General features: G+C 71.4%; 108 protein-coding genes, 1 tRNA gene and 1 pseudogene (1 of these 110 only partly in view). 48 read left to right on the top strand and 62 right to left on the bottom strand.

Annotated features, from left to right (window positions below):
- Positions 1 to 530 precede the first annotated feature (530 nt).
- Positions 531 to 1,016 carry a hypothetical protein gene (locus tag NI26_RS16400; protein ID WP_144411213.1) on the bottom strand — a complete coding sequence of 162 codons (486 nt, stop codon included), beginning with the start codon at positions 1,014 to 1,016 and terminating at the stop codon, positions 531 to 533.
- 93 nt (positions 1,017 to 1,109) lie between these two features.
- On the opposite strand from NI26_RS16400, the gene NI26_RS02220 reads away from it, so the two are divergent.
- A complete protein-coding gene (locus tag NI26_RS02220) occupies positions 1,110 to 3,785 on the top strand; it encodes an Ig-like domain-containing protein (RefSeq protein WP_144411212.1) in 2,676 nt (891 codons plus the stop codon).
- Between the two features lie 51 nt (positions 3,786 to 3,836).
- Here NI26_RS02220 and NI26_RS02215 read toward each other — a convergent pair whose 3' ends face one another.
- Entirely contained in the window at positions 3,837 to 4,670 is an 834-nt protein-coding gene (locus NI26_RS02215; RefSeq protein WP_158407725.1) for a glycosyltransferase, read from the bottom strand.
- A gap of 21 nt (positions 4,671 to 4,691) precedes the next feature.
- On the opposite strand from NI26_RS02215, the gene NI26_RS02210 reads away from it, so the two are divergent.
- Positions 4,692 to 5,897: an O-antigen ligase family protein gene (locus tag NI26_RS02210; RefSeq protein WP_081984583.1), complete on the top strand. Its 1,206-nt coding sequence runs from the start codon at positions 4,692 to 4,694 to the stop codon at positions 5,895 to 5,897.
- A 2-nt stretch (positions 5,898 to 5,899) separates the two neighbouring features.
- Positions 5,900 to 6,337, top strand: a complete 438-nt coding sequence (locus tag NI26_RS02205) for a hypothetical protein (RefSeq protein WP_066651939.1) — start codon at positions 5,900 to 5,902, stop codon at positions 6,335 to 6,337.
- 67 nt (positions 6,338 to 6,404) lie between these two features.
- On the opposite strand, the gene NI26_RS02200 is transcribed toward NI26_RS02205, so the two are convergent.
- The 3 genes from NI26_RS02200 to NI26_RS02190 are packed head-to-tail and all read right to left on the bottom strand — an operon-like array spanning position 6,405 to position 9,357.
- Positions 6,405 to 7,508, bottom strand: a complete 1,104-nt coding sequence (locus tag NI26_RS02200; protein ID WP_066651937.1) for an NAD-dependent epimerase/dehydratase family protein — start codon at positions 7,506 to 7,508, stop codon at positions 6,405 to 6,407.
- Positions 7,505 to 8,647: a glycosyltransferase family 4 protein gene (locus NI26_RS02195; protein ID WP_066651935.1), complete on the bottom strand. Its 1,143-nt coding sequence runs from the start codon at positions 8,645 to 8,647 to the stop codon at positions 7,505 to 7,507. The genes NI26_RS02200 and NI26_RS02195 overlap by 4 nt, the downstream gene beginning before the upstream one ends.
- Positions 8,644 to 9,357, bottom strand: a complete 714-nt coding sequence (locus NI26_RS02190; protein ID WP_158407724.1) for a WecB/TagA/CpsF family glycosyltransferase — start codon at positions 9,355 to 9,357, stop codon at positions 8,644 to 8,646. The genes NI26_RS02195 and NI26_RS02190 overlap by 4 nt, the downstream gene beginning before the upstream one ends.
- Before the next feature lie 96 nt (positions 9,358 to 9,453).
- Between NI26_RS02190 and NI26_RS02185 the strand changes: the two genes are divergently transcribed.
- Positions 9,454 to 10,689 carry a hypothetical protein gene (locus NI26_RS02185; protein ID WP_144411211.1) on the top strand — a complete coding sequence of 412 codons (1,236 nt, stop codon included), beginning with the start codon at positions 9,454 to 9,456 and terminating at the stop codon, positions 10,687 to 10,689.
- Positions 10,690 to 10,796: 107 nt separating this feature from the next.
- Here the strand turns inward: NI26_RS02185 and galE are convergent, their stop codons facing one another.
- The gene (gene galE / locus NI26_RS02180) at positions 10,797 to 11,747 is read right to left on the bottom strand and encodes a UDP-glucose 4-epimerase GalE (protein WP_066651931.1); all 951 of its coding nucleotides are present in this window, start codon (positions 11,745 to 11,747) and stop codon (positions 10,797 to 10,799) included.
- Positions 11,744 to 13,186 carry a polysaccharide biosynthesis tyrosine autokinase gene (locus tag NI26_RS02175; protein WP_066651930.1) on the bottom strand — a complete coding sequence of 481 codons (1,443 nt, stop codon included), beginning with the start codon at positions 13,184 to 13,186 and terminating at the stop codon, positions 11,744 to 11,746. Before NI26_RS02175 ends, galE begins: the two co-directional genes overlap by 4 nt.
- An 81-nt stretch (positions 13,187 to 13,267) precedes the next feature.
- Between NI26_RS02175 and NI26_RS02170 the strand changes: the two genes are divergently transcribed.
- Complete coding sequence (locus NI26_RS02170) at positions 13,268 to 14,206, top strand: hypothetical protein (RefSeq protein WP_144411210.1); 939 nt, start codon at positions 13,268 to 13,270, stop codon at positions 14,204 to 14,206.
- 73 nt (positions 14,207 to 14,279) lie between these two features.
- Here NI26_RS02170 and NI26_RS02165 read toward each other — a convergent pair whose 3' ends face one another.
- From NI26_RS02165 to NI26_RS02135, 7 genes are all read right to left on the bottom strand, one after another.
- On the bottom strand, positions 14,280 to 15,476 hold the full coding sequence (locus NI26_RS02165) for a family 1 glycosylhydrolase (RefSeq protein ID WP_144411209.1): 1,197 nt from the start codon (positions 15,474 to 15,476) through the stop codon (positions 14,280 to 14,282).
- A gap of 8 nt (positions 15,477 to 15,484) precedes the next feature.
- Complete coding sequence (locus NI26_RS02160) at positions 15,485 to 16,372, bottom strand: alpha/beta fold hydrolase (protein ID WP_066651924.1); 888 nt, start codon at positions 16,370 to 16,372, stop codon at positions 15,485 to 15,487.
- Positions 16,369 to 18,132, bottom strand: coding sequence for an ABC transporter ATP-binding protein (locus NI26_RS02155; protein WP_066651922.1), 1,764 nt, complete (start codon positions 18,130 to 18,132; stop codon positions 16,369 to 16,371). Before NI26_RS02155 ends, NI26_RS02160 begins: the two co-directional genes overlap by 4 nt.
- Positions 18,129 to 19,085, bottom strand: a complete 957-nt coding sequence (locus tag NI26_RS02150) for an ABC transporter permease (RefSeq protein ID WP_066651920.1) — start codon at positions 19,083 to 19,085, stop codon at positions 18,129 to 18,131. The genes NI26_RS02155 and NI26_RS02150 overlap by 4 nt, the downstream gene beginning before the upstream one ends.
- Entirely contained in the window at positions 19,082 to 20,062 is a 981-nt protein-coding gene (locus NI26_RS02145; RefSeq protein ID WP_066651916.1) for an ABC transporter permease, read from the bottom strand. Before NI26_RS02145 ends, NI26_RS02150 begins: the two co-directional genes overlap by 4 nt.
- Positions 20,059 to 21,840, bottom strand: a complete 1,782-nt coding sequence (locus NI26_RS02140) for an ABC transporter substrate-binding protein (protein WP_235426448.1) — start codon at positions 21,838 to 21,840, stop codon at positions 20,059 to 20,061. The genes NI26_RS02145 and NI26_RS02140 overlap by 4 nt, the downstream gene beginning before the upstream one ends.
- A 234-nt stretch (positions 21,841 to 22,074) precedes the next feature.
- Positions 22,075 to 23,178, bottom strand: coding sequence for a LacI family DNA-binding transcriptional regulator (locus tag NI26_RS02135; protein ID WP_066657665.1), 1,104 nt, complete (start codon positions 23,176 to 23,178; stop codon positions 22,075 to 22,077).
- 206 nt (positions 23,179 to 23,384) lie between these two features.
- Here NI26_RS02135 and NI26_RS16745 point away from each other — a divergent pair, with 206 nt between their 5' ends.
- Together NI26_RS16745 and NI26_RS16740 are read left to right on the top strand one after the other, a co-directional pair.
- Entirely contained in the window at positions 23,385 to 23,540 is a 156-nt protein-coding gene (locus tag NI26_RS16745) for a hypothetical protein (protein WP_158407723.1), read from the top strand.
- Positions 23,541 to 23,875: 335 nt separating this feature from the next.
- Positions 23,876 to 24,991, top strand: a complete 1,116-nt coding sequence (locus tag NI26_RS16740; RefSeq protein WP_158407722.1) for an acyltransferase family protein — start codon at positions 23,876 to 23,878, stop codon at positions 24,989 to 24,991.
- Between the two features lie 103 nt (positions 24,992 to 25,094).
- Here NI26_RS16740 and NI26_RS02125 read toward each other — a convergent pair whose 3' ends face one another.
- The gene (locus NI26_RS02125; protein WP_066651914.1) at positions 25,095 to 25,835 is read right to left on the bottom strand and encodes a GntR family transcriptional regulator; all 741 of its coding nucleotides are present in this window, start codon (positions 25,833 to 25,835) and stop codon (positions 25,095 to 25,097) included.
- 77 nt (positions 25,836 to 25,912) lie between these two features.
- Between NI26_RS02125 and NI26_RS02120 the strand changes: the two genes are divergently transcribed.
- A complete protein-coding gene (locus tag NI26_RS02120; protein ID WP_066651913.1) occupies positions 25,913 to 27,133 on the top strand; it encodes an MFS transporter in 1,221 nt (406 codons plus the stop codon).
- A 126-nt stretch (positions 27,134 to 27,259) separates the two neighbouring features.
- On the opposite strand, the gene NI26_RS02115 is transcribed toward NI26_RS02120, so the two are convergent.
- Both NI26_RS02115 and NI26_RS02110 read right to left on the bottom strand, forming a co-directional pair.
- Positions 27,260 to 28,426: a baeRF2 domain-containing protein gene (locus NI26_RS02115; protein ID WP_066651911.1), complete on the bottom strand. Its 1,167-nt coding sequence runs from the start codon at positions 28,424 to 28,426 to the stop codon at positions 27,260 to 27,262.
- Complete coding sequence (locus NI26_RS02110) at positions 28,426 to 28,701, bottom strand: hypothetical protein (RefSeq protein WP_066651909.1); 276 nt, start codon at positions 28,699 to 28,701, stop codon at positions 28,426 to 28,428. The genes NI26_RS02115 and NI26_RS02110 overlap by 1 nt, the downstream gene beginning before the upstream one ends.
- A 379-nt stretch (positions 28,702 to 29,080) precedes the next feature.
- Here NI26_RS02110 and NI26_RS02105 point away from each other — a divergent pair, with 379 nt between their 5' ends.
- The 4 genes and pseudogenes from NI26_RS02105 to NI26_RS02090 all read left to right on the top strand — a co-directional run bounded on the left by NI26_RS02105 (position 29,081) and on the right by NI26_RS02090 (position 35,536).
- Entirely contained in the window at positions 29,081 to 30,445 is a 1,365-nt protein-coding gene (locus NI26_RS02105) for an ABC transporter substrate-binding protein (protein WP_066651907.1), read from the top strand.
- Positions 30,442 to 31,359: pseudogene (locus NI26_RS02100) on the top strand (carbohydrate ABC transporter permease); the annotation flags it as partial. The gene NI26_RS02105 and the pseudogene NI26_RS02100, both read left to right, overlap by 4 nt.
- Positions 31,360 to 31,541: 182 nt before the next feature.
- Complete coding sequence (locus NI26_RS02095; protein WP_081984575.1) at positions 31,542 to 32,477, top strand: carbohydrate ABC transporter permease; 936 nt, start codon at positions 31,542 to 31,544, stop codon at positions 32,475 to 32,477.
- 2 nt (positions 32,478 to 32,479) lie between these two features.
- Positions 32,480 to 35,536: a glycoside hydrolase family 2 TIM barrel-domain containing protein gene (locus NI26_RS02090; protein WP_081985193.1), complete on the top strand. Its 3,057-nt coding sequence runs from the start codon at positions 32,480 to 32,482 to the stop codon at positions 35,534 to 35,536.
- Between the two features lie 248 nt (positions 35,537 to 35,784).
- On the opposite strand, the gene NI26_RS02085 is transcribed toward NI26_RS02090, so the two are convergent.
- On the bottom strand, positions 35,785 to 36,210 hold the full coding sequence (locus NI26_RS02085) for a DUF3151 domain-containing protein (RefSeq protein ID WP_066651898.1): 426 nt from the start codon (positions 36,208 to 36,210) through the stop codon (positions 35,785 to 35,787).
- A gap of 311 nt (positions 36,211 to 36,521) precedes the next feature.
- Between NI26_RS02085 and NI26_RS02080 the strand changes: the two genes are divergently transcribed.
- Positions 36,522 to 38,099 (top strand): ABC-F family ATP-binding cassette domain-containing protein, encoded by a 1,578-nt coding sequence (locus NI26_RS02080; RefSeq protein ID WP_066651890.1) that lies wholly within the window; start codon positions 36,522 to 36,524, stop codon positions 38,097 to 38,099.
- A 2-nt stretch (positions 38,100 to 38,101) separates the two neighbouring features.
- Here the strand turns inward: NI26_RS02080 and NI26_RS16070 are convergent, their stop codons facing one another.
- The 5 genes from NI26_RS16070 to NI26_RS02060 all read right to left on the bottom strand — a co-directional run bounded on the left by NI26_RS16070 (position 38,102) and on the right by NI26_RS02060 (position 42,877).
- Entirely contained in the window at positions 38,102 to 38,953 is an 852-nt protein-coding gene (locus NI26_RS16070; protein ID WP_081984573.1) for a DUF4435 domain-containing protein, read from the bottom strand.
- On the bottom strand, positions 38,946 to 40,397 hold the full coding sequence (locus NI26_RS16065; RefSeq protein ID WP_144411208.1) for an AAA family ATPase: 1,452 nt from the start codon (positions 40,395 to 40,397) through the stop codon (positions 38,946 to 38,948). The genes NI26_RS16070 and NI26_RS16065 overlap by 8 nt, the downstream gene beginning before the upstream one ends.
- A 98-nt stretch (positions 40,398 to 40,495) precedes the next feature.
- On the bottom strand, positions 40,496 to 41,197 hold the full coding sequence (locus NI26_RS02070) for an SDR family oxidoreductase (protein WP_066651886.1): 702 nt from the start codon (positions 41,195 to 41,197) through the stop codon (positions 40,496 to 40,498).
- 93 nt (positions 41,198 to 41,290) lie between these two features.
- The gene (locus NI26_RS02065) at positions 41,291 to 42,352 is read right to left on the bottom strand and encodes a YihY/virulence factor BrkB family protein (protein ID WP_066651884.1); all 1,062 of its coding nucleotides are present in this window, start codon (positions 42,350 to 42,352) and stop codon (positions 41,291 to 41,293) included.
- 3 nt (positions 42,353 to 42,355) lie between these two features.
- Positions 42,356 to 42,877: a hypothetical protein gene (locus NI26_RS02060; RefSeq protein ID WP_066651882.1), complete on the bottom strand. Its 522-nt coding sequence runs from the start codon at positions 42,875 to 42,877 to the stop codon at positions 42,356 to 42,358.
- Positions 42,878 to 42,940: 63 nt separating this feature from the next.
- Between NI26_RS02060 and NI26_RS02055 the strand changes: the two genes are divergently transcribed.
- A complete protein-coding gene (locus NI26_RS02055) occupies positions 42,941 to 43,681 on the top strand; it encodes an MBL fold metallo-hydrolase (RefSeq protein WP_066651881.1) in 741 nt (246 codons plus the stop codon).
- A 289-nt stretch (positions 43,682 to 43,970) separates the two neighbouring features.
- Here the strand turns inward: NI26_RS02055 and NI26_RS02050 are convergent, their stop codons facing one another.
- From NI26_RS02050 to NI26_RS02020, 7 genes are all read right to left on the bottom strand, one after another.
- Positions 43,971 to 45,014 carry a Gfo/Idh/MocA family protein gene (locus tag NI26_RS02050; RefSeq protein ID WP_066651880.1) on the bottom strand — a complete coding sequence of 348 codons (1,044 nt, stop codon included), beginning with the start codon at positions 45,012 to 45,014 and terminating at the stop codon, positions 43,971 to 43,973.
- A 114-nt stretch (positions 45,015 to 45,128) separates the two neighbouring features.
- Positions 45,129 to 46,055: a prenyltransferase gene (locus tag NI26_RS02045; RefSeq protein ID WP_144411207.1), complete on the bottom strand. Its 927-nt coding sequence runs from the start codon at positions 46,053 to 46,055 to the stop codon at positions 45,129 to 45,131.
- Positions 46,052 to 46,537 (bottom strand): lycopene cyclase domain-containing protein, encoded by a 486-nt coding sequence (locus NI26_RS02040; protein ID WP_066651875.1) that lies wholly within the window; start codon positions 46,535 to 46,537, stop codon positions 46,052 to 46,054. The genes NI26_RS02045 and NI26_RS02040 overlap by 4 nt, the downstream gene beginning before the upstream one ends.
- Positions 46,534 to 46,896, bottom strand: a complete 363-nt coding sequence (locus tag NI26_RS02035) for a lycopene cyclase domain-containing protein (RefSeq protein ID WP_066651873.1) — start codon at positions 46,894 to 46,896, stop codon at positions 46,534 to 46,536. The genes NI26_RS02040 and NI26_RS02035 overlap by 4 nt, the downstream gene beginning before the upstream one ends.
- The gene (gene crtI / locus NI26_RS02030) at positions 46,896 to 48,560 is read right to left on the bottom strand and encodes a phytoene desaturase family protein (protein WP_066651871.1); all 1,665 of its coding nucleotides are present in this window, start codon (positions 48,558 to 48,560) and stop codon (positions 46,896 to 46,898) included. The genes NI26_RS02035 and crtI overlap by 1 nt, the downstream gene beginning before the upstream one ends.
- Positions 48,557 to 49,474 carry a phytoene/squalene synthase family protein gene (locus NI26_RS02025; RefSeq protein ID WP_066651869.1) on the bottom strand — a complete coding sequence of 306 codons (918 nt, stop codon included), beginning with the start codon at positions 49,472 to 49,474 and terminating at the stop codon, positions 48,557 to 48,559. The genes crtI and NI26_RS02025 overlap by 4 nt, the downstream gene beginning before the upstream one ends.
- Entirely contained in the window at positions 49,471 to 50,529 is a 1,059-nt protein-coding gene (locus tag NI26_RS02020) for a polyprenyl synthetase family protein (RefSeq protein WP_066651867.1), read from the bottom strand. Before NI26_RS02020 ends, NI26_RS02025 begins: the two co-directional genes overlap by 4 nt.
- 21 nt (positions 50,530 to 50,550) lie before the next feature.
- On the opposite strand from NI26_RS02020, the gene idi reads away from it, so the two are divergent.
- The 6 genes from idi (at position 50,551) to NI26_RS01990 (ending at position 57,981) form a co-directional block, all read left to right on the top strand.
- Positions 50,551 to 51,093, top strand: coding sequence for an isopentenyl-diphosphate Delta-isomerase (gene idi / locus NI26_RS02015; protein WP_066651866.1), 543 nt, complete (start codon positions 50,551 to 50,553; stop codon positions 51,091 to 51,093).
- Between the two features lie 257 nt (positions 51,094 to 51,350).
- Positions 51,351 to 52,436: a magnesium and cobalt transport protein CorA gene (locus NI26_RS02010; protein WP_066657656.1), complete on the top strand. Its 1,086-nt coding sequence runs from the start codon at positions 51,351 to 51,353 to the stop codon at positions 52,434 to 52,436.
- A 104-nt stretch (positions 52,437 to 52,540) separates the two neighbouring features.
- Complete coding sequence (locus NI26_RS02005) at positions 52,541 to 53,560, top strand: LacI family DNA-binding transcriptional regulator (RefSeq protein ID WP_066651865.1); 1,020 nt, start codon at positions 52,541 to 52,543, stop codon at positions 53,558 to 53,560.
- A gap of 407 nt (positions 53,561 to 53,967) precedes the next feature.
- On the top strand, positions 53,968 to 55,491 hold the full coding sequence (gene mmsA / locus NI26_RS02000; RefSeq protein ID WP_066657654.1) for a multiple monosaccharide ABC transporter ATP-binding protein: 1,524 nt from the start codon (positions 53,968 to 53,970) through the stop codon (positions 55,489 to 55,491).
- Entirely contained in the window at positions 55,488 to 56,780 is a 1,293-nt protein-coding gene (mmsB, locus tag NI26_RS01995; protein ID WP_066651863.1) for a multiple monosaccharide ABC transporter permease, read from the top strand. The genes mmsA and mmsB overlap by 4 nt, the downstream gene beginning before the upstream one ends.
- An 85-nt stretch (positions 56,781 to 56,865) precedes the next feature.
- Entirely contained in the window at positions 56,866 to 57,981 is a 1,116-nt protein-coding gene (locus NI26_RS01990) for a substrate-binding domain-containing protein (RefSeq protein WP_066651861.1), read from the top strand.
- A gap of 262 nt (positions 57,982 to 58,243) precedes the next feature.
- Here NI26_RS01990 and NI26_RS01985 read toward each other — a convergent pair whose 3' ends face one another.
- From NI26_RS01985 to dcd, 3 genes are all read right to left on the bottom strand, one after another.
- Positions 58,244 to 58,663, bottom strand: a complete 420-nt coding sequence (locus tag NI26_RS01985) for a HepT-like ribonuclease domain-containing protein (RefSeq protein WP_066651860.1) — start codon at positions 58,661 to 58,663, stop codon at positions 58,244 to 58,246.
- Positions 58,660 to 59,169, bottom strand: coding sequence for an XRE family transcriptional regulator (locus NI26_RS01980; RefSeq protein ID WP_066651859.1), 510 nt, complete (start codon positions 59,167 to 59,169; stop codon positions 58,660 to 58,662). The genes NI26_RS01985 and NI26_RS01980 overlap by 4 nt, the downstream gene beginning before the upstream one ends.
- A 97-nt stretch (positions 59,170 to 59,266) precedes the next feature.
- Positions 59,267 to 59,854, bottom strand: coding sequence for a dCTP deaminase (gene dcd / locus NI26_RS01975; protein ID WP_066651854.1), 588 nt, complete (start codon positions 59,852 to 59,854; stop codon positions 59,267 to 59,269).
- A gap of 102 nt (positions 59,855 to 59,956) precedes the next feature.
- Between dcd and NI26_RS01970 the strand changes: the two genes are divergently transcribed.
- Together NI26_RS01970 and NI26_RS01965 are read left to right on the top strand one after the other, a co-directional pair.
- Positions 59,957 to 61,072, top strand: a complete 1,116-nt coding sequence (locus NI26_RS01970; RefSeq protein ID WP_066651852.1) for a GNAT family N-acetyltransferase — start codon at positions 59,957 to 59,959, stop codon at positions 61,070 to 61,072.
- An 86-nt stretch (positions 61,073 to 61,158) separates the two neighbouring features.
- Positions 61,159 to 63,204, top strand: coding sequence for a cytochrome c oxidase assembly protein (locus NI26_RS01965; protein WP_066651850.1), 2,046 nt, complete (start codon positions 61,159 to 61,161; stop codon positions 63,202 to 63,204).
- A gap of 45 nt (positions 63,205 to 63,249) precedes the next feature.
- Here NI26_RS01965 and NI26_RS01960 read toward each other — a convergent pair whose 3' ends face one another.
- The gene (locus NI26_RS01960; protein ID WP_066651848.1) at positions 63,250 to 63,561 is read right to left on the bottom strand and encodes a hypothetical protein; all 312 of its coding nucleotides are present in this window, start codon (positions 63,559 to 63,561) and stop codon (positions 63,250 to 63,252) included.
- A gap of 25 nt (positions 63,562 to 63,586) precedes the next feature.
- Positions 63,587 to 64,666, bottom strand: a complete 1,080-nt coding sequence (locus NI26_RS01955; RefSeq protein ID WP_066651847.1) for a DUF6177 family protein — start codon at positions 64,664 to 64,666, stop codon at positions 63,587 to 63,589.
- Between the two features lie 217 nt (positions 64,667 to 64,883).
- Between NI26_RS01955 and NI26_RS01950 the strand changes: the two genes are divergently transcribed.
- The 8 genes from NI26_RS01950 (at position 64,884) to NI26_RS01915 (ending at position 71,549) form a co-directional block, all read left to right on the top strand.
- Positions 64,884 to 64,957 (top strand) — tRNA-Gly (locus tag NI26_RS01950).
- Positions 64,958 to 65,001: 44 nt separating this feature from the next.
- Positions 65,002 to 65,319, top strand: coding sequence for a hypothetical protein (locus NI26_RS01945; protein ID WP_066651846.1), 318 nt, complete (start codon positions 65,002 to 65,004; stop codon positions 65,317 to 65,319).
- A gap of 203 nt (positions 65,320 to 65,522) precedes the next feature.
- The gene (locus tag NI26_RS01940) at positions 65,523 to 65,792 is read left to right on the top strand and encodes a GlsB/YeaQ/YmgE family stress response membrane protein (protein WP_066651839.1); all 270 of its coding nucleotides are present in this window, start codon (positions 65,523 to 65,525) and stop codon (positions 65,790 to 65,792) included.
- 92 nt (positions 65,793 to 65,884) lie between these two features.
- A complete protein-coding gene (locus tag NI26_RS01935) occupies positions 65,885 to 67,006 on the top strand; it encodes an AI-2E family transporter (RefSeq protein ID WP_066651837.1) in 1,122 nt (373 codons plus the stop codon).
- A gap of 37 nt (positions 67,007 to 67,043) precedes the next feature.
- Positions 67,044 to 68,159: an FAD-dependent oxidoreductase gene (locus NI26_RS01930; protein ID WP_066651835.1), complete on the top strand. Its 1,116-nt coding sequence runs from the start codon at positions 67,044 to 67,046 to the stop codon at positions 68,157 to 68,159.
- A 28-nt stretch (positions 68,160 to 68,187) separates the two neighbouring features.
- Positions 68,188 to 69,249: a glycerate kinase gene (locus NI26_RS01925; RefSeq protein WP_066651833.1), complete on the top strand. Its 1,062-nt coding sequence runs from the start codon at positions 68,188 to 68,190 to the stop codon at positions 69,247 to 69,249.
- Between the two features lie 136 nt (positions 69,250 to 69,385).
- Complete coding sequence (locus NI26_RS01920; RefSeq protein WP_066651831.1) at positions 69,386 to 70,432, top strand: NAD(P)-dependent alcohol dehydrogenase; 1,047 nt, start codon at positions 69,386 to 69,388, stop codon at positions 70,430 to 70,432.
- A gap of 157 nt (positions 70,433 to 70,589) precedes the next feature.
- On the top strand, positions 70,590 to 71,549 hold the full coding sequence (locus tag NI26_RS01915) for a helix-turn-helix transcriptional regulator (protein ID WP_066651828.1): 960 nt from the start codon (positions 70,590 to 70,592) through the stop codon (positions 71,547 to 71,549).
- A gap of 31 nt (positions 71,550 to 71,580) precedes the next feature.
- On the opposite strand, the gene NI26_RS01910 is transcribed toward NI26_RS01915, so the two are convergent.
- Genes NI26_RS01910 through NI26_RS01895 form a run of 4 tightly spaced genes read right to left on the bottom strand, consistent with a single transcriptional unit; the run spans position 71,581 to position 75,564 of the window.
- Positions 71,581 to 73,005, bottom strand: coding sequence for a hypothetical protein (locus tag NI26_RS01910; RefSeq protein WP_066651827.1), 1,425 nt, complete (start codon positions 73,003 to 73,005; stop codon positions 71,581 to 71,583).
- Positions 73,005 to 73,928, bottom strand: a complete 924-nt coding sequence (locus NI26_RS01905) for a TIGR03943 family putative permease subunit (protein WP_066651826.1) — start codon at positions 73,926 to 73,928, stop codon at positions 73,005 to 73,007. Before NI26_RS01905 ends, NI26_RS01910 begins: the two co-directional genes overlap by 1 nt.
- Positions 73,915 to 74,928, bottom strand: coding sequence for a permease (locus tag NI26_RS01900; protein WP_066651825.1), 1,014 nt, complete (start codon positions 74,926 to 74,928; stop codon positions 73,915 to 73,917). Before NI26_RS01900 ends, NI26_RS01905 begins: the two co-directional genes overlap by 14 nt.
- 57 nt (positions 74,929 to 74,985) lie before the next feature.
- Positions 74,986 to 75,564: a TetR/AcrR family transcriptional regulator gene (locus NI26_RS01895; RefSeq protein ID WP_066657652.1), complete on the bottom strand. Its 579-nt coding sequence runs from the start codon at positions 75,562 to 75,564 to the stop codon at positions 74,986 to 74,988.
- Between the two features lie 94 nt (positions 75,565 to 75,658).
- Here NI26_RS01895 and NI26_RS01890 point away from each other — a divergent pair, with 94 nt between their 5' ends.
- A complete protein-coding gene (locus tag NI26_RS01890) occupies positions 75,659 to 75,973 on the top strand; it encodes a DMT family transporter (RefSeq protein WP_066651821.1) in 315 nt (104 codons plus the stop codon).
- A 1-nt stretch (position 75,974) separates the two neighbouring features.
- Positions 75,975 to 76,355, top strand: coding sequence for a DMT family transporter (locus NI26_RS01885; RefSeq protein WP_066651819.1), 381 nt, complete (start codon positions 75,975 to 75,977; stop codon positions 76,353 to 76,355).
- A 94-nt stretch (positions 76,356 to 76,449) separates the two neighbouring features.
- Here the strand turns inward: NI26_RS01885 and NI26_RS01880 are convergent, their stop codons facing one another.
- A complete protein-coding gene (locus NI26_RS01880; protein ID WP_066651817.1) occupies positions 76,450 to 77,589 on the bottom strand; it encodes a CE1758 family FMN-dependent luciferase-like monooxygenase in 1,140 nt (379 codons plus the stop codon).
- Between the two features lie 270 nt (positions 77,590 to 77,859).
- Complete coding sequence (locus tag NI26_RS16060) at positions 77,860 to 78,756, bottom strand: phosphatase PAP2 family protein (RefSeq protein ID WP_066651815.1); 897 nt, start codon at positions 78,754 to 78,756, stop codon at positions 77,860 to 77,862.
- A 238-nt stretch (positions 78,757 to 78,994) separates the two neighbouring features.
- On the opposite strand from NI26_RS16060, the gene NI26_RS16735 reads away from it, so the two are divergent.
- Positions 78,995 to 79,444 (top strand): DUF4383 domain-containing protein, encoded by a 450-nt coding sequence (locus tag NI26_RS16735; protein ID WP_158407721.1) that lies wholly within the window; start codon positions 78,995 to 78,997, stop codon positions 79,442 to 79,444.
- Between the two features lie 276 nt (positions 79,445 to 79,720).
- Here the strand turns inward: NI26_RS16735 and NI26_RS01865 are convergent, their stop codons facing one another.
- From NI26_RS01865 to NI26_RS01810, 12 genes are all read right to left on the bottom strand, one after another.
- Positions 79,721 to 81,028: an ATP-dependent DNA helicase gene (locus tag NI26_RS01865; RefSeq protein WP_066651811.1), complete on the bottom strand. Its 1,308-nt coding sequence runs from the start codon at positions 81,026 to 81,028 to the stop codon at positions 79,721 to 79,723.
- Positions 81,025 to 82,989 carry a cytochrome c oxidase assembly protein gene (locus tag NI26_RS01860; protein ID WP_066651809.1) on the bottom strand — a complete coding sequence of 655 codons (1,965 nt, stop codon included), beginning with the start codon at positions 82,987 to 82,989 and terminating at the stop codon, positions 81,025 to 81,027. The genes NI26_RS01865 and NI26_RS01860 overlap by 4 nt, the downstream gene beginning before the upstream one ends.
- Positions 82,990 to 83,166: 177 nt before the next feature.
- Positions 83,167 to 83,454 (bottom strand): HU family DNA-binding protein, encoded by a 288-nt coding sequence (locus tag NI26_RS01855; RefSeq protein WP_058727660.1) that lies wholly within the window; start codon positions 83,452 to 83,454, stop codon positions 83,167 to 83,169.
- Between the two features lie 291 nt (positions 83,455 to 83,745).
- On the bottom strand, positions 83,746 to 84,051 hold the full coding sequence (rpsN, locus tag NI26_RS01850) for a 30S ribosomal protein S14 (protein WP_022903745.1): 306 nt from the start codon (positions 84,049 to 84,051) through the stop codon (positions 83,746 to 83,748).
- A 2-nt stretch (positions 84,052 to 84,053) separates the two neighbouring features.
- Positions 84,054 to 84,224: a 50S ribosomal protein L33 gene (rpmG, locus tag NI26_RS01845; protein WP_022908193.1), complete on the bottom strand. Its 171-nt coding sequence runs from the start codon at positions 84,222 to 84,224 to the stop codon at positions 84,054 to 84,056.
- Entirely contained in the window at positions 84,224 to 84,460 is a 237-nt protein-coding gene (gene rpmB / locus NI26_RS01840) for a 50S ribosomal protein L28 (RefSeq protein WP_022903747.1), read from the bottom strand. Before rpmB ends, rpmG begins: the two co-directional genes overlap by 1 nt.
- A 477-nt stretch (positions 84,461 to 84,937) precedes the next feature.
- Positions 84,938 to 85,633 (bottom strand): alpha/beta fold hydrolase, encoded by a 696-nt coding sequence (locus tag NI26_RS01835; RefSeq protein ID WP_066651807.1) that lies wholly within the window; start codon positions 85,631 to 85,633, stop codon positions 84,938 to 84,940.
- Positions 85,634 to 85,643: 10 nt separating this feature from the next.
- On the bottom strand, positions 85,644 to 86,057 hold the full coding sequence (locus NI26_RS01830) for a Fur family transcriptional regulator (protein WP_081984565.1): 414 nt from the start codon (positions 86,055 to 86,057) through the stop codon (positions 85,644 to 85,646).
- Positions 86,054 to 86,998 (bottom strand): metal ABC transporter permease, encoded by a 945-nt coding sequence (locus NI26_RS01825; RefSeq protein WP_066651805.1) that lies wholly within the window; start codon positions 86,996 to 86,998, stop codon positions 86,054 to 86,056. The genes NI26_RS01830 and NI26_RS01825 overlap by 4 nt, the downstream gene beginning before the upstream one ends.
- Positions 86,998 to 87,828, bottom strand: a complete 831-nt coding sequence (locus NI26_RS01820) for a metal ABC transporter ATP-binding protein (protein ID WP_235426445.1) — start codon at positions 87,826 to 87,828, stop codon at positions 86,998 to 87,000. The genes NI26_RS01825 and NI26_RS01820 overlap by 1 nt, the downstream gene beginning before the upstream one ends.
- A gap of 56 nt (positions 87,829 to 87,884) precedes the next feature.
- Complete coding sequence (locus NI26_RS01815) at positions 87,885 to 88,799, bottom strand: metal ABC transporter solute-binding protein, Zn/Mn family (RefSeq protein ID WP_066651801.1); 915 nt, start codon at positions 88,797 to 88,799, stop codon at positions 87,885 to 87,887.
- A gap of 113 nt (positions 88,800 to 88,912) precedes the next feature.
- The gene (locus NI26_RS01810) at positions 88,913 to 90,178 is read right to left on the bottom strand and encodes a PTS transporter subunit EIIC (RefSeq protein WP_066651798.1); all 1,266 of its coding nucleotides are present in this window, start codon (positions 90,176 to 90,178) and stop codon (positions 88,913 to 88,915) included.
- 161 nt (positions 90,179 to 90,339) lie between these two features.
- On the opposite strand from NI26_RS01810, the gene NI26_RS01805 reads away from it, so the two are divergent.
- Positions 90,340 to 90,597 carry a PTS transporter subunit EIIB gene (locus NI26_RS01805; RefSeq protein WP_268746776.1) on the top strand — a complete coding sequence of 86 codons (258 nt, stop codon included), beginning with the start codon at positions 90,340 to 90,342 and terminating at the stop codon, positions 90,595 to 90,597.
- Positions 90,594 to 91,046, top strand: coding sequence for a PTS sugar transporter subunit IIA (locus tag NI26_RS01800; RefSeq protein ID WP_066651796.1), 453 nt, complete (start codon positions 90,594 to 90,596; stop codon positions 91,044 to 91,046). The genes NI26_RS01805 and NI26_RS01800 overlap by 4 nt, the downstream gene beginning before the upstream one ends.
- A 115-nt stretch (positions 91,047 to 91,161) precedes the next feature.
- On the opposite strand, the gene NI26_RS01795 is transcribed toward NI26_RS01800, so the two are convergent.
- Positions 91,162 to 91,896, bottom strand: coding sequence for a GntR family transcriptional regulator (locus NI26_RS01795; RefSeq protein ID WP_066651794.1), 735 nt, complete (start codon positions 91,894 to 91,896; stop codon positions 91,162 to 91,164).
- A 131-nt stretch (positions 91,897 to 92,027) separates the two neighbouring features.
- Here NI26_RS01795 and NI26_RS01790 point away from each other — a divergent pair, with 131 nt between their 5' ends.
- From NI26_RS01790 to NI26_RS01760, 7 genes are all read left to right on the top strand, one after another.
- A complete protein-coding gene (locus NI26_RS01790; RefSeq protein ID WP_200884149.1) occupies positions 92,028 to 92,654 on the top strand; it encodes a response regulator in 627 nt (208 codons plus the stop codon).
- Entirely contained in the window at positions 92,647 to 93,852 is a 1,206-nt protein-coding gene (locus tag NI26_RS01785) for a histidine kinase (RefSeq protein ID WP_066651791.1), read from the top strand. Before NI26_RS01790 ends, NI26_RS01785 begins: the two co-directional genes overlap by 8 nt.
- 128 nt (positions 93,853 to 93,980) lie before the next feature.
- Positions 93,981 to 96,014, top strand: coding sequence for a bifunctional lysylphosphatidylglycerol flippase/synthetase MprF (locus tag NI26_RS01780; RefSeq protein WP_066651789.1), 2,034 nt, complete (start codon positions 93,981 to 93,983; stop codon positions 96,012 to 96,014).
- A complete protein-coding gene (locus NI26_RS01775) occupies positions 96,011 to 97,303 on the top strand; it encodes an alpha/beta hydrolase (RefSeq protein ID WP_066651787.1) in 1,293 nt (430 codons plus the stop codon). The genes NI26_RS01780 and NI26_RS01775 overlap by 4 nt, the downstream gene beginning before the upstream one ends.
- Positions 97,304 to 97,386: 83 nt before the next feature.
- Positions 97,387 to 97,785: a lactococcin 972 family bacteriocin gene (locus NI26_RS01770; RefSeq protein ID WP_066651785.1), complete on the top strand. Its 399-nt coding sequence runs from the start codon at positions 97,387 to 97,389 to the stop codon at positions 97,783 to 97,785.
- Between the two features lie 23 nt (positions 97,786 to 97,808).
- Positions 97,809 to 99,833: a hypothetical protein gene (locus NI26_RS01765; protein WP_066651784.1), complete on the top strand. Its 2,025-nt coding sequence runs from the start codon at positions 97,809 to 97,811 to the stop codon at positions 99,831 to 99,833.
- Positions 99,830 to 100,480: an ATP-binding cassette domain-containing protein gene (locus NI26_RS01760; protein WP_066651783.1), complete on the top strand. Its 651-nt coding sequence runs from the start codon at positions 99,830 to 99,832 to the stop codon at positions 100,478 to 100,480. The genes NI26_RS01765 and NI26_RS01760 overlap by 4 nt, the downstream gene beginning before the upstream one ends.
- A gap of 30 nt (positions 100,481 to 100,510) precedes the next feature.
- Here the strand turns inward: NI26_RS01760 and NI26_RS01755 are convergent, their stop codons facing one another.
- A complete protein-coding gene (locus NI26_RS01755; RefSeq protein WP_066651778.1) occupies positions 100,511 to 101,083 on the bottom strand; it encodes a GNAT family N-acetyltransferase in 573 nt (190 codons plus the stop codon).
- 160 nt (positions 101,084 to 101,243) lie between these two features.
- On the opposite strand from NI26_RS01755, the gene NI26_RS01750 reads away from it, so the two are divergent.
- Positions 101,244 to 102,296, top strand: a complete 1,053-nt coding sequence (locus tag NI26_RS01750) for a hypothetical protein (protein ID WP_066651776.1) — start codon at positions 101,244 to 101,246, stop codon at positions 102,294 to 102,296.
- The gene (locus NI26_RS01745; RefSeq protein WP_066651774.1) at positions 102,293 to 103,132 is read left to right on the top strand and encodes a hypothetical protein; all 840 of its coding nucleotides are present in this window, start codon (positions 102,293 to 102,295) and stop codon (positions 103,130 to 103,132) included. The genes NI26_RS01750 and NI26_RS01745 overlap by 4 nt, the downstream gene beginning before the upstream one ends.
- Before the next feature lie 52 nt (positions 103,133 to 103,184).
- Here the strand turns inward: NI26_RS01745 and NI26_RS01740 are convergent, their stop codons facing one another.
- From NI26_RS01740 to NI26_RS01725, 4 genes are all read right to left on the bottom strand, one after another.
- Positions 103,185 to 104,789 (bottom strand): dihydrolipoamide acetyltransferase family protein, encoded by a 1,605-nt coding sequence (locus NI26_RS01740; protein ID WP_066651772.1) that lies wholly within the window; start codon positions 104,787 to 104,789, stop codon positions 103,185 to 103,187.
- A 32-nt stretch (positions 104,790 to 104,821) separates the two neighbouring features.
- On the bottom strand, positions 104,822 to 105,781 hold the full coding sequence (locus tag NI26_RS01735; RefSeq protein WP_066657646.1) for an alpha-ketoacid dehydrogenase subunit beta: 960 nt from the start codon (positions 105,779 to 105,781) through the stop codon (positions 104,822 to 104,824).
- Between the two features lie 89 nt (positions 105,782 to 105,870).
- Entirely contained in the window at positions 105,871 to 107,004 is a 1,134-nt protein-coding gene (locus NI26_RS01730; RefSeq protein WP_066651770.1) for a thiamine pyrophosphate-dependent enzyme, read from the bottom strand.
- Between the two features lie 23 nt (positions 107,005 to 107,027).
- On the bottom strand, positions 107,028 to 108,107 hold the full coding sequence (locus NI26_RS01725) for a histidinol-phosphate transaminase (protein WP_066657644.1): 1,080 nt from the start codon (positions 108,105 to 108,107) through the stop codon (positions 107,028 to 107,030).
- A gap of 50 nt (positions 108,108 to 108,157) precedes the next feature.
- Between NI26_RS01725 and NI26_RS01720 the strand changes: the two genes are divergently transcribed.
- From NI26_RS01720 to purB, 3 genes are all read left to right on the top strand, one after another.
- Positions 108,158 to 108,556 (top strand): phage holin family protein, encoded by a 399-nt coding sequence (locus NI26_RS01720; RefSeq protein WP_066651768.1) that lies wholly within the window; start codon positions 108,158 to 108,160, stop codon positions 108,554 to 108,556.
- 188 nt (positions 108,557 to 108,744) lie between these two features.
- Positions 108,745 to 109,257 (top strand): low molecular weight protein-tyrosine-phosphatase, encoded by a 513-nt coding sequence (locus tag NI26_RS01715; RefSeq protein WP_066657642.1) that lies wholly within the window; start codon positions 108,745 to 108,747, stop codon positions 109,255 to 109,257.
- Complete coding sequence (gene purB / locus NI26_RS01710; RefSeq protein WP_066651763.1) at positions 109,254 to 110,639, top strand: adenylosuccinate lyase; 1,386 nt, start codon at positions 109,254 to 109,256, stop codon at positions 110,637 to 110,639. Before NI26_RS01715 ends, purB begins: the two co-directional genes overlap by 4 nt.
- 146 nt (positions 110,640 to 110,785) lie before the next feature.
- On the opposite strand, the gene NI26_RS01705 is transcribed toward purB, so the two are convergent.
- Positions 110,786 to 111,697: a LysR family transcriptional regulator gene (locus tag NI26_RS01705; protein WP_066651761.1), complete on the bottom strand. Its 912-nt coding sequence runs from the start codon at positions 111,695 to 111,697 to the stop codon at positions 110,786 to 110,788.
- Positions 111,698 to 111,768: 71 nt separating this feature from the next.
- On the opposite strand from NI26_RS01705, the gene NI26_RS01700 reads away from it, so the two are divergent.
- On the top strand, positions 111,769 to 112,704 hold the full coding sequence (locus NI26_RS01700; RefSeq protein ID WP_066657639.1) for an EamA family transporter: 936 nt from the start codon (positions 111,769 to 111,771) through the stop codon (positions 112,702 to 112,704).
- Here NI26_RS01700 and NI26_RS01695 read toward each other — a convergent pair.
- Positions 112,673 to 113,665 carry an epimerase gene (locus NI26_RS01695; RefSeq protein WP_066651760.1) on the bottom strand — a complete coding sequence of 331 codons (993 nt, stop codon included), beginning with the start codon at positions 113,663 to 113,665 and terminating at the stop codon, positions 112,673 to 112,675. The genes NI26_RS01700 and NI26_RS01695 overlap by 32 nt on opposite strands.
- A protein-coding gene (locus tag NI26_RS01690; protein WP_066651755.1) for a DUF4166 domain-containing protein crosses the window boundary here: on the bottom strand, positions 113,662 to 113,847 show its final stretch. 489 nt of this gene lie beyond the right edge of the window; only the last 186 of its 675 coding nucleotides appear in the window; its start codon lies beyond the right edge, outside the window; its stop codon occupies positions 113,662 to 113,664. Before NI26_RS01690 ends, NI26_RS01695 begins: the two co-directional genes overlap by 4 nt.

Below are 113,847 nucleotides of genomic sequence, written 5' to 3'. Positions count from 1 at the left end.
ACGGCGAACGGTTATCGGCTGAGAGCGGACGGCGGGTATTGCCTTGGCAGGTTCACGAATACCTCGGCATCCGGTCGGACGCAAACGGTACTTGGCCCACATGTAAACTGCGCGAGCGCACCCAGTTGGCATCTCGAGGACGGTAAACTCGTGAGTGACTCGGGTTTGGTCATCGGTTCGCCCACCAGCAGTTATGCGCCGCCAGTTCCCGGTTACACAAGCTGGACGAATCGATGGCTGAGCTACTCTGGCACAGGACTTGACTTTGTTGGCGACCCGACGCTGATCTCGCTGTCTTCCACGATCTCGTTCCCGGATGTGCCGGTCGCGGCGCCGGGGACGACGACGGGCTGGATCAACGGATCGATCTCGAAGAACACCAAGGGTGAGCTCGAGCTGAAGGCTCCCGCGGGCACGAAGATCGTCGAAGCACGCGGCGAGGGTGTCGGCAACGGCTCGACCATCACAGGGCAGGTCAGCAGCGACGGCCAGAGTGCGCTCTTCAAGGGCGACAACACCTGGGCCGATGACTACCGCAAGATCCAGCTCAAGCTGCGCGTGAACGACGACGCAGCAGCCGACACGACCCTGAACGGCGGCACCGCCACCATCAAGACGGCGGGGACGGACACGGTCGTCGGCGAGGGCTCGTTCTCGGCCAAGACCGGCTCGAAGGTCGCCTTCGACGTCCCCGCGACGCCCGCCGGGCAGACCACCGACTGGATCTCCGGCACGATGTCGTCCTCGGCCTCGCGACAGGGCGACGTCACGCTCCACGCCCCGCCGGCACCAAGTTCGCCGCCGTCCGCGGCGGCGGCGGCAAGGGCAGCTTCGTCAACGGCACCGTCTCGGCGGACGGCACGACCGCGACCATCGAGAAGGACAACACCTTCTCGAACAGCTTCCGCAAGATCCAGTTCAAGCTCCAGATCCTCGACGACCAGAAGGCCGGCGACACCCTCACCGGCGGAACCGCCGACATCATCACGAGCGACACCAAGCAGATCGTCGCCCACGGCACCTTCTCCGCCATCGTCGCCGTCCAGAACGGCGGCGTCACCGCGGCTGCCTCGGACAGCACGGCGCTGGTTCGTGGTGGGACGGTCGACGTGCCGTTCAGCACGGAGGCGACGACCAAGTACACCGAGCTGAAGGCCTCGGTGGAGCTGACCGCGCCGTCCGGCACGACGTTCGCGGCGGGCTCCACGCTCAAGGGGCAGTGGCGCAAGAACAACAGCGAGGCCTGGCGCGACAGCGACTCGCTCGCCCTCAGCGTCACCAAGGTCGACGGCAACAAGCTCACCGGCACCTTCGACAGCTCGTCGTCCTACTTCGTGCAGGAGCAGGGGTACCAGCTCCGGTGGCTGGCTCCGGTGAAGGCCGACGACGAGACGCCGGACGGGGCCGGGGCCCTCGGCTACAAGATCACCGGCTCGACCAACCACGGCGCGGTCGCGATCGACTCGACCTCGCCGGTGAGCACGCCGGTCAGCCGCTCCACGATCACCTTCTCGGACGTGCCGGTCGCGGCACCGGGGACGACGACGGGCTGGATCAACGGATCGATCTCGAAGAACACCAAGGGTGAGCTCGAGCTGAAGGCTCCCGCGGGCACGAAGATCGTCGAAGCACGCGGCGAGGGTGTCGGCAACGGCTCGACCGTCACGGGGCAGGTCAGCAGCGACGGCCAGAGTGCGTTCTTCAAGGGCGACAACACCTGGGCCGACGACTACCGCAAGATCCAGCTCAAGCTGCGCGTGAACGACGACGCAGCAGCCGACACGACCCTGAACGGCGGCACCGCCACCATCAAGACGGCGGGGACGGACACGGTCGTCGGCGAGGGCTCGTTCGCGGCCAAGACCGGCTCGAAGGTCGCCTTCGACGTCCCCGCGACGCCCGCCGGGCAGACCACCGACTGGGTCTCCGGCACGATGTCGTCCTCGGCCTCGCGTCAGGGTGAGGTCACGCTCCACGCCCCTGCCGGGACCAAGTTCGCCGCCGCCCGCGGCGGCGACGGCAAGGGCAGCACCGTCGGCGGCACCGTGTCGGCAGACGGCACGACCGCGACCATCAGCGGCGACAACACCTGGTCGAACTCCTTCCGCAAGATCCAGTTCAAGCTCCAGATCCTCGACGACCAGAAGGCCGGCGACACCCTCACCGGCGGAACCGCCGACGTCATCCCCGCGAAGACCGAGCAGGTCATCGCGCACGGCACCTTCTCCGCCACCGTCGCCGAACCGGTCGTCGAGAACGGCGGCATCGCATCGAAGGCGCTCGGGTTCGACACCGAGGTGCAGGTCGGTGAGCAGCAGGACGTGTTCGCGGGCCTGGAGACCACCGCCGACCTGACGTCGCTCACGGGCACCACGTTCGAGGTCACGGCTCCGGCCGGCACGAAGTTCGTGGACGGGACCGCGAAGGCGGAGAAGTCGACGGACGGCTCCACCTGGCAGGCGGACGCCAAGTCCTCCGCGACCGTGCAGGTCAAGGACGGCGGCGCGAAGGCGACCGTCACGGTGAACACGGCTGCCGGCTGGACGCTTGCCAAGGGTACGAAGACCCGCTGGAGCCTGCCGATCGAAGGCGTGACGCCGGGTACCGGTGACGCGACCTTCACCGTCTCCGGCTCGAGCGACCACGGCGCCTTCACGGCATCCGGGAGCTCCTCGGTGACCGTGACCAAGCCGGCCGGGGTGTCCCGCCCCTTCTCGGTGCAGAGCCCGGAGGACAACAGCGCCACCGCGAACCGCACGCCGTACTTCATGGGCTGGGGTACCGCAGAGTCGACCGTCCGGATCCAGGACGGCGTCGGCGGGCCGGAGATCGGCAGCACCACCGTGGACGACAACGGCTGGTGGGGCAAGGTCAGCACGGCCACCCTGCGTGACGGCGTGCACACCTTCGTGATCACGCAGACGAAGCCCGGCGGCGAGACCGAGACGATCACGCGGACCGTCACCATCGACTCGATCCGCGACCTGACGATCGACTCCCCGGTCGACGGGAGCACGGCCTGGTACCCGAACCCGGCCCTCATCGGCTGGGGCACCCCGGGCGGTCACGTGACGATCACGGACGAGAACGACAACGTCCTCGGCAGCGAGGACATCAACTCCGAGGGCTGGTTCGGCGTGACGAGCGCGAAGGCGCTGGCGAACGGGCAGCACACGCTGACGTTCACCCAGACCGCGAACGGCGCGACGAACACCAAGACGGTCTCGATCACGATCGCGCACAAGCCCTTCCAGATCGACTCTCCTCAGGACGGCGGTTCGAGCTGGTGGCCGAACCCGTCGTACATCGGTTGGGCGACGCCGGGCGCATGGGTCGACGTGTTCGACACCGACGGCACCACCCGTCTGGCGCACGTCCAGGCGAACGACGACGGCTGGTTCGGTGTCGCGAGCGAGAAGGCACTGTCCTACGACACGCACACGCTGCACTTCCGCCAGACGTTCAACGACGCAACGACGGAGACCTCCGTGCAGTACACGATCGCGGCTGACCCGCTGCGCATCGAGGCCCCGACCGACGGTTACACCAACTGGTGGCCGAAGCCGTCCTTCATCGGCTGGGCGACCCCCGGCGCACAGGTCCGGATCACGGACACCGACGGCAGCGAGATCACCACGGTCACCGCGAACGGCGAAGGCTGGTTCGGTGAGATCAGCCCGAAGGACCTGACGGTCGGTGAGCACACGATCACCTTCACGCAGCTGCTCAACAACCGACCGGTCGGTGAGCAGCAGACCCGGACGATCACGATCACCGAGAACTGACGGTCACGACGAGAAGGCCCCCTCCGCACTGCGGAGGGGGCCTTTCCCGTGTCAGCCGCCGTTGCGGCGAGCCATGCGGTCGCGCATCGACGAGGCGGACCAGCGCAGCGCCTCCAGGCCGTGCACCGCCGGACGGGAGGCGCGGTGCAGGTGGTCGACGAACGGTTGCTCCGGGTCACCGGCGCGAGCCACGATCGCGCGGCGGTGCCGCTCGTTGGCCCACCAGTACTGCCACGAGGGGAACCTGCCACCGATCGTGTACTCGAGGACGACGTCGTCGTGCGGGACGTACGCGCCGGGCGTCCAGCCACGCAGGAACAGGTCGAAGTCCTCCGCCACCCGGACCTGCTCGTCGTACCCACCGAGCGCCTCCCACCACGACCGCCGGAACGCGCACGCGGGGTGGTTGACCGCCATCCTGCCTCGGGCGAAGGCCTCGTCGACACCCTGCGGTGTTCCGGGCATCAGCGGCCATGGGCGCGTGCCCCCGGGGTGGACCCCGATCGAACGTCCGAAGACGGCGACCGCGGACGGGTTGCCGTCGAGGGCGGCGACGTGCGCGGCGAGACGCCCGGTGAGCATCCGGTCGTCGGCGTCGAGGGGCACGATGACGGAGCCGCGGGCCGCGGCGATCGCGGCGTTCCGTGCAGCGGATCGCCCGCGGTTCCCGTCCGACGACAGCACCTGGACCTCGGGACCGAACGACCGCGCGACGGCCGCGGTGCTGTCAGTCGACCCGTCGTCGACGACGAGCACCTCGAACGGCTCGTCGACACGTTGCGTCAAGCAGCTGGCGATGGCCCGCTGCAGGGTCGCCTGCGCGTTGTACGCAGCGATGACGATCGAGAGGCGGATCGGATCAGGAGGAACGGGGAGGCAACTCACTCTGATATACTAACATTTGCTATGGGAGACTTGATGGTGGTGCAGCCCGGGCAGGGGATCCGGACCGTCCACACCCTCACGGCGCTCGCGGCCCTGGTGGGCGTGCTCGCCGGCGTGACGTCCGTGCTCCACGTGGGGTCGACCTCGGTGAGCGGGATCCTCACCGCGGGCAGCGCAGCCGCATGCACGGCGCTCGCGCCCATGCTGATCGGGTCTCGATCGCCGGTCGCCGCCCCGGGCCTGCTGTTCCTCGCGCTCGCAGTCGGACGGTTCCTCTTCACCCCTGACGCCGACGGCCTGCAGAACGTCGCCGCCTACACGATCCTCCTCCTGCTGCCCGCCTTCGTCGCCCTCCAGGCGACCCCCGACGTCGCGGATCGTGCCCTGCGGTGGTTCGCTGCCGCTGGCCTGCTCGCCACCGCGCTGTTCGCCGTCCAACAGACCCTCGGGCTGCTGACCGAGGGCATCCGTTCGTACGCGCTCGCCGCGCTGCCCATGCTCGCCGCCGCAGCCGCACTCCGGACCGGGCCGTGGTTGCTCCGGATCGCCCCTGCGGTCATCGTCGTCGGCATCGTCGCGAGCCTCTCCCGGACGGCGTCGGTAGTGGCCTTCCTCGTCCTCGTCGTCCTCGTGACCCGTCGGCCGGTGGGCCACAGGGTCCGCCTCGCGGTCCTCGCCGTCGTCGGTGCCGGCGCGACGCTCGCTGCCGTGTGGACGTGGGTCCCGTCCTACCGCGGCCGGTTCACCTCGGGGGACAACGCGACGCTCGGTGGGGTCGCCATCAACACGTCCGGACGCGCAAAGCTCTGGGACGTCGTGGCCGACCACGCCCGCAGCGCGCCGCTGGTCGGCCACGGTCCGGGGAGCGCCGCGCGGCTCGTCACCGAGACGTTCGTCGGCATCCGGCAGCCGCACAACGACTGGCTCCGACTCCTGCACGACACCGGTTGGATCGGCGTCTGCCTCTTCGCCCTCGCTGCCGTGATGACCCTCGTCCGGATCGGCCGCGCTGCGCACCGCACCGACGACGCCGTGCACTGGGCAGCCCTCGCCGCGTTCCTCGCCCTGCTGGTCACCGCGGTCACGGACAACACCCTGATCTACCCGTTCGCGATCGGTCCGACGGCGGTCCTCATCGGGCTGTCCCTCGGGTCGGACGCGCGACGGGACCTGCCGACGACCATCCCGCTGTCGGCTCCGACCACCCACCACACGAAAGGTCCCTGACCATGACGCTCCACACCTCCGTCCGTCGTACCATCCCGGTCGCCGTCGGCCTCGTCCTCGCGGCCGGCCTCGCTGGCTGCTCGGCACACGGCGACGGGTCCCCCTCGCCCTCGCCGACCCCGTCCACGTCGGTCACGACGGCCGCGGCCGTCACCTGTCCCGACGGCAAGGCCGTGGTGACCGATGACGACGCCGTCGTCCGACTCGACGGCTCCTGCAGCTCGCTCGAGATCCGAGCGTCGAAGACGCAGGTCACCGCGGGGCGCGACCTCGACACGATGACCGTGTCCGGCAAGCTCAACTACGTGCGGGTCGGGGCGGTCGGGGCGGTCTCGTTCGACGAGGACTCCGAGGGCAACCGCATCGTCACGCCGTCGCAGCCCCAGGTCGACGACCAGGGGCGGTCCAACGTCGTCGCCCCGGCGCCCGAGGGGTACTGACCCATCGAGGAGACACGAAGCGGGGCTCGGCTGGTCAGCCGAGCCCCGCTTCGTGTCTCGCAGGACATCACACCAGTGCGGGCAGGTCCTCGCGCAGGCACCGGTCGATCCACGTCTGCAGGTCCGCGACACCGGCATCGACGGACCACCGTGGCGCCCATCCCAGGCGAGCCGCAGCGTCCTCGACGGTGCACGACGCCGCGCGGACGTCGCCGTCCCGGTACGCACCAGTGATGCGCGGGGCCGGAGCGCCGTGGAACGCCGCAATCCGCTGCGCGAGGTCGAGGATCGTGGTCGCCACGCCGGACCCGACGTCGATCGGCGTGCCCTCGACCTCCGGGCCACCCGTGACCGCCGCGGCGAGCGCACCGGCCACGTCCTCGATGTGCACGAAGTCGCGGACGATCGCACCGTCCTCGTAGACCGGGATGGAGTCACCCCGACGCGCGAGCTGCGAGAACAGCGAGACGATGCCCGTGTACGGGTTCGTCAGCGACTGCCCCGGCCCGTACACGTTCTGCAGCCGGAGGACGGCGAGACCCACACCGCGAGCAGCGCACCACGCACCCAGGACGTGCTCCTGAGCGAGCTTCGTCGCGCCGTACACGCTCGTCGGTGCCGGCACGGTCCGTCGTGCGTCCGAGGGCATCGAGGTCGCGCCGGCATGGTCCCACGCCCCGGCCTCGAGCTGTTCGTGAGTCCGCTGCCCGGGGCGGACCACGGCACCGGACACGGTGTCGAGCCAGTCGCCCTCGCCGTAGACGGCGCGGCTGCTCGCGAGCACGATGCGGGACGGCAGGACACCGTGACGACCGAGGGCGTCGAGCATCACGGTCGTCCCACAGACGTTGACGTCGGCGTGACGGGTCGCCTCGTCGAGGGACTGGGCCGTCCCGGTCTCCGCGGCGAGGTGGACCACGACGTCGGGTCGCACCGTCGCGAGCAGCGCGTCCCATGCGTCGGGATCGGTGACGTCCGCGACGACGAGCTCGGCAGCCGGGTCGAGCGCATCCGGGCGTCGGCGTTCGGCGTGCACCTGCGGGTGCAGGGCGTCGACCGCGATCCACCGCGCCGACGTCGGGGCGAGCACGCGGGACAGCGCACAGCCGATGAAGCCCGCTCCGCCGGTCACGAGCACGATGGGTCGGGTGGTGGTGGGTCGGGTGGTCATCTGGTCCTCCTGGGGGTCGTGGAAGTGGTTCGGGGGTGGTCGAAGAGGTCCCGCCATGCCTGGACGTGCGTGTCCGGAGCGTGCCGGGCGGCGTAGGCGTCGAGCGCGCCCCGCCGCAGTCGCGCGGCGAGACCGGGGTCGTCGAGGATCTGCCGGACGTGTGCAGCGAACGCCGCAGTGTCGCCCGGCTCAGCGAGGAACCCCGTCACGCCGTGCTCGACGAGGTCCGCGATGCCGCCGCGGTCGAAGGCGACCACCGGGGTGCCGCAGGCCATGGCCTCGACGATCGTGAGCGGCTGAGCCTCGTCGAGCTCGGAGGTGAAGGCCAGCACGGTCGCTCCGCGGACGGCCTCCCACTTGGCGGCGCCGTACGCCGGCCCGTCGAGGTGGAGGCGGGAGCGGACGGCGGAGCCGACGACGATCGATCGGACCGCATCGGCGGTGGCGTCGTCGGCGACCGGTCCGACCATGCGGAAGTCGACGTCGTGGTCGGCGAGGTCGGCGGCGACGTGCGCGAACGTCTCGGCACCCTTCCCGGGCATCAGGTTCGACAGCCAGAGCACGGTCCGCCGGCCGTGGGCCTGCCGCTCCGCCGCGATGACGGGCGGCACCTCCGCCGGGGTGTTCCGGATGACCCGGACCCGGTCGGCGCGCACGAACGGTCGGACGTCGGCGGTCAGGGTCGGCCCGAGGCAGACCACTGCCTCGGCTGTTCCGAGCAGGCTCCGGACCGCGGCGGCGCCGACCGCACTCCTCGCCGCGATCCTGCGGAAGCCCACCGAGTGGATGCTCAGGACGACGGGGACCCGCACCGCTCGGAGCAGGCGGACGAGGACGACGTCGACGCAGAAGGACGCCGTCCTGGTGGTCGCGAACAGCAGCACGGCGTCGGGGCGTCGACGGATCACCTGTCCCGCGAGTCGAGCGGCGAGACCGACGGCCGCGAGCAGCTTGCGCACACTGGGGGTACCGACCTCGTCGATGCTCCGGCTGAACCTCCGGTCCACCAGACGCAGCGTCCAGCCGTCACGGGCGAGCAGGTCGAGGGTCCGCTTCGTCATGAGCGTCTGGCCGTGCACGGGCGGCGGCACCTGGCTGAGGACGACGAGATCGGGGGCGAGACCGCGCGAGGGCGTCACGAGCGGGTCCGGGACGCGAGCTGCCGGAGCACCGCCCAGAGGAACACCGCGTTGCCCACGAGGTACCGTCGCCACAGGCGTCGGGGTTCGGAGCAGAGGCGGAACAGCCACTCGACACCGAGTCGTGTCGTCCATGCCGGGGCCTCCGGCTTGGTACCCGCGACGAAGTCGAACACCACCCCGACACCGATCGCGAGCACCCCGACCTCCTGCGCCAGACGCCGGGTCTCGGCGTCCTGCAGCGGAGTGCCGAGTCCGACCCACACGATGTCCGGGTCCGCGGCGCGGATGTCGTCGTCCTGCGCGCGTTGCTCCTCGTCGGTCATCGGTCGGAAGTACGACTTGTGCGTCCCGACGATCAGGACTCCGGGGAAGCGTCGCTCGAGTTCGCGGCGCATCGCCTCGAGCACCTCGTCCGTGTTGCCGAGGAGGTAGTGCCGGACACCGCGAGTGCGTCCTCGATCAAGCACGTCCGGGAAGAGCGACGGTCCGCGCACCTGCGACAACCGCGGACCCGGTAGCAGTCGGGATGCCCACGAGAGCGGCTTGCCGTCGGGGTAGACGGCGGCCGACTCGATCAGGATCCGGCGGTACTCAGGGTCGCGTGCGGCGAGCGACATCACGTAGGAGTTCGCCAGGTGCACGTCACCGGGGCGGCCGGCACGCGCCAGCTCGATGAGGTGGCCGACGGCCTGACCGCGGTCGGCCACGACCACAGGGATCCCGGTCAGTGCACGCCTGGGGAGCGCGTCGAATTCAAGAGGGGCGTCTACTGTCATATCAATATCATACGATATACTCACGTGGTGCGACAGTTCCGATGGCCTCTCCTCGCGCAGGTGCTCCTGAGCATGGGTCAGGTGACCCTGACGCTGATCGGCACGACGGCCCTGGCGCCGGAGCGATGGGGCGCACTCGCCCTGGTCCTCTCGGTGCACTACGTCGCGCTCGCCACCCTCGCCGGGGTCTCGCAGCCGGTGCTGACGTGGTGCGCAGGAGACCCTGCCGCCGCCGACGCACACCGCGCCGCCGGCCTCCGCCTCCAGCTCGCCGCAGCGCTGCCGGCGGCGCTCACCGTCAGCGCCGTCGCACAGCGGCTCGCGCTGGGGTGGAGTGCCGCGGCGCTCGCGGTGGCACTGCTCGGTGCCGCAGCATGGAACGCCGCCAGGACCACCGAGCTCGCCAGCGGGCGGTTCCGCCGCGCCGCCGCCGGGGACGCCGCCCACCTCGCCGTCCTCGCGCTCGGTGCCACTGCCCTCGCGTTCGGCCCCTCGATCGGCGAGCGCACGAGGATCGTCGTCGTGACGGGCTCCCTCGCGGTCGCGACGTGGTCTGCGGCCGCGACCCTCCTGCTCCGTCACGCACCCGGGACGCACGTCGCGGTACGTACGTACCTCCGGACCGCCGGCCGGGACATCCCGTGGATGATGCTCGACGGGTTCCTGGTCGGCTGCGTCACCGCAGCCGTGGTCACGATGGTCGGGTGGACGAGCGGGCTCGTCGAAGCCGGTGCGGTGCGGACCAGCACGACCCTCGTCGCCGGCCCGCTGCAGATGGCCCTGGTCGCCGTGTCGCCGCTGCTCGTGGCCCGTTTCCGACGCGAGGCGGACCAGGCGCGGGCCGGGAACCGTTCGGACAGGAGGATCGACGCACTCCGTTCGCTCGGTTCGGTCACTGCGGCTGCGGCTGCGATCGCCGTGGTCGCCGGGACGGCCGCAGCGGTGGCACTCCCCCTCCTGACGACCCCGGGTGCGTTGCTCGCCGACCTCCGCTTGGCGCCGGCTCCGGCCGTGCTGCTCCTCGCGGTGGCGCTCTGGCTGGCGTCGACGACGACTGCGTTCATGCGCTACCGCCGGTCGTGGCGCGAGCTCATGGCCCTGCGGCTGGTCACGCTCGGAGCCTCGCTCGGCGTGCTCGTGCTCACCCTCACCGTCCTCGGCACCCCGGTCCCGGCCGCGATCGCCTCGACGGCCGTGCCCTGGCTGGTCCTCCCGTGGCTCCACGCCGTCCTGCGGTGGCGTCCCGTCGCCCCGACCGCGTGACACGTTCGCGCTCGCCCCGGTGACGCACCGGAGACGAAGACGATCACGCAGGGGAGGTCACGACGATGGAGGGCGGCACCGACCGGTACCGCCCTCCATCGTCATCGTCACTCGCCGGCGGACCGCACGATCTCCCGGAGATCCCGCCGCGCCCGCCAGCCGATGAGCCGATGCGCCCGTCCAGGGTTCGCGACCATGGCAGCCGGATCACCCACCCGCCGGTCGACCACCCGCGCCTCCGCCGTGGTGCCGGTCACCGCCCCGACGACGTCGATGACCTCGCGGACGGAGGCCCCCCTGCCGGTACCGATGTTCAGGGCGTCGTCGCCCGTACTGTCCGATCGGAGCGCCTGCACCGCTGCGACGTGGGCATCCGCGAGGTCCTCGACGTGCACGTAGTCACGCACGCAGGTGCCGTCGGCAGTGGGGTGATCGGCGCCGAAGACCTGAGCGGGCTCGCCCCGTCGGACCCGGTCGAGCACGATCGGGATGAGGTTGGCCGCGACGCGGTCCTGCAGGTGCCGGCCGCCCGCGCCGGCGACGTTGAAGTAGCGCAACCGGAGGGCGCGCAGCCCCCAGGCGCGGGTGGCATCCTCGATCGCCCACTCACCGACGAGCTTCGAGCGGCCGTAGGGGTTTATGGGGCGACATGGTGCGTCCTCGTCGACGCTCTCGCTGTCGACGTTGCCGTAGACAGCGGCCGAGGACGAGAACACCAGGTCGCGCACCCCCGCTCGCCGCATGGCCTCGAGCACGTGCACGACCCCGAGGACGTTGACCCGGTAGTACCGCTCCGGGTCGGCGACGGACTCACCGACGTCCTTCAGCGCGGCCAGGTGCACCACGCTGTCGACCCGCTCCTCCTCGAGCACCGAGGCCAGCGCCTCGGAGGCACCGGCGCCGGCGAGGTCGAGTGGCACGAGCGGGACGTCGACGCGGTCGGCGAACCCCGTCGACAGGTCGTCGACCACGACCACACGATCGCCGTTCGCGAGCAGGGCCCGCACGACGTGCGCGCCGATGTACCCGGCGCCACCGGTGACGAGGGTGACACTCATGCTCGCAGCTCCTGTCGCGCAAGACGATCGAGGACCGGTGCCGGCTGCGTCTCTGCTGCCGGCTCCGTCTCCTCAGCTCCGTAAGCGGCTCCGTACGCGCCGTAGCGGTAGGGCTGGTCACCCTCCGTCGGCCGCACGAGGGTGCCGATCGATCCGATCACGTTCGCACCCACCCCTCGGAGTGTCCGCATCGCCGCCGCGACCGTCGTGCGACTGACCCTGCCGTGCGGAACCGCGAGCAGCACTGAGGCGAAGCGGCTGAGGACGGCGGCGTCGGCGACGAGCAGCACCGGTGGGGCATCGATGACGACGTAGTCGAAGTGCTGCTGCAGCTCGTCGACGAGCGCACCCATCGCCGGCGATCCGAGGAGTTCGGACGGGTTCGGTGGCACGGGACCCGACGGCAGGACGACGAGGCCCTGGCGCCCCCACGGCTGCAGGACGTCCGACAGCTCGAGTCGTCCGATCAACAGGTCGCTGAGGCCGGCCGCCCCCTCGAGCCCGAACCGCTCCGCGACCTGCGGGCGACGGAGGTCGCTGTCCACGAGGGCGACACGCGACCCGGTCTCGGCCAGGGCGAGCGCGAGGTTCGCCGCGCTGTAGCTCTTCCCCTCCGACGCACCGGCACTGGTGATGACGAAGGTCGCCCGCCCTTCGGGGAACCGGACGAACTCGAGCGCCGCGCGCACCCGACGGACTGCCTCTGCCGCCGCACTGCGCGGGTCGTGCTGCAGGAGCAGGGGACGGACGGGGGCTTCGGGGTCGTGCAGGATGCTGCCGAGGTAGGGCACCTCGGTCGCGTCCTCGATCGCGGCGACGCTGCGCAGCCGGGTGTCGAGCACCTTGCGCAGGACGGCGGAGCCGACGCCCACGGCCGTGCCGAGCACGAACCCGGCGACGATGACCGGGATCGGGCGGGGAGCGGTCGGCGCCGTCGGGGCCACGGCGGGAGCGATGACCGTGCTGGACACGAGCGGGCGGTCGCCGTCACGCGCAGGCTCGAGCTTCGACGTGAGGACGTCACCGAAGGCGTCGGCGATCGCGTTCGCCGTCTCCGCCGCCCGTGACGGGTCGGAATCGGTCACCGCGATGTCGAGCAGCGCCGTCCCGTCCTTCGCCGTGGCCGTCACGCGCGTCGCGAGGTTCCGGGCGGACTCGTCGAGGTGCAGCTCCTCGATCGCGCGCTGCAGCACGAGCGGACTGGCGGCGACGCCGGCGTACGTCACGGCTGCCTGCACCGCGAACGAGTTGCTCTGCGTGAGCTCGCTGGCCACCGCCCCGTCACCCGCCGACGCCGAGATGTAGAGCCGCGTCGACGTCGTGTACTGCGGTGTGACCACCAGCAGGAACGAGCTCGCCGCCGCGATGCCGAGCAGCGCGGTGCAGGTGATCACCATCCACGAACGACGAAGCAGCTGCAGGTACTCGACGAGCGACATGGAAGCCTTCCTGTTCCGATTTCACATGCCAGTATATCAGACGACGCCCGCATGACAGAGTTGCTCGGTAGGCTCGACCCCGTGCGATGGAGTCGAGTGGGCTGGCCCGGGGTCGGGTACGTCTCCCTCGAGGACGTCGAGGGCTACCCCGAGCACCTCGCCCGCCTGGTCACCGACGCACCCCCGTCCGTCGCCGCCCTCGCGTCCGTGACGTGGAACGAGGCCCGCATCGCCGAGTGGCACGAGACCGAGACGACGACGCCGACCGGCACCCCGGACACCGCCGGCATCGACGAGGCGCCGACCCGCACGGTCCGGGCCGTCGTGGTCGTCCGGACCGACGAGGTCCTCGACACCCCGGACGGCCTCTGGCGCCGCTGGAACCACGCCCGTGTGACGCTCGAGTTCCACCGCGCCGTCCTCGAGCCCGCGGACACCGCAGCGCTCGCGGTCCTCGCCGGCGACGTCCAGGTCTCCCGCGGCGAGATCGCCCACGTCGACGCCGACGTCTGGGAGCTCCGCCTGCTGCTCTCCCCCACCGGCGAGCTCGCGGTGCACTTCCGCGACGTGGTGATCGAGGTCCGTCCCGTCGCCGAGTCGGCATGGTCCGACCTGGAGGCGCGCCCCACCCACGGCTGGCACGGCCCGGTGCCGGACGGCTGGCTCGAGTGGGCCGCCCCCGCGGTGCGCGCTGCGGGTCACGGGGACGTCGGCGGGCTCTCGCTCGAGCTGGACGGGTTCGGCGCGGACCCGACCGGGATCGACGAGGTCGACCCGCGCTGGGGCTTCGCCCCGCTGCACGCCGCCGCATGGTTCGACCGACGCGGGACGACGGAGGCGCTCATCGAGCGGGGCGCGGACGTCACGGTGCTCGACGCCGAGGACCGGACGGCGCTCGACATCGCTCGCGAGCGCGGGTCGCGCAAGGCGGAAGAGGTGCTGCTCGCCTGGTTCGACGCACATGCCTTCGGCGAGGCCCACGTCGCCGACGACCCCTCGAGCGACGAGGCGACCCGCTGATCGAGGGGCCCATGGACGGACTGGAGGCGCGGTGCCAGCTGGCACCGCGCCTCCAGTCCGTCAGGGGATCGCGTCAGTCGCGACGGGTCTCGAGCGCGTTCGCCTGCGCGACCTTCCCGTACCAGCGCGCCGAGTCCTTCGGCGTCCGTGCGAAGGTCTCGCGGTCCCACGCGACGAGCCCGAAGGTCGGGCGGTAGCCGGAGGCCCACTCGTAGTTGTCGAGGAGGGACCAGTGCTGGTAGCCCAGGACCTCGATGCCGTCCTCGATGCAGCGGTGGATCCCCTCGAGGGCGCCCTGCGTGTACGCGACCCGGCGGGAGTCGTCGGCGGTGGCGATGCCGTTCTCGGTGATCATCAGCGGCACGTGGCCGGAGAGCTCCCACGCGCTGCGGAGCCCGTCGGCCGACGCCTCCGGCCAGAACTCCCACCCGGTCAGGGTCGTCTCCACGTCGTTCGACACGGGCAGCGGCCCGTCCGGCCCGATGAAGGTTCGGGTGTACGCCTGCACGCCGAGGAAGTCGTCGCCCGCGGCCTGCTCGAGGTACCAGTCGTCACGCGGGTAGCCGTACTCGCGGAGCATCTCCTCGGAGCCGGGCTCGCCGTTCGCGCGGAACGCCTGCGTGGCGATGGTCCAGCCGGACTGGAGCCCGGCGACCTGGGACAGGACCTCGCGGGACCGCTCGTGCGACGCGAGCAGCTGGTCCGCCACGTGCAGGTCCGGGTTCGGCAGGCCGTAGGCGACCAGGTTGGCGGCGTCCTCTCCCCCGGCGAGCATCGCGGCGATGTTCGGCTCGTTGATCGTGCAGACGTAGCGGACGCCGTCCTGCACGACCGGCAGCGCGGCCTCGGTGTAGCGGGCGAACAGGTCGGCCGCGTCGTCGGCGCGCCAGAAGCCGTCGCGCTCGAACCAGCGCGGCACGGTGAAGTGCATGAGGGTGACGATCGGCTCGATGCCGGCCTCGTGGCAGGCCTCGACCATGCGGCGGTAGTGGTCGACCTCGGCGCGGGAGACGTGACCGCGCTCGGGCTCGATGCGTGCCCACTCGATGCTGAACCGGTAGGAGTTCAGGCCGAGGTCGGCGGCGATGCGGATGTCCTCGCGGTAGCGGTGGTAGCTGTCCGCGGCGTCGCCGGAGGGCTCGACGATGGTGGTGTCCGGTTCGTGCTCGTGCACCCACCAGTTGCTGTTGACGTTGTTGCCCTCGATCTGGTGGGCGGCGGTGGCGGCACCCCAGAGGAAGCCGTCGGGGAACTGCAGCGTGGTGATGATGGGTCCTTTCAGTGCTGCGACGAGTCAGTGCTCGTCAAGAACGAGTCGAACAGCGCGATGGTCGCGGCCGGGTTCTCGACGTGGGGGCCGTGGTAGCTCGTGGGGACGACCTCGTAGCGGGCGCCGGTGTCCTCCGCCATCTGCCGCTGCCACGGGATCGGCCAGGCACCGTCCCACTCGCCGTGCGCCACGAGGACGGGGAGCCCGGTCGCGCGGAGATCGGCGGACGAGTCGGTGTGGTCCTCGAGGATGTGCCCGCCGGCGACGACGCTCAGCGGGCTCGTGGCGTCGAAGCGGTCGCGGACCATCCGGGCGTCGTCGGGGAGTTCCTCGTCGGGTCGGTACGCCCAGAGCGGGTTCGTGGCGTCGAACAGCTGCCGGAGGTTGCCGCCGGTGTCGTGCAGGATCGTCAGCTCCGTGACCTTGCGGTAGGGCCAGCCGTACGGGCCGGAGCAGAACTGCACGAGGGACCGGAACGACTGCGGCGAGGCGATGGCGGCCTCACGGGCGATGACCCCGCCGAGCGAGTGCCCGATCAGGTGCACGGGCGCGCCGTCGTCGAGCAGTGCCGCGACCCGGACGACGTCGGCCGCTTCCTCGTCCAACGCGTAGTCGGACGGTGCGGTCGGTGCCGCCGAGTCCGCCTGACCGCGGCGGCTGATCGCGACCGCGGTCCAGCCGGCCTCGCGCAGGAGCGGCATGAAGGTGCGCCAGTCCTCCTTCGAGCCGGTGTACCCGGGGACGACGAGCACGACGCCCTTCGACGGTCCGGACGGGACCACCCGGTAGGCGGTGAGCCGTCCGACCGGCAGGTCGATGCCGACGACGTCGACGCCCTCGGGCGTGGGGAGGTGCCCGAAGGCCGGGACGGACGGGAACTCGTGCACCGTGGTCATGCGAGCAGTGTGCGCCGCGGGTTCGGTACCGCGTCCAGCAGCGCCACCGTGTAGTCGTCCTGCGGGTGCTGCAACACCTCGGCCGTCCGGCCCCGCTCGACCACGGCGCCGTCGTGCAGCACCATGATGTCGTCGGTGATGAGCCGCGCGCTCAGCAGGTCGTGCGTGATGTAGAGGAGCGAGACGCCCCACTGCTCGCGCAGGTCCTCGAGCAGCGCGAGCACGCCGGCCCGCAGCGTCACGTCGAGCATCGAGACCGGCTCGTCGGCGATGATCACCTGCGGGTCGCTCGCGAGCGCCCGGGCGATGACGACGCGCTGCCGCTGCCCGCCGGAGAGCTGGTGCGGGAGCTTCTGCGCGAACTGCTCGACGGGGGTCAGGCCCACGGTCTCGAGGATCTCGAGCATCCGGCGACGGGCTTCCCGCCCGCGGAGTCCCGTGTAGTTCGCGATCGGCCGGGACAGGATGTACTCCACCGTGTGCAGCGGGTTGAGCGCCGCGTACGGGTCCTGGAACACCATCTGCACCTCGGAGCGCAGGTCCTTCAGACCGCGCCTCCCGAGCTTCGCCACGTCCGTGTCGCCGAAGCGCACCGTGCCCGAGGTCGGCTGCTCGACGCCGGTGAGCATCTTCGCGATGGTCGACTTGCCCGAGCCGGACTGGCCGACCAGGGCGAGCGACTGCCCGGGCTCGAGGGTGAACGACACGTCGCGGACCGCCTGCACGGGCTGCTCACCGCGGCGGGGTGCCGGGTACGTCTTCACGAGGTGGTCGACGACGATCGGGTTGCGGGCGGCGCTGCGCTCACGCGACCCGACGGTGGCGAACGACGAGGTCGTCTCCTGACGGGAGACCGACCGCTGCGTCCGATCGGGGAACCCCGGCAGCGACACGACCTCCGCGCGCGGGTCGGCGTAGTGCGACAGGAGCATCTTCGTGTACTCGTCCTGCGGGTCGCGGAGGACCTCGAGCGAGCGGCCGTCCTCGACGATCCGCCCCTCGTGCATGACGAGCACGCGCTCGGTGGCCTCGAGCACGATGCCGAGGTCGTGGCTGATGAGGATCGCCGTGAACCCCTCGGAGCGCTGCAGCTCGATGATCGTGTCCATCACCGCGTGCTGCACGAGGACGTCGAGCGCCGTGGTCGGCTCGTCGAACACCATGAGCTGCGGCTCGAGCGACAGCGCGAGGGCGATCGAGACGCGCTGCCGCATGCCACCGGAGAGCTCACCGGGGTACCGCGCGAGCATCGTCTCGGGCAGCTTCACCTTGCCGATCAGTTCCCGCATCCGGGCGTCCCAGCGCTCGCGCGGCACGTGGCCGTGGGCCTTGAAGACGTCGATGAAGTGGTTGCGGATCGTGCGCACCGGGTTGAGCGCGTTCATGCCGGACTGCAGCACCATCGCGAAGCCGCCCTGGCGCTGCTGCCGGAGTGCCTCGTCGTCGAGGTCGCGGATGTCCGCCCCGCCGAAGACGATGCTGCCGCCGTTGGTGCGCGCCGGCGGCTTCTGCAGCCGGGTCAGCGCGTAGCCGAGGGTCGACTTGCCCGAGCCGGACTCGCCGACCAGGCCGACGAACTCGCCCTTGCGCAGCTGGAAGGAGACGTGGTCGACGGCCTGGACGGCCGTCTGGCCGGCCGACTCGTAGATGACGGACAGGTCGCGGACGTCGAGCAGGACCTCGGCCTGGGTGCCGTCGGACGGGAGGCGCGTGGCGGTGCCGCCACGGGCCTCCAGGCCGTCGCTGGTTGCGCCGCTCATGCGGTGACCTCCTTGCGCTTGCGGCGCGCGCCCTCGCGCAGCCGCGGGTTGGACACGGCGTCGACGCCGAAGTTGATGAGGGTGAGGCTCATCGCCAGCAGGGCGATGCAGAGACCGGGAGCGAACAGCAGGATCCACTGGCCCGTGAGCAGTGCGTTCGAGTTCTGCGCCCAGTAGAGGATCGTGCCCCAGCTGACGATCGACGAGTCGCCGAGTCCGAGGAACTCGAGCCCTGCCTCCGCGAGGATCGCGCTGGTCGCCGCGCCGAAGAAGCTGCCGACGATCAGGCTCGTCATGTTCGGCAGGATCTCGCGGAACACGATGCGCGTCGCACCGTCGCCGGAGAACTGCGCGGCGGTGACGAAGTCGCGGCTGCGCAGGGACTGCGTCTGGCTGCGCAGGACGCGCGCACCCCAGGCCCAGCCGGTGACGACGATCACGGCGATGATGACCGCGATGCCGCCGTTCTGCAGGTAGGCCGCGATGACGATCATGAGCGGCAGGCCCGGGATGACGAGGAACAGGTTCACGATGAACCCGATGACCTCGGCGACCCAGCCGCGGATGTAGCCCCAGCTCAGGCCGATCGCGACGGCGACGAGCGTGGAGAGCAGGCCCGCGACCGCGCCGACGAGCACGGAGACCCGGGCGCCGTAGATCAGTTGGGAGAGGACGTCCTCGCCGGCGGCGGTGGTGCCCATCCAGTGCGCCCAGCTGGCGTCGGCGTTCCGCGCGAAGCCGTTCTGGCTGCCGCCGTAGGGGGCGAGGAGCGGGGCGAACAGGGCGATGAGGACGAAGGTGCCGAGGATGCACAGGCCGATGCGGGCCTTCGTGTTGCTCCAGACGACGCCGAACTGTCGTCCTGCTGATCGGAGCTTGGAGGGGGCCTGCTGGTCGCCCTGGTCTTGTTGCTTGTCTTGGGTCCGTACTGCGACGGTCGCGTTGTCGGTCATCGGCGCGTCCTCGGGTCCAGGACGCCGTACAGGACGTCCACGATGAAGTTGGCGATGAGCACCGACACGGTGATCATCAGGAAGAGGGCCTGCATGAGCGGGTAGTCCTGCCCGATCACGGCGTTGAAGAGCAGGTAGCCGATGCCCGGGTAGCCGAACACCTGCTCGACCAGCACCGAGCCGCCGACCACGCCACCGAGCGCCAGGCCGAAGCCGGTCAGGTTCGGCAGGATCGCGTTGCGCGCGGCGTACCGGACGGCGACCGTGCGACCGCGGAGGCCGTTGGCCTCGGCGAAGGTGACGTAGTCGTCACCGAGGGTGTTGATCATCGCGTTGCGCATACCGATGATCCAGCCGCCGAGGCTCGTCACGAGGATCGTCACGGCCGGCAGGACCGCGTGCCGCAGGACGTCACCGATGTAGGTGCCGTTCCAGCCCGGGACGCTCGTCGCGGACGACGCCCCGGTCGTCGGGAACCAGTGCAGGACGTAGCCGAGGAAGAACAGCAGCAGGAGCGCCGTCCAGAAGTACGGGAACGTCGACATGAAGCTGCCGGACAGGGTCGGGAGCGAGTCGAGCCACGTGCCGCGCTTCCACGCCGCAGCGACACCGATCAGCGTGCCGATGACGAACGCCAGGACCGTCACCGTGCCGACGAGCACGAGCGTGTACGGCAGTGCGCGGCCGACCAGGTCACCGACCGGCTGCGGGTAGAACGTGTAGCTCGTGCCGAAGTCGAGGGTGACGACCTGGTGCAGGTAGCTGACGTACTGGTCCCAGAGGTTGCCGCTGGGGACGCCGAGCTGGGCCTCGATGGCCTTCTTCGTGGCGTCGGTGACCGGACCGTTCTGGCTGAGCTTCGCGAGCGCGGCGTCGGACGGGCTGCCCGGCATGAGGCGGGGGAGCACGAAGTTCAGCGTGACCGCGGCCCAGAGGGTCAGGACGAAGAGGACGAGTTTCTGGAGGATGTACTTCACTTGCCCGCCTCCTTCTGCTGCGTCTTCTGCTCTTCGAGGATCTGCTTGCCTGCTGCGCTGTCACGGAGCCGGAGCTTCGTGAAGATGAGCAGCGGGGCCGAGTCGTAGTTCTGCGGTGCCATGTACGGGTCCTCCGCGCTCGGCCAGCCGACGAACTTGCCGGTGTTGAACAGGCCCCAGAGTCCGCCGTAGTACATGCCGATCACGGGCAGGTCGTCGTACACGATGGCCTGCAGCTGGTCCAGGATCCGCTGCTGCTCGGCACGGTCGGTCGTGCCGCGGTACTCGTCGAGGAGCTTCTGGGTGTCCGCGTTCCTGTACCGCTCGAAGTTGTTCACCGTCGACTTGCCGACCGGCTGGTAGAAGTCGCTCGACAGCAGCGAGTTGTACGCCTGGAAGACGTCGCCGTTCCCCATGCCGCCCATCGCCATGTCGAACTTGCCGTTGTTGATGTTCTGCTGGTAGCCGGCGGGCTGCGGTGCCTGGATCTGCACCTTCACGCCGATCTTCCCGAGGTCACGCTGCACCTGCTGTGCGGCACGGAGCCAGTCCGAGTAGCCGTTCGCGGTCATGAGGTTGATCTCGAGCTGCTTGCCGTCCTTGACGAGCTTGCCGCCCTGCTGCTCGTAGCCGGACTTCGCGAACTCGGCGAGGGCACGGTCGGTGTCCTGCGTGATCATCCCCTTGTCGGGGATCGACGGGTCGAGGTACTGCTCCTGGTTCGGCAGGATCAGGCCGGTCTGACCCGCGGCGCTGAGGTTGCCCTCGGAGGCGGTCTCGGCGATGCCGTCGCGGTCGAGCGCGTAGGAGATGCCCTTGCGCACGTTGACGTCGTCGTACGGCGCCTTCGTCAGGTTCGGGATGAGACCGATCACGCCGCCGGCGGGGAACCACCACTGGTTCGTGTCGGACGCGGCCCCCCACGTGCCCTTGACGTCCGAGATGAACGAGTACGCCCAGTCGTAGCCGCGCGTGACGGTGTCGAGCTGCGTGTTCGTCGCGGGGAGCACGAGGTGCTCGATCGCGATCTTGTCGGCCTGCCAGTACGTCGGGTTCTTGTCCATCGAGTACTGCTGGTCGGAGTAGTTGCCGAGCACGAACGGGCCGGTGCCGACCGGGTTCGGGTCACGCCAGGTGACCGGGTCCTTCACCTTCCCGTAGTGGTGCTCGGGGAGGATGTAGGTCGCGCCGATGATGTTGAGGCTCGGGACGTCCTCGCCGTTGAGGTGGAAGACCAGGTGGTCGCCGTCCCGCTCGATGCGGTCGATGTGCTGCCAGGCACCCTTGACGTCCATCGCCGGGAACTTCTTGAGCAGGTCGAACGTGAAGAGGACGTCCTCGGGGGTGAACGGCGTGCCGTCGGACCACTCGACGCCCTTGCGGATCGTCATGTCGATCGTCCGCGCGTCGGGCAGCTCCCAGGAGCTCGCGAGCCACGGGGTGCCCTTGCCGTCGAGCGGGTTGATCTCGATGAGCGGCTCGTACATCCACTTGCTCGCGGTGCGGGCGTTCGGGATGTACGGGTTGAAGTTGCGGTCGAACAGTGGGTTGCCACGGTCCGCGTTGATGAGCATCGTGTCCTTGCCGATGCTCGGGTCCGGCTGGGAGCGGACCTGGATGCTGCAGCCGGTGGCCACGAGGGCCACGACCGCGAGTCCGGCGATGGCGGCGGCGATGCGGCCGCGCCGGCGGGCGGGGGTGTGCGGCGCCGGTGGCGTCCGCCGTCCGTCCGGGCGCGGGTCGCGGTGCCCGCGCGTGCGCTGTGGGGGAAGCGTCATTGCTCGGTCGACCTCCGTGTCGAGTGGGTGCTCCGCCTAATGTATGCGCTTACATCGCGCTCCGCAACACGCGGTCCCTTCTGGTGGTCACCACGACCGAGGGCCGTCCAGGAGAGTTCCGGTCGCACGACATGCCGCCCGTTCGCCGTACAGACGGCAAGTCGTGCGACCGGAGCGGCAGTCGGCGGCATGTCGTGCGACCTGAGCCAGGGCCAGATCCCGACCCGGCGACGCCTACATCGAGGGCGGGCAGCTCTCGCGCAGCAGCACCTCGACCGGCAGCCGCACAGCGCGCGGGGGCCCCTCCCGCCGCTCGAACCGGTCGACGATCGCCCGGACGGCCGCACGACCGAGCTCCCCCATCGGCTGGTGCACCGTCGTCAGGGGCGGCGTCGAGAAGCGCCCGGCGTCGATGCCGTCGAAGCCGGTCACCACGACGTCCTCGGGGACGCGCAGCCCCCGCGCCCCGGCGGCGTCGAGCACGCCGAGCGCGGACTGGTCGTTCGAGCAGATCACCCCGCGGGGGACGTCGACTCCGTCGAACAGGGCCGACGCGAGCTCACGAGCCCGTGCGCGCCCGAAGTCGCCGTGCACCACCCGCACGTCGGACGCCGCCAGGTCGTTGTCGGCGAGCGCCTGGCGGAAGCCCGCCGAACGCTCGATGTCGTCCGGAGAGTCGATCGGCCCCGCCAGGTACGCCAGCGAGCGGATCCCGAGCCGACCGATCACGTGCGAGGCGAGCGTGCGCATGCCCGCGGCGTTGTCGACGCTCACTGAGTCGAAGCCGTGCGAGCGCCGGTCGTCCGCGAGCACCACGACCGGGATGCGCCGGGCGACGTGCTCGAGCAGGTCGTCGGGCACCGTCTGCGCGAGTACCGCGAGGCCGTCGACCCGACCCGCGACGTCGTTCACGATGACGTCCCGCGAGGACCCCCGCCCGGCCGCCACCATCAGGGCGAGCCCCCGCTGCCACGCCTCGGTCTCGGCACCGCGCAGGACCTCGTCGAAGTACAGGTTCGACGAGAACGGTTGCGTGACGTGGCGTCGGTCGTCGACCACCCGGACGCCACCGTCCGTGACGAGGTCGGGTCGCTCGTCCGGGACGACGTCGAACCCCGGCAGCAGCAGGCCGACCACGCCAGTCCGCTTGCCGGCCAGGGCGCGTGCGTTGCCGGACGGCACGTAGCCGAGGCTCCGGATCGCCGCCTGCACGCGGTCGCGGGTGCCCTCACGGACGGCGTCCGGCGTGCGGAGCACGCGGGAGACGGTGGCGATGGACACGCCGGCCTGGGACGCGACGTCGTAGACCGTGGGAGGTGCGGTGCGCTGCGCGCTCATGCCGTGCCTCCCGTCCGACGTCCACCCGGCCGCAGCACCGGTGCGCGGCCGCACCATCCTAGGCACGGGCCCGACTCCGACTCCTCCACAGGCCGGCCGACACCCCTTGCGTTCCGCGGAGGGGCGGGCGCAGACTGTTGCGACCTCAGAACGTCCCGTGAGGAAGCGCACCACGACGGTGCCCACGCACACAGGAGGAACTCTCGATGTCCCAGCAGACGCGGTCCGGCAGCAAGCACGCCATCCGACTCACCACCGACGAGGCCGAGGTGCGCGACGCGCTCCTCGACCACACCGAGCACGGCGCGACGCTGTCCGCCCAGGAGATCGACGGGTCCGAGGAACCCACGACCAGGGCCTGACCAGCCGGGAGGCACGGGTCGGGTCCGCTTCGTCGGTCCGGCCGGTGCCTCCTGGCCGATCTCCCAGTGACGGGCGTGGTCCAGCGAGCATCGGTGCGTGCGCCCGCTCCACTGAACGAGCGCTTCGACATCCGACTCGGGATGTCGCAGAAGCGAGGATCATCTTCCAGAAGACCATCGAACAGTCGGTCCACCCGCGGCACGAGAACGGCAGCGATCTCCCGTCATCCACGGGCGCCGTCCGCGCCGATGATGCTCCTCGCAACGGCACCGCGAAGCGCCAGGGAAACGTCGACGATGTTGAATATATAACATTCGACATGTACGCTGGTGTGATGCGCAACCAGCTCCGATCCGTGCAGGCTCTTCGGTTCCTCGCGGCGGTTCTGGTCGTGATCGTGCACGCCTGCGCGTACACCGCGCAGCGCTTCCCAGGGGCCTGGTCCAGCGCCGAGGATCTCGGCCACCTCGGCGTCTGGCTCTTCTTCAGCATCAGCGGGTTCGTGATGGTCTTCGTCACCGATCGCGAGCTGGCAACCAGCGGCCAGGTCAGGGCCGCTCGTTTCCTCCGCAAGCGCCTTGCGCGGATCGTGCCGCTCTACTGGACGATGACCGCGGTCAAGTTGGTCCTCACCGGGATGTTCGCCTCCCAGATGACGAACGCCAAGTCAGATCCCCTGACGGTCCTGCGCTCGCTACTGTTCATCCCGGTCCGTAACGAAGCGGGAGACCTGCAGCCGGTCTGGGGTGTCGGCTGGACACTCGTCTTCGAAGCATCGTTCTACGTGCTCGTTGCCGCCGCGCTGCTCCTGCGGGTCGATCCGGTGCGACTCGCAGCCCCAGTACTCTGCGGCGCGTCCCTGCTCTGGCTCCTCCGCCCCGAGTCGGGCTCTGCGATGTGGTTCTACGCAGACCCGGCAGTCCTCTGCTTCTTGGCGGGCATGCTGATCGCACGGCAGGGGCGGAAGCCCTTCGTACGCACCGTTGCCGCGATCGTCGCGTTGTCCGTGTTCACCGCCCTGCTGCACTCCGTCAAGGAAGGCGAATCCAGCGGTTCCGCCGGCGTCTCCTTCTTCGCGATCTCCGCGCTGCTCTGCGCTGCGGTTCGGTACGACTCCGCGATCCGCACGTACATCCCCCGGTGGCTCGCGCACGGAGGCACCACCTCGTACTCGCTCTACATGCTGCATCCGCTGATCGGGCCGGGCGTCGTGTGGTGGGTCCAGGCGATCGCACCAGCGGCTCCGTGGCCGATTCCGGTGTGCCTCGCGGTCGTGGCACCCGTGCTGGTCGCTCCGCTGGCGTACCGACACTTCGAGCGCCCTCTCAACGCGTTGGTCGCGCGCCTTGCACAAGGCTCAAGACATGCGCCCGACGCAGAGCCGACAATCCGTCCGGCTCCGTGCGCCGCGACGCGGGGGACGGACACGAGCAGGACCATCGGTCCATGACTGATCGTCCAGCGCAGCGTGGAATCGGCCACCGCCACCGACCGTTCGGGGTCGGAGCGACTGCGCCAGCGCGCGTGCCGGCGCGCGTCAGTGCGCCTCGTGGTCAGTGCGCCCGGGTGGCGGCCGGGTCGCCGTCGCCGAGCAGCTCCGGGCTGCCGACGATCGCCATGCCGGCACCGCGCAGGCGCCGTCGCTCCTGCGCGATGAACGCGAGCAGGCGGTCGTTGGTCCCCGCGACGTGCGCCGCCAGCAGCTCGGCCGCGCGGTCGGCCTCGCCGGCACGGACGGCCTCGAGGATCGCACTGTGCTCGTCCCACGCGGCCTCGCGCGCCTCTGCGGTGCGGACCTCGATCCACCGCGTCCGCTCGAGTCGAGTGAGGGCGTCGGCGATCGCATCGGTGACGAAGCGGTTGCCCCCGAGGGCGGCGAGGTCCAGGTGGAACGTCGAGCCCATGCGGATCCCGGCCTCGCGGTCGGGTGTGCTACGGAGCTGGTCGAGGTGCGCACGGACCTCGTCGAGCTGCTCGGCGGAGGCGCGCTCGACGGCGAGACGCGCCGCGGCGGGTTCGAGCACGCCGCGGAGCTCGGCGAGCGACGCGATCTCGTCGAGGTCGATCGGGGTGACCGTCCACGACCGCCCCTCGTGGAGGATGAGCCCCTCGCGCTCGAGCCGTGACAGCGCAGCGCGCACGGGGGTCCGCGAGGCATGGAAGCGTCCCTCGAGTCCGCGCTCCGAGATCCGCTCTCCGGGGGCGATGTCGAGGGTCAGGATCGCCGCGCGCAGGTTGTCGTAGAGCTGGCTCGTCTGCGAGACGGGCGCGGCGGTCTCGGTCGTCTCGGTCACGGCGGACCAGCGTAGTGCAGATCGACGCGTGTTGGTATACCGTCCTGGTACACCAACCGCTCCCCGATCGAGACGACGTGCCCGCGCAGACCACCACCGCCGCTCCGCCCGTCGTCCCCGCCAGGGCGTGGACCGTGCTCGCGCTCGGCGTCGCGGCACAGGCCGCCGGGACCCTCGTCGTCTCCGCCCCGGCGCTGCTCATCCCGCACCTGCTGGCGCAGGGGATGCCCTTCGCGTCGGCGGGACTGTTCGCGGCCGCCCCGACGATCGGCCTCGTCCTCACCCTCATCGCCTGGGGCGCGGTGACCGACCGCGTCGGCGAACGGGTGGTGATCGCCGGCGGACTCGCGCTGACCACCCTGACCGTCGTCGCGGCGTGGGTCACGGCGGGCGACCCACTGCTGCTCGGGGTCGCGTTCCTGGCGGCGGGCATGACGAGTGCCTCGACGAACGCGGCGAGCGGACGGGTCGTGGTCGGGTGGTTCCCGAGGGAGCGCCGCGGTCTCGCGATGGGCATCCGGCAGATGTCGCAGCCGCTCGGCGTGACGCTCGCTGCCGTGACGGTGCCGCTGCTGACCGAGACGCACGGTGTCCGGACCGCACTCGTGCTGCCGTTCGTGCTGTGCGCGGTGCTCACCGTGCTCTGCGCCGTCGGCATCGTCGATCCCCCACGGCCTCGGCAGGCCCGGGCAGCGGCGGCGACCGCGACGATCGACGCGGGCCCCGCGAACCCGTACCGGGCGTCCGGGTTCCTGTGGCGGGTGCACCTCGTGTCGGTGCTGCTCGTCGTGCCGCAGTTCACGCTCTCGACGTACGGGCTGGTCTGGCTGGTGGGCCTCGGGTGGTCGACGCCTGCGGCCGGACTGCTGGTCGGCGCCTCGCAGTTCGTGGGGGCCGTCGGGCGCATCCTCGTCGGTGCCTGGAGCGACCGCGTCGCTTCCCGGGTCGGGCCGTTGCGCGTCGTCGCGGTGGCAGCAGCGGCCGTGATGGGCGCCCTCGCGCTCGTCGACGTGTCGCACTGGGCGCCCGCGGCGGTGTTCCTCGTCATCGCCACGAGCGTCACTGTGGCGGACAACGGGCTCGCCTACACGTCGGTGGCCGAGGCGGCGGGGCCCTCGTGGTCGGGCCGGGCGCTCGGTGCGCAGAACACGGGGCAGTTCCTGGCGGCGAGCGCCGTCGGTCCCGGTGTCGGTGCACTCGTCGGGGTGCTCGGCTTCGCGGCGTCGTTCGCGATCGTGGCTGTGCTCCCCCTGCTCGCGCTGCCGGTCGTCCCGCGCGCCGACGTCTCCCACGACTGACGCCCAGCACCGCCCGCAACACGCAACGTCGGCGGTTGCTCGCAGGGGTGTACTGCTGCGAGCAACCGCCGACGTTGCGTCCCGCGGAAGGGGCGTCCGTGTGAGGGGCCTCCGCGGCGGAGGGGGTCAGGCAGGGACGGCGGGACCGACCGGCCAGCGCAGGAGCGCGGACGCGGGGGCACCGCTCGGCAGCGACGCCGCGTTCACCAGGACGAGTTCGGCGTCGGTCAGGACGACCGCCCGGACGAGTGCGCACACCGCCGGGACCTGCCCCAGCACCGACGCCCCCGCGGCCTGCTCGGGAGCGGTGGCGACCCAGGGTGCGGCATCGAGCGCGTACAGCGTCCGGTCCCCGAGCGCACCGGCGTCGAGCGTGACGACGGCTGCCTGGGCCTGCTGCAGCGCGGACACGACGGCACCGATCCCGCTGACGCTCTCGTTGTCCCCGCGACCCTCGTGCGTGCGGAGCAGGTCCTGCACGTCGTGCCGCCGCGACGCCAGGACGCGGGCGAGGGCGAGGTCGACGTGCTGCACGAGCGCCTTCTCGGAGGCGTCGTCGGCGCGCGGGTCGACCGCGACCTCGGTGACCAGCGCCCGGGTCGACGTCGAGAGCTCACCACGCAGGAGTTCGCGGGCACGGATGTCCCCGGCGAGCACGATCAGCCGGGGCGCGGTCGCCCGGACGGTCTCCTCGATCGCGGCCTCGACCTCGCCGGCGGTCTGCTTCCAGATCTCCTCGGCGTGCTGGTGCCAGTGCGGCTGCTTCCACCCGGCACCGGACTTCGCCTTGTGCAGCGTGTCGGTCCGGCCCTGCACGCGCTGCTCGTCCTCGGCGGCGCCGGTGGGGGCGTGCCCGAGTCGGTAGCTGCGGAAGCCGCCGCCCTCACGTCCGACGGTGACGACGAGGAACGGCAGGTCGAAGGGCCGGTGGGCGAGCAGGGGCAGCAGGTCGGGGACGGCGCCGGTGCCGATCGACTCCTGGCCGTGCAGGTGCCCGGGCAGCACCTCGCTGAGCACGAGCTCGTCGTCGCGGACGAGCACGTACCGGGCGACGGGTGCGGGCACGCCGGGCTGTTCGACGAGCTCCTCCTCGATGATCTGTGCGGCACGCTCGGAGCAGCCCTGCCCCGCGAGCGCATCGGAGACGGTCCGACGCTGGAGCGCGGCGATGCGGCGCGGGTCCTCGCGGTTGCCCGAGGCGTCGACGTAGGCCCACGTCCAGGTGCCCGGCGTCTGGAGCGCCTGGACGATCTCGGGCTGCAGGGCGCTGGTCTCGCGGGTGGTCTGGGCCATCAGCGCTCGCCCTCCTCGTCGGTATCGGTCGTGAAGACGGCGTCCGATCCCCCGCCGACGCCCGATCCGTCGTCCTGCAACGACCCCTCGAGCTCGCCGTCGTACCCGGAGGCCGTCACCGTCTCGGCGTCGTCGGTGTCGTCGGGCACCGGTTCGGACTGCCGGAACTCCTCGACGTGTGCGTTGCTGCCGTGCCCCTGGACGATGCTCTGCGCCTCGTGCGCGAGCTGGTCGTCGAGCTCGGGTCCGTGCGTGCTGTTGCCGCGATCGGTCATCGCCTGCCCCTTTGCGTCGGTGCCGCCGACGTCGCTGTCGGGCCGCCTGCGGCTTCGGTGTTGTGCGTGCTGACCACGGTGCGCGCTCGGCGCTGACCACGTTCGGAGGTCGGAGCGAACACGCAGCCAGCGCGGGACGGGGCGCCGACGGCTCGCTCCGAGGCTCGCGTGAGCGGACGGATTCGCGTCGCCGCGACCGCGAACGTGTCCGCGGAACCGAGTCTCGCGCCGTCGCGCGCCGCCGCACCGCACCGCGTCGCCGGAGGCACCGGGCCACGGTTCGGTCACGACGTTCTGTGGATACTTCAGGAATGCACAGCCTCGCTCGGTTTTGTGCTTTGCTGGCTCCGACCCCGCTCAACGACGAACCGGAGCCGTGATGACACCCATCCCATCGAGAACCGTCCTGTCACGACGGAACCTGCTCGGACTCGGACTCGGAACAGCTGCGGCGGGGTTGCTCGCCGGGTGCGCCGTCCCGGGATCGACGAACGTCAACAAGGCTGCGCTGGTCCCCGCGGCCGCCGGTGGCGAGACCGTCCAGATCACCTACTGGGCGTGGCTCAAGGACCTCCAGAAGGTCTGCGACGTCTGGAACGCGAAGAACCCGCGCATCCAGGTCACCGCGAACTGGATCCCCGGGGGCAACGCGGGCGGGTACCAGAAGATGTACTCCGCGCTCGCGGCCGGCGGCGGTCCGGACATCGGGCAGGTCGAGTTCCGGCAGATCCCGGAGTTCATGCTCGCGAACGGCCTGGTCGACCTCGCCCGGTACGGCGCGAAGGACGTGCAGTCGAAGTACGACGAGGCCGCGTGGTCGCAGGTCGAGTTCGTCGACGGCGTCTACGGCATCCCGCAGGACACCGGCCCGATGGGCTTCTACTACCAGACCGCGATCCTCGAGCAGGCCGGCGGTCAGCCCCCGACGACGTGGGACGAGTGGCGCGACCTGGCCGACAAGGTGCGCGGGACGGGCAACGGGAACTACCTCGAGGTGTTCCCGGTCGCCGACGCCTCGCCCTTCGCCGCGTACGCGCAGCAGGCAGGGGCGCGCTGGTTCCGGACCGACGGGGACGCCTGGGTCGTCGACATGACCGACGACAAGACGATGATGGTCGCCGAGTTCTTCGACGGGGTCATCGACGACAAGTTGGTCGACACGAGTGCCGGGGCGTACTCCCCGGGCTGGTACGCCGCCGCCGCGAGCGGCAAGATCGCCGCGGTCACGAGCGCGAGTTGGGGCGACGCCCTCATCCAGTCCGTGCAGGGCGGCGAGGGCAAGTGGAAGGTCGCCCCCATGCAGACGTGGGGCGGCACCGGCTACGGCTCGAGCTCGATCGGCGGCTCGACGGCCGCCGTGCTGGCGAACGCGAAGCACCCGGCGGAAGCGCTCGAGTTCATCACGTGGATGACGACCTCGAAGGAGGGCGTCGACGCGATGATCAAGTACTGCGGCATCGGGTGGTCGCCGGCGAAGGACTACATCGGCAAGGCGCGCCAGCAGCCGTCCGAGTGGTTCTCCGGGCAGAACTACAACGAGGAGGTCTTCGTCCCCTCGGCCCAGGAGCAGAACCTGGAGTGGTCGTGGTCGCCCGTGACCCAGTCGGCCTTCACCAGCCTGCAGAACCAGTTCCGCCGCAAGCTCACCGGTGGGCTGAAGCTCACGGACGCGGTCGAGCTCGCCCAGCGGGAGATCGTCCAGTCCTTCAAGGACAAGGGCCTCAGCGTCAGGACCGCACGATGACCGCCACCCAGCCGGGATCCGGCTTCCGCACGAGCACCAAGGCCACGAGCGCCCAGAAGCGCGCCCCGTGGATCCTGCTCGCCCCGTTCCTCGCCCTGTTCGTGCTGACGTTCATCATCCCGATCATCAGCGCGCTCTTCCAGAGCTTCACCACCGTCGACCGCGAGGGCCTGTTCGGCGAGGACGGCGTCACCGGCCGCTTCGCCGGCTTCGACAACTACGTCACCGCGCTGAACGACGCCGGGTTCGTCGGCTCGATCTGGCGCATGCTCCTGTTCGGCATCGTGCAGGTGCCGGTGATGATCGTCCTCTGCACGATCCTCGCGCTGCTGCTCGAGTCGGCGAGCGCCCGCTGGCCCGCCTTCTTCCGCGCGGTCTACTTCATGCCGTACGGCGTCCCCGGCGTCATCGCGACGATCCTCTGGTCGTTCCTCTACGTGCCCGGCCTGTCGCCGATCGTGTCGCTGCTGCAGTCGATGGGGCTGCAGCCGGACTTCCTCGGCGCGAACAGCGTGCTGTGGTCGATCGCGAACATCGTCACGTGGACCTACACCGGCTACAACATGCTCATCATCGTGGCGCAGCTCAAGTCGATCCCCGGCGAGGTCTACGAGGCCGCGAAGATGGACGGCGCCGGCCCCTTCCAGGTCGCGTGGCGGATCCAGATCCCGCTCATCGCCCCGGCCCTGGTGCTCACGACGGTCTTCTCGATCATCGGCACGCTGCAGCTCTTCGCCGAGCCGCAGATCCTGTCGACGGTCGCGCCCGCCATCGACACCGAGTACACGCCGAACTACGCCGCGTACACGAACGCCTTCGCGTTCAACGAGTACGGCGTCGCGAGCGCGCAGGCCGTGATCATCGCGCTGGCCGCGTTCATCCTGTCGTTCGCGTTCCTCGCGCTGACGAACCGCGCGCCGAAGAACGAGCGCGACCAGAAGAAGCGGGCCAAGCGCGACGGCCTGGAGGCACGGCGTGCGCTCCAGACGCGCGGCACGTCCGCCACCGGGTCGCGACCCGCCACCGGCGTCGCGGACCGCAGCACCACCACCGGAGCCGCGCCGCGCCTCCAGGCCGACAGCAAGGGGGCGGAAGCATGACCAGCGAAGCCATCGAGGCGCCAGTCACCAAGCAGGCGGCCGAGCCCGTCGACACCACGTCGATCACGGCGCACCAGCGCCGCAAGCTCGACCGCTCCCCCCGCTCGCAGATCGTGGTGACGGCCATCCTGGTCATCGTCGCGGTCTACTTCCTCGTGCCGCTGTACTGGGTCGTCATCGCGGCGACGAAGACCACCGGCGCCCTGTTCGCGACGAACGGGTTCTGGTTCGGCGGCGAGTTCGCGCTGTTCAGCAACATCCAGCAGGTGTTCTCGTACGACGGCGGCATCTTCGTCCGCTGGATCGCGAACAGCGTCCTGTACTCCGGCGTCGGCGCGGTCCTGGCGACCTACTTCGCCGCGGCCGGCGGGTACGCGCTCGCGAAGTACGAGTTCCGCGGGCGGCAGCTGGTGTTCGGCACGATCCTCGGCGGTGTGCTCGTGCCGGGGACCGCGACGGCGCTGCCCCTGTTCCTGCTCTTCTCGACGATGGGCCTGACCGACACGTACTGGAGCGTGCTCATCCCGAGCCTCGTCTCCCCGTTCGGGCTGTTCCTCTGCCGGGTGTACGCCGCCGCCTCGGTCGACACGGCGCTCCTCGAGCAGGCCCGCATCGACGGTGCCGGCGAGCTGCGGATCTTCCACACGATCGTGCTGCGCCAGATGACCCCGGCGCTCGTGACCGTGTTCCTGTTCCAGGTCGTCGGCATCTGGAACAACTTCTTCCTGCCGCTCATCATGCTGGCAGACCAGAAGCTCTACCCGATCACACTGGGACTCAACAACTGGCGGGCACAGGTCGATCGTCTGCCAGAGTTCTACCAGCTCACCACCGGCGGCGTGCTCGTCTCGGTGATCCCGCTGGTGATCGCGATCATCGTCCTGCAGCGCTTCTGGCGCGGGGGCCTCACGGAAGGATCGGTCAAGGGTTGACCATCGCTGCTCACTCGTCCTCCACCAGCACCACGCCCGAGGCGCTCGACGCGCTCGCCTCGACGGCACCGGGCTCGGACACCCGGCTCGCGCCGCGGGCCTGGTTGCACACCGACGCCCCGTCCCTGTCGCTCGACGGGGACTGGGACTTCCGGTGGTCGCCGGTCGCGGACGTCCCGCTCCCGGGGGTGGAGGACGGGTGGGGCAGCCTCCCCGTGCCGTCGCACTGGGTCCTGCACGGGCACGGCGCGCCGAGCTACACGAACCTGCAGTACCCGTTCCCGATCGACCCGCCGCACCCGCCGGAGGAGAACCCGACCGGCGACCACCGCCGCACGTTCGAGGTCCCCGCGTCCTTCGACGCCGCGGCCCGGGTGCTGCTGCGCTTCGACGGGGTGGAGTCGCACTTCCGGGTGTGGCTGAACGGGTCCCTCGTGGGCTGGTCGACCGGATCCCGACTCGCGACCGAGTTCGACGTGACCTCGCTGCTCGTGCCGGGGTCGAACGAGCTGCTCGTCCGGGTGCACCAGTGGTCGGCCGCCTCGTACCTCGAAGACCAGGACCAGTGGTGGCTGCCCGGCATCTTCCGCAGCGTCACCCTGCTCGCCCGACCGACCGCGCCGATCGACGACGTGTTCGTGCGCGCCGGCTGGACCGCCACGCTCGGCAACGCCGCCACGGCCGGTACGGCTGCCTCCGGACGGCCGGAGACCGGCACGGGGACGATCACGTTCCCGACCCTCGATGCCGCGTTCCCGGTGCGCTTCCGGGTGCCCGACCTCGGTGTCGACGTGACGTGGGCCTCGGCCGACGAGGTCGCGCCGATCACCCTCGAGGGCGTCGAGCCGTGGAGCGCCGAGGTCCCGAAGCTGTACGACGCGACCGTCTCCACCGGCACGGACGCCGGCGGCCGCGCGGGCGGCGAGACCGTCGCGCTGCGCCTCGGCTTCCGCACCGTGTCGATCGTCGGCGACCGGTTCCTGGTGAACGGCGAGCGCGTGGTGTTCCACGGGGTGAACCGGCACGAGACCCACCCCGTGCGCGGCCGCGTCTTCGACGAGGAGCACGCCCGCGCGGACATGGCGCTCATGAAGCGGAACAACGTCAACGCGATCCGCACCTCGCACTACCCGCCGCACCCCCGTGTGCTCGACCTGGCGGACGAGCTCGGGTTCTGGGTGGTCCTGGAGTGCGACCTCGAGACCCACGGCTTCCTCTTCACCGACTGGGTCGGGAACCCCTCGGACGACCCGGCCTGGCGCGAGGCGTACCTGGACCGCATCGCCCGGACGGTCGAGCGCGACAAGAACCACGCGTCGATCGTCATGTGGTCGCTCGGCAACGAGTCCGGCACCGGCCGGAACCTCGCCGCGATGTCGCAGTGGGTGCACGACCGCGACGACGAGCGCCCGGTGCACTACGAGGGCGACTACACCGGCGCCTACACCGACGTGTACTCGCGGATGTACCCGACGCTGCAGGAGACCGAGTCGATCGGCGGCGGCCCGGAGACCCCGCTGCTCGGGTGCGGTCCGGCCGAGGCCGCGCGGCAGCGGACGAAGCCGTTCCTGCACTGCGAGTACGTCCACGCGATGGGCAACGGACCCGGCCAGATCCAGGAGTACGAGGACCTGGTCGACAAGTACCCGCGACTGCACGGCGGCTTCGTGTGGGAGTGGCGGGACCACGGGCTCCTCGCCCGCACCGCCGACGGCCAGGACTACTACGCCTACGGCGGCGACTTCGGCGAGGTCGTGCACGACGGCAACTTCGTGATGGACGGCCTCGTGCTGCCCGACGACTCCCCGACGCCGGGGCTGGCGGAGTTCGCGGCCGTCGTGGCCCCGATCCGGTTCTCGCTGTCGGACACCACCGTGCTCGTCGAGAACCGGTACCACTCCGCATCGACCGCAGGACTGCGCTTCCGGTGGACCCTGTCGCGGAACGGGGTCGAGGAGGCCAGCGGCCGCTTCACCCCCGGCGTCGTCGCGGCCCGGCAGTCGGCCACGGTCCCGGTGCCCGACGAGGTGCTCGCGGCAGCCGCGGACTCCAGGTCCCTGGACCCCGGCGACGAGCTGTGGATCGACGTGACGGCGGAGCTGGCGGGGCCGACCGCGTGGGCGGACACCGGCCACGTCGTCGCACGCACGCAGCGGCTCGTGGCGAGCCGCGCGGCGGACGTGCCCCGGGCCTCCCGACAGGGATGGGACGGCGACCGTCTCGGCGAGGGGACCTTCACCGCCCGCGGTGACCTGGTGTCCTGGAAGGGGCACGAGGTCGCCGGGCCGCGGCTCGAGCTGTGGCGCGCACCGACGGACAACGACAGCCTGGCCTCGCAGGGCGGGTACGAGACGGCCGACCCGGTGCTGACGAAGGGCGTCGGCGACCCCACCGCTCCGGCGTCGGCGGTCCGGTGGCGCGAACGCGGGCTCGACCGGTTGACGCACCGGCTCGTGTCGGTGTCGCGGACCGACCACGGCCTCGAGCAGCGCGTCCGTGTGGCGGCGGCGAACAGCGGGTGGGGCGTCGACGTCACGCACCGCTGGACCCTGACCGACGACGGACTGCTGCTGCAGACCGACGCGGTGCCGTTCGGGGCGTGGGACGTCACCTGGCCGCGGATCGGCGTGCGGTTCGACCTGCCGGCGTCGCTGCTCGACGGCGATGCCTCGTGGTTCGGGACCGGACCGGCGGAGTCGTACGCGGACTCGTCGCGTGCTGCTCGGGTCGGCCGGTTCAGTGCGCCGGCGCGGGCGCTGACCGTGGACTACTCGATGCCGCAGGAGACCGGACACCGGCCGGGGCTGCGGACGCTGTCGGTCGGGCCGTTCACGGTGTCGACCGTCGGGGCGCACCGGGCGGGCTTCACGCTCTCGCCGTGGACCGCGCAGGAGCTCGGGCGTGCGATGCACCCGTACGAGCTGCCGACGCCGGAGCACGCGTACCTGTACCTCGACGCGGCGCAGCACGGGCTGGGGTCGCGGGCCTGCGGGCTCGACGTGCTCCCGGAGCACCAGCTGTGGCCGCAGGCGTTCTCGTGGAGCGTGGTGCTCGGGTAGGGGCGGCGCCGCTGCGGCGGCGGCGCCGGCGCGCCGGCGGGCCGCGGCACACCGTGGCGCGGCTTGCTCGCGCACAACCGGAAGCACCTCGCGCCACGGGTTCCCGTGGCGCGAGGTGCTTCCGGTTGTGCGGCGGCGTCGCACCGACACCGCGGTGCGCGGCGCCGCACGGTCGGACTGCATCCGCAGCGGGCGGCAGCCGCGCAGCGGCGCCGCCACGGCGGCCGCGCGCCGCCGCCGCCCGCCCGCTACTCCCCGGCGGTGAGGGCGCGGAGCGCCTCGGGGTCCGACGCTTCGAGGAACTCCGTCAGGCGCTCGGGCTCGCCCGGCTCCTCGATCGCGGACGCCGCGCGGCGCAGGGCGAAGAGCGCGCGGAGCACGCCGCGGTTCGGCTCGTGCGACCACGGCACCGGCCCGGCACCGCGCCACCCCGCCTTCCGCAGGGCGTCGAGGCCGCGGTGGTACCCGACGCGGGCGTAGGCGTAGGACTCGAGGGTCGCGCCGCGCGCCCAGGCCTCGTCGGCGAGGAGCGCCCACGCCAGGCTCGAGGACGGGTGCGACACGACGACGCTCGACACCGGGGCGTCGGCGGCGAGCGCGGCGGTCACCTCGGGCTCCTCCGGCAGCAGGGTCGCGGGGTTCGCGGTCGGGTTCGGCAGCAGGTTCTCCGGCATGCCCCCAGCCTGTCACCTCTTGCCGAGGAGCGGCGTCCGCCCTACGGTGGGTGACACCTCGTCGTCACGCGGGGCCGCCGGGGCGGGAGACCGACCGGCAGCACGGGTGGCGGACACGGGGGTCCCCGACGGAACGAGCAGCCTTGCAGTCGATCACCGGTACCGCGCAGTCCTCGCGCTGACACCGTGATCGTCGCGCCCCGTCGGGCGCCCTGGTCGTCGCGCCCCCTCGGGCGCTCCCGTGTGCCGACCCCTCCGGTCGCCGCGGGTCCGGTGTCGTGCGCCCAGCTCACGATCCGGGAGGCACCCCCATGCCCGCAACACCGTCCGTCGTCCTGCACGACCTCACCTTCACCTGGCCCGACGGCACCGTCGCGCTCGACCACCTCACCGCCGCCTTCGGCCGCGGGCGCACCGGCCTGGTCGGGAGGAACGGCGCCGGCAAGTCCACGCTGGTCCGGCTCGTCACGGGCCGGCTCCAGCCCACGTCCGGCTCGGTCAGCACGACCGGTCCGGTGGACCACCTGCCCCAGCGGCTGCACGCCCGCCCCGGGGACACCGTGGCGGACCTGCTCGGGATCCGCACGACGCTGACGGCGCTCCGAGCCGTCCTGGACGGCGACGCCTCGGCCGCACACCTCGACGCGGTCGGCGACGACTGGGACGTCGAGGAGCGTGCCGCCGCAGCGCTCGCGGACGTCCCCGGGCTCGACGGCGACGACCTCGACCGACCCGTCACGACCCTCTCGGGCGGGCAGGCGGTCCTGGCGGCCGTGGCCGGCATCCGCCTGCGGGGACGACCGATCGCACTGCTCGACGAGCCGACGAACAACCTCGACCGGCGGGCTCGCGCGGCCCTGCTCGACCTGGTCGACGGCTGGCGCGGCACCCTCGTCGTCGTCGGTCACGACCGGGAGCTGCTGGAGCACGTCGACGAGACCGTGGAGCTCCGCAGCGGCTCGGCGACGGTGTTCGGCGGGACGTTCAGCGCGTACGAGGAACACCTCGCCGTGCAGCAGGCCGCCGTCGCCCGCGAGGTCCGCGTCGCCGAGCAACGGCACCGCGCGGAGAAGCGGCAGCGCATCGAGGCCGAGACGACGATCGCGCGCCGGGCGAGGGCGGGCGAGAAGGCGGGCCGCTCGATGCCGAAGATCCTGGCGAACGAGCAGCGGAAGAAGGCGCAGGAGACCGCTGGTCGGCTCCGGACGGCGCACGGTTCGGCGGAGGCGCAGGCCCTGTCGGCGGTGCGGGAGGCCGAACTGCGCCTGCGCGACGACGAGCCCCTGCACGTGGCACTGCCAGACCCGGACGTGCCGGCGTCACGGCGCATCGCGACGATCACCGTGCGCGGGCGGGACACCGTCGTGCAGGGCCCGGAACGCCTCGCCGTGACGGGCGACAACGGCGTCGGCAAGACGACGTTGCTCGACCAGCTCGTCGGGAGCCCCACCGCACGGGACCACCCGGTCCCGGACACCGCGGCGGTGCCGCACGTCGACCGGATCGGGTACCTCGCGCAGCGTCGGGACGGACTCGACGACGACGCCACCGTGCTCGAGAACGTCCGGCGGGACGCCCCGCACGTGCCCGACGGGGAGCTCCGGAACCGACTCGCGCGTCTGCTCGTCCGCGGCGACACGGTGGACCGGCCCGTCCGCTCGCTGTCGGGCGGGGAGCGCTTCCGGGTGGCCCTGGCCGCGCTGGTGCTCGCGGACCCGCCGCCGCAGCTCCTGGTGCTCGACGAGCCGACGAACGACCTCGACCTGACGAGCGTCGACCAGCTCGTGGCGGCGCTCCGGGCGTACCGCGGCGCCCTCGTCGTGACCAGCCACGACGAGACCTTCCTCGAGCGGCTCGACCTGACGACGACGCTCAATTTGCTGAGGTGAGGCTAGGCGGCTAAGTCAAAAAGCTCCATTCCAGCTTCGCTCCTTCCTAGTTCTACAAGCCGGGAGATGCAGTCGAGACTGCGAAGGACATTGGGAGTCGCGCAAGTTATAAGTGATGCTTCAACTGATTTGCGAGAAATGTTTCCTGACCCAACACCCCGGAGTAGGCCGACGATTATGCCTACTATGTCGTGACCGCCGACGCGATGAACATCGCCTGCAAGCGACTTGCTAGCACGATCGATAGCGTCCAGCACTATCGAAGTTGCCGTGAAAGAGGGGTCCTTGCACCTGGCGCCGTCCACGAAGCGCAGCGCTCCGGGACACTCGCTGGTTGCATCAAGAACTGCTGTGAAGTCGTAGTTCTTGAAAATTAGAGGAAAGCCTTCGTTTAATGATGCGAGTCGGACAGATGCCAAGCCGCACCCGACCTCCAACACAACACCCTCAGCAGATCGTTGCCGGCGATTCTCGATCAACGCCGTACCGGTGACGGAATGCGCACTCATAACCCGACGTATCGACCCCTCAACTTTATGAATGACGTCACTTAGGAGATCGTAAGTCGTAGTCTGAGTCACGTTACGCGGAACGGTCGACGTCTTCACGCGTAAGCCATCAAAGTCTCGATCGACTAAGCCGATCACCGGCGTCCCCAGGTCCCTGGCCGCAATACCTGCGGCACCGATTACATTCTTCTTCCCACCGCACACTATAGGCGAGACTCCTTCAGCCACATGACCAAAGAGTATCGCGATCTCGTCAGGGCCCTCAACGAGCAGGAACGCTCTGACGTCGTCCTCATTCATCATCAGCTCGGCAAATATGCTCTCTGGTGTCAAACTATCAAGCATCGCCTATGCTCTCCGCAGTCGAGCCTTCACCTTCGTCATCCCCGAGAAAATCGCTTGACTTCGGCCCCAACCGGTCTGCAATATTCCACCATTGGCCGATGATCTGCGGAGAATGCGTGGCAACGCAGAACTGGAAGCCAACAAGGCCAGCGATGAGCAAGACATCGGCGATGAACTTTTTTTGCCAACCTATATGAAGCGAAATTTCGGGTTCATCGATAAGAACGACCGAATTTGGTTGAACATTGAAAAGCAAGTCGAAGAGTAAGATAATTTCGTGCTGCTCACCGGACGACAGAGCCGTAAGGGGAATCGTGGACCCATCGCGATTGCGAGTAACGACCATCCCGTTGTTGGCATCGATGCGAAGTCTCTTCGCGAGAAGCCGACCATTGATAATCTGCTCGAGCAGATTTATCTTTGCCAACACTTCCGAGAAGGAGGCCAACTTTTGATCGGCGTCCTCCAGGTAAAGCTCGAGCATCCCAAGCTGCCACTCGTTGAGTATGTCATCAGGCAGCGACAGCTCTGGATCAACCTTCAGATCCGCAATCTCAGTGAGTCGGGCTCGCCTCTTTGTCTGCTCTTCCCACTTGGCTCGCAAGTCGTCTTCATTCAGAGACGACTGCGATCCTCTTTCGAGCATGCGCCGAGGAAATGTGCTGTCGAGACTCTGCGTCAGTCGCGAATTTTCCGAAAGATTTGCGTTGAGCAAGCGCTTAATCTCGTCTGAATTACGGCTGATAGTAGGAACCGATCGAGCGCCTTCCGCCGTACCGAATCTGCCACGGGTACGATCAGCCACGTCGAACGCCGTCAGCCGCTGCGTTTCAATCAGTTTGATACGTAGCTCGTCGGCAAAAGCTTGAATTTGAGAATCGACTTCTCTTCGCGGAGCAGCCTCGCCCTGCCTTCTCGTTTCGTGACGATAGCGATTGAAGTATCGCGGTCTCAAGTCTGAAAAGAGCGCAACGTCGCCGTCTAGTTCATTCCGCCAAATCTCCGACCCCTCGATAGGATGCCAAGGAGTCATCCTGCTCAACCAGGAGCCAAAGTCCGAACCCGCACTCACCTGAGACGATATTGTTCGCCCACGCCGCTTCTTCAGCTTGAATTCGAGATCGAAGACGCTTGATTCTGCATCGGCATTTGCAGCGTCTTCTTCTATGGGCCTCGGGACCTTCGCGACACTAAACACATGACCGTCGGAGAAGCTTAGTTCCGCAGCAAAGAAGGGCAAGGAATTCAGTCTTGCTAGATTCAGAGCAACGAGAGCTTCGATGATCTCTAGCAGCCGTGTTTTACCTACGCCGTTGGGCCCATAGATTATCGCCAGGTCCTGGAGGCCCCGAAATTCAAACTCGTGGTCATACTCGCCAAGTACTCCCGAAACCCTTACTTTTTTAAGTTTACGCGGCACGACAACGTCGTCCACCCCTGTCACTGATCAGTCCTCACGATCGCACTGTATCGGGAACCGCACCAGTACGCCGTCCCCCGAACGCGGCTCCTGCCATGAGGTGGCTTGAGGGTGCGCGGCGGTCAGCGCTTCCGGGTCGGCCGGATCGCGACCGACTCGATCGTGCCGCGCTCCGGCAGGTCGACGACGGTCCGGACGGCCGCGGCGACGTCCTCGGGCGCCAGGTAGTAGGCGGTGTCGTAGTCCTCGCCGAGCTTCTCGGTCAGGGCGCGCTGCATGTCGGAGTCGGTGCGGCCCGGGTGCACGCTCGACACCCGCACGCCGTTCGCCCGCTCCTCCTCGCGCAGCGCGTCCGCGAAGGCCCGGAGCGCGAACTTCGACGCCGCGTACACACCGCCGCCGGGACCTGCGGTGAACCCCGAGCCGCTGTTGATCGGCACGACGATGCCCCGCGCGGCCCGGAGCGCGGGGAGCGCCAGCCGGGTCAGTTCGGCGACCGCGAAGACGTTGGTGGCGAACACCTGCTCCCACACGTCGCGCGAGGTGTCCGCGATGCGGGTGCCCTGCTCGACCCCGGCGCTGTGCACCAGGACGTCGAGCGACGCCGGCAGGTCCGGCACGTCGCCCGCGCCGAGGTCGCCGACGAACGGTGACGCACTCGGCAGCTCGGCCACGAGCGCGGCGACCGCGTCGGCGGAGCGGCCGCCCACCAGGACGTGGTGGGTGCGGCCGAGCTCCAGCGCGATCGCGCGGCCGATGCCGCGGGTCGCCCCGGTGACGAGTGCGGTCGGACGGTCAGCGGAGGCGGGAGCGGTGTCGGTCATGCGTCCCACCCTACGGAGCGGGCGTGGCGGACCGGCACCGCGCCTCCCGGCTGTGGAGGGCGGGGCCGGCCGCCGCCGCTGTGCAGGAGCCGGTCAGTCCTTCGAGCGCCCGGCGCTCTCGCGGATCCTGATGCCCTCGAGCACGTCCTTGGCGTGCTGCTCGTCCTGCTTCTCGATCTGGCGGGTGTCGCGCTCGGGGAGCTGGATGTCCTCCTCGGCCCGGATGCCGGCCTGCAGCTGGCGGCCGCGCTCGAGCTCCGCGTCGAACTCCGCACCGAAGAGCAGCGCGTTGTTCGTGATCCAGATCCAGAGCAGGAAGACGATGACACCACCGAGGGAGCCGTACGTCGCGTTGTAGTTCGAGAAGTTGCCGACGTAGAAGCCGAAGCCGACGCTCGCGATGATCCAGATCGTGATGCCGACCAGCGCGCCGCCGCTCACCCACTTGAACTTGGACTGGCGGATGTTCGGCGCCCAGTAGTACAGCACCGCGACGACGACGATCATGATCGCGAGCAGGATCGGCCACTGCACGATCGAGACCACGAGCGCTGCGGCGTCGCCGAGGCCGATGACGTCGCCGAACGCCCGGGCCAGCGGTCCGGAGACGAGCACGAGGAGCCCCAGCACGAGCAGCACGACGGTGAACACCGTGACGCCGAGCATGGTCGGTCGGAGCTTCCAGATCGGTCGGCCCTCGCGGACGTTGTAGATGCGGTTCATCGCCCGGCCGAAGGCGCCGACGAAGCCCGACGCGGACCAGAGGGCGCCGAGCACACCGACGATGAACGTGATCGGCGCCGCAGGCGAGCGCACGAGGCCCTCGACCGGGTCGCGGAGGAGCTCGGCGACCTGCCCGCCACCGACGTTCGTGACGACGTCGAGCAGGGTGTCGATCGTGTCCCGCGGGTTCGAGACCAGGCCGAGGATCGACACGATCGCCAGCAGACCGGGGAAGAGCGCGAGCACCGTGTAGTAGGTCAGGCTCGCGGCCAGGTCGGTGCACTGGTCGCTGGTGAACTCGCGGAGCGTCTTCTTCAGCGTGTACGTGAACGACGGCTTCGTGAGGTCCGTCGGGCTGTCCGGCTTCCGGGGGTCGTCCGGCGCCGGCTTGTGCTGCATCTCCTGCTGGAGGGTCTTGTCCTTGTGCGCCATGGTCTAGCCCTTCGCCTTCGCGAGGGCCTTCGCCGCCGCCTTCGACCGCGCGGCGGCCTGCTTCCGGTTCTTCGTCGCGCGGCGCTGGACCGCGGCGATGCCGGCCCGCTGCTTCACGCGGTTCTTGTGCACCGGGTCGCGTTCGAGCGACTCCTCGGCCGCCTTGCGCCGGGCCTTCCGCCCCTTCCGGCCGCCGCGCGCCTGGTCGGCGTCGAACTCGCCGCGCGCGCCGAAGGGCAGGAGCGCGGTGAACGCGGTCGACGCCGCCGGACGGTCGAGGTGCCCGGCGTCGGTCCGCCCGATGCGGGTGCCGAGGACGATCGCCGCGATGCCGGTCGCCGCGGTGACGCCCATCGCGATGAGCGGCGTCGGGTCGCGGTGCCAGAGCTGCCGGGCCTTCGCGAGCGCCAGCCGGGTGCGCGCGGGCACGTCGGAGCGCCGCCGGATCTCGCTCACGCTGTCCGTCAGGCGTTCGCGGGTCCGCACGTTCGCGAGCTCCAGCTCGGGGATGCTGTCCTTGGCCATGCTTCGTGCCTACCAGGCGGTCCCCGGCATGGCACCGAGCGACCGCGGTCTACGGTGCAGCCCATGCTCTTCCGGGACGTCGCCGAGGGGATCCACCGCCTCGAGATCGCACACACCAACACGTACCTCGTCGAGACGGGCGACCGCCTGCTCGTCGTCGACGCGGGGCTGCCCGCCGCGTGGCCGCACCTGCTGCTCGCCGTCCACGACCTCGGGTACACGCCCGCTCGGGTCGAGGCGCTGCTCCTCACGCACGGGCACTTCGACCACGTCGGCACCGCCGCCAGGATGCACCGCGAGTGGGGCACGCCCGTCTTCGTGCACCCGGGCGACCGCGACCTGGCGGCTCACCCGTACTCGTACCGGCCGCAGACGAACCGCTTCGGCTTCGTCGCGGTGCACCCCGGCGGACTCGCACCGCTCGGTCGGATGCTGCTCGCCGGTGCGGCGACGGTGGACGGGATCGCGGAGACGCAGCCGCTGGTGTCCCGCGCCGACGTCCCCGGCAACCCGTGGATCATCGAGACGCCCGGGCACACGGACGGGCACGTCGCGCTGCACTTCGCCGACCGCGACGCGCTGATCGTGGGCGACGCCCTGGTCACCTTCGACCCCTACACCGGTGGGATCGGGCCGCGGGTGGTCGCGCCGGCCGCGACGGCGGACGTCGACGAGGCCGTCGCGTCGCTCGGTCGACTCGAGGACACCGAGGCCCGGCACGTGCTGCCCGGGCACGGCCCCGCGTTCTCGCGGGGCGTGCGCGCCGCGGTCGCGCAGGCCAGGAGGGCAGCCGGCGCCGCGTAGCGCTGCCGGGCCCGAGACTCGGGCCCGGCGACGGCCCTCGCACGCACGCGCACGAGGACCGTCGCGCAGCGCGAGTCCCGCGGCAGTGGTGCCGGGTGGACGACGGACGGGAGGCGCGCGGCGGCCCTGCCCCGCGCCTCCCGTCCGTCGTGACGTGCGTCCCCGCGCACCCGTTCCTTCCCAGAACGGTTGCGATGGCTGGTGAGAACGGGCGTACCTGGTCGAACGGATCGACCAGGTATGCCCGGATCCACCAGGTACGCCCGGAGGCATCCGGAACGCGAGCGCCCTACTCGGGCAGGACCACGTCCTCGGGGCGGCCGGAGGCTGCCGAGCGACCAGCGGCCTCCATCAGCGCCAGGCTCCGCAGGTTGTCCCGGCCGCTCGTCTCGGGAGCCGGGCCGCCCTCGACGGACCGGGCGAAGGCCTGCAGCCCGCCCTGCCGGTCGGTGTGCTCGAGCGTCGGGAGGTCGACGGCCTCGGCCTCGGCGTCCTGGTCGGCCCGCAGCGTCACGCGGTCCCCGGCGATCTCGCTCGGCGATCCGTCGCGGCTCGTGAACCAGATCTCGCCGTCCTCGCCCTGGATGCTCCACTCCCCCGCCCACGCGGTCCGCGGAGCACGCGAGAGCCAGCTGCCGCGGTAGCTCACGACGAGACCGTCCTCGAGCTCGATGATCATCGACGTGACGGCCTCGTCCTGGTACTTGCTGTGGCTCGGGTACGACGCGCGGGCGTACACGCGGACGGCCTCGAGCCCGGTGATCATCCGGAGCAGGTCGAAGTGGTGGATCGCCATGTCGTTGATCATCGGGTGCGGGAACCGGTAGTGCGGGTAGGTCTCGACGGGCTGGTCGTTGTCCCACTGCCGGAAGTCGATGCTGATCGCGGACAGCTCGCCGAGCTCCTTCGCCGCGAGCAGCTCCTTGACTGCCCGGGGCGCCGGGTACCAGCGGTAGTTCTGGCTGACCTGCAGCACGAGCCCGAGCTCCTCGGCCCGACGGACCGCCGTGAGCGCCTCGTCGGTGGAGTTCGCGAACGGCTTCTCGACGAGGACGTGCTTGCCGGCCTCGAGGGCCTCGAGCGCGAGCGGCACGTGCGTGACGGCCGGCGCGGTGATGACGACGGCGTCGGCCTCCACCCCGGCGAGCGCCTCGGTGAGCGAGGCGAAGGCGGCGGATGTCGGCAGGTCGAGGTCCTCGCGCACGGCGTCCAGCGTCGCGGGGACCGGGTCGACGAGCCCGACCACCTCCACTTCGGTGACCTGCGGGATGGCGGTGCGGGCCCAGTTGCCGCCCCACCCTCCGAGACCGACGTGGATGATGCGGACCGTCATGCGTGCACTCCTTCGTGACCGGCGCGCCACGACTCCCGCGGCGCGTGCGTCCAGTCTGTCAGGCCGACGACGAGTGTCGTGCAGCCCCACCCACCGCCCGTGCAGCAGCCTGCGTCAGTGCGTCCAGGCGTAGCCGATGAGTGCCATCGTGACGATGAAGCCCGCCAGGTAGTTGATCCAGAGGAACCGCTTCCACCCCGCGTTCGCCGCCTCGGCCCCGGCGTCGGTGATGTTCCACCACGGCAGCACGTTGAGCGCGTACGGCACGACGACGATCGCCGCGATCGGCCCCGGGAAGTCCGAGAACAGCAGCGCGACGCCGGCCACGAGGTACGCCACGAACGCCAGCCGGACCGTCGCCCGGGCGCCGATCACCGTCGCGACGGAGCCGATGCCGCCGGCCCGGTCGGCCAGCACGTCCTGCACGGCGCCGAACGCGTGCGAGGCCACACCCCACAGGAAGAACGCCACGCAGACCGCGACGAGTGCCCCGGTCCAGTGCGGCCCGGCGAGCGCCAGCCCGTAGACCGCCGGTGAGACGAAGTGCGTCGACGACGTCAGCGAGTCGAGGAACGGCTTCTCCTTGAAGCGCAGTCCCGGAGCCGAGTACGCGATCACCGCGAAGACGCTGATCGCGAGCACGAGCCACGACCACGGCCCGTTGCCGCTCAGCGCGCCGAGCACCACGAGTGCGACGAGGAACGGGACGTTCGTGACGACGACCGCCCACAGCGTGGTGCGGTGGACGCTCTTGTCCAGCAGCGCGCCCTCGACCCCGCCCTTCCGGGGGTTCCGCAGGTCGGACTCGTAGTCGAAGACGTCGTTGATGCCGTACATCGCCAGGTTGTACGGCACGAGGAAGTACACGACCCCGACGAGGAACGCGACGAGCGAGAAGCCGCCGCCACCGTCGACGCCGACCCCGCTGCCGAGCAGGTACGCGGCACCGAAGGGGTAGGCGGTGTTCACCCAGCTGATCGGTCGCGACGACACGAACAGGGCGCGCGCGGTCGACGGTCTGGAGGCACTGCTCACGGTCACGGGGTCTCCTCCGGTCGACGGGGTGGCTGGGTCGGCGTTCCGACCGTACCGGTCCCGCGTCCCGCCCCGCGGACGGTGGGGTGCGCGGACGACCGGGCCCGCGGCCGCTCGAGCAGGACCCAGCAGCTCGGCAGCAGCAGGGCGGCACCGAGCGAGTACGCGAGGTCCTCGACCGGGAACAGCCCGACCCGGGCGCCGGAGACCAGCGCGTCGTCGTACGCGACGATGCCGAGCCCCACGATCACGTTGTTGAAGACGCCGGTCATCAGGAGCAGGACGACGCCGGCCGCCACGGCGCTGACGACACCGCCCACACCGACCCACCGGCGCCCCGCCCGGCCACGACCGGCCCGCCCACGACCGGCCTGTCCGCGACCGGCTCCGCGGCGACGGGCCGACACGACTCCGGCCGCCACGGCGACGAGCGCGGCGAACGTCAGGAACGGCACCGCGAGCAGGGCGTACGTCGCCGTGCCGGTCACGAGCGTCGCTCCTCGTCGGGCCCGACCCGGGACCCGGCACGGTCGAGCCGCCGGGCCACGACCGGACGCAGGGCACCGAACAGGTCCATCGTCGTCCAGCAGAGCAGCACGAGGAAGAAGACCTCCTCGAGCGGGACCTCGGGCGCGAGCAGCACCCCGGTCAGCAGGTCGCCCTGCCCGATGAAGAAGATGCCGAGGTGCACGCCCGCGACGTCCCACACGAGGAAGAACACGAGCCCGATCACCATCACCGCCGCGGCACGCAGGGGGCTGCGCCAGAGGAACAGCCGGTACCGGGCGTCGAGCACCGCGATGCCGGCGATCGACACCACGAGTCCGGCGAGGTACGCCCCCGGCATCAGCCCGCGGTCCGGGCGGACCCGGCCGTCGACGACCCGGCGGGCCCCGACGACGGTGCCGGCAGCGGCGTCGGCAGCGGTTCGGTCGACGTGTCGCCGTGGATGCGCTTGAGCAGCACCTCGGCGCTGATCAGGCACATCGGCAGGCCGATGCCCGGGGTGGTCGAGGCGCCCGCGTAGTAGAGGCCGTCCACCTTGCGGGAGACGTTCGCCTCGCGGAAGAACGCGCTCTGCGCCAGCGTGTGCGCCGGCCCGAGCATCGAGCCGCTCCACGCGTTGTAGTCGTCGGCGAAGTCCTGCGGGCCGATCGTGCGGCGCACGCGGATGCGGTCGCGCAGGTCGGGGACGCCGGAGCGCTCCGCGATGACGTCGATCGCGCGGTCGGCGATGCGCTCGACCTCGGCGTCGCCGGCACCGTCGATGCCGCCCTTCCCGATGGACAGGTCGGCGGGCAGCGGCACCAGGACGAACAGGTTGCTCGACCCCTCGGGCGCGACGGTGTCGTCGGTGAGCGAGGGCGCGCAGACGTAGATCGACGCCGGGTCCGGCACGTGTCGGTCCTTGCCGAAGATCGCGCCGAAGTTGGCCTCCCAGTCGGCGGTGAAGACCAGCGTGTGGTGCAGCAGCCCGGGCACGAGGCCGTCGACCCCGAGGTAGACGAGCACGGCGCTCGGCCCCGGGTCGCGCTTCCGCCAGTGCGGCTCCGGGTACGTCCGGTGCTCCGCGTCGAGCAGGTGCAGCTCGGTGTGGTGCAGGTCGGCGGCGCTCACCACGAGGTCGGCGGGCACGGTGTGCTCCGCACCGGAGGCATCGCGGTGCACGACGCCCGTGACGTGCCCGTCCTCGACGACGATCCGCTCGACGGTCGCACCCGTGGTGATCTCGGCACCCTCGCGACGGGCGACGCGCTCGACCGCGGCGATGACCTCGGTGATGCCGCCCTTCGGGTAGAGCACCCCGTCGGCCAGGTCGAGGTGGCTCATCAGGTGGTACATGCTCGGCGCGGCGTACGGGCTGGTGCCGAGGAACACCGCCGGGTACCCGAGGACCTGCCAGAGCCGGCGGTCCCGCACGGCCTTCGCGGCGAACGACGACAGCGGCTGCAGCAGGAGCCGGGCGAGCTTCGGCAGACGACGGAGGACGTCCGGGGCGGCGAGCTTCGTCAGGTCCTGGAAGGTCGTGTAGAGGAAGCGACGGACGGCCATCGCGTAGGTGTCCTCGGCGGAGTCGAGGTACTTCCGCAGCCGCGCACCGGCACCGGGCTCGATCGACTCGAAGAGCGCGATGTTCGCCTCGCGGTCCGCGCGCAGGTCGATCGGTTCGTCGTCGCCCTCGCTGTAGACGCGGTAGCCCGGGTCGAGCTGCACGAGGTCCATCTCGGCGTCGGCGGTGGTGCCGAGCAGCCGGAAGAAGTGGTCGAACACCTCGGGCATGAGGTACCAGGACGGCCCGGTGTCGAACCGGAAGCCGTCCCGCTCCCACGACCCGGCGCGGCCGCCGAGCTGGTCGCGCTGCTCGAGCACGGTGACGGCGTAGCCGTCGCGGGCGAGCAGCGCGGCGGACGCGAGTCCGCTGATGCCGCCGCCGACGATCACCGCACGTCGGGCCGGCACCGCGCGCCGCGACGCGGGGGTGGACGGACGGGAGGCACGGGACGGGGTCATGCACGGCCTCCAGACCGGTGATGGGCTGCGCGGGACGACAGCGGGGCGCGTCCGGCGAGCACGCGCGCGGCGAGCTGCGCCTTCACCGGGTTCGGCACGCGCACGCGCGTCGTCACCAGGCGGTGCGCCGGGCACGCGGCGATCCGGTCGTTGAGCTCCTGGAACAGCGCGTGCGCGAGACCGACGGCCTTGCGCGCGTCGACGGGGAGCAGCGGCACCGTCAGCGCGGCACGGTCGAGGTCGGCCTGCACGTCGGCGACCAGGCGGTCCTTGGTGGCCTCGTCGAACGTGCGGACGTCGACCCCCGGGAAGTACGAGCGGCCGAGCACCTCGAAGTCGGCGTGCAGGTCGCGCAGGAAGTTCACCTTCTGGAAGGCCGCCCCGAGCGCGCGGGCACCGTCGACGAGCACGGCGTCGTCGAAGGTCGGCCGACCGGCCCGGTACACGAACGCGCGGAGGCACATCAGCCCGACGACCTCGGCGGAGCCGTACACGTACCGGTCGAACGACTCCTGGTCGTGCTCGGTCCGCTCGAGGTCCATGCGCATCGACGCGAAGAACGGCTTCGTGAGCTCCGGCCCGAAGCCAGTCGTGCGGGCGGTGCGGGCGAAGGCGTGCACGACCGGGTTCACCGAGAAGCCCAGTGCCATCGCACGCTCGGTGTCGGCCTCGAGCTCGTCGAGCACGGTGCGCGCCAGGTCGTGGTCGAGTCCGGCCTCGGTCGCGGGACCGTCGACGACCTCGTCGGCCACGCGGACCAGGGCGTACACGTTGCGGATGTGCTCGCGGGTGTCCCGGGTGAGGAGCCGGCTCGCCAGGCCGAACGAGGTCGAGTAGCGCTCGATGACGACCCCGGAGGCAGCCTCGGCCGTCGCGTCGTACAGGGGCAGACGCGGTGGTGCGGTCTGGGTCACCGCACGCGCTCCAGCAGTTCGGACACCAGGTGCTCCAGTCGTTCGGCGAGCTCGTAGGGCAGGGCCGCGAGCTCGGCTCGGGCGAGGGCGGCGTGCTCGGCGATCCGGGACTCGGCCGCCGCCTTCGCGCCGCAGGTCTCCAGGGTCGCACGGAGCTCGGCCGCGCGTTCCTCGCCGAGGTCGGGGTCGCCGAGGTAGGGCGCGATGTCGTCCCAGCAGTCGGTGGTCGCGGCGTAGGCGATGAGCATGGTGCGCTTGCCCTCGCGCAGGTCGCCGAGCACGGACTTGCCGGTCACGGTCTCGTCGCCGTAGACCCCGAGCAGGTCGTCGACGATCTGGTAGGCGATGCCGATCTCGCGACCGAAGGCACCGAGGGCGGCCACGACGGACTCGTCCGCGCCGGCGAGCACGGCACCGGACTGCAGCGGCGCCTCGAACGAGTAGACGCTCGTCTTCGCCCGCTCCATGGCCAGGACCTCGTCGACGGAGGGCATGACGCCCAGCGCGAGGTCGACGTCGGTCATCTCGCCCGCCGCACTCGCGAAGACCGCGTCGTCGAGGATCTCGAGCAGCCGGGCACGACGGTCGTCGACGACACCGGACGCCTCGACGAAGCGTGCGGCGGCGACGAGGGCGAGGTCCCCCGCGATGACGGCGGCGCTCACCCCCCGGTGCTCGGCGGTGGGCAGCGCGAGACCACCGGTGGTGCCGGTGTCGCGGAAGGACCCGGCGACGTTCGGCTCCCCGCGGCGCGACCAGTCGCGGTCGATGACGTCGTCGTGCACGACGAGCGCGGTGTGCAGCAGCTCGTACGCGGCGGCGACGTTCGCGGCGGCGTGGGCATCCGTGCCGCCGAGCCCGGCGTACGCGGTGAGGACCATGCGGGGGCGGAAGCGCTTGCCGCCCATGCTCGCTCGACGGAGCACCCGCCAGAGTTCCTCGGACGGTCTGCCGAACCGACGCGCACGGGCCGACGACACCGCGAAGAAGCGTTCGATGCAGTCGTCGACCAGTGCGAGGTCGATCTGCGCCACGGTGGCCGCTTCCTCGCTCATTGGCCTAACCTATCGGGGCAGATGAACACTTTCCCGGAATCCGTCGTCCTGCTCGCCGAAGACCGCACTCCCATCGGCACCGCCGAGAAGTTCGCGGTGCACACCGAGGACACCCCGCTCCACCTCGCCTTCTCGTGCCACGTGCGGAACGCCGAGGGCAAGGTCCTCGTGACCCGTCGCGCCCTGTCGAAGAAGACCTGGCCGGGGGTGTGGACGAACACGTTCTGCGGGCACCCCGGACCGGACGAGGCGTTCGAGGACGCCGTCGCCCGCCGCGCCTCCCGCGAACTCGGCATCACCGTGCGCGACGTCGAGCTCGTGCTGCCCGACTTCCGGTACCGCGCGGTCGACGCCTCGGGCATCGTCGAGAACGAGGTCTGCCCGGTGTTCCGCGCCGTGACCGACGACGTCCCGGCCCCCGCGGACGACGAGGTCGCCGAGTACGCCTGGCTCTCCGAGGACGAACTGCGGGCATCGGTCGCCGCGGCGCCGTTCGCCTGGAGCCCCTGGCTCGGGTGGCAGCTCACGGAGCTCGAGCAGCAGGGACTGCGCGTCACCCGCTGAGCGATCGCTCACTCGACGCACGTCCACCCTCCGGGTAACGTGGCCCGCTGGTCGCGCCCTGGCGACCGCGGACGACGAGAAGGGCAGGTGAGGCGCGATGTCGGGTGACCATCCTCGATCGGGCCGGACGACCGCCCCGGTCGTCACCGTGCCCGTTCGCTGACGCACGCTCCGCACCGGCTCGACCGGTGCCCGTGCTCGCCCTGCTCCGTCGCGGAGCATCGCGCCTGCCTGCTCCCGAGCACGAGGAGCACGACATGGCACGCATCGACGACGCCGTCTACGTCGCAGGACGTCGCATCGGCGGTCCCGCGACCCTGTCCCGGGCCACGGAGACCGACCCGGTCACCACCACGGCGACGGCCGCGGACGGCGCGCTCGCCTGGATCGGCCTGCTGCGCCCCGACGACGCCGAGCTCGAGGCCGTCGCCGCCGAGTTCGACCTGCACGAGAACGCCGTCGAGGACGCCCGCAAGGGACACCAGCGCGCCAAGCTCGAGCGGTACGGCGACACGCTCTTCCTGGTGCTCCGACCCGCCTGGTACCGCGCCGACACGAACGAGGTCGAGTTCGGCGAGGTGCACCTCTTCGTCGGTCGGCGGTTCGTGGTGACCGTGCGGCACGCCGAGGAGCCCGACCTCGCCGCCGTCCGCTGCCGGGTCGAGGCCGACCCGGCGTTCCTCGCCACGGGGTCCGAAGCCGTCACCGCCGCCGTGCTCGACGAGATCGTCGACGGCTACGCACCGGTCGTCGAGGTCATCCAGGACCAGGTCGACGCCATCGAGGACCAGCTGTTCGCGGGCCAGGTCGACCCCGGCGTCTCGAAGCGCATCTACCAGCTGCTCAGCGAGGTGCTCGGGTTCCAGCGCGCCACGGCCCCGGTGCCGGCGATGGTGCGCGGGCTGCTCCGGGGCGCCGACAAGTACGGCGTCGACGACGAGGTGCAGCACCGCCTGCGCAACGTGCTCGACCACGCCCTCCGCGTGACGGAGCGGGTGGACTCGTTCCGGGCGCTGCTCGAGAACGCCCTCACGCTGCACTCGACCCTCGTGACGCAGGAGCAGAACGAGGCGATGCGGCGGATGACGAGCGCCTCCCTGGCGCAGGGCGAGGAGAGCCGGCAGCTCGCCCGGGCCGCGCACCGCCAGGGCGAGGAGGTCAAGAAGATCTCGTCCTGGGCGGCCATCCTCTTCGCCCCGGGGCTCATCGCCGGCGTCTACGGCATGAACTTCGACCACATGCCGGAGCTGCACTGGCGGTACGGCTACCCGGTCGCGATCGTGGCGATGCTCGCCCTGGCGGGGATCCTGTGGCTGGTCTTCCGGAAGCGCAACTGGCTCTGACGCGGGTACGGCTGGCGTGCAGCGCGGGGACGTGCATAATGATCTGGCTCGGAATGTGAACGTGCACATCGAGGTGCCACGGCCCCGAGCAGGAGAGAGCAACGATGGCGTCACCGCGGACACAGCAACCGCGCTCGCCCAGCATCCGTGACGTCGCGCGGGTCGCCGGCGTCTCGCACCAGACGGTGTCGCGCGTGCTCAACAACTCGGACGCCATCCGCGCCGAGACCAAGGACCGCGTGCTCGCCGCGATGGAGCAGCTGCAGTACCGGCCGAACCGCGCCGCGCGCGCCCTGGTCACCAGTCGGACGCACACCATCGGCGTGCTCACCGCGCAGCGCTCCCACTACGGACCGGCCGCGACGATGCAGGCGATCGAGGACGCCGCCGTCACGCGCGGCTACTCGGTGACGACCGCGAACATCGCGGCGGCCACCGACGAAGCGGTCCGGGACGGCCTCGGGCACCTGCTCGACCAGGACGTCGAGGGGATCATCGTCATCGCGCCGCAGCAGCGCGTGTTCGACCTCATCGAGGAGCTCGGGATGCGGACGCCCTACGTGGCGCTCCGCACGAGCGGCGGGGACGAGCGCTCGACGCTCTTCATCGACCAGATGGAGGGTGCCCGGCTGGCGACCGCGCACCTGCTCGACCTCGGCCACGAGTACGTCCGGCACATCGCCGGGCCGCAGGACTGGATCGAGGCCGAGGCCCGCATGCAGGGGTTCCTGCGCGAGATGTCCGACCGGGACATGCCCGTCGTGCCGCCGATCCTGGGCGACTGGACCGCGGACTTCGGCTACCACGCGGGCCGCGAGCTCCTGCGGTACCGGGACTGCACGGCGATCTTCTGCTCGAACGACGCGATGGCGCTCGGGGTCATGCACGCGGCGCGGTCGTACGGGCTGGACGTCCCGGGTGACCTGTCCGTGGTCGGCTACGACGACATCCCCGAGGCGAAGCACCTCTGGCCGCCGCTGACCACGGTGGAGGTCGACTTCCCCGAGCTCGGTCGGCGCTGCGTCGAACTGCTCCTGCCGTCCGAGGGGCACACGCTCCGCCCGGTCGACCTCGTGCCGCAGCTCGTGGTGCGCGGATCGACGGGCGCACCCCGGCGCCGCTGACGCGACCACGCGTCGGCCCGGAGGCCCGTGGCGGCCCCGCCCCGCGCCTCCCGTCCGCCCTGCGTGACGCCCGACCACCCCACCTCGGGGGGCGTCAGGACGCGGATTCCGCCGGATCACGCGGGCCGTTACGAAAACGCGACCGAACCGAATTGACAGCCGCGACGGGGCTGTGCGTAAATTACCTCCGTTCCGCCGATGTGAACGGTCACATGACCGTCACACCGAGCAGGACACCGGACGCGACAACGAGGTCCACGCAGGCACTCCTGCGCCCCCGATGCCGCACCTCACCACCCGAAGGACTGCCGCACCGCAGCGGCAGAAGGAGATGCACCGTGGCGTCAACCCCACAGGGACCGGACCTGGCCACCAGGTCCGTCACCAGCGCCGAGACCATCCTCGAGATGCGGTCGATCACCAAGGAGTTCCCTGGTGTCAAGGCGCTCTCGGACGTGTCGCTCAGCGTCCGCGCCGGCGAGATCCACGCGATCTGCGGCGAGAACGGCGCCGGCAAGTCCACCCTCATGAAGGTGCTGTCGGGCGTCTACCCGTACGGCACCTACAGCGGCGAGATCGTCTACGAGGGCGACGAAGTCCGCTTCAAGGACATCAAGCAGTCCGAGCAGGCCGGCATCGTCATCATCCACCAGGAGCTCGCGCTCATCCCCGAGCTGTCGATCACCGAGAACCTGTTCCTCGGCAACGAGCCCGGTCGCTTCGGTGTCATCGACTGGACCAGCGCCCAGCTCCGCGCTCAGGACCTGCTCGCCCGCGTCGGCCTCGACGAGGACCCGGACACGCAGATCAAGAACCTCGGTGTCGGCAAGCAGCAGCTCGTCGAGATCGCGAAGGCCCTGCACAAGGACGTCAAGCTCCTCATCCTCGACGAGCCGACCGCGGCCCTGAACGAGAACGACTCGCAGCACCTGCTCGACCTCATCGTCGGGCTGAAGTCCAAGGGCATCGCGAGCATCATCATCAGCCACAAGCTCAACGAGATCGAGCAGATCGCCGACGAGATCACGATCATCCGTGACGGCAAGGCGATCGAGACGCTCAACGTGAAGGGCGACGGCGTCAACGAGGACCGCATCATCCGCGGGATGGTCGGCCGCTCGCTCGAGAGCCGCTTCCCGGACCGCACGCCGAAGATCGGCGAGGTCTTCTTCGAGGTCAAGAACTGGACCGTCCAGCACCCGCAGGACGCCTCGCGCCTGGTCGCGAAGGGCTCGAACTTCCACGCCCGCCGCGGCGAGATCGTCGGCTTCGCGGGCCTGATGGGCGCCGGCCGCACCGAGCTCGCGATGAGCATCTTCGGCCGCTCGTACGGCAACTTCATCGACGGCCAGATCATCAAGGACGGCCGCGAGATCAAGATCGCGAACGTCCAGCAGGCGATCCAGAACGGCCTCGGCTACGTCTCCGAGGACCGCAAGGCCCTCGGTCTGAACCTGCTCGACACGGTGAAGCGCTCCACGGTCGCCGCCGACCTGCCGAAGATCTCGAAGGCCGGTGTCGTCGACTCCCTCGAGGAGTACGACGTCGCCGAGCGCTACCGCAAGATGCTCCGCACCAAGGTGCCGACCGTCGAGGAGAACGTCGGCAAGCTGTCCGGCGGGAACCAGCAGAAGGTCGTCCTGTCCAAGTGGATGTTCACCGACCCGGACCTGCTGATCCTCGACGAGCCCACCCGCGGCATCGACGTCGGCGCGAAGTTCGAGATCTACGGCATCATCCAGCAGCTCGCGGCACAGGGGAAGGGCATCATCCTCATCTCCTCCGAGCTCCCCGAACTCCTCGGCCTCTCCGACCGGATCTACACGATCTTCGAGGGCCAGATCACCGCCGACGTCCCCGCGGACCAGGCCGACCCCGAGACCCTCATGCGCAGCATGACCTCCGCGCGGAAGGGCGCACTGATCTCATGAAGAACCTGAAACTGCTGTTCGGCAAGGGCAACAGCATCGGCCAGTACGGCATGATCATCGCGCTCATCGCGATCCTGATCCTGTTCTCGATCCTGACGAACGGGCTCATCCTCGAGCCGACGAACATCATCAACGTGTTCCTGCAGTACTCCTACATCCTCATCCTGGCGCTGGGGATGGTCATGGTGATCATCGCGGGACACATCGACCTGTCGGTCGGGTCCGTCGCGGCGTTCACCGGCATCATCGTCGCCCAGTCGATGGCGCAGTGGAACTTCCCGGCGTGGGCCGCGATCATCCTCGGCCTCGCCGTGGGTGCAGCCGTCGGAGCCTGGCAGGGCTTCTGGGTCGCGTTCGTGAAGGTCCCGGCCTTCATCGTGACCCTGGCCGGCCAGCTCATCTTCCGCGGTGCGAACCAGATCATCGGCAACTCGACGTCGCAGCCGGTGCCGGACGACTACGCGAAGATCGGTTCGGGCTTCCTGCCCGACTTCGGCCCGGACTTCGGGTTCTCGAACGGCACGCTCATCCTCGGCATCGTCACCTGCCTCGTGCTCGTCTTCCTCGAGTTCCGTGGTCGTCAGCGTCGCAAGAAGATGCACGCCGAGCTCGTCCCGCTCTGGGTCTCGATCGTCCGCACGGGCATCCTGGTCGCCGTCACCCTCGTCGCGACGTACCTGTTCGCCGCCGGCCCCGCCGGCACGTCGATCCCGATCGTCGCGATCATCCTCGGTGTCCTGACCATCGTCTACGGCTTCCTGACCAAGAACACGATCTTCGGCCGCCAGGTCTACGCGGTCGGTGGCAACGCGAACGCCGCCGTCCTGTCCGGCGTCAGCGCCCGCAAGGTCAACTTCTTCGTCATGATGAACATGTCCGTCCTGGCCGCCGTCGCCGGCATGGTCTTCGTCGGCTACTCGGGTGCCTCGGGCCCCGCGGACGGCACCGGCTGGGAGCTCGACGCGATCGCCGCCGTGTTCGTCGGTGGTGCAGCGGTCGCCGGTGGCATCGGCACGATCTCCGGATCGATCATCGGTGGTCTCGTCATGGCCCTGCTGTCCAACGGTCTGTCGCTGGTGGGCCTCGAGTCCAACCGCGTCCAGATCATCCGCGGTCTCGTCCTGCTCGTCGCCGTCGCCTTCGACGTCTACTCGAAGTCGCAGGGTCGTCCGTCCCTCATCGGCGGGATGTTGAAGCAGTTCCAACGCAAGGACACCGAACAGAACACGGTGGCCGCGCAGCAGCCGCGGACCATCGAGGACCAGCCCGAGAAGGTCAACGTCCAGTAACACGTGGCGGGCGGCCGCTCCGGTGGCCGCCCGCACGATCCCCGCACCACACAGCACCACTCCTCAACGAAGAGAAAGCAATCTCATGCGCAAGAAGCTCATCGCCGGCATCGGCCTGGCACTCGTCGCGGGTCTGGCCCTCAGCGGCTGCTCGGCCCGCGGCAACTCGGACGCCGGCTCGGACTCGTCGGGCGGCGCCTCGAACGTCCAGATCAAGAAGGGCGACCTGATCGGCGTCGCGCTCCCCGCCAAGACCTCGCAGAACTGGGTCCTCGCGGGTGCCGCGTTCGAGAAGTCGATCGAGGACGCCGGCTTCAAGGCCGACATCCAGTACGCCAACGCCGGCAACCCGGTCCCGGACCAGCAGGGCCAGATCCAGTCGATGGTCACCAAGGGCGCGAAGGCGATCATCATCGGTGCCGCCGACGGTTCGCAGCTCGGCACGCAGGTCGCCGCCGCCAAGAAGTCCGGCGCCGTCGTCATCGCCTGGGACCGCAACATCCTGAACACCGACGACGTCGACTACTACGTCGCGTTCAACAACTTCAAGGTCGGCCAGCTGCAGGGCCAGGCCCTGCTCGACGGCATGAAGGCCAAGAAGTCGAGCGGCCCGTACAACATCGAGCTCTTCTCCGGCTCGCCCGACGACGCCAACGCGAAGGTCTTCTTCAACGGCGCCATGGACGTGCTCCAGCCGAAGATCGACGACGGCACCCTCAAGGTCGTCTCGGGTCAGACCTCGTTCTCGAAGACGAACACCCAGGGCTGGCTCGCGCAGAACGCCCAGTCGCGCATGACCGACATCCTGACGAAGTCGTACACGAACACCGAGCTCGACGGCGTCCTGTCGCCGAACGACACCCTGGCCCGCGCCATCCTGACCGCCACCAAGGCTGCTGGTAAGCCGAACCCGGTCGTCACCGGTCAGGACTCCGAGACCGCCTCGATCCCGCTGATCATGCAGGGCGAGCAGTACTCGACCATCTACAAGAACACCACCGAAGAGGCGCAGGCCGCGATCGACCTGGTCTCCGACCTGGCCGACGGCAAGACCCCGAAGACCACCGAGGACAAGAACAACGACAACGGCAAGAAGGTCGTGCCGGCCGTCGAGCTGACCCCGGTCCTGGTCACCAAGGAGAACGCGGTCGAGGCCTACAAGGGCAACGACACCCTCGAGGAGCTCGCCAAGAAGGGCTGATCCCCTCCACGGCAGCACCACAGCACCACAGCACGAGGAAGGCCCCGTCTCGCTCCGGCGAGACGGGGCCTTCCCGCGTCCCGGGGCACCGGCGTCGAGACGCCGGCGTCGCCGCCAGGCGCCGCCACGCCCGCGAGACGCCTCCGGTTCCGGGGGCGTCTCGGTGGCCGCGGTGCGTCTCGCGCAGACGCCCCCGTCTCACGGGACGGACGGAGCGCCGGACGGGAGGCACGGGACGCGGCCGCCACGGGCCTCCCGTCCGTCAGCCGGCCGGGTCGGAGGGCTCGCCGGCCGGGTCGGAGGGCTCGCCGTCCGGGTGCGCCGGATCGCCCGGAAGGACGTGGGTCGCACCCGTCGCGCGCAACCGCTCGGCCGCCTCCCGCAGCCGTGGCACGTCGACGCGTGCCGTCCACAGCAGCACCGACGAGGTCACCCCCCGGCGTCGGCCGGTCAACCGGTCCCCCACGCCGGCGAGACGCGCCCACGGGATCTCGGGCTCGGTCGCCGTGAGGACACCGGGCAGGGCCGCGACCACCGTGCCGATCTCGACCAACCGCATCCGGACCGCGTCGAGCACGACGTCCGACGGAGCGGCGTCCGCGACGTAGCGCTCGATCGCCTCGCACGCGCGCACGACCGCGTCGAGCCGTTCGTCCACCTCCGGTCCCGTGGCGTCCGTCACAGCGGGACCGCTGCACGGTGCAGGTCCGACCCGGCGCACAGGGCGTCGAGCACCTCGACGTCGACACCGAGCAGCCGCTCCGCCTCGTCCTGGATCCGCATGAGGGTGAAGATGCCGGCACCGGGCTCGAGGTCCACGAGCAGCCCGACGGACTCGGCTCGCCGCCGGGAGCCGGTGGTGCACAGGACGCGGGGTGCGGCACCGCCGTTGCGCTCCACCGCCGCGACCAGGGCGTCGCGCGCGGCCGCGATGCGATCGACCAGGGGAGGCGGAGCGTCCACCGGGAGCAGGTCGACCGATGCCTCGAACCCCGCAGCACGGACGAGTCGCTGCAGCGCCGCGAGCGACGGTTCCCGCCGACCGTTCTCGTACGTGCTGATCACACTCTGCGTGACCCCGGCGCGAGCGGCGAGCTGCACCTGCGTCAGTCCGGCGCGTAGTCGGGCGTCGCGGATGATCTCGGACGCCACCACCGGCTGCGGCGCACGGGTCGGTGCTTCGGCCATGCAGCAACGATACACAGAGTGCGACATTTCGCCGCGCAGTAGTACATCACCGGTCCCGCGGCGGCCTCCGAGCGGGCGTGATCGGCCCCGTCCGCGGTCAGTCGCGCTGCGAGACGTCCGCGCGGTCGAAGTTCAGCGCCGAGCGCGACGGGGTCGGACCACGCTGGCCCTGGTAGCGCGACTGGTACTCGGCAGAGCCGTAGGGCTTCTCCGCCGGGCTCGAGAGCTGGAAGAAGCAGAGCTGCCCGATCTTCATGCCCGGCCAGAGCTTGATCGGCAGCGTCGCGACGTTCGACAGCTCGAGCGTGACGTGGCCCGAGAAGCCCGGGTCGATGAAGCCCGCCGTCGAGTGCGTCAGGAGGCCGAGGCGACCGAGCGAGCTCTTGCCCTCGAGGCGTGCGGCGATGTCGTCCGGCAGCGTCACGACCTCGAACGTCGAACCGAGGACGAACTCCCCCGGGTGCAGCACGAACGCCTCGTCCGGGTCGGTCTCGACGAGACGGGTGAGCTCGGGCTGGTCCTCGGCCGGGTCGATGTGCGGGTACTTGTGGTTGTCGAACAGCCGGAAGTACTTGTCGAGCCGGACGTCGATGCTCGACGGCTGGACGAGCGAGGAGTCGTACGGGTCGAGGCCGATCCGTCCCTCGGCGAGCTGGGCGGTGATGTCACGGTCGGAGAGCAGCACGCAGCAACCCTAGCGGCAGGGTCCGGCCACCGGTATGCTGCGAGGCTGCCCTGCCGGGCGGCGGACGACGGCCGTCCGACCGGCCGACCACAGGGGGCAACGATGGCCGACCACACCGACACGGTCGACGGGCAGCTCGTCGTCGAGGAACTCGTCGTGCCGGCGACGATGGACGACGATCCGGAGCTGGTGCGGGCGTTCTCGGACTGGCTCGCGGTGTCCGATGCCGCTGAGGTCGCGGTGCACGGGCTGCCCGAACTGCCGTGGACCCCGGCCGAGTACCTGCCGATGTGCCACGAGCCGGGATCGCCGAGCCGCCTGTTCGTCGTGCGCGACGACACCGGCGACGTCGTGGCCGCGGGCTCGTACGACTCGAAGACCGAGCCGGGCACGACGAACTGCTGGCTGTCGGTGGGTGTCCGCCCCGACCGACAACGCCGGGGGTTCGGCACGCTGCTCGCCGACCACCTCGAGCAGCTCGCCCGGACCGAGGGCCGCACGCAGTGGAAGACGTACGCGGTCTCGCGGCAGGTCGGTCCCGGCGACGGGCCCGGGTACCGCCAGGCCCCGACGGGCTCCGGCGCCGTCCCCGAGGACGAGGCGGCGGTGCGCTTCCTGACCGGACGCGGCTGGCGCTTCGGGCAGGTGAACCGCATCAGTCGGCTCGGGCTCCCCGCCGACGTCTCCGTCGTCCGGGAGCTGCACGACCGCGCCGCGACGGCGGCCGGTCCCGCCTACCGGGTGCACACGTGGACCGGCGCCACCCCCGAGCGGTGGCTCGACGACCTCGCGTTGCTGCACACCCGGATGAGCACCGACGCGCCGGAGGGTGACATGCAGGAGCCCGAGGACGTCTGGACCGCCGACCGCGTCCGGGAGTCCGAGGAGCAGCTCGCGAGCGGGCCGCACACCATGCTGACCGTCGCCGTCGAACACGTCGAGAGCACCACCCTGGCCGGTTTCAGTCAGCTCAAGGTGCCGGACGATCCCACTCGGGCCGTGATGCAGTGGGACACGCTCGTGCTCCGCGAGCACCGCGGGCACCGACTCGGATGGCTCCTCAAGGTGGTCGGGATCGAGACCGTCGAGCGGGACTTCCCGGGCCGGCCGTCGATCGTCACCTCCAACGCCGAGGAGAACCGGCCGATGCTCGACGTCAACGAGGCGGTCGGGTTCGTCGGGGTCGGCAGCGAGGGCATCTGGGAGCACCGCGACTGACGGCCCATCGAACGTCGGGAGTCGGGAGCGGGACGGTCCCGGACTGGGACCGGGGTGTCAGGCGGGCGACCTACCATTGGACGGTCATGACCGTCACGTCAGCCGCCACGCAGCCCGGGGACACGGCACCCGACCCCGCCCCCACCACCGCGCGATCCACCACCGTCGCGACGGTCCTGGTCATCGCGATCCCCCTCGCCGTGGCGTGCGCCGTGCTCGGCATGACCGTGACCGGCGCCTTCACCGCGTCGCAGCAGCTCGTCTCCGCCGGTGACCTGGTCGAGTACGGCCTGCCGGTCGCCCGCGTGGTGCACGACACGACCGCCGCGCTGGCCATCGGCCTGCTCATCGTCGCTGCGTTCGCACTGCCCGCGAAGAAGGCGGACCACGGTGCGATGTCGAGCGTGCAGCACCGAGCCGCCCGGTGGGGTGCCGCAGCCGGTGCCGTGTGGTTCCTGGCGGCCGTCGTCGGCATCGTGCTGACCGGCGCCAACACCCTGGGCGTCCCGCTCACCAGCCCGGTGTTCGCCCGCAACTTCCTGCTCTTCGCGTTCCAGGTCGAGATCGGCCAGTCACTCGTCGTCTCCGCCGCGGCGATCCTCGTCGCGACGCTCGTCGCCGCGTTCGCCACCCGGGTCACCACGCTCGCGGTCGCCACCGTCGCCGCGCTCTTCGCGCTGCTGCCCCTCGCACTCTCCGGGCACGCCGCGGGCGCCCTCGAGCACGCGAACGCGGTGAACTCGCTCGCCGTGCACCTGGTCGCCGTGTGCGTCTGGGCGGGCGGTCTCGTCGCCGTGCTGCTGCTCCGCACGCGGACGAAGGGCGCCACCGGCCGGGTCGTCGCCCGCTACTCGACGCTCGCGGGCTGGGCCTTCGCCGCGGTGGCCTTCTCGGGCATCGTCAACGCCTCGCTCCGCCTGACCGGCCCCGCCGACCTCGTCACGACGACCTACGGCTGGCTCATCACGGTCAAGGCCGTCATCCTCGTGCTGCTCGGGCTCGCCGGGGTCGCTCAACGCCGGAAGCTCGTGCCGGGTCTCCTCCGTGCGCCGCTCGACCGGAAGCTCTTCGTGCGGTTCGCCCTGGCCGAGGTCGTCTTCATGGCCGTCGCGATCGGCGTCTCGGTCGCCGTGTCCCGCTCGCAGCCGCCGATCCCGCAGACGCCGGAGACCGGGCAGGACACCCGCTCCGGCCTGCTCGGGTACACGTACCCGCCGGCGCAGACCGTGCAGACCTACCTGACGCAGTGGCACATCGACTGGGTGTACCTGGCGATCGCCGTCGTCGGTGCCGGCTGGTACCTCCTGTCGGTGCGGAAGCTCAAGCAGCGCGGCGACTCGTGGCCGGTCGGCCGGACCATCGCGTGGTTGCTCGGCTGCGCGCTGTTCATCTGGACCACCTCGGCCGGGCCGGCGGTCTACGGCATGGTGCACTTCTCGTCGCACATGCTCCAGCACATGCTGCTCATGATGTTCGTGCCGCTGCCGCTCGTGCTCGGCGGGCCGGTGCTCCTGGCGCTGCGGACCCTGCCGGTGCGGAACGACGGGTCGCGCGGCGCTCGCGAGTGGCTCATGCTCTTCACGCACTCGCGGTGGATGCAGTTCCTCGCGCAGCCCGCCGTCGCCGGTGTCATCTTCGCCGGGTCGCTCGTGGTGTTCTACTTCACCCCCGCGTTCCAGTACGCGATGCAGTCGCACGAGTGGCACGTCGTGATGGTCGTGCACTTCGTCTTCAGCGGGTACCTGTTCTTCTGGGTCTTCGTCGGCGTCGACCCGGGTCCGAAGCGCCCGCAGTACCCGATCCTCATCATCGCGCTGCTGGCGACCCTGGCCTTCCACGCCTTCTTCGGCGTCGCGGTGATGACCTCGCAGTCCGTCTTCGCGGCCGACTGGTTCCACGCCCTCGGCCAGACCGACGACCGGGCACTGCTCGCCGACCAGCACACGGGCGGTGGCATCGCCTGGGGCGCGTCCGAGCTGCCGATGGTGTTCGTCGCGCTGCTCGTGGTGCGCAACTGGGTGCGGACGGACAAGCGGGACGCCAAGCGCCTCGACCGCAAGGCCGAGCGCGACGGCGACGCGGACCTCAAGGCGTACAACGAGCGGCTCGCCGCCATGAGCAAGCGCGACTGACACCGATCCCCCCGGCACCGGGCGGGGTCCGGTCCCTGCGTCCGGTCAGTCGCCGTGGACGATGCAGACGGCGCCGAGCTCCATCGACGCCTCGAGCGCAGCGGTCACACCCGGCTCGCCCTCCGGGCCGAACGGCGTCACCGTGTCCACCCACCACAGGGGCGCGGACAGCGTCGGGGCGTCCGGCAGGATCCGCGCGACCTCGTCGATCGAGTCGACTCGTCGGACACCGAGCACCGTGATCACCGGGTGCGTCGCGTCGCGGCAGACCTGCAGCACCGGACCGTCGTCGAGAGCTCGGACGCCCCACGACTCGTCGTGCAGCAGCAGCGCCTCGGCGACGTCGCGGGTCTCCACCGGTCCACGGCAGAGGAGTGTCACGTCACGCGGCACCCTGACCGCCCGTGCTCCGTCCGGAGGTGGCGTGCGACCCACGGTCGTGGCCGTCCAGCGCGCCCTCGTCGTGTGCGGGGTCGAGCGGAGCACCACCGACGAGCTGCAGGAAGCGGTCCTCGTCGATGCGGTCGAGGAACGACTCGAGCGCCTCCCACCCGTCGTCGAAGCGCACGACCAGTCCGCCGCCGCCGAAGCCCGAGGTCGACGTGCGCGGTGGCGGCCACTCGCCGCCACGGTCGAGGAACTCCGCCGCCTCCGGGCCGACGACGACGGCCAGCGGGGTCGGTTCCTCGTGCGCCACGGCGCGGACCAGGTGGTCGGCGTCCCCGCGGCGCTGCATCACGACACCGAACACCGGCTCGACCTGGTCGGCGACGCGGTGCACCGCGTCCAGGAGCCGCGACGCGAGGGCCGGGTCGGCACCGTGCTCGGGGATCGTCAGCACCGCGGACATCGTCTCCACGACCACGCCGTCGAGCAGGTGCGCGGTCATGGTCGCCGAGAACCCCTCGCCGTGCGCGTACGAGGTCGAGACCTCCGGGGCCTCGTGCTTGGCGTACTGCGTGACGACCCAGCGGTCCCACGGCACCGTGAGCGGCTCACTGGTGCCCCAGTGCGTGGGACAGGTGCCGACGGTCTCGCACAGTGCCTCGATCGCAGTCCCCATGTCGACCGACCGACCGGCGTGGTGGCGCAGGGTCAGGTCGATGCTGATCTGGCGCACCGAGTCGTGCGATGCGAGGTGTCCCGGCGCCGGCGGACCGACGAGTTCCGGCCCGCGGCGGACGAAGTCCTCGATGCCCGCGGCGGCGACGCCGGTGCGGCCGTCCCGCATGCTGCCGTCGGGACCGTCCACGGCCCATGCTGCCTGGTGCACGCCCAGCGCGTGCCGCAGGGCGGGGGTGACGGATGCCTCCTGGCCGGTGCGGAGCACGACCGTGCGGCCGGACTCGGACGCACGACGGAGCAGCGAGGCGAGCGACTCCGTCAACCACACGACCGGCGATGCGGAGCGGACCACGATGGCGGGGCCGACCACGTCGTCGATGAGGGGATGCCTGACCATCCGGGTCCTCCTCCGGTAGGGCGTCGGAACCCCCTGGACGGTACACACGCCGACGACACGTGTCCGTCGGCCAGGGGACCTCACAGGGGAGACACGGCGACCGGGCCGGACCGACCGGGAGGCCCGACCCACCGCCGCCACGGACCGTGCGGCGCGCGTCCGGCTGGCGTCCAGCGGAGAATCCGCTAGGCTTGCTGCGTCCCGTCCGGCGGGATGCGCGAGTGTAGTTCAATGGTAGAACTCCAGCTTCCCAAGCTGGTAGCGCGGGTTCGATTCCCGTCACTCGCTCCACTGCTCCTCCTGATGCCCCTCGTCAGCCTCGCTACGCTGCGTGCATGACGTCCTGGTGGGATCGCACCGATCCGTCGGACGACCCGCGACTGTCGAACCGCATGCCGGACGGGATCGTCGCGTGCTGGTGGAACGTCGTCGGCGGCGCTGCGCTCGTGGTCGGGTTCCCCACGATCGTCCTCACGAGCGGCTCCGACGCCGCCCACGTCGTGTTCGCGCTCTCCGGGTTCGTGATCGCCGTCGTCATGGAGGCGTTCTTCCTCCGGAAGCTCCTGCAACGGCTCGCCGGCCGTCGAGGGCTCCGCGCCGAGCACTCCGAGGAGCAGCGACGCGCACGGGAGGACACCGACGAGCAGGGCTGACGCCTCGGTGAGGTACACGCGGCTCCGAACCCGCCCGGGCAGCGCCTGGTAGACCTCGTTGGACGAACGCGTCAACGGTCGATGCACCGTGTGGGCTCCCGACGGAGCCGGCGGCCCTCGTGCTCCAGTCCCGAGCGGCTCACCCCACCTCCGGCGTCCCGGACCCACACATCACGCACGTCCGCACAACGAAAGGACCACCCATGAGCTTCCTCGGCTTCATCCTCCTCGGCCTCATCGCCGGCGCCATCGCCAAGCTGATCCTCCCCGGTCGGCAGGGCGGCGGCTGGCTCGCCACGCTCGTCCTCGGCGTCATCGGCGCCCTCATCGGCGGCTGGATCGGCGGCGCGGTCTTCAACGTCGGCTACGACGGCTTCTTCAGCATCCAGTCCTGGATCATCGCGATCCTCGGCGCGCTCGTCGTGCTGGTGATCTGGGGCCTCATCACGGGCCGCCGCGGGAGCCGCGCGTAGTCCACGAGCTCCACGACGACGGGAGGCGCGGTGCCGGACGGCACCGCGCCTCCCGTCGTTCCACCAGTCAGCACGACCCGGAAGACCCCGCCATGCACCTGCGCCGCTCCCCCGCCCCGACCAGCGTCCGCCCGAGCACCTGGACCGACCCGTACGGCCGACTCGCGGTGCGCTGCCTGCAGACCGTGGTGATCGTCGTGGTCATCGGCGGGATCGTCACCGCTGCGACCACACTGAGCCTCGTCACGATCCCGGTGCTGCTCGCGCTCATCATCGCGTCGGCCCTGCACCCGCTGGTCGGCTGGCTCCGTCGGCACGGGGTCCCGTCGGTGCTCGCCACGACGATCGCGTTCGTGGCCGTCCTCGCGGTGCTCGCCGGCGTCCTGTGGCTCCTCGTCGCCGCCGTCGCGAACCAGTGGTCCTCGCTGCAGGACTCGGCGGTCGACGGGCTCCAGCAGGTGCAGGACCTGCTCCACGAGCTGCCCGTGCGCATCACCGACGGGCAGATCGAGGACGCCGTGGATGGTGTCGTCGACTTCGTGACGAGTGCCCGGTTCGGGGCGGGGGCCATCGCCGGCATCTCGGCGGTGACGAACGTCGTCACCGGGGCCGTGCTGATGGCGGTCATCCTGTTCTTCTTCCTCAAGGACGGCCCCGCGCTGTGGGAGTTCCTGCTCCGCCCGTTCACCGGCGAGCAGTACGACCGTGCGCGCCGCATCGGGGACCGCGTGGTGACGACCCTCGGCGGGTACGTGCGCGGGACGGCCGCCGTCGCCGCCTTCGACGCGGTCGCGATCGGCACCGGGCTCGCCGTGCTCGGCGTCCCGCTGACGATCCCGCTCGCGGTGGTGGCGTTCGTGACCTCGTTCATCCCGATGATCGGCGCACCGATCGCCGGCACGCTCGCGGCGCTCGTGACCCTCGTCGCACTCGGGCCGGTGAAGGCGGTCATCGTCGTCGCGATCGTCGTGCTCGTCAACCAGATCGAGGGCAACTTCCTGCAGCCCGTGCTCATGGGCAGGACGCTGCGGCTGCACGGGCTCGTCATCCTGGTCGGCCTGACCGCGGGCACCGTGCTCGGCGGGGTGACCGGCGCGCTGCTCGCGGTGCCGCTCATCGCCGCCGGGTGGGGCGTCGTGCAGGTGTGGAACGGCGAGGACGCTCCGGCGAGGCCCTGGCGGCAGAAGCGGCGCGAGACGGTACCGGTCGGCTGAGCGCCGGGCGGTCACCACGCCGCACTACGCTGCCCTGATGGACGGGACACAGCCGGACGAGACCCGGTTCGACGGGCACGTGGTGATCGGCGGCGGCGTGGTCGGCGCCGCAGCAGCCCGGGCCCTGACCGCCCGCGGCGAGCGCGTCCTGCTCGTCGAGCAGCACGGTCGCGGACACCTCGAGGGTTCGTCGCACGGCGCGACCCGGATCTTCCGGCAGGGCTACAGCGTCCCGGAGTACGTCGCGCTGACGACCCGCGCGCTCGCGCTCTGGGACGCCCTCGAGTCGACGACCGGCACGACGTTGCTCGACCGGACGGGCGCGGTCGACCACGGCCGGCCCGAGGTGGTCGACGCCATCGCCGCAGCGCTGGCCGGAGCAGGGATCCCCCACGAGACCCTGACCCCGGAGGCCGCCGCGGCCCGCTGGCCCGGCATCGCGTTCGAGGGGCACGTCCTGACCCACGCGACGGCCGGACGCATCCGGTCGGCCGACACGATCGAGCTCCTGCTGACGCTGGCGGAACAGACGGGCCTCGCCGAGCTCCGGTTCGGCACCCGGGTGGCGGCGGTCGCGGACCACGGGGACGCGGTCACCGTGACGCTCGACGACGGCACGGCGGTCCGCACGGCGAGCGTGGTGGCCGCGGTGGGGTCCTGGGCGCCCACGCTGGTGGGTGACGTGCTCGCCGCACGCGGGGCGCGCCTCCCGCCCGTCCGCGTCACCCAGGAGCAGCCCGCCCACTTCCCGAGCCACCTGCCGGACGAGGCCTGGCCGTCGTTCGTGCACTGGGCCGACGGCGACGACGTGTACGGACTGCTGACCCCGGGCGAGGGCGTCAAGGTCGGGTTCCACGGCACCGGCCCGGTCGTCGACCCCGACGCCCGCGACAAGCACCCCGTGCCCGAGGAGGCAGCGCGGCTGCAGGCCTACGTCGCCCGGTACGTCCCCGGCGTCGACGCCACACGCCCGACGTTCATCAGCTGCCTGTACGACACCACGCCCGACGAGGACTTCGTGATCGACCGGCGGGGACCACTCTCCGTCGCGACCGGGTTCTCGGGCCACGGGTTCAAGTTCGCGCCGCTGCTCGGGGAGCTCCTCGCCGACCTGGCCACCGGTGGCGAGCCCATCCCCCGCTTCGCCCTCTGACCGCCCGCCGCCCCGCTACGGTGGTCCGGTGCGCGTCGTCATCGCTCCCGACTCCCTGAAGGGCACCGCCACGGCGGCCGACACCGCGCGGGCGGTCCGGGCCGGGTGGCTCGACGAACGGCCGGAGGACGACGTCGTCACCGTGCCGATGGCCGACGGCGGCGAGGGCACGCTCGACGCGTTCGCCGCGGCGTACCCGGCGGCCGAACACGTGCCCGTGACGGTGACCGGGCCGGCCGGCACCCCCGTCGACACCCACTGGCTGCGCCTGCCCGACGGCCGGGCCGTGGTGGAACTCGCGGCGACGAGCGGGCTGCCGCTCCTGGGCGGGGCACTGCTCCCGGAGACCGCGACGAGCCGAGGGTTCGGCGAGGCGATCGCGGCGGCGCTCGACGCGGGCGCGACCGGACTCGTGCTGGGCATCGGGGGCAGCGCCTCCACCGACGGCGGACGCCCGGTGCTCGAGGCGCTCGGGCTCGCCGTCGGTGCTTCCGGCGCGGTCGACCGGTCGGGGCTCCGACCCCTGCCCGCCGGTGGGGTGGTCGTCCTGTCCGACGTCACGTCACCGCTGCTCGGACCGGCCGGTGCGGTGGCCGTGTTCGGACCGCAGAAGGGCATCACGCCGGACGCTGCCCCGGCGTCCGAGGAGCGGCTCGCCGCCTGGGCACGCAGCCTGCCCGAGGTCGACCCCGCGACGCCCGGTGCCGGTGCCGCGGGCGGTGTCGGCTTCGGGCTGCTCGCCTGGGGCGCGACCCTCGCACCGGGAGCGCTCGCGGTCGCGGACGTGCTCGGACTCCCGTCGCTGCTCGACGGCGCCGACGTCGTGGTCACCGGCGAGGGACGCTTCGACGAGCAGAGCGCTGCGGGCAAGGTGCCGACGGTCGTCCGGGCGCTCGCGACGGAGCACGCGCCGGGGGCCCGGGTGGTGCTGGTCGCGGGCGAGATCGAGGCGCGGCTGGACGACTTCGCGGCGGCGGCCTCGCTCGTGGTGCTCGCGACGCAGACGACCGGTGAGCCGGACGACGCCCTGCGTGACCCGCTGCGCTTCGCGACGATCGCCGGGCAGCGGTTGGCGCGGCTCGTCGGCTGAGCGCCCGGGGCGTGGCCGACACGCCCACCCGGGCGCACGAGGGGTACCCCGACGCAACCTCCCTGCCCCCGGGGCGCGGGACCACACTGGGGAGCGGGTCGCACCCGACCCGAGAAGCACCCCCACGAGGAGACCAATGCGCACCGTCAACGCGTACGCGGCACCGTCGGCCACCGAGCCGCTCGTCAAGACCACCATCACCCGTCGTGACGTCGGCCCCGACGACGTCATGATCGACATCGCCTACGCCGGGATCTGCCACTCGGACATCCACACCGTCCGCGGCGAGTGGGGTCCGATCCAGTACCCGCAGGTCGTCGGCCACGAGATCGTCGGCCACGTCACCGAGGTCGGCGCGAACGTCACGAAGCACCAGGTCGGTGACCGGGTCGGCGTCGGCTGCATGGTGAACTCCTGCGGCGAGTGCGAGCAGTGCCGTGCCGGCCAGGAGCAGTACTGCCTCGAGGGCAACATCGGCACCTACGCCAGCGTCGACCCCGCCGACGGCTCGATCACGCAGGGCGGCTACTCGCAGGCCGTCGTCGTGAACGAGGACTTCGTCCTGAAGGTGCCGGAGTCGCTCGACATCGAGAAGGTCGCGCCGCTGCTCTGCGCCGGCATCACCACCTACTCGCCGCTGCACCACTGGAAGGTCGGCCCCGGCTCGAAGGTCGCGGTCGTCGGCATGGGCGGCCTCGGCCACATGGCCGTCAAGATCGCCGTCGCCCTGGGCGCCGAGGTCACCGTCCTGTCGCAGACCACGTCGAAGGAGGCCGACTCGCTCCGCTACGGCGCGAAGGCCCACCACGCGACGAAGGACCCGGCCACGTTCGAGCAGCTCGCGCAGTCGTTCGAGCTCATCATCAACACCGTCTCGGCCAAGCTCGACATGAAGGCGTACCTCGGGCTGCTCAAGGTCGACGGCACGCTCGTCAACGTGGGCGCCCCGTCCGAGCCGCTCGAGGTCCCGGCGTTCGCGCTCATCCCGCGCCGCCTGAGCTGGGCCGGTTCGGCCATCGGCGGCATCGCCGAGACCCAGGAGATGCTCGACTTCTGCGCCGAGCACGACATCCTGCCGGAGACCGAGCTCATCAGCGCCGACCAGGTCAACGAGGCGTACGAGCGCGTGCTGTCCTCGGACGTGCGCTACCGCTTCGTGATCGACGCGGCCACGCTGGCCTGACGACGGGTCCACGGACGGGAGGCGCGGTGCCGGCCGGCACCGCGCCTCCCGTCCGCCATCCGGAGTGGCACCACCCTCCTTGTCCGCAGAACGCGAGCCAGCAGTCCGGGCTGCGCGACGCGCCCGCTGCGCCGACACGAGGAGGGAGGCTGGTTCGATGGACGACACGACGAACGAGGGACTCCGCTCCCTGGTGTCGGTGTCCGGCAGTGACACCGACGGCGCGATCGCCGACCTCGCCGGGATGTACGCCGGCAAGGCCTGGCACTCGGCGCACGTCGACGACGACTACTGGTACCGCTACGTCGCCGTCGGCGACGAGCGCATGAGCATCCGCCGGTCGCAGATGCACGGCTCACTGCGCGGCGACGTCGCCGTCGAGGGCGAGGTCGTCGTCCAGTGGCTCGACTCCGGCACCGCGACCGTCGACACCGGCCGGAACGCCGTCCGCATGCAGCCGGGCGTCCCCGTGCTCTTCCCGATCGAGCAGCGCTTCGAGATGGAGTACCGCGACTGGGACCAGCGACTGGTGCACCTCGACCGCGACCTCGTGCTCGACGTGGCCTCGGAGCGCCACCTCGTCGACGGCACGCTCGCCTTCGACCGGTTCACGCCACCCACGACGGCGGCCGTCGAGCGGTGGCGCGCGTCGGTCGCATCGGCGGTGCGGGCGCTGCGCGACGGGGGCGCGGGATCGCTCGCGTGGCACGAGTCCCAGCGCGAGGTCGTCCGCTCCCTGCTCGACCTGTACCGGTTCCACGGGGAGCCCGCTCCCGTCGGCTGGGGTGAGCACCGCAACGCCCGCGTCCGCTCCGCCGTCGAGACCGTCCACGCACGGGCCCACGAGCCGCTGACGGTGTCCGACATCGCCATCGCTGCCGGTCTGAGCGTGCGCGGACTGCAGGAGTCCTTCCAGCGGACCCTCGACCGCACGCCGATGCAGTACCTGCGCGAGGTGCGGCTGCGTCGGGCGCACGACGACCTGCTCCGTGCCGAGCCCGGCTCCGTCGCCGTCGCCGCGATCGCGGCCCGCTGGGGCTTCACCCACATGGGACGGTTCTCGGGCGAGTACCTGCGGCGGTTCGGGGAGTACCCGAAGCAGACGCTGCGGCGCTGACCCCGGGCCGCTGCTCGTCGCTCGTCGCCGGTCAGCCGACCTCGTCGCCGGACGGCAGCGCGCCGCACCAGTCGACCGAGGACGCCTGCACGCTCGCCTCGAGGGCACCGGAGGAGGCGTCGACGACGCTCACCAGGTCCCCCGACGCGGACCGCGTGGTGACCGCGAGGAACTGACTGTTCGGGGACGGGCAGACCGCGGTGACGCTCGCGTCCTCCGGCACCGTCACGGGCAGCCGGGAGGCACGGCTGCCGTCCACGCGCACGATCCGCTGGGCGAGGGTGCCGTCGGCTCGCACCTCGCCCACCACGCGCACGTACGTGTCGTCCGTGAGCGGGGCGATCCGACCGAGGTACGGCGCATCGGTGCTGCCCTGCGGTGCCGGCAGGTCCTGGCGCTGCCCGTCGGTCAGGTCGAGCCGGACGATCCCCGTGCCGGTCTCGACGACCGCCGTGGTGCCGCTGCCGACGTAGCCGTGCAGGTACGTCGCGCTGCCGAGCCGGACCGGGTCGTTCCGCCCGCTCATGTCGACGAGCACCAGGTCGTCGGAGCCGGTCCGCACCAGGGCGCTCTCGGTGCGGGGCACGTACGCCCACTGCCCGACGGTCATCGGTTCGGCACCGGCGGTCGGCTTCCCGTCGGCCGCGATCGCCGTCGGCAGGTGCGTGCCGGTCATGTCGACCACGTACAGCCCGACGTCCCGCGACTGGCCGGTCGACGTGTCGGCGTACTCGAACCCGAAGGACGCCCCGTCGTCGGCGACGTGCAGCGCGGTCACCCGGCCCGCCGCGGTCGGGAGCGTCAGCCGCTCGACGGGGGTGCTGTCGTCCTGCACGCCGCCGGCCAGGGGCACGATCTCGACCGACGAGCGACCGTCGGCACCGCGGACGACCACGAGCGAGCGGCCGAGGCGCGCGTACTCGGTGATGCCCGCGGCCTCGAAGACCGTGGTGGCGCCGCCGGCGTCGAGGGAGCGCCGGACGATCCGGTCCTTCCCGCCGGACGGAGCGGGCACGAGGGCGAGCACGTCGGTGCTGCCCGTCGTGATCGTCGTGCGGAGCTCGGACGCGGCGGGCTGCCCCGGGGCGCGGACGTCACGCACGGCGATCTCGTACGTGCGGTCGTAGGCGAGCGGCCCGGCGAACTCGACCGCGATCGTGTTGCCGCTCGAGGTGACGGTGTGCGGGGCCGACGGGGTCACGGTGACGGCGTCGGCCGGGACCTGCTGCAGGGCCTGGTTCGCGGTGAGGATGACGCGCTGCGCCGGCCGGGACACGAGACCGGTGGCGTCGTAGGTGACGTCACGGAGCCGGGGGCCCTGCTGCGAGCCGACGACCGCGGCGACGGCGCCGACGAGCACGAACACCGTGATCGACGCCACCAGTCGGCGACGGAACCGGTCGCGCGGGCGGCGGCGGAGCGGTGCGGTGTCGTCGGTGTCGGTGCTCGTGCGCATCAGTACTCGTAGGGGTCCGTCGGCTGGTCGATGTCGCGGACGTCGGCGGCACGGATGACGATCCGTGCGTCGGCGGACTGGTCCGGGTTCGCCGCGAGCTTGCCCGTGACGCGCACCCACTGGTCGGCGTCGGGCACGGGGCCGTCGACGACCACACCGAGGCCGACCGGTTGGGCGTCGACGGCGCAGCAGCTGATCACGAAGCGCGTCAGCGTGAAGGACCCGTCCGCGCCCGGGACGACGAAGCCGGAGAGCTCGACCGGCTTGCCGACCAGCGCGCTCGTGTCCGTGGTCTGACGGATGAGCGCCGCCCAGTCCTTCACGCCGTACTCCGAGGTGTCGACGCCCTCGCTGCCCAGCAGGGCGACGTCCTGCGTGCCGGTGGCGTTCGACAGGGTCGGGGTGTCGACGCTCCGCTGCTGGGCGGTGCGGGCGGACAGGGTGGTCGGCGGGAGCACGAGCATGGCGACCGTGACCCCGACGGTGGCAGCGGCCGCGATGCCGCCGAGGACACCGCGGGTGACCCGTGCGGCTCCTGGGGCGCGGCGGCGGACCGCCCGGGCGGCGTCGGAGCCGTGCTCGTAGGCGGTCCCGTCGTCGGGCGTGCGGGCGTGGCCGTCACCGTGCGCGTGGTCGCCCCCGTCGGCGTGCGCGGCGTGCGCGTGGTCGTGCTCGTCGGCGTGGGCGACGTGCGCGTGGTCCTGCTCGTCGTCGTGGGCGTGCCCGTGCCCGCGCGCCACCGCGACGAGCCCCGCCACCGAGGCCGGCACGGCGACCGCGGCGAGGATGATCGTGAACAGGTCGTACCGCGGGTTGATGTACAGGTCGAGGTGTCCGACCAGGGCGAGCCACAGCGTGCACAGCGCCACCGCGAGCACCGACCCGAGCCCGAGGTACGCGGGAGCCTTCTCAGACGAGGACATTCATCACCAACCCGACCGCCGCGGTGAACAGGACGCAGACGACGGCGAGCAGCACCAGGAAGCGCGCGCGGAACGTCGTCCGGAGCAGGGCGATCATCTTGACGTCGATGATCGGCCCGATGAGCAGGAACGCCGTGATCGACCCCGGCAGGAACGTCGAGGCGAACGACAGCGCGAAGAACGCGTCGACGTTCGAGCAGAGCGAGATCGTCATCGCCAGGAGCATCATCGCGGCGACCGACAGCACCGGGTTCGCCCCCACCGCGACGAGCGTCGACCGGGGTACCGCGACCTGGATCGCGGCCGCGAGCCCGGCACCGACGAAGAGCGCGGGCATCATCGTCGCGGTCTCGCCGCCGAACTGCGACGCGCTCTCACGCCAGCGGTTGCGGGAGCGCGGCGCCCCGACGGCGGCACGGCACCGGGCCTCGAACGCGGGCAGGAGCAGCTCGGCCGGGCGACGGTGCGCGGCGACGATCCACCCGACCAGGTTCGCCAGCACGAACCCCCCGACGATGCGGACGACGAGGATCCACCCGGACCACCCGAACGCCTGCGCGGTGCTGATGATCACGAGCGGGTTGAGGATGGGCGCGGCGACCAGGAACGTGACGGCCTCGGCGGGGGTGAACCCGCGCATCATGAGCCCCCGGGCGAGCGGCACGTTCCCGCACTCGCACACCGGGAAGAGCATCCCGATGAGCGAGATGACCGCCCTTCGGGGCAGCGGCCGCTCGGGCAGGATCCGCTCGAGCACGCCCGCCGGCACCCAGACCTCGACGACGATCGAGAGCACGATGCCGAGCACGACGAACGGCAGCGACTCGACGACGACGCTGATGGCGAGCGTCAGGAAGTCCTGCACGACGTCGGGCAGCCCGGCCGTGCCCACGCTCGGCGACACCACGCGCACGCCGAGCAGCACCACGACGGCGCCGAGCACCAGGCCGGGGCCGGTGAGCGTGCGGGTGGGGGCGGGGCGAGTGGGAGCGCTCGTCACCGGGACAGGATAGGCGAGGAGCGCGCCGGCTCCCTCCGAGCCGCGCGGGGACGGGTGTCAGTCGGAGGGGAGGCCGGCCAGGTGTCGGTCGAGCAGGTCGACCGCCCACTCGGCGGACTCCCCCGGGGCGAGGCGTGTGACGTGCACCGCGAGACCGTCGACGAGCGCGTGGAGTCGGCACGCCTCGTCGACCCGCTGGTCCTCCGGCACCCCGACGAGTGCGACGATCCGGTCGCACCACGTGCGCATCTCGGCGACCACCCGGTCCAGGGCCGGTCGGAGCGCAGCGTCGGTGAGCGCGGCGTTGCCGAGCGCCAGGTACACGTCGAGCTCGACCACCCGCTCGTCGTCCAGCGGCAGCAGCTCGAGCAGGATCCGGCGTGCGGTCTCGCGGTCGGGCAGCCCCTCGGGGATCGCGTCGATCCGTTCACGGGTCCGGTCGAACACGAGCGTGATGGTGTGCTCGCGCATCGCCGCCTGCGTCGGGAACACGTAGCGCACGGTGCTCGGCGGCAGCCCGGCCTCGGCGGCGACGCCGCGGACGCTCAGGGCGCCCAGTCCGTCACGGGCGAGGACGCGGCACGCGGCGTCGGACACGTCGAGACGGCGCTGTTCGAGGTCCTCGCGGGTGGTCACCAGCACATCGTCGCACGCTCGTACGACTCGTGCTAGCGTCGGTCCGGCAGGAGTCGCACAGTCGTGCGACTCGCGACGAGGAAGGGAGACCGCCATGGCATGGGTCGTGCTCGTCCTGTCCGGTGTGCTCGAAGCGGTGTGGGCCACCGCGCTGAGCGCGTCGAACGGGTTCAAGAAGGTGGTGCCGACGGTCGTGTTCGTGGCCGGCATGGTGCTCAGCATGGTGGGCCTCGCGTTCGCCATGAAGGCGATCCCGGTCGGCACGGCCTACGCCGTGTGGGTCGGCATCGGGGCGTCGCTGACGGTCGTGGTCGCGATCCTCCGCCGCCAGGAGGCCGCTTCCGTCGCCCGTGTCGCCCTCGTCCTCGGCCTGGTCGCCTGCGTGGTCGGCCTCAAGGTGGTGAGCTGACGTGGCATGGCTCGTCCTGTTCGTCAGCGCGGCGCTCGAGACCGTCTGGGCCACGGCCCTCGGCGCCAGCGACGGCTTCACCGTCCCCGGCCCGACCGCCCTCTTCGCGGTCACGATCGTCGTGAGCCTGGTCGCGTTCGGGTACGTGCTGCAGCACATCCCGATCAGCACCGCCTACGCGGTGTGGACGGGCACCGGCGCGGCCCTCACCGTCCTGTGGGGCATGGCGACCGGCGCCGAGCCCGTCACGTTCCTGCGCCTGCTCTTCATCGCCGGCATCGTCGGGTGCGTCGTCGGCCTCAAGCTGGTGCCGGCCCGCCCGGTGGCGCCGGCCCCGGAGCCCGGGGCCAGCACCGCTCCGCAGCAGTCGCCCCGCGCGTAGGAGAGAGTGCGATGGGTCGGAACGCGCGTGGCGACGGACGGGAGGCGCGGTGCCAGCCGGCACCGCGCCTCCCGTCCGTCAGGGGGTCACGTGATCAGACGGACGCACCCGTCCACTCGTCCTCGGCCGCGACGTGGTCGCTCGCCGCGGTCCCCGCGGCGAGCGCGGCGGCCACACGGTCGGCGTGCGAGGGCGGGTCGGACGGCACGTGCGCCGGACGGTCCGCCTCGTTGATCCTCCGGAGCTCGGGGACGATGTCCTCGGCCAGGATGTCGATCTGCTCGAGCACCGTCTTGAGCGGCAGCCCGGCGTGGTCGATGAGGAACATCTGGCGCTGGTAGTGCCCGACGTGGTCCTTCATCGTGGCGTAGCGGTCGATGACCTGCTGCGGCGAGCCGACGGTGAGCGGGGTCTGGGCGGTGAAGTCCTCCATCGACGGGCCGTGGCCGTACACCGGGGCGTTGTCGAAGTAGGGGCGGAACTCGTCCCAGGCGTCCTGCGAGTTCTTCCGGGCGAAGAACTGCCCGCCGAGGCCGACGATCGCCTGGTCGGCCGTGCCGTGCCCGTAGTGCTCGAAGCGCTGGCGGTACAGACCGACCATCTGCTCGGTGTGCTGGATCGGCCAGAAGATGTTGTTGTGCAGGAAGCCGTCGCCGTAGTACGCGGCCTGCTCGGCGATCTCCGGCGTGCGGATCGAGCCGTGCCACACGAAGGGCGCGACCCCGTCGAGCGGACGCGGGGTCGAGGTGAAGCCCTGCAGCGGGGTGCGGAACTTCCCCTGCCAGTTCACGACGTCGTTCTCCCACAGCTGGCGGATGAGCGCGTAGTTCTCGATGGCCAGGTTCACGCCCTGACGGATGTCCTGCCCGAACCACGGGTAGACCGGACCGGTGTTGCCGCGGCCCATCATGAGGTCCATGCGGCCGTCGCTGATGACCTGGAGCATCGCGTACTCCTCGGCGATGCGGACCGGGTCGTTCGTGGTGACGAGGGTCGTGCTCGTGGACAGGGTGATGTGTTCCGTCCGACCGGCCAGGTAGCCGAGCATCGTCGTCGGGCTCGAGGCGACGAACGGCGGGTTGTGGTGCTCGCCGGTGGCGAAGACGTCGAGGCCGGCCTGGTCCGCGTGCTCGGCGATCGTCAGGATGTCCCGGACGCGCTGGGTGTCGTCCGGCGTGGTGCCGGTCGTGGGGTCCGTCGTGACGTCGCTGACGGTGAAGATCCCGAACTGCATGGTGCCCGCCTCCTGGTGCTGGCTGCTGGTGCTGCTGGTTCGATGCGTTTGCATCGACTTGCCGGTTACAACGTACCGCAGCGTCGGGCATTCCCGCCAGCGCCGGGTGCGTCCGGAGGCGCACAGCGCAAGGTGTACCCGGAGGCGTTCAGCGCCGGGTGTGCCCGGAGGCGTTCAGCGCCGGGTGTGCCCGGAGGTGTTCAGCGGCGACGCCTCCCGGTCGTCGAGGCGTCCGCTCGTTCGGGGGGGGCAGTCCGCCTGGACTGCAGCTCAGCGGCGGGGCGGCAGGGCGCGTTCGTCCGTCTGCGCGGCGTGGTGGAGCCCGTCAGCGAGCCACACGACCGTGACGACCGCCAGCACGCTCACGCTCGACGCCATGCGGCCCGCGACCAGGACCGCATCGTGCAGGTCGGCGATCCCGGCCAGGCCCGCGACCACGGCGACCACCCCGACGAGCAGACCGACGCCCGTCGCGACCAGGAGCAACGCGGTCACCAGGCGACGGGGTCCCCGACGCCCGTCCCGGTCACCGCGCTCCCCGCGGTCGACCCGCGGTCCGACGGCACGGACGAGCCCGAGCCAGAACAGGGCGATCGCGCAGGCCCCGACGATGTCACTCACCCGGTGCCAGCCGTACACGACCGTCTGGTTCGCCACGAACACGGCGTAGGCAGCCCCCACGATCGTCACCACCGGTCGCCAGCGCCGGGGCGTCACGAGGAGCACGGCGAACAGTGCCGCGAGCGCGATCGTCGCGTGTCCGGAAGGGTACGAGTTGGGCGTCTCCGACTGGGCGATCTCCGGGCGCTCGGCGATACGCTTCACGAGAGTCGAGGTGGCTGCCGACGCGAGCACCACGACGCCCGCTCCGAGTCCGACCGCGAGCCGGCGCCGGGCGAACGCGACGGCGGCGATCACGACCACCAGCAACAGGATGACCGGCACCGAGATGACGTTCAGTGCAGTGTCCGACCCGAACAGGTCGGACTCCCGGACCCCGCCGAGCGCGGCGTCCTCGACCCGCTGCCCGACCGGCGTCAGCACGGCGACGGCGTAGACGAGAGGCACGATCACGAACCCCAGAGCCGCCAGCAGCCCCCACCGCAAGCGCCGCGAGACCAACGGTCCGCGCGACTCGGGCGCGGTGCGTTCGGGCGTGCGGGTCACCGGCGTGGTCCTCCTCGGTGTGGCGATCATCGGTCTCCTCGTCCGGCTGGTGCCGCGCGTGCGATTCGGACGGTCGGGGTCCGACACGATACCGTTGGTCCGCCGGTCCGCGCCTGTGAACCAGGGGTCAGCCACCTCAGGATCCGACGGCCGCACCACCCGTGCACCGCGGGCAGGTGCTCCGGCTCCCGCCGCCGGTCCGTCCGGTGCGACCACCCTGTACCAGGAGGAGACCGAAGTGGCCATCAAGGAACCCAGCATCACGGCGTCGCCGAACCGGGGCCTCGCCCTGACGGTGGGATCGCTCCTGGCGCTCTGGGGCTTCCTCGGCTTCTTCTTCGCCGCCGACGGCGACCCGGGCTTCTTCAGCCGCGAGGGCGGGATGCTCTGGAACGCGTTCGGCGTCAACCCGGCGATGTGCCTGCTCTGGATCCTGCTCGCCGTCGTGCTGCTCATCACGAGCCTCGGCACCACCATCGGTGCGCGGAACGGCAACCGTCTGGTCGGCGTCGTGCTCGTCGTCATGGCGGTGTACGGCTTCGCGCTCGGTGGCACCTCGGCGAACGTCTTCGCGCTGACCTTCGCGGACAACCTGTTCCACGCGATCATCGGCGTCGTCCTGCTCCTCACCGCCTTCGGTGCGGACCGCGAGAACGTCCGTGCGATCCGGGCGGCCCAGCGCGCCTGACGCGTCCGTCGTACGTCCTCGGCGCCCCGTCCACCGGCTGGTGGGCGGGGCGTCGTGGTCGGGGCTCCGCCGGGCTCGCCGAGCGGGCAGGACTCACCACGGGTGCTCCGCCGAGCGGGCAGGACACGCCAGGGTCGTCCGCCGAACGGGCAGGACTCGTCGACGACTCCCGCCGACCGTGACGGATCCGGCCCGATCGGCGGGTGACGACCGTGACGGATCTGGCCCGATCGGCGGGCGTCCGACACCGGGGGGGGGGAGGGAGGGGCCGGTGCGTCAGTCGCCGTCGGGGCCGGGCGCTGCCTCGAGCTCGGTCGCCACGACCCGCGGCGCCTCCGACATGAAGCGTCGGACGTCGAGGTCCACGATGATGTCCTGCGGCCGCAGCGGACGGGTCAGGTAGAGCCCCTCGAGCGACGTCAGCCGCGACAGCGCCACGTACGTCTGCCCGGCGCTGAAGACCCGGTTGCCGAGGTCGACCACGGCGCGGTCGTACGTCGAGCCCTGGGACTTGTGGATCGTCACGGCCCAGGCCAGGCGCAGGGGGAACTGCTGGAACTCCCCCACGGTGTCCTTCTTCAGTTCCTTCTTGTCCGGGTCGTAGGAGTACTTGAACTTCTCCCACACGGACGGCTGGACCTCGAAGGACTCCCCGTCGACGTCGACCCACACGGTGTCCCGGATGGTGGTCACGACGCCGAGCGTGCCGTTCACCCAGCGCTGGTCGGGGTCGTTGCGGAGGAACATGACGTGCGCGCCGGGCTTCAGCTCGAGCGCCTCGTCCGCCGGGAAGTTCCGCCCGCCGAAGTCGCCGTTGACGTCGGCCCTGGCGGTCTTCACCGTGCCCGGCAGCCGGTCGAGGGCCGCCTTGTTGATCCGCGCGACCGTGTCGTTCCGGGTCGCCAGGGTGATGGCGTCGTCGGGCGCCGGCCGGGCTCCGGCCGTGTTGAGCTGTCCGGCGATGTCGGCCGTGACCCGACCGTGCCGCACCGCGGTGAGCATCGCAGCGAAGGCGTCGTCACGCTGCCGGTGCACGGTCGCGAGCTCGACGATGTGCAGCTCGGCCTCGAGCCAGACCTTCGCGTCGAAGAACCACATCGACCGGTAGTGGTCCGTGAAGTACGCCCGCTCGTCGCCGTCGCCCGGGACGGGCGGCAGCTGGTACGGGTCACCGAACATGACGACCTGCACGCCGCCGAACGCCTCGAACTGCCGCCCGCGGGCCTTGCGGAGCGACCGGTCCATGGCGTCGAGCAGGTCGGCGTTCACCATCGAGACCTCGTCGATGACGAGGGTGTCGATCGTGTTGAGGAGCTTCCGGGTCTCCGGCCCCTGACGGAGCTCGGCGTCGGCGATGAGCCCGATCGGCAGCCGGAACAGCGAGTGGATCGTCTGCCCGCCGACGTTGAGCGCGGCGACGCCGGTCGGAGCGCAGATGACGACCTGCTTCTCGGTGTTCCACGACAGGTGGTTGAGGAGCGTCGACTTGCCCGTGCCCGCGCGTCCGGTGATGAAGACGTGGTCGCGGGTGTGCTCGATGTACTCGAACACCGCCCGCTGTTCGGCGCTGAGCTCGACGCTCACCGCTCGGCCGTCCCGGACGCCGGTGCCGGGTCCGGTGCCGTGCTCGCCGACCCGGTGGCGGGCGCGCGGTCGGCCTCGGGTCGGTCGCCGCGTAGTCGGAGCACCGTGACGACGACGACCGTCACGAGCAGCGCGATCCCCGCGACGACGAGCACGACTCCGGCCCGGGCCTGGTCGTCGATCGGGGTCGGGCCCCACTCGCGGCCCATCGCGCCGAACCACGACGCCTGGAGCAGGCCGAGCGGCCCCTGCATCGCGATGCCGAGCGAGACGGTGCCCGCCGCCACGACGACCGCGCCCGCGATCCGCACGAGCGCCGCGCCGGTGCTCGCCGCCCGGGCACCAGCGGCCACCGGGGTGAGGAGCGTGGGCACGGCGGACAGCCCGACGAGCAGCAGCCCGACGTCGACCAGGGTGCGGCCGGACGGGTCGCTCACCGACCAGCGCAGGACCTGGGTGGCGTAGAGCCCCCACCAGACCGCAGCCAGGAGCACGAAGGACGGGAACGGCTGCGCCAGGTACCGCACCACGCCGTTGTCGACGAGCAGGCCCGTCCACTCGCGGACGCCCGTCGAGCCGTCGTCGCGCGGGTGCACGGCGGACCGGATGAGCTGCACGGGCGCGGCCGCCCAGAGGAGTGCGGGGACGACCAGGCCGAGCAGCACGTGCGCGCCGACGTTGGCGGACACCAGGAAGCGGTCGTAGGTGTGCAGCGATCCCGACGTCGCCAGGACCAGCGTGACGACCGCGATCGCGGCGGCGACGGAGCGGCGCACCGGCCAGGAGACACCACGACGCCGCAGTCGGACCACGCCGGCGGTGTACGCGGCAGCGGCGAGCACGGCGGCCAGCAGCCAGAACAGGTCGATGTTCCAGGCAGCGAGCCAACCCCACGACCCCGGCGCCGCGGGGAGCGGGTCGTCGGTCAGCAGCTCGGCCGGGGTCGGGTTCGTCGTCTTGCTGAGGGCGACCTCGCCGGCCGGCGTCGCGGTCCGTCCGAGCGCTGCGGCGAACCCGCTCGCGATGCCCATCACGGCGAGTTCGACGAGCACGAGGGTCCAGAACGCACCGCGGCGCTCCGGGGCGTCGCAGAGCGACCGGATCGCACGACGACGTTGCACCGCGCCGAGCACGCCGATGCCGACGAGCGCGGCGGTCTTCACGAGCACGAGCACGCCGTACGGGCTGGCGAGGTTCGCCGGGGAGCCGATCCGGATGATCGCCGACGCCGTCCCCGACACCGCGACGAGCACGAAGCAGCCGAGCGCGATGCTCGAGTACCGCGCGACGACGAGCGGCAACCGGTCACCGGGCAGCACGTTCCGCAGGAGCACGACGAGCAGCAGGCCACCGACCCACAGGGCCGCGCCGACCAGGTGCAGCCCGAGCGCGGTCACCGCCGAGTCGTGGCTCGCGGTACCCGCGGCGTGCCCCTGCTGCGCGAGCGGCACGAGCCCGACCATCGCGACGCCGGCGGTGAGCGCGACCATGCCCCGCCCGCGGACGGCGAAGCAGAGCACCGTCACGGCGGCGGCGATGAGCACGGAGACCAGCCACGCGGTGCCGAGGTCGGTGCCGGTGAGGAAGACCCCCATCGACTGGCCGAACTGCTCGTCGAGGCTGAGGGCCGACCCGGCGACGGACAGGAACGTGAAGAAGGTCGTCGCGGCGGCGGCGACGGTCCAGACCCCGGCGGCACCGGCGGCGACGTCGATCGCGCGGTTCCACTCGGGGCGGGTGCGGGAGAGTCCGACGACGGTGAGCGCGAGCCCGCCGATGGTCGCTGCCGCGGACAGGTCGACGACGAGCCGGGCGATCGGCAGCCCGAAGCGCACGACCGCGCCCGGGTCGGCGATGAGCGCGCGATCCGCCCCGCCGCCGATCACGAGGGCGACGAGGAGGGAGACGAACCCGACGAGCAGCAGCACGGCGGGGCCGGCGATGCGTACGATCCGGTCCACCCGACAAGCCTAGGCGGTGCCCGACCGACCACGGCACGCCGGGTGGGTCGACCTGTGGGCGGTGCGCCGCGCCTCCAGGCCGTGCAGGAGTGGCCGGGGCACCGCGGACACGGGAGCCGCCCGGGAACGACGGAAGGGACGGCCGGAGCCGTCCCTTCCCGGTGGTGCTGAGCGGTCCTACTTGACGGCAGCCTTGAGCTTCGAGCCGGCGCTGACCTTGACCGAGTCGCTCGCGGCGATCTCGATGGCGTCACCCGTCTGCGGGTTGCGGCCGGTGCGCGCGGCGCGGTGGGTCTTCTCGAAGGCGATCCAGCCCGGGATCGTGACCTTGGTGCCGTCGGCGACCGACGACGAGACGACGCTGAACAGCGCGTCGACGACGCCGTTGACGGTGGCCTGGCTCTGGCCGGACTCCTGCGCGACGGCAGCGACGAGCTCGGTGCGGTTCAGTGACTTGTCAGCCATGGATGTCCTCCTCGGACTTCTTGCAGTGTCGGTGGGACGTCCGGGACGCCCGCCCGCCCGGAGCGGGGTGCCCTGGACGTGGTGGCCCCGCGGACGAGCACGCCCGGCGGAACCGTCAGCGAACCTACCAGCCGAGCGGGGTCCGGACGACCGACTCGCCCGGATTTCCGGGGTTGTGGAGGGTCTGGAGGGGTCCGAGTGACGGATGTGGCGACCGTGTACCCCGCTCGGGCCGCGGACGACGAACGCCCCGTCCCTCTGCAGGGACGGGGCGTTCGGTGGTGCTGGTGCTTACCAGGAGCTCTTCGTGATGCCCGGCAGCTCGCCACGGTGGGCCATGTCGCGGAAGCGGACACGGCTGATGCCGTACTCACCGAGGTGGCCACGGGGGCGACCGTCGATGGCGTCGCGGTTGCGGTAGCGGACCGGCGACGCGTCGCGCGGGAGCTTCTGCAGGCCGACGCGGGCGGCCTCACGCGACTCGTCGGTGCCGTTCGGGTCCACGAGGGCCTTCTTCAGCTCGAGACGACGCTCGGCGTAGCGCGCGATGACCTCGGCGCGCTGGTTGTTCTTCGCGATCTTGCTCTTCTTCGCCATGCTTAGCGCTCCTCACGGAAGTCGACGTGCTTGCGGATCACCGGGTCGTACTTCTTGAGCACGAGGCGGTCCGGGTTGTTGCGACGGTTCTTCTTGGTCACGTAGGTGAACCCGGTCCCCGCGGTGGAGCGGAGCTTGATGATCGGACGGACGTCCTGACCCTTCTTGGCCATCAGATCTTCTCCCCACGGGCGAGGAGATCCTTGACGACGGACTCGATGCCGCGTGCGTCGATCACCTTGATGCCCTTAGCGCTGAGCGTGAGCGTGACGTTACGACGAAGCGAGGGCACGTAGTACGTCTTCTTCTGCACGTTCGGGTCGAAGCGACGCTTCGTCCGGCGGTGCGAGTGCGAGATGTTGTGTCCGAAGCCGGGGGTGGCTCCGGTCACCTGGCACACTGCTGCCATGGTTTCCTCCTGAGGTACCGAGCGACCGGACGGCCGCTCCCAAGGTCACTTGCCTGGCACGCACGCGCTCGTCACCGTGAGGTGACCGCAGCGAGGGGGTTGTGCGCGCCGCCCAGGCCCGCTGACCCTGTCGAAGGACCCGCAGACACCGCGCGACCGCGGCGTACGCGACGGTCGGAGGGCTTGGAACAACTGGGTCTGCCACGCGGACGCGGCGGACCAGGGGTCAACGTTACGGGACGGCCGCGCGTGTCGCAAGCCGGGCCTCCCGTCCGGGTCGCACCGGTACCGGCCTGGAGGCGCGGCTCGGCCCCGTCACGCCGGTTCCGGTCCGGCCTGTCTCGGCACTCCCGGTTGCAGGACGTGCCGTCGGGCGGCTCGGCAGACGGCATGTCGTGCGACCAGGACGGATGCGCGCGGCAAGTCGTGCGACGAGGACGGCCAGGAGGCCCGGACGCGCCCGGACGCGCCCGCGGCCTACGGTCCCGCGGTCGGCCGCGGCGCCAGCGCCTGCACCAGCAGCGCGCCGAGCTCCCGCGGAGCCGTGACCATCGGCCAGTGCCCGGTCTCGAGCCCCACGATCGTCAGGTCCTCGACGGCGACGAGCTCCGTCGTCCACGCGTGGTGCTCCGCCACCATCGCCGCGAGGTCCGTCGCCGGGACCTCGCACGACACCACCGTCGCCGGGATCGCGTGCCGCGCGGGGTCGGTGTAGTGGAAGGGGTCGGACGCCACGGCCGCGGGCTCCGGGACCGCCCGGCGCTCGAGGTCCTCCCGCACCGCGGGCGTCACGTCACGCACGGTCGCGGGCTCCCAGACGTCCCACGACGGCAGCGGTACGACCCCGTCGACCACGGGCAGTTCGTCGTTGACGACGGCGCCGTCCGGCCCGGGGAACGTGTCGACGTAGAGCAGGTGCGCCACGAGCGACGGTCGTCGGTCGGCGGCCATGAGCACCATCGGACCCGCACCCGAGTGCCCGGCGAGCGCGACGGGCTCGTCCGGCGTGGCCACGGCGTCGAGGACCGCCACGATCCCGGCGACCTGCTCGTCGAGCGTGTCGCCCGTCCGCGTGATCGCCTGGACGGAGTGTCCGGCCTCCTGCAGCACGGGCGCCACCTCGTCCCACGCGCTCGCGTCGAGCCAGAACCCGGGCACCAGGATGACGTGCATGCGCGGCAGGCTACTCGCCGGTGCGCGCCGCGGTGCAGACCGCGCACTCGCCGAAGATGTCGACGACGTGGCTGGCGTTCGTGAAGCCGTTCGCCGCCGCGACCTCCTGCGCCCACCGTTCGACCGGGTCCGCCTCGATCTCGACCGTGCGGCCGCAGTTCCGGCAGATCAGGTGGTGGTGGTGCGCGTCGGTCGTGCACGCGCGGTACAGCGACTCACCGTCCTGCTGCAGCGAGTCGGCGTCGCCCTCGGTCGCCAGGTCGGCGAGCGCCCGGTACACGGTCGCCAGCCCGATCGTGGAACCACCGTCCCGGAGGTGCTGGTGGAGTGCCTGCGCACTGACGAACCCCTCGGTGCCGGAGAGCGCGCTGCGCACGGCCTCCCGCTGCCAGGTGTTCCGCTTCGGCTTCTGCACGGCGTTCACGCGGTGACTCCTTCCCTGCGGGTCGCGTCGGTCGACGCGTCGGTCCCGGTCGGGAGGCGCGGCACGCCTCCGTCGGTCTGCTCACGGTCCGCGATGCGGTCGCGTCCGCGTCTGTCCCTGCGGCTGCCGACGATCCGGCAGACGACCCAGATCACGAACGAGATCGTCGTGACGTAGGGGCTGATCGGCAGTCCGCCGCCGAGTGCGAGCAGGATGCCACCGACGACCGACACGACCGCGAACACCGTCGAGAGCACCGGGACGACGACCGGGTGCGAGGTCAGGCGGAGCGCGGCGGCAGCGGGGGTGACGAGCAGCGAGAGCACCAGCAGCGCGCCGACGATCTGCACCGACACCGCGGTCGCGAGCCCGAGCGCGAGCATGAACACGATCGCGAGGGTCCGCACGGGCACCCCGGCAGCGGCCGCGACGTCGGGATCGACCGACGAGAACATCAGCGGGCGCCAGATCACCAGGAGCGTCACGACGACGATCGCGGAGACGACGACCAGCGAGGTCAGCTGCGGGTTGTCGACCGAGACGATCTGCCCGGTCAGCAGCCCGAACTTGTTCGCCGCCCGGCCCTTGTACAGCGCGAGGCAGAGGATGCCGAGCCCGAGACCGAACGGCATGAGCACGGCGATGATCGAGTTGCGGTCGCGGGCCCGCGAGCCGAGCAGCCCGATGAGCAGCGCCGCGACGACGGAGCCGACGAGCGACCCGGTGACCACGTTGACGCCGAACAGCAGGGCGGCGCTGGCCCCGGCGAAGGACAGTTCCGAGATGCCGTGCACCGCGAACGGCATGTTCCGCGCGACGACGAACGGGCCGATGAGCCCGCCGACGATGCCGAGCACGGCGCCGGCCCAGATCGAGTTCTGGACGAGGACCAGGAGCTCGCCGTAGTCCTGGAACGAGAAGACGGTCGACAGCACGTCCATCAGATGCGTCCTTCGTCCGGGGTGGTGGTGTGCGGGTCGGCATCGCAGTGGTGGTGCGCCCCGGTCTGGTCGTGGGCCTCGTTCGCGCCGACGATGACGATCCGTCCCATGGTGCGGACGACGTCGACCGGGGTGCCGTAGAGGTCGCTCAGCACGTCGGCACGCAGGACCTCGTCGGGGGCGCCGATGCGGAAGCGCCCGCCGGCGATGTAGAGGACCCGGTCGACGACGTCGAGGATCGGGTTGACGTCGTGGGTGACGAAGAGCACGGCGGCGTCCTGCTGCCGACGCTGCCGGTCGATGAGCTCGGTGACGCCCCGCTGGTGGCGGAGGTCGAGCGAGATGAGCGGCTCGTCGCAGAGGAGCAGTGCGGGGTCCGCGGCGATGGCCTGTCCGACGCGGGTGCGCTGCTGCTCACCGCCGGACAGCTCGGCCACCGGGGCGTCGGCGAACGCGGTCGCACCGACCTCGTCGAGGATGCGGTCGACCCGAGCGCGCTCGGCCCGGCTGGCGGGCAGGACACCCCACCGGGAGCCGGTCACCCCCTGGGCGATCATGTCCCGTGCGCGCAGGGGCGTGCCGGACTCCATGAGGCGCTGCTGCGGGATGTACCCGATCCTCCGGTGCCCGCGACGGACGGGCTGCCCGAGGAACGACATCGTCCCGCCCGTCAGGCGCTGCTGGCCGAGCACGGTGCGCAGGAGCGAGGTCTTGCCGGCGCCGTTCGGTCCGAGCACGGCGACGAACTCGCCCGGCGCCAGGTCGAGGTCGAGGTGCGACCAGAGGGTCCGCGACCCGTACGAGAGCGCCGCGTCACGGAGGGCGAGCACGGCGGAACCGCCACGGCCGGGGGCCGCAGCGGTTCGCGAGGGGGTCTGGACCGCGGTCACTTCGCGAGCGCCCCCGTGATCTCGTCGATGTTCGCCTGCTGCCACGAGACGTAATCCTCCCCCTTCGGGAGCGTCTCCGTGACACCGACGACCGGGATGTCCGCCTGCTCGGCGGCCTTCTGGACCTGCTCGGTCTCGGGGCTGGAGGTCTGCTCGTTCACGGCGAGGAGCCGCACCTGCTTGCCGGTGAACAGCTTGAGGGTGTCGTTGAGCGCAGCCGGCGGGACGTCGTCGCCCTCCTCGATGGCCTCGGCGAAGGCCTCGGGCGTCACGTTGTCGAGCCCCATCGCGTCGAAGAGGTACCCGGGGACGGGCTCGGTGTACGACACCTCCTCACCGTCGACCTTCTCCTTGGCCGCTGCGGTCTGCGACTCGAGGTCGTCGAGCTTCGTGGTGAGGGTCTTCGCGTTGCGCTCGAAGGTGTCGGCGTGCGCGGAGTCGAGCTTCGTCAGACGCTGTTCGAGGTCGGCCACGAGCTTCACCATCGTCGGGTAGTCGTAGAACACGTGCTCGTTGAACTCCGCGTCGCCGCCCTGGTCGAGCCCGGAGAGCTCCACGACGTTGATCGTGTCGGCCGTCGTGTTCGAGGCCTTCGCCAGGGTGGTCATGAAGTCGTCGTACCCGCCGCCGTTCTCGATGAGCAGGTCGGCCTTCGACACGGCGAGCTGCGTCTTCGCGCTCGACTCGAACGAGTGCGGGTCCTGCGACGGGTCGTCGAGGATGCTCGTGACCTCGACGTCGTCGCCGCCGATCTCCTGCGCGATCGAGCCGTAGACGTTCGTCGAGGCGACGATCCGGACGGTGCCGTCACCCGAGGCGTCACCGGAGGCGGAGGACGTGGCGCAGCCGCTCAGCGCGAGGGCTGCGGCGCCGGCGACGAGCGGCAGGGCGAGGAGGCGGCGGTTCTGCATGGTGCGAGCGTACGGCTTGCTGATAACGGTTGTCAAAATCAGCCGCCCGACGGACGGAAGGCGCGGTGCCAGCCGGTACCGCGCCTCCCGTCCGGAGCAGGATCAGCGAGCGATCAGGGCTTGGTGGCCGCGTCGATCGTGTTCTCGGCGATCGTGTCGTCCTCGCGGCCCGGTGTCCGCAGGTTCCACTTCTTGATCACGAACGAGAACAGGAAGTAGTAGACGACCGCGTACGCCAGACCGATCGGGATGAGCCAGATCGCCCCGTCGGCCTTGCCGAAGTTCAGCACGTAGTCGATCGCTCCGGCCGAGAACGAGAACCCGTCCCGGATCCCGAGCGCGTTGACCAGCGCCAGGGAGGTCCCGGTGAGGACCGCGTGGATGACGTAGAGCGGGAACGCCACGAACATGAACGAGTACTCGAGCGGCTCGGTGATGCCCGTCACGAACGACGTGAGCGCGGCCGAGATCATGATGCCGCCGACGACCTTGCGGTTCTGCGGCTTGGCGTTCCGCCAGATCGCGAGCGCACCGGCGGGCAGCGCGAACATCATGATCGGGAAGAAGCCGGTCTGGAAGATGCCCGCGGTCGGGTCGCCGGCCAGGAACCGCGCGATGTCGCCGTGGTAGGTCACGCCGTCCGCCGTGAAGCTGCCGAGCTGGAACCACGGGAAGAAGTTGAGCAGCTGGTGCAGGCCGATCGGGATGAGCATGCGGTTGACGAAGCCGAAGACGCCACCACCGATGACCGCGTTGTCCGCGACGGCCTGGCCCGCTGCGGTCAGCGCGATGTCGAAGTAGCGGTACACGAACGACATGAGCACCGCGATGACGAGACCGGCGACGGCCGTCAGGATCGGGACGAGACGGCGACCGGAGAAGAAGCCGAGGAAGTCCGGCATCTTCGTGCGGTGGAACCGCTGCCAGAGCACGGCCGCGACGAGTCCCATCACGATGCCGCCGAGGACACCGAAGTTGATGGTGGCCTGCTCGCCGTTCGCATCCTCCACCCCCGCGAGGACGATCGGCGACATGGCCTTCCAGACCTCGTACATGACCATGTAGCCGACGACCGCGGCGAGCGCCGTGGTCCCGTCCGACTTCTTCGCCCAGCCGATGGCGATGCCCACCGCGAAGAGCAGCGGCAGCCAGGTGAAGACGCCGTTGCCGGCCGCAGCGACGATCGAGGCTCCCTGCTCGAAGCCGGGGATGGCGCCGAGCATGTCGGACTGCCCCAGGCGGAGCAGGATGCCCGCGGCCGGCATGACCGCGATCGGCAGGAGCAGGCTCCGACCGAGGCGCTGGGCGTTCGCGAACAGCCTGGACTGCTTCTTCGGGGTCTTCTTGTCCGGCACGTCCGTTGCAGCAGCGGTGCTCATCGGCGTTCCTCTCGTCATCGGGTGGAGCTGGGCGCAGGGGTGAGTTGAGTCATGCGAGGACCCCGGGTAGCCTCGGCGGTACCGCCGGGTCCGGTCCTGTCCGGTCATGACCAGTTCCGTAGTCTGAACCGGTGACCAGATGCGTGTCAACCCGGCACGGAATCCGCAACGAGGAGGAAACGATGGCCGACATCAAGGCAGCCGACATCATCGCCGCACTGGGTGGCGCGGACAACATCGACGAGGTCGAGGGCTGCATCACGCGCCTCCGCGTCGAGGTCGAGGACGGCGACCTCGTGGACAAGGCCGCCCTGCAGGCAGCGGGCGCGCAGGCCGTCGTCGGCGGCGGCACCGGGTGGCAGGTCATCGTCGGTCCGATCGCGGACAACCTCGCGCAGGACATCCAGGACGAACTGTGACCGCGGTCCGGACCCCGTTCGCGGGCCCGGTCGTCGCACTCGCCGACGTGCCCGACCCGGTGTTCGCCGGGCAACTGGTCGGTGCGGGGGTCGCCGTCGACCCGACGGGTGTCGCGGGTCCGGTGACCGCGGTCGCCCCGGTGGACGGCACGATCGTCAAGCTCCACCCGCACGCCTTCGCCCTGCAGGGCTCCGCCGGGACGGACGTCCTGGTGCACGTCGGCATCGACACCGTGAAGCTGCGGGGCGAGGGCTTCGAGCTGCTCGCGGCCGAGGGTGACACCGTGCACGCCGGGGACCCGGTCGTGCGGTTCACCCCGAGCGTGATCGAGGCCGCCGGCTACTCCCCGGTCTGCCCGGTCGTGGTGCTCGGCAGTGCGCCGGACTCGGTCGAGCAGCGCTCGGTCGGCACCACGGTGCCCGAGGGCGCCACGCTCTACACCGTCTGACCGCGGGGGAACCCCGCCGAGTCTCGGCCCAGCGGACGTCTTCGCGGGCGCACGAACGCAAACCTGTCCGCGGAGCCGAGACTCGGCCGCGGGGGCGGGGGCGTGGCAGCGCGCGCTACGCCCCCGGCCGTCGGGCGGTGACCTCCATCTGCACCCGGTAGCGGTCGGACCGGTACCAGGACCGGGCGTGCTCGACGGGCCGGTCCCCCGAGTACGACACCCGGTCGAACTCGAGCAGGGGTGCCCCGGTCCTGGTCCCGAGCAGCGTCGCGACGTCGTCGGCCGCGGGCTTCGCCGCCACCGTCTGCTGCGCCCGATCGATCGGCACGCCGTACGTGTCCGCCGCGAGCGAGTACACCGACCCGGACAGGTCCTGGTCGAGCAGGCCCGGGTACGCCGTCGCCGAGAGCCAGGCGTCGTCGACGGACACCGGTGCGCCGTCCGCCATCCGCAGGCGCTTCAGGTGGTGGGCCGTGTCGCCCTCGTCGAGGCGCAGCGCGGCCGCGGTGTCGGCCGGCGGGACCCGCTCCTCGCGCACCAGCACGACGGTCGTCGGGACGTGGCCGAGCGCACGCATCTCCTCGGTGAAGGACGCCAGGTGCAGTGTCGACTGCACGGGACGGTGCGCCACGAAGGTGCCCTTGCCGCGCACGCGCTCCAGGTAGCCCTCGTTGACGAGCTGTCCGAGGGCCTCGCGCACCGTGATCCGGGACACCCCGTACTCGGCGATGAGCTGCCGCTCCGAGGGGATCGCCGCGCCGGGCGCGAGTCGGGCGGTCGCGAGGTCGAGCAGGATCCGCCGCAGCTGCTGGTGCTTCGGCTCGGCCCCCTCGGTGATGCGGCTCGTCATGCGGTCCTCGTGCTCCGGTGCTCGTCGACTCCGGGCGGTCCTCGCCCAGCTGGTCCTGTGCGGACATGACCAGTTGTCCTCACAGTAGCGATCAGGATGCGAGAAGCCAACGCCGTGACAAGATGACGCCCGTGACCTCGGTGGTGATCGTGGACGACGAGACGCTCGTCCGGTACGGCTTCGAACTCATCCTCGGCGCAGCGGCGGACATCGACGTCGTCGCCACGAGCGGTGACGTCGACGCGGTCGAGACCGTGCGCCGGCACGCCCCCGACGTGGTCCTGCTCGACGTGCGCATGCCCCGGGTGAACGGGCTCGAGGTGCTCGCTGCACTCCGGCAGCTGCCCGAGCCGCCCGCCGTGGCGATGCTCACCACGTTCGACACCGACACGCAGGTGGTCACCCGGGCGATGGAGTCCGGCGCCGCCGGGTTCCTGCTCAAGGACACCGACCCGGAGTCGCTCGCCGAGTACGTCCGGGCGCTCGCCCGCGGCGGCATCGTCCTGGCACCGGGCGTGGACCGCACCCGCCTGTTCGCGCACCGGCCGTCGACGCCGGCGCCGGAGCTCTCCGACCGCGAGCACGCCGTGGTGCGGCTCGTCGCCGAGGGTGCCAGCAACCCCGAGATCGGCCAGCGCATCGGTGTCAGCACGGGCACCGTGAAGGAGGACGTCCGCGCCCTCCTCGCCGCGTTCGGCGTCACCACGCGTGTCCAGCTCGCGCTGCGCGCGGCGGAGGCCGGGCTGCTCGATGGCTGAGCCCGCTCCGTCCGGTCGCGTCCGACGGCTGCTGGCGCGGACGGACGGGAGGCTCGACGCACTCGTCGACGTCGGCCTCCGTCGTGCGCGTGCCCACCCGGCCCCGTGGTGGCTGGTCGACGCGCTCTTCCTCGCGGCCGCCGTCGTCGACGCCGTGCTCGACATCGCGGGCGCCACGACGACCGAGATCACCCTGTCGCTCGTCGCGGCGGGTGCACTCGTCCTCCGTCGGCGGCTCCCCGTCCTGGCCTTCGCGCTCACGATGCCCGGGCTCTTCATCGGCTCCGGTGTCGTCGCAGCGAGCATCGCCCTCTTCACGCTCGGTGAGCGGACGGACCGCCGGTGGCTCATGCTGCTCGCCGCCGTCGTGCAGTTCGTCGGGTTCAGCGGCTTCGTCGTCGGCCCGCCGCAGCAGCTCGACGAGATCGTGGTGTCGATCGTGTACGCGCTCATCTTCGCGCTCGGCCCGCTCTCGATCGGCCTGCTCGTGCGGACCCGCGCGGACCTGGTCGACCGCATCGCCGAGCTCGGGGCCTCCCGTGCCGAGGAACGGCGTCGCGCCGCCGAGGTCGCCCTCTCCCGCGAACGCGCCCTGCTCGCGCGCGAGATGCACGACGTCGTCTCGCACCAGGTGACCCTCATCGCGGTGCAGGCCGGCGGCGTGCAGATGGCCGGGCGCGACGAGCAGGAGCGGGCGTTCGCGCGGACGATCCGGCAGCTGTGCGTCGTGACCCTGCAGGAGCTGCGCGAGATGGTCCAGGTGCTCCGGGCGTCCGGCGGCACCGACCGGGAGATCGCCCCGCAGCCCGTGCTCGCCGACCTGCCCCGGCTCGTCGCCGCGAGCGGGCTCGAGACCGACGCGGCCGTCGACCTGCCCGAGACCCTGCCCCTGCCCGTGCAGCGCGCGGTCTACCGCTTCGTGCAGGAGGGCCTGACGAACGTCCGGAAGCACGCCCCCGGCGCCGTGGTCCGGATCAGCGGTCGGCTGCACGGCGACCAGGTGCTCGTCGACCTCGTGAACGGGCCCGCACGTGCCGACCGGCTCGAACTGCCCGGGTCCGGCCTGGGGCTCATCGGGCTCGGCGAACGCGCGTCGCTCCTCGGCGGCCGCCTCGACTCGGGACCGCAGCCCGGCGACGGGTTCGCGCTGCACCTGCGCCTGCCCGTCGAGCACCGACCGAGCGTCCCCACCCCCTGACGGCCGGGCGAGCGAGCGGCGGACGACGGGTGACCAGCCCTCCGAGGGACGGTCGGTGGCCGATCGGCCACCCGTGTTCACGCCACCGCCCGATGCACCGACCCGGCAGGGTCGGCTGTGATGGCAGCGTGGTCCAGTCAGCGCTCGTCGTCAGCATCCGTCGACACCCCGTCTCCGTGGGCGTCGGCGTCGCCTCCGTCCTGCTCGCCGTCACGGCACGCGTCGCGCACGCCGAGCCGGACTTCCCGCACCACCCGCCGGTCGCCTGGGCAGCCCTCGCGGTCGTCGTGGCCGTCACGGTGCTCGCGGAACGCACGCTCGGGTCGCTGCGCACCGTCCTGGTCGGCGTGGGCGCCCCGCTCGCGGCCGTCGGCGTCACCTTCCTGGCGGTGACGGTCGGGTCGGCGATGGGCGAGGCCCACGCGGAGGCCGCCGCGGGTGAGCCGCTGTTCGCCCCGTCCGCCGTCGCGACCGCCCTGCTCGCCGCGGCCTCCGCCACGATGCCGCCGGCCCGCCGACGTCGTGTCCGGGCCGTCCTGTGGACGGTCGTGCTCACCCTGGTGCTGTTCGCCGGCCACGGCTCCGACACCGCGCGTGCCCTGGCGACCCTGTTCGGGACCGCCGCCGGAGCGCTCGTGGTGCGCCGCGCCTCCCGGCCGGCACCGACCGCGCCGCGCACCGACCGGACCGTCGTCACCCACCCGCGCTCGGTCGTCGTCGCGACGCTCGTCGCCCTCGGCGCGGGCACCCTGGTGACGCTCGTCGTGCCGGAGCCGGACGGCGTCCTGTCGCCGTTCGCCGATGCCATGAGCGACCGGGCGACCGTGCTCGTCGGGGTGCTCCTGGTCGGGGCCGCCTGGCTCGTCCAGCGCGGCCGTCGCACCGGGCTCGTCCTGGCGGCGGGCCTGCTGGTGACGCTGTCCGCCGTGCTCGCCGACGTGTTCCTCATCGAGCCGCTGCAGGACGGCTTCGTGCAGTGGCAGGGCCTGACGACCGACGAGGTCGAGTGGCAGGTCACGCTGCTCGGGGCCTGGGCCGTCCCCGCCGCCGTGCTCCTGGCGATCGTGGTGCTCCGCGGCCAGCTGGTGCGCGCTCGCTTCCGTGCGACGCCGACCTGCGGCGAGGACTACCTCGGCATGCTCCGCGAGGGGGACGCGGGCACGCTCGGGCACATGGGCACCTGGCGGGGCAACGCGACCTGGACGCACCCGGACGGACTCGGTGCCGTCGCCTACCGCGTGCACGGCGACGTCGCCCTGACCGTGTCGGACCCGGCGTGCGCCGCTGCGGACCGGGCCGAGGTGGTCGCCGCGTTCGCCCGCGCCTGCGAGCGGAACGGCTGGACCCCCGCGTTCACGAGCGTGCACGAGCCGGTGCGGGCGATCCTCGCGGCCGAGGGGTGGGCGTCCTTCCCCGTGGGCGTGGAGTCCGTGCTCGACGTGACGACGTTCGACCTGCGCGGCAAGAAGCGCCAGGACCTGCGCACCGCGTCCAACCGTGCCGACCGCGAAGGGCTCCGCGACGAGTGGACCACGCTCGCCGCCCTCGACGCCGACCAGCGCGCGCAGGTCGAGGCGATCTGCACCCGCTGGGCAGCCGACCGTCGGCTGCCGGAGATGGGCTTCACGCTCGGTGGGTTCCGCGAGCTCGAGGACCCGGACGTCCGACTGCTGCTCGCCGTGACCGCCGAGGGTCGGGTGACCGCGGTGACGAGCTGGCTGCCCGTGTACGAGCACGGTGCCCTGACCGGGTACACGCTCGACGTCATGCGACGCGGCGAGGACGGGATGCCCGGGGTGATGGAGTTCCTGATCGCCCGGACCGCCCTGCGCGCCCGCGAGGCCGGCCTCACCACGATCAGCCTCTCCGGCACGCCGCTCGCACCGCACGCCGACGCCGGGTCCTGGGTGGCCCGCGGGTCGGCGCTCCTCGCCCGAGCGCTCGAGCCCGTCTACGGCTTCCGGTCGCTGCAGCGCTTCAAGGAGAAGTTCGGCGCGCGCCACGAGCCGCTCTGGCTCGTCGTCCCGAGCGCGCTGCAGGCGCCCCGGGTGGCGCGAGCGCTCACCAGCGCGTACGTGCCCGGGCTCCGTCCCAAGCACCTGTGGGCGCTCCGCCAGGCGCACGTCGCCCCGGCGGCTGAGCAGCCGGCCGCCCGCTCGTGAGCCCCGTCGAGTGGCTGCTCGCGACGCAGCTGCAGGCACCGAACAAGCTCGTGCCGGCCGACCTGGCGTTCGCCGTGCTCGCGACCGCCGTCCTGCTGCCCGCCGTGCGGCAGTGGCGGTCGCGGCAGGCCTGGCGCCGAGCGGCCCTCCGCGCCGGCATCGCTGCCGCTGCCGCGCTCGTCGTGCTCGCCGCCTGCTGGTTCACCACGCAGGTCGTCGACCTGTTCGGCGTCGCGCTGAGCCCGATCACGCAGATGTGGAGCGCCTTCGCCGGCGCGGCACTCGCCCTCGCGGTCACCGGTCTGGTGCAGGGCGGCGGATGGCGTCGCGCGCTCGCGATCGTCCTGGTGCCGGCGGCGCTCGTCGTGCCCGCGCTCGGCATCAACGTCGAGTTCGCCAAGTACCCGACGCTCGGCACCGTCGTGCAGAGCGACCCGTGGCCCGCCTACGACCGTGACGCCGCTCCCCTCGACACGATGCCCACCGCCGGGATCGTCCGGACCGCGACCATCCCCGGCACGCGCTCGCACTTCGACGCGCGGCCGGCCGTCGTCTGGCTGCCGCCGGCGGCCCTGGTGCGGGACCCGCGACCACTGCCCGTCGTCATCGCCTTCTCGGGGCAGCCGGGTGCGCCCGGGGACCTGTTCACCGCCGGTCGTCTGGCGGAGTCCCTGGACGCCTACGCCCGCGCGCACGACGGTCGGGCGCCCATCGTCGTGAGCGTCGACCAGCTCTCCGCGCCGGGGAGGAACACGATGTGCGTCGACTCCCGGCTCGGGAACGTCGCGACCTACGTGACGCAGGACGTGCCGACCTGGATCCACGCGAACCTGCCCGCGACGACCGACCGGAAGGCCTGGGGGCTGACCGGGTTCTCGCAGGGCGGCACGTGCACGATGCAGTTCCTCACCGGGCACCCGTCCGCCTTCGGTGCGGCGCTGGCGGTGTCGAGCGAGCTCCAGCCGATCGACCAGGGCCCGCAGCACAGCGCCGACCAGGCGTTCGGCGGATCCGTGGCGGCCTGGCAGGCGGCGGCACCGATCGCACAGATGCGGGAGCACGGGCTGGACGGCCACGCCCTCTGGCTGACCGCCGGGTCGTCCGACCGGGAGTTCAGCGAGAACGCACGGGAGCTCGGTGCGGCCGCGCGGGAGGCAGGGGCCCGGGTCGAGGTCGGATCAGCGCCGGGCAGCGGTCACGACTGGAACACCGTGCAGTGGTCGTTCCGGACGTACGTCGGGCCGTTCGCGGACGCGTTGTCCGCGGCGGAACCTCGATCGCAGATCTGAATATCGTACATTCGATGTTTGACATCACCCGAAGCGCTCCGTCACGCTGATCGGACACATCAGACGAACGGAAGGGTGACGACATGGAACACAAGGGGAAGCAGGTCCTGATCGGACTCACGCTGACGATCGGGCTGGTCGTCGGCGGGACCGCGACGGTGGCGGTCGCGAGCCCGACCGAGGTGCTCGGGCAGGGCTCGGAAGCGGGCGGGATCGTCATCCCCGACTCCGGTGCCGGAACGTCCGGAGAGCGTCGCTCCTCGGTCCTGCAGCGGAGTGACGGCGGGGGCGGGAGCTTCTGGCAGTGGGGCGTCGGCAGCAGTGACGTCTGGTCGAACTACTTCCGCGAGAAGCGCTGCCACGGCGCGACCGCGGTCGGGAAGAAGTCGAGGCAGGTCACGGGTGTCCCCGGCGGTCGGTACGCCTACGCGATCACCCCGAAGAAGTTCAGCGGGAACCAGGCCTACTACCACAACTGCTGACCGTCGACGGTCCTGAGAACCGCATGCGACCCCGTGCACTGGTACTCGCCTACGCCATTCCGCCCGTCCTCGCGTTCGTCCTCGCCTTCGTCGGACTCACCGTGGCGGACGAGACCAGCGTGGTCGGGGCGACGTCCTCGGTCACCGTCTCCCTCGGCGGCGCGGCGCGGTCGAACCGGATCATCGCCGGAGCGATCACCCGCGTCGCCGAGGAACACCACGCGACCGTCGTCCGGATGGTCGCCGACCGCGCGGACCCGGACGGACGCCGGACAGCGCTCGTGACCGACGCTCCGGGGACGCTCGGTGAGCAGTGGCTCCGTGACGGCTACCCGGACTTCTCCAGTGCGGTCTCGACCCGGGTCCGACCGATGGCCGACCTCGACCGCGTCGACCCGACCGGCACGTACGAGCTGTTCGGCGACGATGCCGCCCGCCACGACCTGGTCCGCGCCTTCGACTCGGTCGGCTACGGAGCGACGACCGAGTCGATCCGGGCCCTGACTCGACTCGGCATCGGCGAGACGGTAGACGGCACCCTCGGTCTGGTCGGCATCCTGGTGCTCGGATCGGCCACCGCGTGCCTGGTGGCGACGGTCGGCTCGCCGCGGCGCTGCGCGGTCCGCCGACTGCACGGGCAGAGTGCCGTGCGGATCCTGCGGCAGGAGCTGAGTGCGCTGGGGACGAGCGCGGCGGTCCTGCTCGTCGGCGCGCCACTCGCCGGCGTCGGCGTCTGGATCGTCAACCGCGCAGCGCAGTGGCCGGCACTCGTCGCCGCGTCCGCGCTGCTCTGCGCCGCGCTGCTCACGCCGGTGCTGCTCGCGCACGCGACGGGCGTCCTCCTCGCCTGCCGACGCCCCCTGGTCGACTCGCTGCGTGGCTCGCGGCCACCGGGTGGGATCGTCGGGCTCGCGCGCATCGCACGGCTGGCGGCGACACTGCTGCTCGTCGCCGCGGTGAGCGGTCTCGTCGGCGCCGAGGTCGTGGCGCGGACGTCCGGCACCGATCGGGACCTCCGGGCGGCAGGGACGGTCGTGCAGCTGTGGATCACGCCGGACCCCCGACCGATCGAGTCACAGGCGTACTGGGACCGGCTCGGCCGGTTCGCCGGTGGCGCACTGCAGGACCACGACGCACTGCTCACCGCGCTCAGGGAGGTCTCGACCGGCGAGGGCGGCGCGGGGGTGTCCGCGCTCTTCGTCGACGCCGAGTACCTCCGACTCCAGGACGTCCGCGCGGCGGACGGCACCCGCATCCGTGCCGGTGCGACGCCGACCGTCTGGCTCCCCGAGCGCAGCAGGCTCGACCCGGACGCGCTCGTCAGGTCGCTCACCGACTGGGACTTCCGCGACGCGCCCGCTGCGGCCACCCGGGACGTCACCGTCGGGCGGCTCGGCACGCCGGAGCTCTGGACGTACCCGGACGGCGGCCGGGTCCGGGGATGGGTCGACGACGCCGTCCTGGTGGTCGTCCCGACGCCGGCCACGATGTTCTCGGCGGACCAGCTCGGCTCGTGGCTGTCGACCGGCGACGTCGCGTTCCGCGACCGTGCGCGCGCGGAGCGGGCGATCCACGCTGCCGGGGTCGGCTCGGAGATCAGTGCCGTGGTGGACGTCGGACAGGCGGCAGCGGAGACCGCACGCGGTGCCCGGCGGACGGTCGTCGCCCAGTCCGCTGCGGTCGTGAGCGGTGCCGTGGTGTCGGTCGCGCTCGCTGTGCTCGCGACGTCGGCACACCGTCGCCGGCACGGCCGGGCCAGGTTCGCGAAGACCGTCGCAGGTGTCCACCCGGTACGGGCCGACGCCGACCTGCTCGCCGTCGAGGTGGTGTCCGTCGCCGTCGCAGCTGTCGCGGCGGGTGCGGCGTGGTCCCGGCTCAGGCCGGATGCATCGTGGCGGGTCTCGACGCTGGACCCGCTGACGCAGACGGCCACTCCGGCAGCGCTGCTCGCGATCGCGGCCGCGGTGGTGGTGTCGATCGTGAGCACCGTGATCGTCCTGGGCACGGCCCGGGGCACCGACAGGTCCCGAGGAGACGAAGCACGATGATCGACGTCCTGACCGTCAGCAAGCAGCGGGGCGGTCGCACGCTCTGGGAGGACCTCACCTTCTCGGTCGACGCCGGCGAGGTCGTGGCGCTCACGGGGCCCAGCGGCTGCGGCAAGTCGACGCTGCTCGACTGCGTCGGCCACATCGACCGGGTCGACTCCGGGACGATCCGCATCGGCGGTGTGGACGCGGGACGGAGCGCACGCCGCGCGCGCCTGCTCCGCCGGGACCACATCGGCTACCTGTTCCAGGACTTCGGGCTGGTCCACGATGCAACCGTGGGGGCGAACGTCGACCTCGCCCGACCGACCGGACGCGGCCGTCGTCGAGGCCTCTCCACCGGCGCGGCGCTCGAACAGGTCGGACTCGGCGGACGCTCGTCCGCCCGCACCCACGAGCTGAGCGGCGGCGAGCAACAGCGCGTCGCGCTCGCGAGGCTCCTCGTCAAGCAGCCGTCCGTCATCCTCGCCGACGAGCCGACCAGCGCGCTCGATGCCGACAACGCTGCGTTGGTGCTCGACCGGCTCGAGTCGTTCGCGGCCGCGGGCGCCGCGGTCCTCATCGCGACGCACGCGCCGTCGGTCACACGGCGCGCGGCACGCGTGATCGCCCTCCGGGATGCTCGGGACCATCGAGGCGGACCCTGAGCAGGCCCGCTCCTCGGCGCCGTCCGCCCCTCAGGCGTTGCGGACGAGCCAGGCGAACTGGTCGTCGGTGAGTTCGCGGTCGGTCCACACCTGACCGAGCACGCCGTCCGGAGCAGCGACCGACGCCGACCCCTGCCAGACGAGCGACAGCCCCACCTTCCGCAGCACAGCGGCCGACGCCGGGTTGTTCGTCAGCACCCGGCCGGTCACCGGCGCGCAGGGAGCTGCGCGGTGCGCTTCGGCCACGGCTGCGCGCGCGAGCTCGCCGGCGTACCCGTTCCCCCAGGCCGCGGGAGCCAACCGGTAGCCGAGGTTCCAGACCCCCGCCGTCGTCATGTCGACGCCGCCGACCCCGACGAACGCTCCGTCCGTCGTGCGGACCGTCCACGAACCGAGGCCGTACCGGGCCCGACCGCCGATCTTGCGCTGCACGAGGTCGACCGTCGTCGCACGGTCGGTGTGCCGCCCGGAGGGCAGGTGTCCCCAGGTCCGCGCGTCGGAGAACACCGCGTGCACGTCGTCGATGTCGGCGGGCGTGAGCGGTGTCAGCACCAGGCGATCCGTCCGGATCTCCTGCTGTGGGGTCAGGAGCTGGTGGGCCATGGTCCGATCATCACCCCGACCCCCGACAAGTGGGTGGACACCACGCGACGTCCGCGCGATCCGGCCCCGGACTGCGGCTTCGCGCAGCCCGGGGCCGCCCAACGAGTACACAATCACCGATTTTTCAGCATGAAGGACGTTTTCACTGTACAGTGAAAACGTGCCGAACACTGAAGAGTTCGCGATCACCGCACTGGCGGAAGCGCTCCCGAACGGCTCGGTCGTCCTCTCACCGAGACGCGACGGGAGCTGGACGGCAACACTGCCCGACGGATCCCGTCGCCGCCTCGTCGTCTCCTGGGCCGGCTACGGCTACCCGAGGGACGTGCAACGAGCACTGATCGACCCGGAAGTGCGCGCAGCACGAGAGCACGGCGACCTCATCGTGATCGCTGCCCACACCGTGTCACCAGGAGCACGACAGCTGCTCCGCTCCGAGGGCGCGTCGTGGGTCGGGCGCGACGGATCCGCGGAGCTCCGTCTCGGTACCGTGTGGGTCGACCGGGACGGCGCTTCGCCGTCCCGCCCTGCTGATCGTCCGCTGACATGGAGCCCTGCCCGGGCTGACGTCACGGAAGCGCTGCTCGCCGTCCTGACGAAGCAGGACCCCGCCACGGCGGGAGCGAGCGACGTACCGGATGTCGAGACGGTTGCCCGTATGAGCGGTCGATCCCTCGGGACCGTCGCCGGCACCTACGCGCTCCTCGATGCGCAGCAGTGGACGGCACCGGGCCTTCGACCCCGGAGCCGGGTCGTCGCGAACGGGCCGGCGATGTTCGACTCCTGGTCACGGTGGACGGGTGAGCAACGCCGACGCTTCGACGGCTTCCACTCGGTCCACCGGGACCCCGCTCGCATCGTGGAGCAACTCGTCGAGGCGTTCGGCGATGAGCTCGTCCTGACCGGAGCCGCAGCGAGCGAGCTGTCCCGCCCCACGCTGACCGGCGGATGGGTCGTGACCGCCTACGTCGCGAGTCCGGACGCCTGGCGCGGGATCGACGAAGCGACCCGACGCGCCCGACTGATCCCCGCTTCCGTGCCGCGGATCAGACTCGCACCGACCACGCCCGTCATCGAGAGGACCGCCAGCATCGTCGATGGTCGCCGAGTCGCCGCGCCCGCTCGTGTCTACGCTGACCTCGCCGCGGGCACGGACCGCGAGCGTGAGGCAGCAGAGTCCTTCCGCGCCACGATGCTCCAGGTGGTCTCGTGAGCTCGGACCCATCGACGCGGAGCCGGGGTGCCCGAGCGCTCGCCGAGACGGCGTACGCGTCGTTGCTGCGCGCGGTGGGCGACCGCCGACGCGATCTGCTGCTCATCGGGGGCCTCGTGCCGGAGCACCTCGTGGAGTCGGACGAGCCCCACCAAGGCACGAACGACGTCGACGTCCTGATCGACATCGGCCTCGTGTACGACCGGGACGACCTCGACTTCGCGTGGCTGGAGCACGCACTCCTGGCCGCCGGGTTCGTCACGGCCACCCCGAACACCGGTTGGCGGTGGCTGCTCGACGTCGGGGGCTTCCCCGTCCTGGTCGAGTTCCTGGTGGACGTCCCGGACAACATCGACCAGGAGATCGCGCTGCCGGGCTGCTCGGTGCTCGGCGCCAAGAACCTCCGGGGACCGGGGCCGGCGCTCCACGACGTCCACGCGACGCAGATCAACGGGGAACAGGCGCCCATCACCGGACTCGGCGGGTACGTCGCCGCGAAGGGCGCGAGCGCCTACTGGCGTCGCGCGGACAAGGATCTCTACGACTTCGCCTGGGTCCTCGTGGCCGATCTCCGCTCCGGGAGACCCCGTGCCGCCGACGCCGTGCTCACCGTCCTCGAGCCGGTCTCCGAGCGCGACCGGGCCGACGCGGTCGTCGCCGTCTGTGACCTCTTCACGAGCGCGGATGCGACCGGCGCGCGTGCGTACTCGGAACTCTCCACGGCCGCGGGCAGCGCGGAGCCTCCGGAGAGCCACGCACTCGACGCCGTCGTCGCGGTCTCCGCCTTCCGCGCTGCGGTCGCAGGGCGCATCGACGAGCTGCGCTCGCGCGCCTGAGTGACGCCGGCCCGGCGCTGCGGAACCCCACAGCACCGCCGGGACCCAGGCGTCAGTCGAGCAGCAGCGCCGGCTCCTCGAGCACCGAGGCGATGTCGTGCACGAAGCGCGAGGCCACATCGCCGTCGACGACCCGGTGGTCGAACGAGGCACCGATCGTGGTCACCATGCGCGAGCGGACCTCGCCGTCGACGACCCACGGCTTCGGCTTGATCGTGCCCATCGCGACGATGGCGACCTCGCCCGGGTTGAGGATCGGGGTGCCGGTGTCCATGCCGAAGACACCGATGTTCGTGATCGTCACGGTGCCGTCGGCCATCTGCTGCGGCGTGGTCTTGCCGTCGCGGGCGGTGAGCGTCAGGTCCTCGAGCGCCTTCGCGAGCTCGAACAGGGACATGTCCTGCGCGTCCTTGATGTTCGGCACGATGAGCCCACGCGGGGTCGCCGCGGCGATGCCGAGGTTCACGAAGTGGTGGACGATGATCTCCTGGTCGGTCCAGGTCGAGTTCACCGACCGGTTCCGACGGACGGCCCAGATGACCGCCTTGGCGAAGACGAGCAGCGGCGAGACCTTGACACCGGCGAACGTCGGCGAGGACTTCAGGCGCTTGACGAACTCCATGGTGCGGGTCGCGTCGACGTCGACGAACAGGGACACGTGCGGCGCCGTGAACTTCGACGTGGTCATCGCCTTCGCGATGGCCTTCCGCACGCCCTTGACCGGGATGGTCTCGCGGCGGACGTCGCCCCACTCGGGCGTCTCGATGTTGCGGAAGACGCCGGCCTGCTTCGCGTGCCGGATGACGTCGTCGCGCGTGACCTCGCCGGCGAGACCCGTCGGCACGACCTCGGTCAGGTCGACGTCCAGGTCCTTCGCGAGCTTCCGGATCGGCGGCTTCGCCAGGACGATGCCCGACACGACGGCCTTGCGCGGTCGGGAGCCCTGCTCGCCGACGGCCTGCGAGATGCTGTCCTCGCCCGGGTCCGAGGCGGCCTCGGCCGCGGCGACGGCGTCCGCACTGGAGGCACGGCTCGCCTCGGCGGCGAGCGCTGCGGCCCGGCGGGCGCCCGGCTTCCGGCGGGACGGGGACGTGGTCGCGGAGCCGTACCCGACCAGGACGGCGCCGGACGACTCGTCGGAGCCGACGACGGTCGCGTGGTCAGCGACCGGCTGCGACGGAGCCGCGTGCCGCGGTTGCTGCGGAGCAGCAGCTGCCGGTGCGGCCGCTGCGGGTGCGGCCGGGGCGGCGGCCGGTGCCGGCGGGGTCTGCTGCACGGGCGCCGGCGGCGTCTGCGCGACGGGAGCCGGAGCGGCCGCTGCGGCAGGCGGGGTGACGGCGACGTCCGGCGAGGCCGGGACGCTGTCGGCGACGGTGGACGGGCCTCCCGGCTGGGCGGACGTCGACGCGACCTGCACGTCCGAGTCGACCCGGATGATCGGCTTGCCGACCTCGACGGTGTCACCCTCGGAGACGAGCAGCCCCGTGACGGTCCCGGCGAACGGCGACGGCAGCTCGACGAGCGACTTCGCGGTCTCGATCTCGACCAGGACCTGGTCGACGGCGACCTCGTCCCCGATCGCGACGCGCCACTGCACGATCTCGGCCTCGGTCAGGCCTTCGCCCACGTCGGGCAGGGGGAATTCGGCGGCGGGCACTGCGGCTCCTTCGAACGATCTGGACGGCTCGGTCAGTATGCGAGGGCGCGGTCGACGGCCTCGAGGACACGGTCCGCGTCCGGCAGGTGGAGGTGTTCGAGCTTCGACACCGGGAACGGGACGTCGAACCCGGAGACCCGGATCGGCGGCGCCTGCATCGTGTAGAAGCACTGCTCGGCGACGGTCGCGGCGATCTCGCTGCCGACGCTGACGAAGCCGGAGGCCTCCTGCGCGATGACGACCCGGCCGGTCTTGCGGACCGAGGTCAGCAACGGCTCCCAGTCGATCGGCGAGATGGAGCGGAGGTCGATGACCTCGCAGCTGGTGCCCTCGGCCTCGGCGATGTCCGCAGCCTGCATGAGGGTCGCCACCATCGCGCCGTGGCCGACGAGGGTGACCTCGGTGCCGGTCCGGGCGACGCGCGTGGTGTGCATCGGGACGTGGCCGTCGACGAGGTCGACCTCGCCCTTCGGCCAGTAGCGGGACTTCGGCTCGAGGAACACGACCGGGTCCTTCGACGCGATCGCCTCCTGGATCATCCAGTACGCGTCGTTCGGCGTGCTCGGGCTGACCACGCGCAGGCCCGGGGTGTGCGCGAAGTACGCCTCCGGGGACTCCTGGTGGTGCTCCACGGCGCCGATGTGCCCGCCGTAGGGGATGCGGATGACGACCGGCAGCGACATGTGCTGCGGCAGGCGGTTCTGCATCTTGGCGAGCTGCGAGGTGATCTGGTCGAAGCCCGGCCAGACGAAGCCGTCGAACTGGATCTCGACCACCGGACGGTAGCCGCGCAGGGCCAGGCCGATCGCGGTGCCGATGATGCCGGCCTCGGCGAGCGGGGTGTCACGGACGCGCTCGGCACCGAACCGCTCCTGCAGGCCCTCGGTGATGCGGAAGACCCCGCCCAGCTGGCCGATGTCCTCGCCCATGAGCAGGACCTTGTCGTCCGCGGCCATCGCGGCGGCGAGGCCGGCGTTGAGCGCCTTGGCCATCGGCAGGGTCTGCACGGGCTCGCTGGGGACCTCGCCCGCACCGGGGTGGGCGCGGAGCGTGTAGTCGAAGAGCTGCTCGGTCGTGCTCATCAGTGGGAGCCCCCTTCGTACCCGGCCTCGTACTGCTCGAGCCAGGCCTTCTGCGCGGTGGTGACCGGGTGCGGCTCGCGGTACACGTTGTCGAACATGACGTCCACCGACGGCGGGGTCAGGGCCACGGTCGCCCGTCGGACGTCGGCGGCGATGTCCTCGCCCTCCTCGTCGAAGCGCGCGAGCTGCTCGTCGGTGACGCCGCGGCTGCGCAGGTACGCGGCCGAACGGGCGATCGGGTCGCGCTCCACCCACGAGGTGAGCTCGTCGTCGAGGCGGTAGCGGGTCGGGTCGTCAGAGCTCGTGTGCGCGCCGATGCGGTAGGTCTCGGCCTCGACGAACGCCGGCCCCTGCCCGGAGCGGGCGTGGTCGGTCGCGACGAGGGACGCCGTGTACGACGCCAGGACGTCGTTGCCGTCGACGCGGACGCTCGGGATCCCGAAGCCGCGCGGGCGGTCGACGAGCGGGGTCGGCGACTGCACCGACACCGGCACCGAGATCGCCCAGTGGTTGTTCTGCAGGAAGAAGACGACAGGGGCCTTCGTCGACGCGGCGAAGACGTACGCCTCGTTCACGTCGCCCTGGCTGGTCGCGCCGTCGCCGAAGTACACGATGGTGCAGGCGTCGCGGTCGGGGTCACCGGTGCCCACGTCGCCGTCGAGCTGCTGACCGAGCGCGTAGCCCGTCGCGTGCAGCGTCTGCGACCCGATCACCAGCGTCGAGATGTGGGTGTTGCCGCGCTCGTCCGGGTCCCAGCCGCCGTGCGTCTGGCCGCGGTACATCGCGATGATCTCCATCGGCTCGACACCGCGGTGCATCGTGACGGCGTGCTCGCGGTACGACGGGAAGACGTGGTCCTGTGCGCGGAGGGCGAAGACGGAGCCGACCTGCGCGGCCTCCTGTCCGTGGCTCGGGACCCAGAGGCCGAGCTGACCGGTGCGCTGGAGGTTGTGGCCCGCGTGGTCGAACCGACGCGTGAGCACCATGCGGCGGTGCATCGCCAGCAGGGTCTCGTCCGGGATCGTCCGCGCGACGGCGGCGTACTCGGCGTTCTCGTCGGTCTCCACGAACCGGCCCTCGGGGTCGAGGATCCGGACGGTGGCCGTCGCGGGGGCCGCGGCGTGGAATGACATGTCGGTCAGCGTAACGCCAGGGCCTACCGGGCCGCCTGGAGGTCCCCCACAAGCGACCCCGCCGTTTCGAGGAGCGTTTCCACAGCCTCGTGCTCCCCGATCGACACCCGGATGCCCTCGTTCCCGAAGGCCCGCACGATGATGCCGGCGGCCTCGAAGCGCTCGGCCGCGTGGGCCGTCAGCTCCCCGGTCGGCAGCCACACGAAGTTGCCCTGGGCGTCCGGGACGTCCCAGCCCTGGCCGCGCAGCGCGGCGACGATGCGGTCACGGCTCGCCGCGAGCTCGGCGACGCGGTCGAGCAGCTCCGTCTCGCGCTCCAGGCTCGCGAGCGCCGCCGCCTGGCCCTGCGCCGTCACCGACAACGGGATCGCGCAGGCACGGACGGCGTCGAGCACGTACGCCGGACCGAACGCGTACCCGACGCGCAGGCCCGCGAGTCCGTACGCCTTGGAGAACGTGCGGAGGACGACGAGGTTCGGGTACCGCTCGAGCAGCGGCGTGCCACGGACCGCGGTGGGCTCGGTGACGAACTCGGCGTAGGCCTCGTCGAGCACGACGAGCACGGTCGACGGCACGCGCGCCATGAACGTCTCGAACTCAGCGCCCGTGACGACGGGACCGGTCGGGTTGTTGGGCGAGCAGACGATGACCATGCGGGTGCGGTCGGTCACGGCGTCGGCCATGGCGTCGAGGTCGTGGCCGCCGTCCGGGCGGTTCGGCACCTGCACGCTCGTGGCACCGGCGACCGTCACGACACCCGGGTAGGCCTCGAAGGAGCGCCACGCGTAGACGACCTCGTCGCCGGGGCCGCTCGTCGCCCGGGCCAGCTCGTGCAGGATCGCGACGCTGCCGGGCGCGACGTGGACCTCGTCGACGGTGAGTCCGGCGCGGTTCGCGAGCACGGCGCGGACGGCCAGGGCGGTGGCGTCCGGGTAGCGGTTGTAGGCCGTCTGCGCCTGCACGGCCTCGACGACGCCCGGCAGCGGCGGGAACGGGTTCTCGTTGCTCGACAGCTTGAAGGCGTCGGGCGCTGCCTGACGCCCCTGCTTGTACGCGGGGAGGACGGCCACCTCGGGCCGGATGTGCACGCGCTCGTCAGTCACGCGCACAGGCTACCGGGGACCGTCCGGGGCGCGACGGGCATCATGAGGGCATGCGATTCCTCGTCCGCCTCGTCGTCAACGCCGTCGCGCTCTGGCTCACCACCCTCATCGTGAGCGGCGTCACCGTCACCCCGTTCGGCGACGGGGACACCACCGCCGTGGTGCTCACGTTCCTGCTCGTGGCGTTCGTGTTCGGGCTCGTGAACGCGGTCATCGGCACGATCATCCGGATCGTCGCGTTCCCGCTCTACGTCCTGACGCTCGGCCTGATCTCACTGATCGTGAACGCCGTGCTGCTGCTCATCGTCGCCGGGATCTCGGACGCGATCGGCTTCGGGCTCGAGGTCGAGTCCTTCGGCTGGGGCATCGTCGGTGCCTTCGTGCTCGCCGTGTTCTCGTGGCTGATCGGGCTGTTCGTGCGGCCGGTGCTGAACCGCCCGCGTCCGTGACCGCGGGCGGTACCGGGCCGGCCACCGGCGCGACGGACGCCGGCGACGACGTGCCGGCCGCACGCGCGACGGATGCGGGCCGCACCGAGCCGGCCGCCCGCGCGACGCGTGCCGACGGCGAGGGCCGCGCCGTGCCTCCCGGTCGGACCGCCGTCGCGGACGTCACGTCCGTGCGCCATGATGTGCACATGAGCCCGGACGCCGACGCCCCGTTCCGCGTCTCGTTCGTCTGCAGCGGCAACATCTGCCGCTCCCCCATGGCCGGCATCGTCTTCGCACAGGTCGCCGCCGACGCCGGCATGGCCGACCGCTTCGTCGTCGAGTCGGCGGGCACCGGTGACTGGCACGTCGGCGAGCCCGCGGACGAGCGCACGATCGCGGCACTCGCAGCGCGCGGATACGATGGCAGCAGGCATCGCGCCCGCCAGTTCGACCCGGACCGGTTCCCGGACCTCGACCTGGTGGTCGCACTCGACCGCTCCCACGAACGCGTCCTGCGCTCGTGGGCACCGACCATGGACGACGCCGCCAAGGTGACGCTCCTGCTGCGGTACGACGACGCCTGGCCCCAGCAGGCCGACGTGCCGGACCCGTACTACGCGGACCGGCACGAGTTCGACCGAGTGCTCTCGACCGTCGAGCGTGCCTGCCGGGCGCTCTTCCGCCAACTCGAACCGGCAGTCCGTCAGGGAGCCCCATGACCCCCCTTCCCCCGCAGCCGATCAGCCCGCTCGACGGGCGGTACTACCCGGTCGTGCACACGGTGGGCGAGCACCTCTCCGAGGCCGGCCTCAACCGCGCACGCATCGTGGTCGAGGTCGAGTGGCTCATCTTCCTGACCGACCACGCGATGTTCACCACCTCGCCGCTGAGCATCGACGACAAGGCAGCGCTCCGCCGGGTCGTCGAGACCTTCGGCCACGACCAGATCGCGGAGCTCGCCGAGATCGAGGCCACGACGCGGCACGACGTCAAGGCCGTCGAGTACTTCGTCCGTCGCCGCCTGTCCGAGCTCGGACTCGACGCCATCGCCGAGCTGACGCACTTCGCCTGCACCAGCGAGGACGTCAACAACCTGTCCTACGCACTGACGGTGCGGGACACCGTCGACCAGGTCTGGCTGCCCGCCTACCGCTCCGTCCTGGCGACGCTCCGCACCATGGCGGAGCAGCTCCGCGCCGTGCCGATGCTCTCGCACACGCACGGGCAGCCCGCGACGCCGACGACGCTGGGCAAGGAGCTCGCGGTGGTCGTCTACCGCCTCGAGCGCGTCCTGACGCAGATCGAGCACGGCGAGTACCTCGGCAAGTTCTCCGGCGCCACCGGGACCTTCTCGGCGCACCTCGCCGCCGACCCCGAGGCCGACTGGCCCGCGCTGTCGAAGGAATTCGTCGAGGGGCTCGGCCTGACGTGGAACCCCCTGACGACGCAGATCGAGTCGCACGACTGGCAGGCCGAGCTGTACGACCGGGTGCGCCACGCGAACCGGATCCTGCACAACCTGGCGACCGACGTGTGGACCTACATCTCGATGGGCTACTTCACGCAGATCCCGGTGGCCGGTGCCACGGGGTCGTCGACGATGCCGCACAAGATCAACCCGATCCGGTTCGAGAACGCCGAGGCGAACCTCGAGATCTCGTCGGCGCTGTTCTCGACGCTGTCCGAGACCCTCGTGACGAGCCGCCTGCAGCGCGACCTGACCGACTCGACCACGCAGCGGAACGTCGGCGTCGCGTTCGGGCACTCGCTGCTCGCGCTCGACAACCTGCGTCGCGGGCTCGGCGAGATCGCGGTGAACGAGACCCGGCTGGCCGAGGACCTCGACCACAACTGGGAGGTGCTCGGCGAGGCGATCCAGACGGTCATCCGCGCCGAGGTCACCGCCGGGCAGTCGAACATCGAGGACCCCTACGCGATGCTCAAGGAGCTCACGCGGGGCAAGCGCATCGGCCAGGACGAGCTCGTCGCGTTCGTGAACGGCCTCGACATCTCGTCGGGTGCCAAGGCACGACTGACGAACCTCACGCCCGGCACCTACACGGGCCTGGCCGACGAGCTCGTCGACCGCCTGGACGTCTAGTCCGACCCCTTCCGCAACACGCGACGACGGCGGCTCCTCGCAGCGGTACACCCCTGCGAGCGGCCGCCGTCGTTGCGTTCCGCGAGACCGCGAGCGGGCGCAGCGGACGGGAGGCGCGAGGCGGCCCCGCCGCGCACGTCACCACCTCAGGTGGTGACGGCCCGTGCCTCGGCGACCAACGCCTCCAGGACGGTGCGGACCGCGGGACGGACCGCGCGGTCCGGACGGGCGAGCGCCTCGATCCTCCGGCCCGCCCGCACGTCGGCGAGCGTCGCCAACCGGAACCGTCCCGCCGCACGCGTGCCCGACGTGTACCGGGGCACGAGCGCGATGCCGTGCCCCGCGGCCACCAGGTTCTCGATGACGGGCAGGTGGATCGTGCGGAACGCCACCGACGGCGGGGTGTCGGACGCCGCGGCCATCGCGATCAGCACGCGGTCGATCGGGTAGTCCTCGGGCACGCCGATCCAGGTCTCGTCGACGACGTCCTCGATGCCGACGCGCTCCCGGTCGGCGAGCGGGTGGTCGAGCGGCAGGGCGACGTCGAGCGGTTCCCGGAGCAGCGCGACCGTCTCGACGGCGCCGTCGGGGCGGCGGGCACCGTCCGGGCGGTGCCCGATGACGACGTCGTGGTCGGCGGTGAGCGGCGCGAACTCCCCCTCGCTGACGTCGACGTCCGAGAGCTCGAGGACGATGCCCGGGTGCTCGCGCATGCGCGTGAGGAGCCCCGGCAGCAGCAGCTCGGCCGCCGAGGGGAACACCGCGAGGTCGACCGTCCCGCTCACCCCCGCGAGGTGCTCCGACCACGCCGACTCCACCGTGGCGAGCGCGGTCGCGACACCGGTGGCCATGTCGGCGAGTGCCCGGCCGTCCGCGGTGAGGCGCACGCCGCGCCCGACGCGCTCGACCAGGGGTACGCCGGCCTGGCGCTGCAGCGTGCGGAGCTGTTGCGACACCGCGCTCGGGGTGCGGTGCGTGGCTGCTGCGACCGCGGTGACGCTCCCCCGTTCCGCGAGCTCGCGGAGGACCGGCAGCAGGGCGATGTCGAAGCCGACCATGCAGGGACCCTACAACGATGCTGTCACACCGTGCGCTGGTGCTACCGCTTCTCGTGCGGGACGATCGATCCGTGCTCTTCCGCGACCGCATCCTGGCCCTCGTCGTCGCCGTGGCGTGGGGTCTGAACTTCCCGGCGACCGCGATCGCCCTCGACCACTGGCCCCCGTTCCTGCTCGCCGCCGTCCGGTTCAGCCTGCTGGCCGTCCCGACGATCCTGTTCGTCCCGCGGCCGAGGGTCCCGTTCCGGTGGATCGTGCTCGTCGGTGCGACGCTCGGCGTCCTGCAGTTCGCGTTCCTGTACCTCGGCATGGCGGCCGGGATGCCGACCGGGCTCGCGTCGCTGGTGATCCAGGCGTCGGCGCCGTTCACGGTCGTGCTCGCCGGGGTCCTGCTGCGTGAGAAGCTCACCGCCCGTCAGGTCGTCGGGGTGTCCGTCGCGGTCGCGGCCCTCGGCGTCATCGCGGTGCACCGGGCGCAGACCGCGGCGCTGCTGCCGGTCGTGCTGGTGCTGTGCGGGGCGCTGGGCTGGGCGCTCGGCAACGTCGCGACGCGGCGGACCGGTCCGGTGAACCCGCTGCACCTGACCCTGTGGTGGGCCGTCGTGCCGCCGGTGCCGATGTTCGCACTGTCGCTGCTCGTCGAGGGGCCGGAACGGGTCGGTCGGGCGTTCGGCACGGCGTTCACCGCGTCGGCGTTGCCGGCCGACCTCGGCCTGCTCTACATCGTCGTCGCGGGGAGCCTGGTCGGGTACGGGATCTGGTCGCGCCTGATGGGGAAGTACCCGTCGAGCACCGTCGCACCGTTCTCGATGCTCGTCCCCGTGATCGGGGTGCTCGCCTCGTGGGCGGCGTTCGGCGAGGTGCCGGACGTGGTCGAGGTCGTGGCCGGTGCCGTGGTGGTGGTCGCCGTGCTGTGGTCGTCGCGCACCGCGAGGGTGGTGCCGGCCGCGGCGGTGCCGGCGGTGGCGGTGCCGGTCAGCCCCGGTGCTGCCGGCGCTCGGCGATGATGCCGGCGAGCGCGCCGCGCAGGTGCGGGTACCGGAACTCGTAGCCCGCCTCGAGCAGTCGTGTCGGCACGACCCACCGACTCTTCAGCACGAGCTCGGTCTCCGTGCGGATCGCGAACGACCCGATCTCGAGCATCCACCGCCAGGTCGGCAGCCCGAAGCGCCGTCCGACCGCGTCGCGGATGGTGGCCATCACGGTCCGGTTGTCCGACGGCTCCGGGCTCGAGACGTTGACCGGACCGTCGATGTCCTCGTGGTCGCGCACGAACCGGATCACCCCGAGGACGTCGTCGATGTGCACCCAGCTGAACCGCTGCCGCCCGTGCGTGTGCCGGTCGTGGTGGTACGTGCCCGCTCGGAGCCGGGCACGCGTCGGGAACCACGCCCCGTCGAACTGCGGCCCGCCGAGACCGGCCTGGGCCAGTCGGAGCAGCGGGACGAGGGCGCTCCCGTCGCCGAACACGATCGCCATCCGGAGCGCGACCCGGCGGGTGTGCGGCAGGTCCGCGCTGAACAGGGCGTCCTCCCACGCCTTCGCGACCGAGACCGAGAAGCCCTCGCCGAGCTCACCCGTGGCCTCGTCCTGGGGTCGGTCGTCCGCGTGCCGGTAGATCGTCGCGGTGGAGGCGTTCAACCACAGCGGCGGCGGGTGCTCGGCGGTCCGGATCGCCTCGGCCAGCTCGAGCGTCGTGTCCACGCGGGAGCGCATGATCTCCGCTCGGTTCCGACGGCCGTAGCGGCAGTTCACGCTCTTGCCCGCCATGTTCACCACGATCGCCGCACCGTCGACGAGCTCACGGATCCGGAGCGTGTTGCCCCACACCGCGTCGCCCGTGCGACCGACCGTGACGACCTCGTACCCCTCGTCGCGGAAGGCACGCTGCAGGTGCCGTCCGACGAAGCCGCCCGCTCCCGCGATCACGGCGCGGCCCCTCGGCGCGCGGGTGGTGTCGTCGCTCATCGTGTCCCCTGTCCGGTGTCGGGCTCGATCCGGTAGCGGAAGGCGCCCTCGTACCGGTACAGCGTGCCGATCAGCGGCGCCGAGAGCCGCAGGGACACGCGCTGCACGTCGGCATCGTCATCGAATCGTTCCACGAGCGTGACACGCGGAGCGGCGACGGCCGGGAGGCTCCGGGCACGTCC

It is taken from the genome of Curtobacterium sp. MR_MD2014 (assembly GCF_000772085.1).
Classification (GTDB): domain Bacteria; phylum Actinomycetota; class Actinomycetes; order Actinomycetales; family Microbacteriaceae; genus Curtobacterium.
This window is presented reverse-complemented; position numbering and strand designations above follow the sequence as displayed.

Excerpts from the sequence above, each read along its gene's own strand:
- NI26_RS01855 (WP_058727660.1), bottom strand. The coding sequence starts at position 83,454 with ATGGCTGACAAGTCACTGAACCGCACCGAGCTCGTCGCTGCCGTCGCG.
- NI26_RS01695 (WP_066651760.1), bottom strand. The coding sequence starts at position 113,665 with ATGAGCGACGACACCACCCGCGCGCCGAGGGGCCGCGCCGTGATCGCG.
- NI26_RS02080 (WP_066651890.1), top strand. The coding sequence starts at position 36,522 with ATGCCCGCAACACCGTCCGTCGTCCTGCACGACCTCACCTTCACCTGG.
- NI26_RS01755 (WP_066651778.1), bottom strand. The coding sequence starts at position 101,083 with ATGGCCCACCAGCTCCTGACCCCACAGCAGGAGATCCGGACGGATCGC.
- NI26_RS02140 (WP_235426448.1), bottom strand. The coding sequence starts at position 21,840 with ATGACGCTTCCCCCACAGCGCACGCGCGGGCACCGCGACCCGCGCCCG.
- NI26_RS01715 (WP_066657642.1), top strand. The coding sequence starts at position 108,745 with ATGAGCCCGGACGCCGACGCCCCGTTCCGCGTCTCGTTCGTCTGCAGC.
- NI26_RS01770 (WP_066651785.1), top strand. The coding sequence starts at position 97,387 with ATGGAACACAAGGGGAAGCAGGTCCTGATCGGACTCACGCTGACGATC.
- rpsN (WP_022903745.1), bottom strand. The coding sequence starts at position 84,051 with ATGGCGAAGAAGAGCAAGATCGCGAAGAACAACCAGCGCGCCGAGGTC.
- NI26_RS02005 (WP_066651865.1), top strand. The coding sequence starts at position 52,541 with ATGGCGTCACCGCGGACACAGCAACCGCGCTCGCCCAGCATCCGTGAC.
- NI26_RS16745 (WP_158407723.1), top strand. The coding sequence starts at position 23,385 with ATGTCCCAGCAGACGCGGTCCGGCAGCAAGCACGCCATCCGACTCACC.
- NI26_RS01765 (WP_066651784.1), top strand. The coding sequence starts at position 97,809 with ATGCGACCCCGTGCACTGGTACTCGCCTACGCCATTCCGCCCGTCCTC.
- NI26_RS01835 (WP_066651807.1), bottom strand. The coding sequence starts at position 85,633 with ATGCACGTCATCCTGGTGCCCGGGTTCTGGCTCGACGCGAGCGCGTGG.
- NI26_RS01880 (WP_066651817.1), bottom strand. The coding sequence starts at position 77,589 with ATGCAGTTCGGGATCTTCACCGTCAGCGACGTCACGACGGACCCCACG.
- crtI (WP_066651871.1), bottom strand. The coding sequence starts at position 48,560 with ATGACCCCGTCCCGTGCCTCCCGTCCGTCCACCCCCGCGTCGCGGCGC.
- NI26_RS01970 (WP_066651852.1), top strand. The coding sequence starts at position 59,957 with ATGGCCGACCACACCGACACGGTCGACGGGCAGCTCGTCGTCGAGGAA.
- NI26_RS01720 (WP_066651768.1), top strand. The coding sequence starts at position 108,158 with ATGCGATTCCTCGTCCGCCTCGTCGTCAACGCCGTCGCGCTCTGGCTC.
- NI26_RS01810 (WP_066651798.1), bottom strand. The coding sequence starts at position 90,178 with ATGAGCACCGCTGCTGCAACGGACGTGCCGGACAAGAAGACCCCGAAG.
- NI26_RS02050 (WP_066651880.1), bottom strand. The coding sequence starts at position 45,014 with ATGACGGTCCGCATCATCCACGTCGGTCTCGGAGGGTGGGGCGGCAAC.
- NI26_RS02110 (WP_066651909.1), bottom strand. The coding sequence starts at position 28,701 with ATGACCGATCGCGGCAACAGCACGCACGGACCCGAGCTCGACGACCAG.
- NI26_RS02060 (WP_066651882.1), bottom strand. The coding sequence starts at position 42,877 with ATGGCCAAGGACAGCATCCCCGAGCTGGAGCTCGCGAACGTGCGGACC.
- NI26_RS02065 (WP_066651884.1), bottom strand. The coding sequence starts at position 42,352 with ATGGCGCACAAGGACAAGACCCTCCAGCAGGAGATGCAGCACAAGCCG.
- NI26_RS01945 (WP_066651846.1), top strand. The coding sequence starts at position 65,002 with ATGACGTCCTGGTGGGATCGCACCGATCCGTCGGACGACCCGCGACTG.
- NI26_RS02175 (WP_066651930.1), bottom strand. The coding sequence starts at position 13,186 with ATGTCGCTCGTCGAGTACCTGCAGCTGCTTCGTCGTTCGTGGATGGTG.
- NI26_RS02160 (WP_066651924.1), bottom strand. The coding sequence starts at position 16,372 with ATGACCACGGTGCACGAGTTCCCGTCCGTCCCGGCCTTCGGGCACCTC.
- galE (WP_066651931.1), bottom strand. The coding sequence starts at position 11,747 with ATGAGTGTCACCCTCGTCACCGGTGGCGCCGGGTACATCGGCGCGCAC.
- NI26_RS02055 (WP_066651881.1), top strand. The coding sequence starts at position 42,941 with ATGCTCTTCCGGGACGTCGCCGAGGGGATCCACCGCCTCGAGATCGCA.
- NI26_RS01815 (WP_066651801.1), bottom strand. The coding sequence starts at position 88,799 with ATGCAGAACCGCCGCCTCCTCGCCCTGCCGCTCGTCGCCGGCGCCGCA.
- NI26_RS01910 (WP_066651827.1), bottom strand. The coding sequence starts at position 73,005 with ATGCGCACGAGCACCGACACCGACGACACCGCACCGCTCCGCCGCCGC.
- NI26_RS01940 (WP_066651839.1), top strand. The coding sequence starts at position 65,523 with ATGAGCTTCCTCGGCTTCATCCTCCTCGGCCTCATCGCCGGCGCCATC.
- NI26_RS01730 (WP_066651770.1), bottom strand. The coding sequence starts at position 107,004 with ATGTCATTCCACGCCGCGGCCCCCGCGACGGCCACCGTCCGGATCCTC.
- mmsA (WP_066657654.1), top strand. The coding sequence starts at position 53,968 with ATGCGGTCGATCACCAAGGAGTTCCCTGGTGTCAAGGCGCTCTCGGAC.
- NI26_RS01705 (WP_066651761.1), bottom strand. The coding sequence starts at position 111,697 with ATGGTCGGCTTCGACATCGCCCTGCTGCCGGTCCTCCGCGAGCTCGCG.
- rpmB (WP_022903747.1), bottom strand. The coding sequence starts at position 84,460 with ATGGCAGCAGTGTGCCAGGTGACCGGAGCCACCCCCGGCTTCGGACAC.
- NI26_RS01890 (WP_066651821.1), top strand. The coding sequence starts at position 75,659 with ATGGCATGGGTCGTGCTCGTCCTGTCCGGTGTGCTCGAAGCGGTGTGG.
- NI26_RS01905 (WP_066651826.1), bottom strand. The coding sequence starts at position 73,928 with ATGTCCTCGTCTGAGAAGGCTCCCGCGTACCTCGGGCTCGGGTCGGTG.
- NI26_RS02115 (WP_066651911.1), bottom strand. The coding sequence starts at position 28,426 with ATGGCCCAGACCACCCGCGAGACCAGCGCCCTGCAGCCCGAGATCGTC.
- NI26_RS02095 (WP_081984575.1), top strand. The coding sequence starts at position 31,542 with ATGACCAGCGAAGCCATCGAGGCGCCAGTCACCAAGCAGGCGGCCGAG.
- idi (WP_066651866.1), top strand. The coding sequence starts at position 50,551 with ATGAACACTTTCCCGGAATCCGTCGTCCTGCTCGCCGAAGACCGCACT.
- NI26_RS16070 (WP_081984573.1), bottom strand. The coding sequence starts at position 38,953 with ATGCTTGATAGTTTGACACCAGAGAGCATATTTGCCGAGCTGATGATG.
- NI26_RS01935 (WP_066651837.1), top strand. The coding sequence starts at position 65,885 with ATGCACCTGCGCCGCTCCCCCGCCCCGACCAGCGTCCGCCCGAGCACC.
- NI26_RS16740 (WP_158407722.1), top strand. The coding sequence starts at position 23,876 with ATGCGCAACCAGCTCCGATCCGTGCAGGCTCTTCGGTTCCTCGCGGCG.
- NI26_RS01955 (WP_066651847.1), bottom strand. The coding sequence starts at position 64,666 with ATGGTCAGGCATCCCCTCATCGACGACGTGGTCGGCCCCGCCATCGTG.
- NI26_RS02135 (WP_066657665.1), bottom strand. The coding sequence starts at position 23,178 with ATGAGCGCGCAGCGCACCGCACCTCCCACGGTCTACGACGTCGCGTCC.
- NI26_RS02210 (WP_081984583.1), top strand. The coding sequence starts at position 4,692 with ATGGGAGACTTGATGGTGGTGCAGCCCGGGCAGGGGATCCGGACCGTC.
- NI26_RS01760 (WP_066651783.1), top strand. The coding sequence starts at position 99,830 with ATGATCGACGTCCTGACCGTCAGCAAGCAGCGGGGCGGTCGCACGCTC.
- NI26_RS01795 (WP_066651794.1), bottom strand. The coding sequence starts at position 91,896 with ATGACGAGCCGCATCACCGAGGGGGCCGAGCCGAAGCACCAGCAGCTG.
- NI26_RS02205 (WP_066651939.1), top strand. The coding sequence starts at position 5,900 with ATGACGCTCCACACCTCCGTCCGTCGTACCATCCCGGTCGCCGTCGGC.
- NI26_RS02200 (WP_066651937.1), bottom strand. The coding sequence starts at position 7,508 with ATGACCACCCGACCCACCACCACCCGACCCATCGTGCTCGTGACCGGC.
- NI26_RS02105 (WP_066651907.1), top strand. The coding sequence starts at position 29,081 with ATGACACCCATCCCATCGAGAACCGTCCTGTCACGACGGAACCTGCTC.
- NI26_RS02150 (WP_066651920.1), bottom strand. The coding sequence starts at position 19,085 with ATGACCGACAACGCGACCGTCGCAGTACGGACCCAAGACAAGCAACAA.
- NI26_RS01785 (WP_066651791.1), top strand. The coding sequence starts at position 92,647 with ATGGCTGAGCCCGCTCCGTCCGGTCGCGTCCGACGGCTGCTGGCGCGG.
- NI26_RS02155 (WP_066651922.1), bottom strand. The coding sequence starts at position 18,132 with ATGAGCGGCGCAACCAGCGACGGCCTGGAGGCCCGTGGCGGCACCGCC.
- NI26_RS01920 (WP_066651831.1), top strand. The coding sequence starts at position 69,386 with ATGCGCACCGTCAACGCGTACGCGGCACCGTCGGCCACCGAGCCGCTC.
- NI26_RS02020 (WP_066651867.1), bottom strand. The coding sequence starts at position 50,529 with ATGAGCGAGGAAGCGGCCACCGTGGCGCAGATCGACCTCGCACTGGTC.
- purB (WP_066651763.1), top strand. The coding sequence starts at position 109,254 with ATGACCCCCCTTCCCCCGCAGCCGATCAGCCCGCTCGACGGGCGGTAC.
- NI26_RS01735 (WP_066657646.1), bottom strand. The coding sequence starts at position 105,781 with ATGGCCAAGGCGCTCAACGCCGGCCTCGCCGCCGCGATGGCCGCGGAC.
- mmsB (WP_066651863.1), top strand. The coding sequence starts at position 55,488 with ATGAAGAACCTGAAACTGCTGTTCGGCAAGGGCAACAGCATCGGCCAG.
- NI26_RS02070 (WP_066651886.1), bottom strand. The coding sequence starts at position 41,197 with ATGACCGACACCGCTCCCGCCTCCGCTGACCGTCCGACCGCACTCGTC.
- NI26_RS01990 (WP_066651861.1), top strand. The coding sequence starts at position 56,866 with ATGCGCAAGAAGCTCATCGCCGGCATCGGCCTGGCACTCGTCGCGGGT.
- NI26_RS02010 (WP_066657656.1), top strand. The coding sequence starts at position 51,351 with ATGGCACGCATCGACGACGCCGTCTACGTCGCAGGACGTCGCATCGGC.
- rpmG (WP_022908193.1), bottom strand. The coding sequence starts at position 84,224 with ATGGCCAAGAAGGGTCAGGACGTCCGTCCGATCATCAAGCTCCGCTCC.
- NI26_RS02085 (WP_066651898.1), bottom strand. The coding sequence starts at position 36,210 with ATGCCGGAGAACCTGCTGCCGAACCCGACCGCGAACCCCGCGACCCTG.
- NI26_RS01980 (WP_066651859.1), bottom strand. The coding sequence starts at position 59,169 with ATGGCCGAAGCACCGACCCGTGCGCCGCAGCCGGTGGTGGCGTCCGAG.
- NI26_RS01825 (WP_066651805.1), bottom strand. The coding sequence starts at position 86,998 with ATGGACGTGCTGTCGACCGTCTTCTCGTTCCAGGACTACGGCGAGCTC.
- NI26_RS02035 (WP_066651873.1), bottom strand. The coding sequence starts at position 46,896 with ATGCCGGGGGCGTACCTCGCCGGACTCGTGGTGTCGATCGCCGGCATC.
- NI26_RS01915 (WP_066651828.1), top strand. The coding sequence starts at position 70,590 with ATGGACGACACGACGAACGAGGGACTCCGCTCCCTGGTGTCGGTGTCC.
- NI26_RS01930 (WP_066651835.1), top strand. The coding sequence starts at position 67,044 with ATGGACGGGACACAGCCGGACGAGACCCGGTTCGACGGGCACGTGGTG.
- NI26_RS01965 (WP_066651850.1), top strand. The coding sequence starts at position 61,159 with ATGACCGTCACGTCAGCCGCCACGCAGCCCGGGGACACGGCACCCGAC.